This window comes from Haloarchaeobius pelagicus (assembly GCF_051207375.1).
GTDB lineage: Archaea > Halobacteriota > Halobacteria > Halobacteriales > Natrialbaceae > Haloarchaeobius.
The window spans coordinates 666,866-772,299 of record NZ_JBPJZD010000001.1 but is presented as its reverse complement, the minus strand read 5'-3'; the positions used below and the strand labels follow the sequence as shown (position 1 = coordinate 772,299).

Below are 105,434 nucleotides of genomic sequence, written 5' to 3'. Positions count from 1 at the left end.
CCGTCAATCCTTTCGCCACCGCCCGAATCACGAGGTCCCGCGTCTCGTCGTAGCGCGCCGGGTCGAGTTCCTCCTGGTGGAGCGACAGCAGCGTCACCGACCGGATGGCGTTGGCGACGATATCGGGGGCCGGCCCCTGCACTTTGCCCGCCTCGTACCACGCCTCCACGTAGGGCATGAGGTACGCGAGTTTCTCCTCCCGGCGCGCCGCGGCTTCCTTGTCGGAGAACTGCGCCCGGAGGCGCGCTGCCTCGTCGGGCTCGAAGATGACCTGTCGGATGAGGTCGTTCGTCTCGATGACGTCCATGATGCCCTCGAGGAACGCCACGATGGCCGCCTCCGGGTCGTCGTGTTCCTCCAGTGGTGCCATGACCTGCGGCATGAGGCGTTCGCCCTCGCGTTCCAGAATCTCCACGTACAGCGCCTCCTTCGAGTCGAAGAACTGGTAGAATGTGCTGGTGGCGATGCCGACGGGCTCGGTCAGGTCCGCGATGGTCGTCTTCTTCAGCCCGTAGTGGCTGAACAGGTCACGCCCCTCCTCGACCAGACGCTCGCGGATGCGCTCGCGTTCGACCTCGCTGAATCCCCCACTCATGCGATGTCCTTCCGGCGGAAGTACTCGCGGCTCGCCAGGACCAGCACCGCGCTGGCGGCGAGCAGGAGGACAGCGCCACCGAGGTCCCACTCGCTGTGGACGAGGACGGCACCCGGGTCGTAGTACCGCTGGGGCGCGATGGCCCCGAGCCACGAGAAGTCGGTCCCGGCGGTGACCGAGTCGATGAGGAACAGCCCGAACACGACACCCATGGCGGCTCGCTGGGCGATGCCGGCCCGGTCGAACACCACGGAGGTAACCAGCCCGATGGCGGCCGCCGTGAGCAGGTACGGAATCGACAGCAGGTGGACCATCACGAGGTCGGCGACCGAGATGGACTCGCCGATTGAGACGACGCCCGCGAAGACGATGACCGGCATCGCCGCGTTGATGACGAGCATCGGGACGAGCATCGATCCGAACTTCTCCAGCAGGACTCGCGAGCGCGAGACCGGCAGCGAGAGCGTCATGTCCATGCGCCCGTGCTCGATGTCGTCAGCGACGAGCGACGCCGCGGCGTAGGCCATGTACAGCCCGAGGAGGATGACCCAGCCGAAGGCGTACAGCTCTGCGGCGAGGAACCCCTCGATGGTGCCGAGCGCCTCGGTCCCGAACGCCTCTCTCAGGGCCGGCGGGAACGCCTGCATGTACTCGTCGAGGTCGACCGCGGCCGTGATGGTCGGGAACATGTAGATGTAGAGGGCAGTCATCAGCCCCAGCCCGAGCGTCATGAGCCCGGCTCCCTTCACCCGGCGCTTGCCGTGGTAGCGGACGAACTCGAACATCAGGCCACCACCTCGTCGTCGCCGTAGAAGCGCATGAACACCTGTTCGAGCGGGGCCTCCTCGACGTCGAGTTCGAGCACGTCGTAGCCGCCGACGAAGTCGACGAGCGAGTTGAAATCACCCGTGTAGGTGAACGTGAGCTCCGAGGCCGATTCGGGCGCGCTGCCGCCGTTGGCCATCGGGGCCTCGGTGACGAGGCCGTCGACTGCCCGGACCGACAGGTCGTGGACGCCGTCGAGGGTCACGTCCGCCGGCGCGAGGTCGCTCGCGACGCGGAGCCGGACGAACTTCCCGCTGCGGTCGAGCAGGTCGGAGACTCTCTCGACGGTGACGATGCGGCCTTCGCGGATGATGCCGATGCGGTCGCACACCCGGCGCACCTCGCTGAGGACGTGCGAGGAGAGGAAGATGGTCGTCCCCGCCTCTTTCTCCTGGCGGACGAACTCGTTGAAGCGCTGTTGCATCAGGGGGTCCAGCCCCGAGGTGGGTTCGTCCATGATGACGAGATCCGGGTCGTGCATGAACGCCTGCACGAGCCCGAGCTTCTGCTTGTTCCCGGTCGAGTACTCGCGGATTCTCTGGTCGAGCGGCGGGTCGAACAGCTCCAGCAGTTCCGCGCGACGGGTGTCGCCCTTGATGGACGCGTGGAGGTCGAGAACCTCGCGACCGGTCGCGTTCTCGTCGAAGCTCGGGTTCGCCGGCAGGTAGCCGATGCGCTGTTTCGCCTGGATGAGGGCCGACTCGTCGCGGATGTCGTGCCCGAGCAGGCTGGCGGTGCCCGCCGTCGGTTCGATGAACCCCATCAGGGTCCGGATGGTCGTCGTCTTCCCGGCCCCGTTCGGCCCGAGGTACCCGAAGACCTCGCCCTCCGCGACGCTGAACGACACGTCGTCGTTGGCGAGAACCTCGCCGTAATCCTTCGTCAGGCCGGACACCGTTATCGCGCTCATTACTCAGGACTACGATGAATGAACTCATAAATATATCGTTCATATATTTTTGAGCCGTCTGACGTGCGTTTTCGGGCATCTGTGGGCGATTACCGACAAACCGAATCAGTTCCACCAACAAACACTTACCACTGACAGGAGAACTCGCGTCCATGCCCCGTCCGCAGCAGTCCCCCACCTCCTCCCCGGCCGATTGCCCAGCCGACGACGACCGCGACCAGCCCGCCCCACAGGGCTGTCCGAAGTGTGACCGCGAATCGGTGACGACCGACCTGGTGTCGACGACCGGCTCCGGGCTCGCGCGCCTGTTCGACATCAAGACCAGACAGTTCCGCGTCGTCACCTGCGAGCACTGCGGCTACTCGGAGTTCTACGACGACAGCCAGACCGCCGAGGCCGACGTCGTCGACACCTTCCTCGCCTGAGGCGAGGCGGGAACCGGATAGCCGTCGGGACCCTCTCTCTAGCGTGTACTCCGGGCCAACCGCGGCCGGCTCCAGACGCGGCATCGCCAGCACGTCGAGCCGCCGCTTCGCCCTCTTCTTCGTCGGCGTCCTCCTGCTGACGCTCGCCGCCGTCCTCACCATCGGCGCGATTCGTGTCGCGCTGGTGTACGACGGCCCGGACGCGGCCCCCGACGCCCGCTGGAGCATCGACCGGAGCGACCTCACCGCGGCCGACCGGGCGGCCCTCGACCGCGCCATCGCGGGCGAGCGACTGGTCTACGAGAGTCCGGAGGCTGCGCCAGGCCCGGGCCGCGGGAAGCTGGCCGTCTACGACGACCGGGCCAACACCTGGCAGGTCTTCCGGCGGCGCGTCTACGTCGACTTCGGGACGACGTTCGGGATGGGTGCGGCGCTCTCGGGCGTGGCTGGCGTCGTGTGTCTGTTCGTCCCGGTCGTCAGGCAGCTGCGGGACTGACGCGTGCGACCGTCGAAGGAGCGACCTCGAAAACGACCCGCGAAAAACAGTTCTTCAGGCGGCAGGGTATCGTCAGGCAGCCGGGCGACCGGTCTCTGCAGTCTCGCCGTGTTTCACCAGGCCCCCGATGGCACCGCCGACGATGGCGGGTATCGAATTGAGGGCGATGAGAACGAAGGCTGCGGCCCCGAAACCGACGGTCGCCAGGATGCCACCGAGCGAGAGCGCTACGATGGAGACTACGAGTCCGAGCACCGCCAGCAGCACGAGCACGGCGATGGCCCCGATGGATCCCGCGAGGAGGCCGTTCCACGCCCCGTCTTTCATGCCGCTGTTGGCCAGGTAGCCCGTGACCAATCCGCCGAGTAACGCGCCGACGCCGGTTCCGAGGAACGCGAGTTGCTCGACGTACGCGCCGATCACCGCGAGGGCCCAGATGGTGACGATGCCGAGTATGACTGCACGCCAGTTCGTATCTACCATGGCAATCCTACGTTGCCGGGTGGTTTAGCGAGTGTAGCGGCTCCCCTGATGGCTCACCAGTAGATGATTCCGGTCAGACGAACGCGAGCGAGAGCCCACGACGGACTCAGGAAAGCAGGGTCGCGATGGCCTCGGTCACCGCCTCGGCCGCCTGTTCGACCTCCGCAATTCTGACGTACTCCTGTGGGGAGTGCGCGACCGCACCGTCTTCGTCAGCAAGCACGCCGGGCCCGAACACCACGGTCGGGGCCAGCTTGGCGAAGTAGGAGGCTTCGGTCGCGGCGGTGAAGTGCCGCGTCTCGGCGTCGGCCGCCGCGGTCAGCGCCTGCACTACCTCACTACCCTCGTCGGTGTCCCACGCTTCGAGGAAGGGTGTGTCGCGCTCCGTCAGCGCGAACTCGACGCCGACCTCGGACGGGACGTACTCGCGCAGGTGTTCCAGCAATGCGGCGTGGAACCCGTCTGCCGACTCCGGCGGGACGCTCCGGCGGTCCACGACGATGCTGGTCTCGGCCGGGACCTGGTTGGTCGCGGTGCCGCCGTCGACCATCGTCGGCGTGAGCGTCGCCCCACCGAGTTGCGGGTGGACCGGTGGCGCGTCGGGACGCTCGTCGAACGACTCGATGGCGTCGATGACCTCCCGGACTGCACTGATGGCGTTGATTCCGGAGTCGGGCTCGGCCGCGTGGGCGTTCTCCCCGGTGAGGGTGATGGTCCCCTGGAACCGGCCCTTCGCGGCGGTACACACGTCCAGATCGGTCGGTTCGCCGACGATGAAACAGTCGGGGTCGTCGAATTCCATCGCAGCTGCACCCGTCGAGAGGGTCTCCTCGTCGGGCGAGATGGCGAGCGTAACTCTCCCCGCACCATCGTCGGAGTCCACGTCAGCAGCCAGAAAACCAGCCAGCAGCGCCGCCAGTGGCCCCTTCGCGTCGCAGGAGCCCCGCCCGCGGATGACGCCCGCCTCGTCGTCCCGTTCGTAGGGAACGTGTGGCGGGACCGTGTCGATGTGTGTGTTCAGGACGATATGGGGGCTGCCACTGCCCCGTGTCGCGATCGTGTTGCCCGCGTCGTCGACGTGGGCCTCGACGCCGTGGTCGGCCAGTGTGTCCACGAGGAACGTGCGCATCTCGGACACGTCCTCGTGCGACTGTATCTGGACCGCTGCGTCGAGGAATTCGACCGGGTCGAACTCGCCGACCATCAGTCGGCTGACGGCGGCGTGATGGACGCTTCACCGTCGAACTCGTGTACTACCGGGCCGCGGAGTACCGCGGGCCCGTCGTCCGGCACCTCGACGGTGAGGTCGCCACCGGGCGGCGACACGACGAGCTCTTCGGCTTCGTGCTTACCGAGGTACTTCGCAACGGCCGCAATGGCGACCGCGCCAGTCCCACAGGACAGCGTCTCGCCCTCGACGCCGCGCTCGAAGGTGCGCTGGTCGTAGCCGCCGTCGGCGCGCTCGGAGGCGAACGTGACGTTCGCGCCCTCCGGGAACACGTCGTGGTGGCGGATGTCCGGGGCGTCTGCATCGAGGTCGATCGCGTCCACGTCCTCGACAAAGACGACGGCGTGGGGGACCCCCGTGTTGATGCCCGTGACCTCGTAGCCGGCGAGTTGCTCCTCGACGAGCGGCTCGTCCTGTGCGAGCGGGACGACCTCGGGCCGGAACGACGGCTCGCCCATCTCGATGGCGATGTCGTCGCCGACCTGTCGGGCGTGGCGGGTGCCCGCCTGGGTGTCGATCATGACCTCGGGAGCACCGGTCTGCTCCATCGCCCACTCGGCGGCGACGCGTGCACCGTTCCCGCACATCTCCGCGGTGGAGCCGTCGGGCTGGACGAGCGTCATGACGACACGTGGTGGGCGGTACTTGGCTTCCAGATGCAAGAAGAGGACGCCGTCCGCGCCGGTCGTTCCCATGTCGTTGCGCTGGACGCTGGTCTCGTCGGTTCCGGCGACGCCATCTTCGCGGTCGCAGTTCCGCGTTGCGAAGGCGAAGCGGTCGGGGACGTACTCGTCCGCGTCTACTACGATGAAGTCGTTGCCGGTGCCGTTGTACTTTCGATACTCGATGTTTCGCTGTGAGATGCTCATTCTGATACCTCCTGTCGCGTGATGTCCGCGATGGTTTCACGACGCCGCGCGAGCGACGCCGACCCGTCCGCGATCGTGATGGTGGCTGGTCGCGGGCGGGAATTGTAGTGGCTCGCCATCTCGTAGCCGTACGCGCCGGCGTTGCCGATGGCGAGGATGTCGTCTCGCTCCGGTGCAGGGAGCGGCCGATTCTGACAGAACGCGTCCGAACTCTCGCAGATGGGGCCGACGACCGTCTGGTCGACGAGGTCTCCATCGCGGTCGTCCGCGTTCAGGTTCCGCATGGCGTGGTAGGCGTCGTACATCGCCGGGCGAAGCAGCGTCGTCATGCCCGCGTCGAGGCCGACCACGGTGGTGTCGGGCGTCTCCTTGACCGTATTTATCGTCGTCAGCAGGACGCCCGCGTCGGCGACGAGGTAGCGCCCCGGTTCGACCTGGAGCGTCGCGTCGATGTCGCCGACGGCCTCACGGGTGGCCTCGGCCACCGCGTCGAGGTCGAGGGGCTCCTCGTCCTCTCGGTACGGGACGCCGAAGCCGCCGCCCACGTCCACGAACTCGAGGTCGACCGGCGCGTCACGCGCGAGGTCGCCCATCCGCGAGACGAGTTCGCGGTGACTCGCGAGGTCCTCCTCGCCCGAGATTCCGGACCCGGCGTGGGCGTGGATACCGACCACGTCGAAGCCGCGGTCGTCGGCCTCGGCGAGCAGGTCGGTCGCCTCCTCGTAGGGGACGCCGAACTTGGCGTCCGCGCCGGTCTGGACCTTCTCGTGGTGGCCCGCGCCGACACCCGGGTTCACCCGCAGGCAGAGCCGGCCGTCGTACCCTCGCGCTTCGAGGCGGTCGAGGGTATCCGCCGCACCGACCGTGACCGTCAGGTCGGGGTAGTCCTGCCAGAGCCCCACGACCGTCATCAGGTCCTCGGCAGGCGGGTTGACCGCGGTGTACTGGATGCGGTCACCCGGGACGCCCGCGTCGAGCGCCCGGGCGACCTCGCCTGCGCTGGCGCACTCGATGCCCGCACCCTCGTCGTGGAGGGTCGCGAGGCACCGACCCAGCGTGTTCGCCTTCGCGGCGTAGAACACGTCCGCGTCGGGGAACGCCGCGTCGAGCCGGCGGTAGTTCTCGCGCACCCGGTCGAGGTCGAGGACGTAGAGTGGGCTGCCGTACTCGGCGGCGAAGTCGCGCAGACCGGCGGCGTCCCAGTCCGCGAGCCTGCGGATACTGGCACCGCCATCCTGGGCCGCCACGTCGTCGGCCCGCGCGACCTCGCCGCTCATTCGCGCAGCACCTCCTCGCGCTGGGTCGCTTCGAGGGTCTCGGCCTCGAGGCCGGTCGCCACGACCGCGGGCTTGTACGCGCCGCCCGGGATGAGGTCGTGGTCGCCCAGCGAGGACTCGACGAAGCGCTGGAACGCCCGGCGCTCCGGCGGCAGCTCGCCGTAGTACACCTCCTCGTCCACGAGGTCGTAGACGGGGATGCGCGGCGTGAGCAGGGTGTTCTCGCCCACGACCGAGTTCTCGCCCACGACGAAGCCCGAGGTCACCCGGCAGCCCGCACCGAGCGAGACGCCGTCCTCGACGACCACGGGTGCGCCCTCGACCGGTTCGAGGACGCCGCCGATGAGCGTGTTCGCGCCGAGCTTGACGTTCGAGCCGATCTGGGCGCAGGAGCCGACCGTGTCACACGAGTCGACCAGCGTGCCGTCGCCGACGTACGCCCCGATGTTCACGAAGCTCGGGCTCATCATGATGCAGTCCGAGCCGATGTGGGCCCCGGCGCGGACGACGGTCCCGTCGGGCGTGTTGCGGCTCCCACGCTCGCCCAGGTCCGAGGTGTCCTGCAGGGGCAGGACGTCGTTGTAGACGACGCCGCCGTGTTCGTACTGCTGGATGTCGTTGAGCACGAAGCTGAGCAGGACGCCCTGCTTGACCCACGCGTTCGCCTCCCACTCGCCACCGCGCTTCTCTGCCGCACGGACCTCGCCGGCTTCGAGCGCGGCGAGCAGTTCGGCCAGCACGTCGTGTGCCTCGGGGTCGTCGGCGTCGAGTTCGTCTGTCTGATGTCGCTGCCACAGGTCGTCGATGTCGGATTGCAAGCTCATTCGTCGTCTCCCTCCAGAACGTCTGCAAAGTCGTACCAGCCGGCGTCGCGGCCGGCCAGCCACTGGGCCGCGTCGAGTGCCCCCTCGGCGAAGACGCCGCGGGACTCGGCGCGGTGACTGAGTCGCAGTTCCTCGTGACCGCCGGCGAGCCACACCTCGTGCAAGCCGGTGACGTTCCCGGCTCGCAGGGCGTGGACGCCGACTTCGCCCTCGGTCCGCGGGGCCTCACCCTCGCGGCCGTGGACGCGGTCTTCCTCGCCGCGGACGGACTCGACGTCGTCCAGCAGCGTGTTCGCGGTGCCCGATGGCGCGTCGCGCTTCCGGTTGTGATGCGCCTCGACGAGTTCGATGTCGTAGTCGTCGAGCGCCCCAGCAGCCTCGCGGACGAGGCTCCGGAGTACGGCGATGCCCTTCGAGAAGTTCGCGGCCTGCAGGACGGGGACGGACTCGCTCGCGTCGTCGAGTGCCGCCTCCTGCTCGGCCGAGAGGCCGGTCGTCCCGGTGACCAGTGCGGTGCCCGATTCGGCACACGCTGCGGCGTAGTCGACGGTTGCGTCGGGGACGGTGAAGTCCACGACCACGTCGATTTCGCGGTTCGCCAGCACGGCTTCGAGGTCGTCGTCCGAGAGCACCTCGACGCCGGCGACCGTGTCGTCCACGCCGGAGGCGGTGAAGCCGACGACGGTGGCGAACTCGGTTCGCTCCGCGACCGCTTCGAGTACCTCCTGTCCCATCGCGCCGGTCGCACCGGTGACACCGAGACGGACCATCAGCGCTCTACCTCCGCGAGCTGTTCCGCGTAGTCGCTGTCCTCTTCGAGTTCGGCGAGCACGTCCGCGAGCGGCTCGACGTACTCGTCCGAGAGCCGGGTCAGCGGCAGGCGCATGTGAGCCTCGCTGTAGCCCCGGATGCGCATCGCCTCCTTCACCGGAATCGGGTTCGTCTCCCAGAACAGGGCGCGGAACAGCGGACCGAGTTCGTGGTGGAGCGCCTGTGCGCGCTCGAAGTCGCCGGCGAGTGCCGCCCCGACCATCGCGCAGGTGCGCTCGGGTTCGATGTTCGCGGACACCGAGATGGTGCCGGTCGCCCCCACGGAGATCATCGGGAGCGTCAGTGCGTCGTCGCCCGAGAGGACCGAAAAGTCCTCGTCGCGGGTTCGCTCGACGATCTCGGTGATCTGGCCGAGGTCACCCGAGGCGGCCTTGAAGCCCGCGATGTTCTCGTGGCTGGCGAGTTCGGCCGCCGTCTCCGGCTCGATGTTCTGGCCGGTCCGGGACGGGACGTTGTAGACGATCTGTGGCGCGTCCACCGCGTCCGCGATGGCCTCGTAGTGCTCGACGAAGCCGCGCTGTTCGGGCTTGTTGTAGTACGGCGAGATGAGCAACAGGGCGTCCGCGCCCGCCTCGACCGACCGCTGCGAGAGCGACAGTGCCTCGGCGGTGTTGTTCGACCCCGAGCCGGCGATGACCGGAATCGCCTCTGCCTCGTCGACGACGGCCTCGACGACCTCGATGTGTTCGTCGTGGCTGAGCGTGGCCGATTCGCCGGTGGACCCGACCGGGACGATACCGTCGACGCCGGCCGTTTCGAGGCGAGAGACGTTCTCTTGGAGGGTCTCGAAGTCGATGCTGCCGTCCTCGTGGAACGGTGTGGTGATGGCGGGATAGACGCCGCTGAAATCGATGTCTGTCATGTGGTGTGTAGTGTGTATCGTGGGAAGTCGTCTGTCGCGCAGTTCAGGTCAGCCGAACGCACCCGGAACGGGGTCGCCACGCCCGCTTCGAGCACTCTACTGCGCGAATTTTTTCCCAAATGTAAAACGGAATGTGCCACTCTTCGTGGGACCTCGGGCCCGGACTGGAGTGGCGGCAGTCATCACTGCATACACTGTTCTTGCATACAATAACGTTTGTGCCGCTCGCAGATGTGTCCGCAAGGACGGGGCTGTGCCATGGGTGAGAGACACACGCTAGGGAAGACAGTGAGGTGAGGAGTTTACAAGGCCTGACGAGCAAGGGGCGCCCATGCGACACACAGGGCTCAAGCTCAGGATGCTGTTCGTCGGAACCATCCTGTTCGGATTCTACGCGGCCATCGCCGGGGTCGCGCTGACGATGTTCGGGACAGGTGTCTGGCCATTCGTGGCCGTCGGGACCCTCCTGTTCGTCGGCTTCCAGTACAAGTTCGGCAAGTGGGCGGCGCTCCGGAGCGTCGGCGCAGAGGACATGCCAGAGGCGGAGTACGCCGAGATTCACCGGATGGTCGAACGACTCTCGGACGACATGGGCATCGAGAAACCGAAGCTCAAGTACGCCCGCATGGGCGTACCGAACGCGTTCGCGACCGGCCGCCGCGGTGCCGGCGTCGTCGTCGTGAGCGTCGAACTCATGCAGATACTCTCCCGCGACGAGCTGGAGGGCGTCATCGCGCACGAGCTCGCACACATCCGCAACCGTGACGTGGTGACGATGGTGCTCGGCCAGTCCATCGCCGCCCTCGTCGGCATCGCCGTCCAGTGGGGAATCATGCTCGCGGGCGACAACGACATCGCCGACTTCATCCTCGGCTGGATCGCCGGCATGATCTCCCAGATGCTCGTGATGGTGTTCGTGCTCGCCATCTCCCGGTACCGGGAGTACGTCGCGGACGCCGACGCGCGCGAACACGTCGGTAGCGGCGAACCGCTCGCCCGTGCCCTCGAGAAGATCCAGGGTGCTAGCGAGCGCGTCGACGAGAGTCGTATCGACGACAGCACGGCCGCACTCTGTATCTTCGGCAGCGACAAGGGTCTCTTGCGAACCCTCTTTGCGACCCACCCGCCCGTCGAGAAGCGCATCGAGCGCCTCCGGAACTGACGGCGACGGCCCGGGTCGCGGCGACCGCCGGGCGCGGGCGGGCATAAAGGGCTTTCACCCCCCGTCTGCACGTTTCCACTATGACCGAGATACATCCGGGCCAGCGTGTCGCCATGCTCGTCGACGCGCAGAACCTCTACCACACGGCCCAGAGCATCTACACCCGCAACATCGATTACTCCTCGTTACTGGAGAAGGGCGTCCAGGACCGAACCCTGACCCGCGCCATCGCGTACGTCATCCGCGCCGATTCGCCCGACGAGGAGAGTTTCTTCGAGGCGCTGGCGGACATCGGTTTCGAGCCGAAGATAAAGGACATCAAGACGTTCGCGGACGGTTCGAAGAAGGCCGACTGGGACCTCGGAATGGCGCTCGACGCGGTGACGCTGGCGAGCCACAACGACACCATCGTCCTCTGTTCCGGTGACGGCGACTTCGCGCGACTCTGCTCGCACCTCCGGCACGAGGGCGTACGCGTCGAGGTGATGGGCTTCGAGTCCTCGACGGCGGACGAACTCGTCGAAGCATCGGACGCGTTCATCGACCTCTCCGAGCGCCCGGACACCTTCTTGCTGTAGCCGGGAAACCGGCGTTCGTCCCCGCGAGACACCCGATACAGCGGTCGCTACGGACTGTGAGAATCAGACCAAGAGAGAAAGAATCCGGCTTAGACCGGGCGGCCGCCTTCCGACGTGCCGACCAGCAGCGCACCGGCCGCCATCGCGAGCGACGCCGCACCGCCTGCCACGATCGGGATGTTCGCGCCGGGTGTCCCGAGGTAGAGCAGCAGGGCCGAGCTGATGAACAGCAGGACCGCGCCGAGGAGTATCTTTGTTGAATTCATCGTGTCAGTATTCTCGTGTTGCAGCAGAATATAACTTTCGCCACCGAACGGTGTGAGAATAATGATACCGAATACCAAGGTGCGTGGTGGCTTGTCTCATGCAAAACCGTGTTGGATTCACGGGCGCTCCGACACGCTTTCACCGACCGGTCTCGAATCCCGGGGCATGACTCACCCTGACGCCTTCGACGACGCACCCGAGTTACGGGTGCTCGCCGACTACCAGTTCGGTCGTGGCGCGGGCGCGGCACTGTTCCCCCCGACGGCAGACCTCGTCGTGAAACGAACCTCCTCGGGCCGGCCCGAACAGATACTGGCCGACGCCGGCAGACTGGTCAGTCACGGGACGGACGGTCGGTTCACGCTCGGTATCGAGGGCGGCCGCCAGCTGCACGAGGCACTCGACGAATCCACCGGTCGCGTCGTCGTCGGCGACGACAGCGAGCCGTTCGTCCGCGACGGCAAGAACGTGTTCGCGAAGTTCGTCCAGGACGCCGACCCGGACATCAGACCCGGTGACGAGGTGCTGGTCGTCCACTACGAGGGTCACCTCCTCGCCGTGGGACGGGCCGAACTCGCCGCCGACGCGATGCGAGACTTCGACTCCGGGATGGCCGTCAACGTCCGCGACGGCGCGGGCGACGCAGAAGCGCAGTAGAGACGCGATCCCGCCCTATTCTGCCGCCGGCGGCGGCTGGACGACGGCCTGCCGCCCGCCGTCGCGGTACCACTCGACCGTGCGCTCGATACCGTCCTCGAGCGGCGTCGCCACGTCACCGAACGTCGAGACGTACTTCCGGTCGTCGACGAGGTGGGGTTCGTCGTAGCAGTACCACAGTTCCCGGAGCCGCCGGTAGCGCTTCGAGAACGGTGCAGCGAGCAGTGCGAACCAGCCGGGAACCCGCCGGAGCGTGGGCTGGGCGTCGGCCGCGGCCGCGACCAGTTCGACGAACTCCCGCGGTGTCACGGCGGTCGGCGTCGGCGCGTGCCACACCTCTCCGTGGGTGACGGGTTGCTGGGCGAGTGTGACGAGCGCCCGTGCCGCATCCTCGACGTAGGTCACGGCGTGCGTCGCGTCCGGGTCGCCCAGGACGAGCGCGGCCTTGCCATCGAGCAGTCGGCCGAATATCGGCTGGCCGTAGGGTGAGTTGCGCACGCCCGGCCCGTACAGGTCGCTCGTCCGGAGGACCACCGCCCGAATCCGCCCGGCCGCGTGGGCAGCCAGCAGGGTCTCGCTCGCGTCGGCCCGGGCGCGCCCCCAGCGCCCGGGTGCGGTCGGTTGCATCTCCTCGTGGTAGGGTTCGTCCGCCGGGCCGTACGCCGCGACCGTGTCGCCGTACGCGACGGTCGCGCCAGCCGCCGCAGCGCCCTCGATGACGGCACTCGCGACGTCCATGACCCTGCGCGCGCCCCGACAGCGCTCCGGATTCGTACATAGAAAGACCGTGTCCGCGTCGGCGAGGACGCGTTTCGCCTCCTCGGGGTCGCAGATATCCGCCGCGGTGACCGCGACGCCCTCCGGTGTCTCCCCCTCCCCAGTGCTGTTCACCGCCCTGACCAGCCGTCCCTGCGCCGTGAGCTGGCGCACGACGGCCGACCCGAGCGAGCCGGTACCGATGACCACGTCCATACCACACGTACGCGCTCAACTGGGATGAACCACTCCGTGGGCCTTCCCAGCCCTCGTGTCGTCACCGGACAGGTACGACGTTCGTCATCGGGAAGTTCGTCATCCTTTTGCCGGTACACCGCGACGCTCCGGGTATGTTTGGAGGAGGTGGCGGGATGAACCCGCGCAAGATGAAACAGATGATGAAGCAGATGGGTATCGACGTCGAGGAGGTCGACGCCGAAGAGGTCATCATCCGGACCGAGGAGTTCGACCTCGTCTTCGAGGACGCCCAGGTGACCAAGATGGACGCTCGCGGCCAGGAGACCTACCAGGTCGTCGGGACACCCGAGGAGCGCGAGCGTGGCGCAGCAGGTGCCGTCGAAGCGGCCGACGACGACGACGACGCTGCCGACGCCGGCTCGGCCATCCCGGACTCCGACGTGGAGCTCGTGGTCACCCGGACCGGTGCCAGCGAGGAAGACGCACGTCAGGCGCTCGAAGACAACGACGGTGACCTCGCGGCCGCCGTCAGCCAGCTAGAGTGAGCGTCCTACTCGTCCACGACGACCGAGAGTACCTCGTTCCGCCCGGCGACGAACTCCAGACCGACCTCGGCGTCCTGCAGGTCCCCGACGACGTCGAGCCCGGTGCCGTCCTGGAGACCCATCTCGGCGAGGCGTTCCACGTCCGGCCGCTCCGTGGCCCCGACCTGTTCAACCACTTCGAGCGCACCGGCGCGCCGATGATGCCCCGCGACATCGGCATCATCATGGGCGAGACCGGCATTTCGGGCGGCGACCGCGTCCTCGACGCGGGGACCGGTACCGGCGTCCTGTCGGCGTACATGGCCCGCGCTGGCGCGGACGTGACGACGTTCGAGCAGAAAGCGGAGTTCGCCGACGTGGCTCGCGAGAACATGCGTCTGGCCGGTATCGACGACCGCGTCGACGTGCGCACCGGCGACGTGACCGAGCACCTCGACGAGCTCGGCGAGTTCGACGTGGTCACCCTCGACACCATCGATGCGGCCGAGGTCGTGAGCCAGGTCCCCCAGTTGCTCGTCCGCGGCGGGTTCGTCTCGGTGTACTCCCCGTTCGTCGAGCAGACGCGAGAAGCAGTCGAGGCCGCCCGCGAGGTCGGGCTCTCGAACGTGACGAGCTACGAGACCATCCAGCGCAAGATGGACTTCGACGACCGCGGCTCGCGCCCGAGCACCCGCGGCGTCGGCCACACCGGCTACCTGACGTTCGCCCGGAACGACTGAAACGTCGGTCGCCGGTGACGCTTCTACTGGTTTCTCCAGCAGCACGATACGAACTGTCGACACGCGCATATTTCTCGCTGGCCGCCCTATGGGGGGCATGGCTGAAGCACAGCAGAAACCCACGAAACAGGAGATCGAGGAGACGACCACCTGGCCCGAGCTGGCAATCGGTCTGTACGACCGGCTCACCGGTCGCGGTGCCGCCATCGTCTACGAGTTCGAGGACATGACGGTCCAGGTCCCGAGCAAGGCTGGCAAGGGCGCGAAGCACGCCGAGTGGCACCTCGACGGGAAGCTCACCATCACCACGATGGAGCAGTGAGCGACGCCGAAACGATGACCGACGTGGGGTCCCCGGGCAGGACGCCCCTGTCCGTCGACGCCGACCTGCGGCTGCGCCTCGGCGATACCGACGTGTTCGTCAAGGGGTACGGCAACACGGTCGTCGTCGAGGCACCGAGTCTCCGGGCGGTTCGGCAGCTCCGGCGAGCCGCCAGTCAGTGGCCGGTCCGACGGCTGCTGGACGCGCTCGCGTTCTCCGGCGTCGCACTCGACGTGCGCGTCGGCGACGTGAGCGTCGGTGGGTTCGACCGCGAGAAGCGGGGCGGCCTGCTCTCGCGGCTCGCCGGCACCAGCCCGGTGTCGGTGTATCCGGAGGGGCTGGTACTCGCCGCGTTGCGTCGTGGCAAAGAGGACCGGACCGCCCGGTAGAAACGAACCGGGCTCCCCGGGAGAACACGACTTTTTTCAGGAACACGGTTGCGGCTGCTCACCGGTCAGCGCGAACCGATCCATCCGCACCCCGTCAACCCTGTGCCCGTCGCTTACTCTCCGTCGTTCCGGTCGGCTATCTCGATGATCTGTACCTCCAGGTCCTGCTCGGTGTCATCTCGAAGCGTGTACCCGCCTTCGAGGTCGAGTCCTGTCTCTTCGAACTCGCGAATAAGGTCCTCGAGTTCGTCGACGAACGCTGACTTGGTGGCTGTAACAGAATCTGGCTTCATTGAACTCCCCGTGACGATGAACGTCGGTAAATGAAGGAATTATTTAGTTCTTCTTGTTTGGTTGAGGATATCACGGGGCAGGGTTGATATTTCAAAGTTTGGGACGGGACGCCGACCACGACCCCGCTCAACAGATGGGCTTCGGGTCCACGCCGAGCTCCGACAGTGAATCTGCATAATCGTCGTAGGCGACCTGAACGACGTACTCGGCGACCATCTGGGCGCGCTCCCAGTCCTCGTCGTCCTCGCAGCACTCGTCCAGCAGGTCCAGTCCCTTCTGCAGCGACGCTTCGGTCTCGCGTCGGAGGTCGCGGAACAGGTTCGCGCCGGCCTCGTCCGGCTCGTTGATGTAGAAGCCGATTATCTGCATGTGCGTCTTCAGACTGACCAGGCCACGGCCGACGAGCCCGGCCGCCGCACGCTCGACCGTGTCCTCGCGCTGGCGGAGGTAGCTGTGCATCGGGCCGACGCTGTCGGGTTCGACGGCCTCCCCGAGACGTTCGACGACGCGCTCGTAGTGCTCGTCCTCCTGGGAAGCGACCGACTCGAACACCTCGCGGGCGGCGTCGGTCTCCTCATCGTCGGCCCACGAACCGAACGTCTCGCGGGCGAGGTACTCGGAGAAGGCGGCGGCCCGGAGGATGGTCTCCTCCTCCAGGCTCGCGTCGGTGAGCGCGATGAGGAGTTTGTTGGAGCCGAGGCGGTCGAGCTCTGTCTGTTTCGACGATTCGACGGCCTCACGGAAGGCGGCTGCGTCCATGTCGGAAAGTCGACGGCAGCTGGCTTCAACCTTGGCCTGTCCGTCATCCGCCCGGTGTCGGTGTTTAAGGGCAAAACGCCCGTACCTTCGTGCATGAGCGTTCATCCCGAGTCCGACGAGTCGGTTCCGTCCGTCTCGCCGGCCGACCTCCACGAGCTGGTGGCGGCCGGGGAGCCACTCACCATCCTCGACGTGCGGAACCGCGACGAGTTCGAGGCGTGGCACGTCGACGGGCCGGCCGTCACCGCGCGGCAGGTTCCCCACGTGAAGTTCATCCAGGCGGAGGTCACCGGCACGGCGGCCGACCTCGTCGAGGACCTGCCCGAACCCATCGTCGTGGTCTGTGGCGAGGGGGAGGCCAGCGCCCACGCGGCCGGCTTGCTGACCGATCTGGGCATCGACGCACGCAACCTCGCCGGCGGCATGGACGCCTGGGCCGACCTCCTCGTCGCGCGCGAACTCGCCGACGTGCCGGGGACCGTCGTCCAGTACGACCGCCCCTCCAGCGGCTGTCTGAGCTATCTCGTCGTCTCGGGCGACGAGGCCGCGGTCATCGACCCGCTCCGGGCGTTCGCCGACCGCTACGTGGCAGACGCCTCCGAGTACGGCGCGGACATCAAGTACGCCATCGACACGCACGTCCACGCCGACCACGTCTCCGGGATTCGGGCTGTCGCCGAGTTGAGCGACGCCCAGCCGGTCATGCCCGAACTGGCGAGAGAGCGCGGCCTCTCGTTCGACGCCCGGCCGCTCGCCGACGGGGAGACCCTCGACCTCGGGAAGGAGAGGCTCACCGCGGTCGCGACGCCCGGCCACACGAGCGAGATGACCGCCATCGAGTACGACGGCCTGCTGTTCACCGGTGATGGGCTGTTCCTCGAAAGCGTCGCGCGCCCGGACCTCGAGGACGGCGACGAAGGCGCGCCCGAGGCGGCGCGCGAGCTGTACCACTCGTTGCAGGAGACGGTCCTGCCCTACCCCGACAGCGTCCGCATCGCCCCGGCCCACTACAGCGAGGCGGCCGAACAGGCCGACGACGGCACCTACACCGCCACCGTGGGCGACCTCGAACGCCGGCTCGACGCCCTGCGCATGCGCGAGGACGACTTCGTCGAGTACGTCCTCGCCGACATGCCGCCGCGCCCGAACAACTACGAGCGCATCATCGAGACGAACCTCGGCCGCGAGACCCTGGACGACGAGGAGGCGTTCGAGATAGAACTCGGGCCGAACAACTGCGCCGCGACGCGCTAGTGGGCCACTGACACGCCCGCAGAAGACTCATTATCCCACCGCCTGAGGCGTGACACAGCGATGACAGACACCCTCCCCGAAGACCGCTCCGACGAACCGATAACGGTCGACCGGATCGCGAGCGACCTGCGCGACCTCGGCCTCGCGGCCGGTGACACCGTTCTCGTCCACTCCTCGCTCTCGTCGCTCGGGTGGGTGTGTGGCGGTCCCGTCGCCGTCGTGGACGCGCTCCAGCAGGTCGTCACCGCGGACGGGACGCTGGTGATGCCCGCCCACACCGGCGACTACTCCGACCCCGGTTCCTGGCGGAACCCGCCGGTCCCCGACGAGTGGGAACAGGAGATACGCGACACGATGCCCGCCTATCGACCCGAGGTCACACCGTGTACCCGGCTCGGTGCCGTCCCCGACACCTTCCGGTCGTTCCCGGGTGTCGTCCGGAGCCGTCATCCGGTCGTCTCCTTCACGGCGTGGGGAGCCGACGCCGAGGCCATCACGGCGGAGCATAGCTACGACGAACCGCTCGGCGAGCAGTCGCCTCTCGCACGCCTGTACGAGCGCAACGCGACGGTCCTCATGCTCGGCACCGACCACGGCACCAACACCTCGCTGCACCTCGCGGAGTACCGCGACGGGCGCGACAAGCAGCTGGAACCGGACGGTGCACCCGTCATCCAGGACGGCGAGCGCGTCTGGCTGCGCTTCGTCGACATCGAACTCGACACCGGGGACTTCCCGCAGGCGGGGGAGGCGTTCGAGGCGGCCCGCCCGGACGCGGTCACCGTCGGACAGGTCGGCGAAGCCACGGCTCGACGCATCGACCAGCCCGAACTGGTCGATTTCGCGGGCGAGTGGTTCACGGAGAACAGGCCAGAGAGCCTGGAGTAGAGAGACCGGTCGTACTGTCTATTGTAGATCGTTACCGCTGGTTCGCCGGAACGTGGTGGCGAACATGCGGGAAACAGCGACAATACACAGTATCAGTCGTCGTCCGCCGCCGCCGTCTCCGAGAGCGCCTCCGCGTCGGCCTCGATGCTCGGCGGGTACTTCCCGCGGTCGAGTTTGAGGTCCGAGGCGGGGCGGGCCATGCAGGTCAGCGCGTAGTTCTCGCGCTCCTCGTCGGTGAGGCCGTGGGCCGCGGGCTGGGTCACCTCGCCCTCGACGATCTCGGCCGAGCACGCCAGGCACATCCCGACCCGGCAGGAGTACTCCTGGGCGATGCCCTCCTCGATGCATCGCCGCAGGATGGTCTGCTTGTCGGAGACGGTGATGGTCTCGCCCGTCCCGACGAATTCGACGGTGTAGTCGGTCATAATCCCGTCTTCAGCACTGCGCAACAAAACTCTTTATTCCCATTGTGACTTCGACATGCCGACAGAATCGGGGATAAAACGTTTTTTCCCTGCGGCGAAGACGGCAATTCATGACTACACACACGCCCGACGTCGCGGTCGTCGGTGCCGGGACCTCCGGCTGCTACGCCGCTGCGACCATCGCACGCGAGGGCTACGACGTCGTCGTCGTCGAGCGAAAGTCCGAGGAAGAAGCCGGACACATCGCCTGTGGCGACGCGCTGAAGGGTGCAGACGCCTTCCCGGAGGCGATTCCCAAGTCGAAGATCGAGTCCGCGTTCACCAACACGGGCGTGGACCACGGGCGGTTCGAGATCCCCCAGGAGGATACCGTCCTGGACATTCCGATCCCCGGCGAACTCGCCGTCATCGACCGCTGGGAGTACGGCCGCCTCATCATCAAGGGCGCGAAGGAGGCCGGCGCGGAGTTCCACTACGACACCGTCGTCCAGGACGTCGTGCAGGAGGCCGACGGGCGCGTGACGGGCGTCCGCGCGACGCGGAAGGGCCAGCCCGTCGAGTACGAGGCCGATATCGTCATCGACGGTGCGGGCGCGCTCTCGCTCCTCCAGGACAAGGTCGAGTTCGAGGACGCGACGTTCGACACCAACGTCAGCTACTCGCAGTTCTGTTCGGCCTACCGCGAGGTCGTCCACGTCCAGGAACCGGTCGAGTGGGACGACGCGCTCGTGTTCAAGCCGACCAAGCGCGCCGCGGGGTACCTCTGGTACTTCCCGCGCACCGAGACCGAGATCAACGCTGGCCTCGGCTTCCAGATGACCGAGCAGCCGATGAAGCTGGTCGAGGACCTGAAACAGGACCTGCGCGACCGCCCCGAGTTCAAGGGTGCCCGCGTCGAGGACAAACTCGGAGCCGCGCTCCCGACCCGCCGCCCCTACGACTCCGCGGTCGCCCCCGGCTTCATCGCGGTCGGTGACGCCGCTGGCCTCGTCAACCCGACCACCGGTGGCGGCATCGCGGGCGCGGCCTACTCCGGGAAGTACGCCGGCGAACAGGCCATCCAGGCCATCGAGCAGGGCGACGTGAGCGAGGCAGCGCTCTGGGAGTACAACCAGCAGGTGATGGACCACTTCGGTAGCCGGTACGCCGCACTCGACGTCTACAACATCCTCTCGACCGCCGTCGACGTGGACGACCTGATGGGCCTGCTCGCCGCACTCCCCGGCGAGAAGCTCGCGGAGGCGCTCTACGAGGGCAGCACCCAGATGAGCATGCTGCTCAAGGCCCAGCTCGCCATCAAGAGCTTCGGCTACTGGCGCAACATCCTGCAGTTCTACAAGACGAAACAGCGCGCCGACGAGCTCATGGCGCACTACGAGGACTACCCGAGCAATCCGAACGACTTCGGCATGTGGCGCTCGCGCCGTGACTCCATCATGGAGAAGGTGTACGAGACGACCGGTGCGGACCCGAAGTACTAGACCGCGCCACGCCCGCCTTCGGAACCGCCTTTTCCGCCGCCCTCGCCGTAGTCACCGCCGTACTTGAGGAACACGTACGCCAGTCCGAGCACCGACACCATCGCGGTCGTCAGGGCGATGCCGATGGTCTTCGCGCTGTCGGGGAGCACCGGCCCGGTGTCCTCGGGTTCGGGTGCGCCACCTTCCCGGACCTCGATGGCCCCGACCATCCCGACGCCCTCGTGCGGGATACAGAAGTACTCGTAGGTTCCGAGGGTGTCGAAGGTGTGCGAGTAGCGCCCGCCCCCGCCGATGTCACCGACCGGGTACCCCTGTCTCGCCGCCGACTCGGACTCGAAGCCACCGCTCGCGAAGTACTCGGCCTCGGACGGAATCCCGTCCTCGTAGGCCGTGACGCTGTGGCCGACGTTCCCGACGTTCACCCACTCGACGGTGTCGCCGGGTGCGACGATGAGTTCGTCCGGGTCGAACACGAGCGAGTCGGTCATGTCGACCGTGTGTGTCGTTCCCTCCTGGGCGCTCGCAGCGTCGACCGTCGCCAGTGCCGCGGTGCCCGCGACGCCGCGGAGGAACCCGCGACGTGTCACTCCCGGTGTGTAGCGTTCCCCCATACAAGAACTGCGCGACGAAGGCGGAAAGCGTTCGCGTTGATTCTACAGTCCGCTCCCGATGCGGGTCGCGTGTTCGTCCGCCAGGTCCGCGCGTTTCATGCTCGCGCCGAAGGCGTCGCCGTTGATGAACAGCAAGATGGCACTCGCGGCGTTCAGCCCGCACGCGAACATCGCTGTCGGGTCGTCAAGCACGAGGACGCCGTTGGCGAGAGCGGCCAGTGTGAACACGAGGATACCGACGAATCGCGCCCACGAGGACAGCTTGAACAGCGCCCCCGCGAGGAAGATCCTGAACAACCCGTACAGTATCATCAGGACTGCCAGTATCACGCCACCGACGGACTGGAACGACGCGCTGAACACGACGAAGATGCCGCTCACGAGGAGCGTCCAGAACCCGCCGCCGGCGGCGACGAGCGCCGCGAACGAGACCCCTGCCGGCCGCTGCATACTCCCAACCATCGACTGAACTATCCATTCACAGTACTGTATAATTTACTAATGTATTCGTAGAAACGGAAAAGCGAGTACTTCGTTGATTTAGTCGAGGGACAGCGGGGTCACGGACGCTCGGCCGCGACCGTCTCGATGGCACCGGCGAGCACGTCGACGCCGATGGGGAGGCTCGCCTCGTCCACGTCGAAGGTGCTCGTGTGGTGGCCGCCGGGGTGGTCGGTCCCGACGCAGACGTACGCCGCGAGGCCGCCGCGGCTCTGGACCTCGTTCATCAGGAACGTCGCGTCCTCGCTGCCGCCGAGGGCGTCGCGCTCGACCAGTCGCTCGACGTCGGGGTGGCCGCTCGCGATGGTCCCGACGAGGTCGACGAGGTCCTGGTCGCTCGTCGCGCTCGGGGCCTCGCCGCCGACCTCGGTACTCACCTCACAGCCGTGCATCTCGGCGGCGGATTCGAGGACCTGCATGGCGCGCTCGTCCATGTAATCCTTGAGATGGGTCGCCTCGCCCCGGACCTCACACTCCATGTGGGCGCGTTCCGGGATGATGTTCGCCGCGGTGCCGGCTTCGAGTTTGCCCGCGTTGACCCGCGTCGCGCCGTCGGAGTGCCGGGGGATTGCATAGAGGTTCTGGACCGCCGTCGCGAGCGCCTGGACCGCGTTCCGGCCCTCCTCGGGCTTCGCACCTGCGTGCGAGGGCGCACCCGTGAACTCCACGTCGAGGTGCTTCACGGCCAGAAAGTCGTCGATGCCGGCGACGATCTCCCCGGTGGGGTGGTCGAGGCCGACGTGGGTGGCGAAGAAGTAGTCCACGTCGTCGAGGTGGCCCGACTTCGCCATCGCCTTGCCGCCGCCGACGACCTCCTCGGCGGGCTGGAAGAACACCTTGAGTGTGCCCGAGAACTCGCTCTCCTTGATCGCTTCCAGTGTGCCGAGTCCGAGTGTGATATGGCCGTCGTGGCCGCAGGAGTGCATGTACCCCTCGTTCTCGGAGCGGAAGCCGGTTCCTGCAGGGTGGTGGCTCTCCTCGTCGGACTCCCAGATGGGCAAGGCGTCGATGTCGACGCGCAGGCCGACCGTCGGCCCCGGCCCCATCTCGACGACGGCGACCGCACCGGTGTGGCCGCCCGCGAGCTGTTCGAGGATGTCCTCGCGTGCGCCGCGCTCGCGCGCCGCCTCGTACCACTCCTGCAGTTCGTCCTCGTCGGGGACCGCCATGCGCTCTGTCGAATCGAGCGCTGCCGGGCCGACGTGGAGTTCGTCGACGCCGATGGCCTCCAGCTCCTCGACCAGCCGGCACGTCGTCCAGAACTCCCGCCAGGCGGGCTCTGGATACCGGTGGAACTCGCGTCGCAGCTCGACTAACCTGTCGCGGTCTACCATGGGAGAACCGACGGGCTGCGCCTACTTAACGGCGTGAGCTTTTCCCCGGGCGTGCCGAAGGAGTGGAATATGAATACGCCACGAGTCCTCACCGTCCTCCGCGCAGTCCATCGCGAGGTGAAGGCCGAGAACCTCACCTTCATGGCCGGGAGCATCGCCTACCACGCGTTCATCTCGCTCCTCCCGTTCTTGCTCGTCTTGCTCGCCGCGATAACCGCTATCGGGGGAGAGGGCATGGCGCTCGACGTGGTGTTCAGCGTCGGGAGCTACCTCTCGCCGAACGCGGGCCAGCTCCTGACGGATACGGTCCAGCGCGCCACCGCCAGCGCCAGTGTCTCCATCCTCGGCGTGGTCGCGCTCGTGTGGGGTACCCTGAAGATATTCCGGAGCCTCGACACCGCCTTCTCGGACATCTACGAGTCCGAGGCCGAGAACACGTTCGCGGACCAGCTCTCCGACGGTATCCTCGTGTTACTCTCCGTCGGGGTCGCGGCCGCGGTCGCAGCCGGCGTCGGGACGCTCGTGAATCTGGACGGCTCGGTCGCGGGTGAGGCGTTCGGCTTCTTGCTGCTCGTCGCGGGGCTCTCGCTGGTGTTCTTCCCGATGTACTACGTGTTCCCCGACGAGGACGTGACCGTCCGGGAGGTCATCCCCGGGACGGTCTTCGCCGCGGCCGGGTGGACGACGCTCGAGTCCCTGTTCCAGTACTACGTCGCCGTCGCAGGGAAAGCCGACGCCTACGGGGTCGTCGGTGCCATCCTGCTGCTCGTGACGTGGCTGTACTTCTCGGGCCTCATCATCCTCGTCGGGGCGGCGCTGAACGCGGTGCTGGCGGGTCGCTCCGATGACGTGCAGAACCTCGGCTGGCACGCCGAGTCCATCGACACGCCGGTGTTCGACGACCTGGACCGCGACCTCGTAGCGCTCCAGGAGGCGCTCGATGACGGCGGGGAGGTGACCATCACGGTCGGGGAGACCTCGGTGACGGTGCCCGAACCCGACATCGCCGAGGCCCGGAGCGAGCACATCAGCCGCCCGCAGCTGCTCGGTGGCTCGGAACGGACTGGGCGGGTCATCCTGCGCTGGCGACGGGAGGAGTAGCGCCACTGCTGGTGCTCTGTGACCGTTGCTGTCGGGGGAGGAGAGCGGCTTACGAACCCATCGAGCGGATCTGTTCGACCTCGACCTCGACGTGGACCGACTGGGGCAAGTCCTGCCCTGCGACCAGCCGCGCGACCTCGTCGTGGCCGACGATCTCTATCTCGCGACTGTACACCGTGTAGTTCCAGTGGTCGAACGGTGCCGTCTCGTCGTCGGAGAGGGTGCGATGCTGCGGAACGCGCAGGTGCTCCGGGGGCGCGGAGTGTGGCCCTTTCATCTCTGCGCCCTTGCGCGAGACTATCGCTCGGATGTCGTCGACGACGGAGTCGAGGACCGCGCGGTCCCCGCTCTGAAGTGTGAGGCGTGTGACGAAACTCATGGTCAGGTACTGATTTTGAGACGCGACACCACCAAAAAGCCATTGAGATTGTTCCGTGGGCGGGGACGAGGCGAATCCAGCCCCGATTTCTGGCGCGCTCTCCGATATTCTCTTAACTGGGGATGGTTTACCAATGGGTAATGGCAGTAGATGCTACGAGCGCAGGTGCCATCCTCTTTCGGGATACGCGGGGCCGGCGCGAGTACTTGCTGCTGAAGAGTCGCCCCGGGGACTGGGAATTCCCCAAGGGCGGCGTCGAAGGAGACGAAGAGCTCCAACAGACGGCAATACGAGAAGTAAAAGAGGAAGCAGGCATCAACGACTTCCGTCTCATCGACGGATTCCGCAAAGATTACGACTACGTCTTCGAGGCGAACGGGAAGACCATCCACAAGACGGTCCACCTGTTCATCGCGAAGTCCTACGAAGCGTCGGCAGAACTGTCCACAGAACATCGCGACCTGCAGTGGCGCGATTACGACCAGGCGTTCAACACCGTCACCCAGGACGGCCCACGAGAGATACTCGAGGACGCCCACGAGTTCCTGAACGAACTCGAGAAGAACGGCGGCATCTAGCCGCCACCGGCCCCGCGAGCCGATCCCGGCTTTTCAGACGACCTCTCTCCCAGACAGCGACTGTCCTCCCGACCGTCAGGACCGTCAGTTCCGGCACGAAAGTACCGAAACACCTTCCACTCGCGCACCCGGACCCCGCTGTATGCTCCCGGGCGAGGACACCGAGTTCGGCTTCGAGTTGCGGGTGTGTCGGTGGGCCGAGCGGTCGTGGCCGCCCGGAGAAGAACGGGAGAATCCCATCGTCGTCGCCCGCCAGCTCGGCACGAAACGCCGGCGCTGGGACACCATCGTCATCGAATGCGATTCTGAAGCCGTGCGCCAGCGGGCCAACTTCGGGCACGAGGCGCTCGACTCCGACCTCCTCCACGTCGTCCGGAACGCTCCTGAAACATGGACGTATTACCGCGACTGCCTGCCCGACCCCGGCTACCCGTGGCGCTACGTCCGCGAGGCCATCCACCGGGCGAGCACGCGGGGTATCCTGGAAGAGCGCAAGGACGGCAACCGCATCCAGATTCGCCGCAAGTGGGCGTATCCCGACTGGGTAACGCGAATAATCGCCATCGAGAACAAGCCAGACCTCGACGCCAAGGCCGCCGACGCGCTGGTCGAACAGGTCCAGTACGACGTGGCGCTGAAACTCGCCGACGAGGTGTGGGTCGCCTCCCGCGCGACGGGGGAGACGGTCGAACCAGTCCTGCTGGAGGGGATGCCGGTGCAGGCTGGGATTCTGACGGTCGACACCGACGCGAACGACGCGAGCGTGGCGTGGCACGCCCGCCGCCTCGCGGTCGACGACCCGGGGACGATGATACTCGACCGGCCCGACGGCGGCGACTTCGACGCCTCGGCCGCCGAGTTCCGGTACGCCGACCCCGAGTGGAAGGCCCGGAAGCGCCTCGAGATCGCCGAGCGCGCCTACGAGCGCGGCTGGCGGTCCTTCGCGGACACGATGCGTCCGGACTGCCGGTACTTCGAGTTGCGCGAAGACGGGCCGCTGCTCCCGTGGTGTGCGGCGAAGGGGCGGTGCCAGACCGCGGGCGAGTGCTCCGGGCGATGTGGCGACTTCGAACCCGAGCCACCGGCGTGGCGGACCAGGGGGTGGCCGATTGCGGGCGGGCCGGGCACCAGACTCAAGCGACTGCTGGCGGACCGCAGACGGCAGCAACGGCCGGGACTGGAGTAGTCAGGAAGAGTGCTGGTGCGAAGAGAGTCGGTCCCGGAACTCCCGTGCGGTCAGGTCACAGACGATAGCCGGCTTGCGGGTCACGCCCGCCTTGTCGGCGCGCAGACTGCTGTCGGGGTCGTGGTCGGGTTTGCTCACCTCGAAGTCGCGGACGAACTCGTCGTCGAGGAAGTACCCTCGGCGTTCGCCACCGAAAGCCGCGAAGGTGCTCATCTTCGGCCCGGCGCGGTCGAGAAGGCCGCCGCCGAGGGCCTCGGCTCCGGAATCGCCATCGAGCAGCACGACGCGCCGGTCGTTCCTGTAGGGAAGCCCGTCGACCGCCCGCTTGGTGTGGGCGTTGTCGGGGTGGCTGGCGAGTTTCTCCCGTTTCGTGTCGGGGTCGTCGTCGGCTTCGACGACGGTCTTTTTGGCCACTGGAAACCAGCCGACAAGGTAGCGATGCAGGCGGCCCTCGTCGTCTTCGAGCCCGGCGTAGAACGCGACCGCGTCGTCGCCGTTGCTCTCGAGCGCGGCCAGCCGGTTGACGTACCCCGGCCGATGCTCGCCGTAGGTCACCGCGTCGAAGTTCGGGTCGTGGTGCGGTGGGTACGCCGCGATAGCCGCGGGGTCGGTGATCGACTCCCCGGTCCCGTCCGGGTCAGGCGTGAGGCTGGCGAGCAGGTCGGCCATCGTCCCGTCACCGGTTCGTTGCGGTATGGTTCCAAAAGTCAGTTCCTCGCGGGTCTCGCGGGTCTTCTCCGGAATCGGGACGTACTCGAAGCGGCCCGCATCGTCGACGAGTGGAACACGAGAATCGCGCAAGGAGACGTTCGTGGTGTCGGCACCGATGCCACAGCAGACGACGGTCATCAGGACGCGACGGCGACGTCGATGTCCTCACGGGCGACCGCGAGGCGGAACGTCGGGACCGTCGTGTAGATGACCTCGACGACGCCCTTGCGCCGGAGTGCCTGGAGCGCCGAGCGAACGTCGTCCGCGCTCACGTCCTCGTCCACGTCGAAGGCGTCACGGACCGCGTGGAGGACGCTCACGACGCTCTGGCCGTCCTCCTCCGGACCGGCCAGCACCTCGAAGATGTGGGCCTGGAGTTCGGGGACGCGGACCGCGGTCGGGGTCCCGTCGCCGTCCTCGTCGGCCTGCACGCCCGGCTCGACGTCGACCAGCTCTGCGGCCTCGGCGGTCGCGCGGATGAGGCTGTTGTCGTCTCGATAGTAGTACTCCTTCAGTTCGTTCTCGAGGTACTGGTGGACCTCGCTCCCGCTCTCCATACCCCACCGCTTCTGTAGCTCGCCGTTCTTCGTCGGCTGGAGTTCGACGACGTCGGCCAGACGCTCGCGAGCCTCGTCCGAGAGGGTCATTGAGCGCGGATACGCACAGCCGCTATTTGGGAGTTCTGTCTGGCGACGACTGCCCGGTCCGCAACCACACCGGGGGGTTGGCAGCAGCATAAAGGGTGTGGCATACGTAGGCACGGGCATGCCGCAGACAGTGAAACTGAACCAGCTGGAACGGCTCCTCGCGGACGTGAGCTATCCGGCGATTCGTGACGACCTCGCCGTCGACCTCGCGGACGTGACCGTCCTCCTCGCCGACGGGGAAGCGAACCTGGGCGAGCTCGTCTCGGAGACCAACAGCGACTCCTTCGACTCCGCGGACGACCTCCTGCTCGAACTGAACAACGTCCTGCCGGTCGAGGCCGTCGGCGAGCCGGGACAGTCCGAAGGCGAAGGGTGAGACGCGTGCGAGGTGTGACCGCCGTTCCAGGGATGACAGGTCCGCGAGGGGTGAAGCGGGTACCTTAAGTTTCCGCCGCGGCGTAGGACAGTGTATCAATGGAGTTCTGTGACGACTGCGGTTCCATGATGAAGACCGAGGGCGACTACTGGGTCTGTGGGAACTGCGACTTCGAGAAAGCCCGCGATGCGGTCTCTGAAGCCTCGATGGTTACGACCGAAGCCCAGGAAGTGAGCGAGGTCGTCGACGTGAGCGACGCCGAGGACAAGGGGCTGGCCAAGACCAACGCCATCTGTCCGAAGTGTGAGAACGACCAGGCGTACTGGTACATGCAACAGATCCGGTCTGCGGACGAGTCCGAGACGCGATTCTTCATCTGCACCGAGTGCGAGCACAAGTGGCGCGAAGACGACCACTGAGCGCTCGCTTGCGAACTCAGCGCTCGGGGCGCGCCTTGTAGGCCGTCCAGATACCGGGAATCCCCGCGACGAACACCGACGCGAGCAACAGCCCCGCCCAGCTGAACACGCCGATGACGTACCCGAGCACCGGCCCGGTGAGTAGCAACACGACCGCGAGGAGCGCGGGCGCACCCGTCGCGAGGATGCTCCGCCCGTGTTTGCCAACCACGGAGATTGCGACGAGACACAGTCCGAAGACGACCGCGGTCCCCTGGATGATGAACGCCACCTGGGCGACCTCAGGGTCGGCGGCGACAGCCGTCAGGAGGAACAGCGGGCTGGCGAGGAAGACGAGCCCGAGCACGCCGGCGAGGGCAGCCCCGCCACGGCCGAGTAAGACCGGGTCGAGATTGCCGAGAATCGAGGAATCGGAGTTGCTCATGCGAGTGGGTCGTCGTGTCGCCAGAAAGGAGTTTTCGTCTGCGGTGGGGTCGGCGCAACGGGAGTAGCGTGTCGCGCCGCGCGAGACGGGGTCAGTGCGTCGCGCGCCACTCGCCGTGTTTCACGCCGATGACGAGGCAGATGAGCCCGAAGACGAGCATCGACGGGGTCACCATCATCAGGACGGTCTGCGTGGTCATCATCGGTGCGGCGACGAGCGCGAGGGTGCCCACCGCGATGAGCGCGAGGAACACCAGTGCGGTCTTCTGCAGGTCGAATTCCATGCGCGAGAGTCGGGGCTGGAGGGGGATAATCGCAGCGGAGGGCAGAAGGTCTCGCCGGAAGAACGCTCTCAGTTCGTTGGCCGCGCCAGCTCCGCCAGCGACACCAGCACGCCCAGAATCCATCCCAGGGGAATCGCCACCCCGAGCCACATCAGCACGTAGGCGATGCCCGTGAGGTCGTACTGGGTCCGGAGGTACTCGTTGATGTCCCCGACCGCGAGGACGGTGTCGAGGAACCAGATGGCGAGAGACTCGCTCTCGGAGAACACGAGTTGGCCCAGCGCGGGCGAGTAGAACGCGGCGACGACCGGCGGGAGGAACACCGCCGTCATCCCCAGCGGGTACGCCACGAGGATGGAACTCGCGCGCCCGCCGATTCGAGAGACGGCCACGGCGAGCCCGGCCGAGACGGTCGCGACGGCGGCCGCGACGACCACCGCGATGAAGCCCGCAAAGGAGAACTGGAACCGGGCGAGCGCCGAGAGCGCCCCCCAGAGCAGCGCCACGATGACGACCGTCCCGAGAACGCCGAGGTAGTCGGCGAGGTCGTCGAAGTTGTAGGCGGCCCAGCGGACGACGGTGCCGGCCAGTGCGAAGGGGTACAGCAGCGCGACGAACAACGCGCCGATGGCGCCCCAGAGCCGGTAGGCCAGCTTCCCGCTGGCCGTCTGTGGCTTCCACTTGCCGAGCACCGACCGGTCGGCGTTTCGCTGGCGTGGGAAGACGATCTCCATCCACGTCTCGTGAAGCCGTTTCAGGTCGATGCGGAGCCCGGCGACGACACCTGCCATTGCAAGAGAGGTGCGTGCGCCCGCTGTTTACGTTTTCGGCATCCCACGATTCTGGTTCGTGAGATAACTGGTCTGGGGTCCGACTGTTCTCGGTTCTGGCCGCTGGCCTGTACAGGGGTTTTCGGTCGCTAGTCTGTACAGAGATCTCCGGTGACGAAGAGAACGTGACTCGCGCTGGTGGCGATGACCGCTACCGCCCCGGAACCGCACCACACCCTCCCCAGCCGACTCCTTCCGTTTCACTCCAGTCGTCCCTCGCGCGACTCCGACTCGCGGCCTCGCTGGCTCACGGGTCGTTCCTCCCCGTTCGCTGTCGAGGCGACTGCGTCGCCTCGCTCGGCACGCTCGCCAGCGCGCGCCAGAACGGTTGGTCAGAAAAAGAGAACCGCCGAGGCAGCGGTTGGACGCCGGTTCTACCAGGGCGCGAAGTCGGGGTCGACCACGCGGTTCTCGGTGTCGATGCCGTCGATGGTCGCGATGTCGTCCTCGTCGAGGTCGAGCGCGACGGACTGGAGGTTGTCGCGCAGGTGGGCGTCGCCTGTCGCCTTCGGGATGGCGGTGACGCCCTTCTCGCGGAGCCACGCGAGGCTGACCTGGGCGGCCGAGGCGTCGTGCTTCTCGGCGACCTCCTGGATCTCGGGGACGTCGAACACCTCGCCGCGGGCCAGCGGCGAGTAGGCGACGAGGTTCACGTCGTTTGCTTCACCGTACTCGCGCAGTTCGTCCTGCGGGAGCAGCGGGTGGCACTCGACCTGGTTGGCGAAGACGGGCGCGTCGAGCAGCTCGCGGGCCTCGTCGAGGTGTTCGGGTTCGAAGTTCGAGACGCCGACGTGCCGGATGAGCCCCTCGTCGTACAGCTCGTCGAACGCCGAGAGGGTCTCCTCGGGAGCGTAGGTGTCGGACGGCCAGTGAACGTAGAGGAGGTCGACGTAGTCGACGCCGAGACGGTCGAGGCTCTCGCGCGCGGTCTCCAGCACGTCGTCGTGCGCGAGGTTGGTTATCCAGACCTTCGTCGCGAGGAACACGTCCTCGCGCGCCACGTCGGACTGGGCGATACCCGCGCCGACCGATTCCTCGTTCTCGTACGCCTGCGCGGTGTCGATGTGGCGATAGCCCATCTCCAGGGCGTCCGCGACGCTCTCGGCGCACTGGTCGGGGTCCGTGTTCTGCCAGGTGCCGAGACCGAGCATCGGCATGTCATCTGCGAGCGGCACACGCTCCGGTGTCACCTGCTGCTGGTCGGACATGCTTGTGGGCTATGCCGAGGACGGAAAAGTGGGTTGGGGATGCGGCGAGCTACCCCGCCCACTGCCGACGCACGCAAACGCTCGTGAGAAGGTTCAGCTGATGAACTTGTTGTCGCGCCAGTTCACGCCGTTGCTCGCTGCCTTGCTCTCGTTTCGACCTTCCACGACTTCGATGGTCGCGGGACGGTCCTCGCCGTCGACGATGCGCGTCGCTTCGAGCTCGTCGTCGAGGGCCGTGATGGCCGTCAAGGTGCCCTTCTCTGCTTCGCGTGCGATATCGCAGAGGACCTTGAACATCTCGTACTGGAGGAGCGAGTTCTGGAGTACCGTCTCGCGGTCGCCCTTGAACGCGGCGAACTCGACGAGTTCGGACGGTATCTCCTCTTCTTCTTCTTCCTCGCCCCAGCGCGGTCCGCGTCGCTCGTCGGGGTCCTCCTCGTACACCCGGTTCTCCGTGACGCTCGCTTTCAGCTGCGCCGTCGGGGTGTACTTGCTCAGGCTGTTGTCGGATGCAATAGCCTTGAGAATGAGGGTGTTGTTACGGCGGGTCAGGTCGACGGATTCGATGCCGTCGGGCATTTCTGGATCGCTGTTCAGGAAGTCCCGAACTGTCTCGAGCGGCAGTTCCAGTGTGGAATGCAACCGGAATACTTGGCCGGAGTTTTCTGCTGACATAGTGAAGGGGGGTATCACGGCGCGTCGAATAGCCAACCGCTTGCCCGTACGTAGGGGCGTAGAGTTTAAATGACCTGCTGTTTATTTCAATCAGGAATCGGGAAAACTCTGGGTTCGCTTCAGTTGGTCAGTGTTTCTTCGAGTTCCCCGCGCTCCTCGAGTTCTGCGAGCACGTCGCTCCCACCGACGAACTCGCCGTTCACGAACGTCTGCGGGATGGTCTCCCAGCCGGAGTACTCCGAGAGGGCGGCCCGGAACTCCTCGAGCGACTGGAGCACGTCGACGGTCTCGTAGTCGTCGCGGTACTGTCGGATGAGCCCGAGCGCGCGGTCGGAGTAGCCACACTGGGGCATGACCTCCGTGCCCTTCATGAACAGCACGACGTCGTTGTTCTCGATGGTCTCGCGCACGGTCTCGTCGACTTCCTCCTGGGGAAGACTCTGGTTGGGGTCGAACGTCATGTAGCGGGGTAGGGAACCGGCGCGGAAAGAAGTTGCGTCGGTCGCTTCGGAATCAGCTCAGTCGTCGCTGCCGACGGTGATGACCTGGAGGAGCGAGTAGATGGGGACGCCCTCGACCTCGTCGAGTCCCTGCTTGTCCACGAGGACGCAGGCCGCGACCGGGTTGCCACCCTGCTCGCGGATGGCTTCGATGGTCTCGGTCATGGTCGTGCCGCTCGTGATGGTGTCGTCGACCACGTAGCAGTCGCGCCCGCGAATCTGTGCGAAGTTCCGGGAGAACGACCCACCGAGGTCTTCGAGGTCGCCCTCGTCCCACTGGTGCTTGCGCGGCGCGTAGGACGCGAGGTCGGTGTCGAGTTCACGCGCGATGTGGGTGGCGATGGGCGCACCCGCCTTCTCGATGCCGATGGTGAGGTCGACCTCGTCGCCCTGCTTGGCGAGGAGGTCGGCCATCGCGGAGGTGACGGCTTCGAGGCGGAAGCTGTCGCGGCCGATGGCGGACCAGTCGACGTGGATGTCGTGGGTCCCGCCGCTCGTCTTTACCGTCTCGCTGTCGGCCTGGGAGGGGGCACTGCCCGAGCGCTCGACCAGCCAGGAGGCGGTCTCTCGGGAGACGTTCAGTTCGTCTGCGATCTCGCCCTTCGACAGGCCACGCTCTGCGAGCTCGGCGGCACTCTCGATGAGGTCGTCGACGTTCTTCATATACGGTCGAATTCGATGGCAGTTTTTATAGTGCTGTCGTCGTCCGCAAAGGCCGCGTCGAGGTCATCCAGACCGTACACACCGGTGACGAGTTCGTCGAAGAACCACTCGGGGAGGTCCTGGAGGCGGTCGACAGCGGCCTCGAAGTGGCCGACGTGGGAGTTGACGCTCCCGATGAGCGCCTTGTTGTGGAGGACGAACTCACGGTGGAGTCTGCCACCGTCGATCTCGAACTCCCAGTCGGTCGGCACGCCGAGCAGCGCGCCGACACCGTTGGGCGCGAGCGCCTCGATGGTATCGAACGCGTGGGGCGCGTACCCGGTCGCCTCGTAGACGAAGTCCATCGACTCGTGCGCGCCGGGGACCGCAGAGACCGGCGTCTCGCGCGAGTCGACGTAGGTGCCGCCCAGTTTCTCGATGATATCGATGGTCGGGTCCGGTCGGTCGCGGCGGCCGAGACAGTAGGTTCGCTCGAACCCGTCGCTGGCTTCGAGCATGGCGAGCGTGAGCAGGCCGAGGCTGCCGTTTCCGAGCACCATCGCGGACTCCGGGTTCCACTCGAAGGCGGAGCGAGACGCGAACGCGTGCTCGAACGCCTTCTCGGAGATGCTGACCGGCTCGACCAGGAAACCGAGGTCGGTCATCTCTCGCGGCAGGGACACGAGGTACTCCGCGGGACTGGTGAAGTACTCGCTCATGAACCCGTGCGCGCCGACGATACCGCGCTCGAAGTACTGGCCGTCGGGAGCCATGTCCGGCTCGCCGCGCTCGAAGTACTCGTTCGGGCCGTTGGGCGCGCGTCGGACCGTCGGAACGACCACATCACCGACCTCGAGGTCGGTGCCGTTCGGGTCCTCGACCACGCCGACGGCCTCGTGGCCGATGACGAGGTGGTCGTCGTCGGCCGGGAAGCCGCCGTGCCCGCCGCTGAGCACTTCGTGGTCCGTGCCGTCGATGCCGACCCTGAGCGTCCGGACGAGCGCTTCGCCTGGACCTGGCTCCGGCCGTGGTTTCTCGATGACGACGGGTTCGGTCTCGCCCCGTCGAACTGCGACTGCTTGCATACAGAGTACGAGAACCCCCACCGACAAAAGATTTATTCTCTTGCGAGTAAACATCTGAAGTGACGGTGGATGCCACCTGACTCGCAACTCGGCAGGTGCCCCCCAACACACCCCCAACCGCGCACAGCAGGTGTCTGCAGCCACATCCCGTGCCAGCATCCACCGTTTTATCCGTGCCCTTCGAAGCACCCTATACTCATGGAACAATACGACCTGCTCTACCAGCTGTACGACGATTTCGACACCGCGACCTTGCGCGATTACCAGGAGTTCGTCGACGTGTTTCCCCCGGTGGATTCCCGCGTCGCCCTCGAACACTGGCAGGACGCGAGCGACGAACTCGAGGACCGAAAGGCGGAGGTCCGTGAGGCGTTCGCCGCCGGCGAGACCTTCGCCGAGGTGGCCGCGCGCGCCACCCGCGACCAGGCGTTCACCGCGCTCGACCTCTACTCGAAGTACGGCCGCGCCGTGAACGTCCTCGTGCTCGACGTCGACGAGACGCTGCGTTCGGCCGGGAACACCGACAACGAGATTCCCCGCGAGACGCTCCACTTGCTGACCGAGTTCCACGAGGACGGCGTCCCCATCGTCATCTGCACGGGGCAAACCTTAGAGAACGTCAAGGGCTTCATGATACAGGGCCTCGGGAGCGAGGTCGTCCACTCGGGTGACCTGAGCATCGTCTACGAGGCCGGCAACGGCGTATTCACGCCCGGCCACGGCGCAGATACGAAACAACTCCTCTACGAGGACCTCGATGAATCGGTCAGGGACGTGTTCGACGACGTGCGCGCCCGCGTCCTCACCGACGCACCCGAGAGCATTCGCCACGGCTGTCACCTGCAGGGTAACGAGTTCAACGTCACCCTCAAGCCGAACTTCGAGACCGGGAGCAAGCGGTCGCGCGAGATAATCGACGAGGCGCTCGTCTACCAGCTCGACCTCGTCGGCGAGGCGGTGGCGCGCGCGACCGACACCGACCCCGAGGCGACCGCCAACTGGTCCCGCCGGTACTACGCGAAGGCCGACCCCGAGATTCGCGGCGTCCTCGAACGTGAGGGCGGCTTCCCCGACGTGGACCTCGACGCGATGCCCGACGCGGTGCGCGATACGTTCGAGCGCATCGACGTGGCCTACTACGAGGCCGACGCGGCCGAGGTCACCAGCCTCGAACTCGACAAGGTCGCCGGCGTCGAGGCCGCCCTCGACGTGCTCGGCGTCGAGGACCCCTTCGCGCTCGTGATGGGCGACTCGAAGTCCGACCTGCGGGTGATGCGCTGGGCCGCCGAGACGGATTCCGGCATCGGCGCGGCGCCCGAACACTCCTCCAGCGACGTGCTCGACTTCGTGCTCTCGACCGACGAACTCGTCTTCGACCGCGGGAAGTCGGCGGAGATGCTGCGGACCGTCTACGCGCTGAACCGGCTGGCTGGGCTGTCATAGGTTGGGTTCTCGGAGATCTCCTGCCCGCTCTGGGGCGCTCTTTTCGCGCGAGCAGAAGACTGATTTATCGTCCACCGGAACCGTCGATTCAACGTCACACAGACAATACAATGAGTGATACCAGTCCCTCCACCACGACGCGACTCGCAGGTGTTCGACCCATGCTCCTCGGCATCGCAGCCATCCTCACCGGCGGTATCCTCGCCATCCAGGCCCTCATCATCCAGCAGACCGGGCTCCCTCCCCAGTCCCCGCTCGCGGACAGCCTCGTCAAAGGCGGCTTCGTCGTGGTCGTCCTCGGGTTCCTCTACGGTGTCCTCACCGGGAACACCGCCGGCGATAGCGACAGCGAGTGACCCCGGCAGCTCGACGAACGGAGTGATGGAACAGTTCGTCTCTCCCCATCTCGCAACCGTCAAGTGATTCCTACCCTTGAATCAGGGTAGATGCGAGCTTCGCGCCGCTCGGTCCTCGTCGTCCTCGCGCTGGTGAGCGCCGCCATCGTCGGGCGAACCCTCCTCGAAGGCGACGTCTCCGGGCTGGTCGCGGCCGTCGAGAACGACTACGTCTTCCTCCTCGCGCTGGTCGTCGCCTACCTCGTCAGGCCGTTCCTCGCGCTCCCGGTGAGCCTGTTCTCGCTGATAATCCTGCTCCGCTTTGGCTGGCTCGGGTTCCCCATCGCCATCGTCGGGACCGTGTTCACCTCCATGCCACCGTACCTGCTCGCGAAGCGCTACGACGGCGACTCCGCACTCCTCGGGCGGTTCAGGCAGCTCGGGGCCGATGCGTTCGATGCGACCGGTGACCTCCGCGGGATGATCGCCATCCGGCTCACGCCCACCCCCGCGGACGTAGTCTCCTACGGAGCCGGCCTCTCGAACGTCCCCACGGGTTCCTTCGCGCTCGGGACGGCCATCGGTATCACCCCCTGGGTGCTCATGTATATGGTCATCGTCCAGTCCGCCCGCGCCGCAACCGGCACGGCACCCGTCGACCTGCGACTGCTGGCGGTGTTCGGCGTCCTCGCAGTCGTGCTGGTCGCCCGTCCGCTCGCCCGCACGGTCCGCGGTCGATGGAACGAGCACAGCAACAATTAACTCGATTCCGTGTAATTTGTTAGCCACATGGTCAGCCACGCACCCACATCCGGCAGCGACGACCCGCTCGACATCCACGGGGTCGTCCCGCCGACGATTACGGTATTCAACGAGGACGAATCGGTCGACTACGAGCAGACGGCGGCCCACGCGGAGTACGTCGTCGACGGCGGTGCCCACGGCGTGTTCCCGCTCGGGACCAACGGCGAGGGCCCGATGCTCGGCGGCGAGGAGAGCGACCGGGCCATCGAGGCCGTCGTCAACGCGGTCGGCGGCGAGGTCCCCGTCATCGCCGGCGTCGGCACGCCCAGCACCCACCAGACGATTCGACGCGCCGAGGCCGCCGAACAGGCCGGTGCCGACGGCCTCGTCGTCGTCACGCCGTACTACTTCCCGCTCGACCACGACGCCGCGCTCCGACACTACCGCCGCGTCTGTGCCGCCACCGACCTCCCGGTGTACGTCTACCACATCCCCTCGAAGACCGGCAACAGCCTCTCGCTGGACACCGTCGACGAACTCGCAACCATCGACAACCTCGTCGGCATCAAAGACTCCAGCAAGAACGTTCCGTGGCTCGGACAGGCCATCGACGCCCACCCCGAACTCACGTTCCTCTCCGGGTCGGACTCCCTGCTGTTCCCCGGCCTCGAGGTCGGCTGTAGCGGGATGGTCTCGGCCGTCGCGAACGTCTTCCCCGAGGTCGTCGTCGACCTGTTCGACGCCTACGACGAGGGCGACGAAGCCCGCGCCCGCGAACTCCAGAGCCAGGTGTACGACATCCGCGACGCCCTCAAGCGCGGCCCGTACATGGCCGGCGTCAAGACCGCGCTCTCGCTGCGCGGCTTCGATGCGGGCGACCTGCGCGACCCCCTCACCACGATGGACGCCGAGGACACCGCCGCGCTGGAGGCGGACCTCGAAGAACTGGGCCTGCTGTAAGGCGGTCGTCCAGCCAATTTCTCGATTCCCTTTCTTTCTCTCTGGCGCGCGCCGAGGAGCGTGCTGAGCACGAGGCGACTCTGTCGCCTCGCAATGCGAAGTCGCGAGTCGGAGCCGCGCGAGGGACGAAGCGCACAGTGGAGCGAACCGTAGTGAAGCGGAACGAGCACTGGAGTCGGCTGGGGAGGGTGTGGTGCGGTGTGGTCACGGTGCGGGTGCGGTCTCCATCGCCACCAGCGCGAGTCAGCTGCTCGTGGTCCCCAACATCGATAGTACGATTCCCGCCCTGCAATCCGGAGCGACTACCGATCCCCGTCTCGACAGCGCCAGCGAACGGCACCCAAAACAGTCAATTCCCCTCCCACAGACCCGTCTCACATGAGCGACCTCATCGACCACCTCCTCTCGTTCCGGAAGGCCATCGCGGTCATCGTCGGCCTCGGCTTGCTCCTGGTGCTCCTGCTCTCGACGCTCGCACTGAACGAGACCGGGACGCTCATCGTCTACCTGCTGGTCGGCGGCGTCGTCATCATGGGGAGCGTCCTCGCGATCTACCTGCGTATCGTCGCGAAAGAGAGCGAGACCGTCCGGGACCCGCCCCCGGACTGGGAGCGCGACCGCGGTGAGTAGTCGAGTAGAGAACCGAACCGACTCAGTTCCCGTTCGTGATGTGGGTGTGTGCGCCGATGAGCGCGCCGGCGAGGTCGAGGTTGTCGAGGTGCGTGTTCTCGTCGATGATGGAGTTGCGGATGTCCGAGTCCGCGATGGTCGCGTTCGGGAAGATGACCGACCCCTCGATGTGGCTGTCCGTGATCTCTGCACCCTCCATCACGTGGACGTTCTCGCCGAGGGTCGTGTTGGCGATTTCGGCCGACTCCGCGACGTAGTTCTCGCCGCCGAGGTACCACGCGACCGCGTCGAGGTAGGAGTCGGGGGTTCCGATGTCGAACCACGCGCCCTCGAAGGTGAAGGCGTACGTCGGCTCGCGGTTCTGGAGCCACTGGATGAACCAGCCGGGCTCGTCCGGGTTGTTGTCTCCCTCGAGGTACTCCTCCAGCAGGCCGACGGTGTCGCGGGTGAAGGCGTAGCAGGCGATGGAGACCAGCGTGCTCTTGGGGTCGTCGGGCTTCTCCTGGAAGTCGACGATTCGCTTCCCGTCGAGCTCGACGAGGCCGTAGGACTTCGCGAGTTCCTTCGAGCCCACGTCGTAGGCCGCGAGACACGGCGAATCCTGTGCCTCGAAGAAGTCGACGAACTCGGAGACGTCGAAGCTGATGAGGTTGTCACCGGCGATGACGACGAGGTCCTCGTCGACACCCTCGCGGTCGACGAGCTGGGCGAGCGCGCCGATGACGCCGAACTTCTCGTCCTCCTCCGAGGTGTCCTCGACGGAGAGGGTGGGCTTCTCGAAGTCGGTCTCGGCGAGGTGCTCCTCGAACTCGGGCGCGAACTTCTCGTTCGTGCTCACGAACACCTCGTCGATGCGGTCGTCGTTTTCCAGCTCCGCGAATATCTGGTCGATGACGGTCGAGTCACCGACGGGGAGGAACATCTTGGGGCGATGTTTCGTGATGGGCCACAGTCGAGTTGCATACCCGCCAGCGAGAACAACGGCTTTCATTACTCGCGCGTTCTGCAGCCTCCACTAAGGTCTTTGTCTTTCATGTCGGCCAGATACGGAGTACGCCGTCCGCCCGGCCCACAGCGAGTTCGAGCGTCCCGGCCGCTGGAGCTGCCAGATTCGTCGCTATCTCCCCGTCAACACGCCGACACCACGCGGCTGTGACGCCGGGTGTGTCATCGATGCGATGCAATCCACAGAGCCGACGTCGGTCCTGTGTCGGCACGACGAGTTCGAGCCGACCGTCGCCGTCGAAGTCGCCAGCCCGAGCCATATCGAGATTCCGGGAGCCGAGGGCGTGCGAGGAGTACGTCTCCCGCGTCGCGACGATGTCCAGTCGGTCGCCGCGTCGGCGATAGAACTCGACCGTGCCGCCGATGTGGGGTGTCTTCGTGACCGCGAGTTCCAGCTCGCCATCGGGCGCGAACGGGGCGACCGCGAGCTGGTGCCGCCAGCGAAAGCCCGACCCGATGGCGGGGCCACGGGCGACCAGCGAGCCAGCCATGTCGTAGGCGACCAGTCGGGCACCCGACTCGGCGTCCGTCTCGGTGACGACGATCGCACGCTCCCCGTCGCCGGTGAGGTCCGCGAGGATGGGTGCGAGACCCTCGACGACCGCCGGCGAGACGTCGATGGTCGTCTCGACCGTCGCACTCGCCACGTCGACGACCACGACCCGACTGGCCTCGATATCGTCGCCGAGTGCGCCGTGGGCGTATCGGTCGGTCGCGCCGGCGAGGACGACGGCCCGACCGGAATCCGGGTCGACGGTCACACGGCTGTCGGGAAGTGCCTCGATGTCGAGACGGCTGTCGCCGACGAGCAGGTCGCCGGACCCGCCGACCCGGACCAGTGTGCCATCGACCAAGACCGGGTGTGAGAGCGGTGATTCGGACCCAGTGGGTGCGAGCAATCGAGGCGTGTCACCGGTCGAGTCGCCAGTCTCACCGACGAGCGCGACCGGACTTGCCCGTGAGAGCGCACGGAACGAGGGCCCCGGTTCGACGTCACGGCCCACGGTTCGGACGCTCTCGACCGTCCCGTCGCCCAGGACCGCGACCCAGAGCGTGCCCGAGCCGTGCCACTTCGAGTCGGGGAGGGCAAGGAGCCACTGCGGGACGCCCCCCAGGTCGACGTCGACCGGGTCGACCGCGTGGACTGCGCCGGCACCCGCAGTGACGCGGTTGCTCGTCGGTCGACCATACGTGTACGCGACTGGTGTGTCCTCGTCGGCGGGGACGGTCGTTCGAGCCGGCGCGTCTGTCGGGGACGTGCTCGCCCGGGCCGCGGTCGGCGTCCCGTCCGCTGTCTCGCTTCCTCGCGCGCCCAGACACCCGGCCAGCCCGCTCGCGGTGCTCGCCGCGCTTCCGACGACCGCCAGGTAGGTCCGCCGTCGCATCCTCGACTCCTATCCGCGGTGGGAACAAGAGATTTACCTGTGTGGGTCCGACTCACGCCCATGCGCCAGGCCGACGAAACCACCCGCCAGCGCATCACCGACAGACTTCGCGAGGGTGCCTCGACCCCGAGTGCGCTCGCCACGGAGTTCGAGGTGACAGCCGGCACCGCCCTTCGACACGTCGAACACATCTCCCGGTCGCTCGACAACGCCGAGGAGGAACTGCTCGTGGCACCGCCGGAGTGTCGGGAATGCGGGTTCACGGACTTCGACGACCTCCTGAACCGTCCCTCACGCTGTCCGGAGTGCAAGAGCGAATCGCTGGAAGAACCGGCGTTCGTCGTACAGTAACAGCCGTCGCGAACGCCTTTTTCAGGGCCCGTCGAAGCCGATTCGCCCACCGGAGGACAGGTCGATATCGCTGGCCTGTCCGACGTGGTCGAACCGGTAGTCGTCGTCCGTCAGGTAGACCGCACCCTCCTCGACGGTCACGTCCACCGTCTCGAGTACCGCGCCCTCGCAGGGGCCGTGGGTACAGACCCCATCGTCCTTGCGGAAGGTCGCGGCGTGTCTCGTACACACCAGTTCGTCGTCCCTGACGGTGCCGCCCGAGCCCTTGTCGAGTCGCACGTCGGTCCAGTGCTGACAGTAGTTCAGGTAGGCCTCGACGGTGCCGTCGGTGAGTTTCGTGAGGACGACCTCGCGCTCGTCGAACCCCTCCATCACGGTGAACAGGAAGGTCCCGTCCTCGGGGACCTCCGAGACCGTCGTCACACGACTGTCCGCGTCCATGCAGTGGCGGTTACGCGCGGACCGATTTGAACGCCACGGTCGTGGCAGCGGGTTCACGCATGTTTTTGTCCCCCGCGTGAGGTGTGTCACCTATGTCCGACCTGCTCATCTACGGCTCTTACGGCTACACCGGGCGACTCATCGCCCAGCAGGCCACCGTCGACGGCCTCGACCCCATCCTCGCGGGCCGAACCGCCGAGAAGGTCCACGACCAGGCCGAATCTCTCGGCTGTCGCTCGCGCGTCTTCGAGGCGAAGAATCCCCGGACCGTCGCGGACTACCTCGAAGGCGTCGAGGTGGTGCTGAACTGTGCCGGCCCGTTCGCCCACACCGCCGACCCCATCGTCGAGGGCTGTATCGAAACTGGAACGCACTACCTCGACATCACCGGCGAGTGGCACGTGTTCCGCGATATCGCCGAACGGGGCGACGACGCGGAAGCAGCCGGCGTGATGCTCCTCCCCGGCGTCGGCTTCGACGTGGTTCCCTCGGACTGCCTCGCCGCGCACCTCCACGACCGCCTGCCCAGCGCGACCGACCTCTCGCTCGCCCTCGGCGGCCTCGGCGGCATGTCCCGTGGGACCGCGATGACGATGGTCGAGAACATCGCCGAGGGCGGCGTCGTCAGGGAAGACGGCGAAATCGTGAACGTCCCGCAGGCCTATCACGACCGCGAGATCGAGTTCAGCTACGGCGAGCGGAGCGCGATGACCATCCCCTGGGGCGACGTGTTCACCGCCTACCATTCGACGGGCATCCCGAACGTCCAGGTGTACTCCGAGACCCACCCGAAGACCATCAACCGGCTCCGGAAGTTCCGGAAACTCGCGCCCGTCCTCGGCACCGGTCCCGCCCAGAAGCTCCTGAAGTGGCTGGTGAACCGCCGGGTGAAGGGCCCCGACGACGAGCAGCTCCGGGAGGGCCGCGGCGAGATATGGGGCGAGGCGACCGACGGCGAGAAGACGGTCGTCTCCCGGCTGGAGACGCCGAACGGCTACGCGCTGACCCGCGACACGGCGCTACTCACCACGAAGCGCGCACTCGATGGCGACCTGAAAACCGGGTACCAGACCCCCTCGACCGCCTACGGGAAGGACCTCGTCCTCGAAGTCGACGGGGTCGAACGGGTCGACGTGGGCGGGACGTAGCGCGAGCATTCAAATAGGAAACCGCGGCCAGCGTCGGTGTGCACTGACCCGCCACGCGCCGGTCCGCGGTTGTGCGACGCCCCCGCGCGTGGTCTCGATTCGCGTCGCCTGTTCGCTAGTCCCTGTCCTCGACACCCTGGGACTCCGGGGGTTCCGAATCCAGTCGCTCACCGCCGTAGTGGCGACCCTCCACGAGCGCGGCGAACTTGCTCCGGAGCAGGTCGGTGACGGGGCCACCGCCCACGTCCAGCCCGTCGACCGTCGCCACCGGCCGAAGCTCCCACGTCGAGTTCGTCAGGAACGCCTCGTCGGCCGTCCGCACGTCCACCAGTGCGTAGCGGTCCTGCCACACCGGGATGCCTTCCTCCTCGGCGAGGTCGAGCACGACCTTGCGGGTGATGCCCGGCAGGAGCGGTAGCTCTGCACTGGGAGTGTGCAGGCCGTGCTCGTTCACGAAGAAGAGGTTGCTCGTCGCGCCCTCGCAGACGTTGCCCTCCTGGTCGCGGAGCAGGGCTTCGTCGGCACCTTCGATAAGCTCGTTCCGGGCAAGGATGCCGTTCAGGTAGTTGTGGGTCTTCGCCTGGGGCGGCAGCGCGTTCGCCGGCGGCTTGCGCGTCTTCGTCGTCTGGACGACGGCGGGACCGTCCCAGACTGGATCGGTTCCTTTGCCACCTCTGGAGAGGGGTTTGACGATGATGACGACTGTCGGGTCGACTTCGGGCTTCGGCGAGAGTGTCCCGGGCTGGATGCCACGAGTCACCGAGAGCTTGACGTAGGCGTCTTCGAGGTCGTTCGCGTCGAGCGTCTCGTCGATGCGAGCGCGAAGCTCGTCGTCCGAAAAGCCGTGGTCGAAGCCGAGCGCGTCGCACGAGCGGCGCAACCGGTTCGCGTGCGCTTCCCACTCGAACACGTCACCGCCGTAGGCCCGCATCGTCTCGAACGCTGCGTCACCGTACTGGAATCCCCGGTCGCGGACGCTGACGCTCGCGTCCTCGGCCGGAACCAGTTCGCCGTCTACGTGGTATCGCATTGGTCGATGAAGGTCGCAACGAGTCGCTTGCCGATGCGGAGCGACAGGTGCGCGCCGGCGGCCGGTTCGCTCACGTCGCCCGTGAGGATGCTCTCGGGGTGGAACTGCACGCCCACGTGCGGTTTCTCGCGGTGGCGAACCGCCATCAGCACGTCGCGTTCGTCGTCGGTCGCGGCCGTCTCGACGAGGGAGTCTGGAAGGTCCGCGCGCTCGACCGCCAGCGAGTGGTAGCGTCCGACGCGAATCCGGTCGGGCACGTCGGCGAAGATGCCCTGGCCGTCGTGGGTGATGACCGAGGGCTTACCGTGGACCACGTCGGGGGCGTGGACAACCGGCGCGCCGTTGGCCGCACAGAGCGCCTGGTGGCCCAGACACACCCCGAGCGTCGGGTACGCGAGGTCGCGGAACACTGGGATGGAGACGCCCGCGTCCGCAGGGGTTCCGGGCCCGGGTGAGACGACGATGCCGTCCGGGTCCAGTTCCTTGATTCCGGCCACGTCGATGGCGTCGTTCCGGCGGACGACGACGCTGTCGGCCAGCTCGCCGACGTACTGGACGAGGTTGTAGACGAACGAGTCGTAGTTGTCGACGACGAGTATCTCAGTCATCGTCTGCCCCCTCGACGGTCAGGCCCGCGCGGTCGCCCAGTGCCTCGTCGACCGCGGTGACGAGTGCGCGCGCCTTGTCCAGCGTCTCCTCGTATTCTCGTTCGGGTACCGAATCGTGGACGATACCCGCGCCGACGCGCAGGTGGTACTCGTCGCCCGAGCGGACGAGCGTCCGGATGACGATGTTGAGCGTGGCGCGGTCGTCGAACCCGAACAGACCCATGCTCCCCGTGTAGGGGCCCCGACGGGTCGATTCGAGTTCGTCGATGATCTCCATCGTCCGGGGCTTCGGCGCGCCGGTGATGGTACCCCCGGGGAACACCCCGGCGATAGCGTCCGCCAGCGTCGCGTCGTCCCGGAGGTCACCGGTCACGTTCGAGACGAGGTGCATCACCTCGGAGTAGCGGTCGACCCGACGGTACTCCGCGACCTCGACCGACCCGAACGCACAGACCTTCCCGAGGTCGTTGCGCTCGAGGTCGACCAGCATCGCGTGTTCCGCCCGCTCTTTCTCGTCGCTGGTCAGGTCGGCCGCGAGGTCGTCGTCCTCCTCTGGTGAGTGTCCTCGGGGGCGCGTACCGGCGATTGGTTCGGTCCGGACGGACTCACCGTCGCGGTCGAGCAGGAGCTCCGGGCTGGCGCTGACGAGGTCGATCTGGGGGAACTCGAACAGGCCGGAGTACGGCGCGGGGTTCACCGTCCGGAGCGCGTCGTAGGCCGCGACCGGGTGGACCGCGGCCGGGGCGACGAGCCGCTGTGAGACGTTCGCCTGGAAGGTGTCGCCGGCGTGGACGTACTCCTTCACCCGGCGGACCCGGTCGGCGTAGGCCTCGCGGCCGCAGTCGCTCTGGAACGTCGCGTCGGCCTGGTCGACCGGCGGGTCGCCGAAACTGGGGTCGCCGGTCGTCGCGCGGGTCGCGAGGTCGAGTGCATGCTCGCGACCGCGCTCGTAGACGTTGTCGAGGTCGTCGTCTGTGGCCACGCTCGGACAGGCGGTGATCCGGAGCGTCGTCTCCTCGCCATCGCGGGGTTCCTCCCAGGCGGCGATGCGGTCGTACACCCCGACTTGCAGGTGCGGGAGTTGTCGGTCGTCGACGGCTGATTCCGGGAGGGTTTCGAGTTCCCGGGCGACGTCGTACGAGAGCCACCCGATGGCACCGCACGGGTAGGGAACGTCACAGTCCCCGCGGACGAGCGTCTCGCCGTCGAGGAGTCCCTGTAACGCGGCGAGCGTCGGTGACTGGGCTGGTCGCGAGTCCGTCGAACGTACCGTCGCATCGGCCGAGACGGTCATCGCGTCGACGGGGTCGACCGCGAAGTAGCCCCAGCCGGGCTGGCCGCCGGTGGTCTCCACGTACGCGTTCCAGTCCTCGTCCTCGCGGGCCCGTCGATAGGCATCGAACGGGTCGGCGACGCGAACTTGAACCTCGACCGGAACGCGTGCCCCCGGCGGAGCGTCCGCCGCCGTCGAGGCGAACGCCTCGCGGCTGGTCACGACGTGGGGGTCGGTCATGTCCTGAGGAAAGAGAACGGAACGTAACCGTGTTGCGGTTTCGGTACTACCGTCGCGCCCTGGCCCGCTTTACCCATTCTCCGATGCGGGTCGCGGAGATGTCGGTCTCCTCGGCGACGGCCTCCGGATCCACGTCGGCGAGGTCGGCGACCGTCTCGATGCCGGCGTCTGAGAGTCGCTCGGCGTACGCCGGACCGATGCCCTTGATATCGTCGGTCGGCTCCGACGGTTCCTCGGGTTCCGGCTCGGGCTCCGGTTCGGCCTCCGGCGCGTCGGATTCAGCGTCCTCACTCTCCTCGGATTCGGGTTCTGCCTCTGCGTCGGGTGCCGTCTCCTCGGGTTCGGGTGCCGTCTCCTCGGGTTCGGGTGCCGTCTCTTCGGGCTCGGGTTCCGCCGTCTCGGGTTCTGCCTCTGCCTCGCCCGTCTCGGGTTCGGGCTCGGGCTCGGGTTCCGCCGTCTCGGCTTCCGCCGTCTCGGGTTCGGCTTCGTCGATCGACTCCGAGACGTCGGCTTCCGCCGCGGTCTCTGCCTCGGCCGTCTCGGGTTCTGCAGCTGCCGCCTCGGTACTCGTCGTCTCGGCCGCCGTCGAGGGCTCCCGCCGCTCTTTCTCCACGGTCACGCCTACGTCGCGTGAGGACCGCGGCTGCGAGTCGTCGTCCAACCCCAGCAGCGACTTCAACTTCTTGAGCAGTGCCATTACAGGGGAGTATCGGGTGACGGCACTTAAACCCGCTACCTGTCGCCTCGCAAGCGGGTTCGCAGCGCTTCGTTCATCTCGTCGATGGGTGCGTCGCGCCCGGTCCAGAGTTCGAACGCGATGGCTCCCTGGTAGAGGAGCATCCACGCCCCGTCGACTGTCGTCGCGCCGCACTCGGCGGCATCCCGGAGCAGCCGAGTCTCCAGCGGCTTGTACACCGCATCGAGGACCACGAGGTCCCCGTGGAGCGTCTCGGCCGGGACCGGTGAGACGTCCACCTCCATGCCGACACTGGTCGCGTTGACGAGGACGTCGGCGTCGGGGACGAGTTCGGGGAGGGCGTCGAGCCCGTCCCCACTTGCCTCCGGGACCTCCGCGGCGAGGCTCGTCGCCCGCTCGACCGTCCGGTTCACGATGTGGACCGTGCTGCCGGCGTCGGCGAGCGCGAAGGCGATGGCGCGTCCTGCGCCGCCCGCCCCGACCACGACAGCGGTCGCCCCGTCGAGCGTCGCGTCGCCCTGCTCTTCGAGGGCGCGGCGGGCACCGTCAGCGTCGGTGTTGTGCCCGGTCGGTTGTGTGCCCGAGAAATCGATGGTGTTCACCGCGCCGATTCGCGCGGCCATCTCGTCGGGGTCGACGAGCGAGAGCACGTCCTGCTTGAACGGAATCGTGACGTTCAGCCCGCTGATGCCGAGCGCCTCGGCCCCCTCGATGGCGGTCGCGAGCTGGTCGGGGGCGGGTTCGAACGTCACGTACCGCGCGTTCATGTCGTGGACCTCGTAGGCCGCCTCGTGCATCGGCGGCGACAGCGAGTGCCCGACGGGGTTCCCCACGAGTCCGAATACCTGCATACGCGGAGCCGATGCATCCGGGCGTGAAAAGTCGTCCGTCGCCTGCAACGTTCTCATACTGTCTATCGTCGGTCGTTCCCGCTGGTTCGCCGGAACGTGGTGGGGAACCAGCGGTAACCAGCGACAATACACAGTATCAGCGGTCGAGGTGGACGACCAGCACCGGCACGTCGACGAGTCTGAGAACGCGGTCGGTGGTGCTGCCGAGCAACTGGCCCGCGAGGCTCGACTCGCCTGTCGACGCCATCACGACCAGGTCGACCCCCTGTTCGTCGACGTACTCGGCGATACCCGTACTCGGGGTGCCCGAGCGCGTCGCCAGCTCGAAGCTGACGCCGTCGCCGGCGAAGGTGGCGTACTCGTCGGCCAGCGTTTCGAGGTCGGTCAGTTCGTCGGCGAGCAGGCTGTCGACGTACTCCTGGTCGACACCGCCGGCACTGAACGGGCCGGCCTCGCTGCGAACGTCGATCACCGTGAGGAGGTGCAGGGCCGCGTCGTACCGGTCGGCGAGGTCGGCAGCGGGAGCGACGGCCTCGCGTGCCGCCTTGCTCTTGTCGGTCGGCAGTAGCACCGTCTCGTAGTCCGCGATGGGCCCCTCGCCCGGGACCGTGAGTACGTGACGTTCGGCCGTCCTGAGGACGCGGTTGGTCACGCTCCCGAAGAGCCGGTCCCTGATGCCGCTGTTTCCGTGTCGCCCGATGACGATGAGCCCCGCGTCGACCCGATTCGCGAGGTCGACGATGGCCACCGATGGGCGGTCGGCGATGACGTGCGCCTCGACCGGTACACCGGCGTCTGCCCCCAGTTCCTCGACCTCACCGAGGATTTCCCGTGCGGTTCCCTCGTCGAGTTCCTCGTGCGCGGCGGCGACGGCCGTGACTCGACCGCTGTACGTCCCTGCAAGCGCGATTCCGGCCCTGGCGGCACGGGTCGCACACTCGCTTCCATCGACTGCGATGACGACTTGCTCGAACATGTTCCCTGGTAGATATTGGCGAACAGCGTACAAAAGCAATACGCAGACTCGGGTCGAATCACCGGAGAAGACCGTGGTGGGAGACGGTGGAACCGGCCGCGGACCGCCTGACAGGACCGGCCTCGCAAAACCACAAGCATTACCTGCGCCATTACGAACGGTTCCAGTATGCGTAGGCAACGACTCAAGCATCCCCTTTCCGCCCTCGTCTTCGCCGCCCTGCTCACAGCACCGTGGGTGGGTGTGGTGCTGTTGGGTGGTCCCGACGCGTTCGGGTTCTCCTCGCTCTTGACAGTCGCGGTAAGTGGTCTCTCGGTCCTCGGCGCGTCCTTCATGCTCGCGTGGGGTGCCGAGACGGCAGAGAAAGACGTGCCGCGGGCGTTCGCCATCGCCGTGCTCGCCGTGCTCGCGGTCGCCCCCGAGTACGCCGTCGACGCCCTCTACGCCTTCGGTGCTGGTGACGGCGGCGCGACCGCCGAAGCGTGTACCCAGTTCACGAAACAGCAGATAGAGAACGGCGTGACGCCAGTTGCCGCGGCCTGTCACGACGCGAACCTCGCGGTCGCGAACATGACGGGTGCGAACCGCATCCTCATCGGCCTCGGCTGGTCCGGCATCGCCCTGTTCACCGTCTACCGGGCCGCCTCGTACACGGACCCCGCCGTCAACAAGAAGGACGGCTTCCTCGCGAACACCGTCTCGCTGGACCGTGACCTCGGCCTCGAAATCGTCTTCCTGCTCGGCGCGACCCTCTTCGCGTTCCTCGTGCCGCTGAACGGCGGTATCGGCATCGCAGACACCATCATCCTCCTCGGCCTCTACATCGCCTACATCATCATCATCATCCGGGGCGACGTCGAGGAACACGAGGAACAGGTCGGTGTCCCGGCGTACCTCCAGGAACTGCCCTTCGCGTTCCGTTCGCTCTCGTCCATCTCGCTGTTCCTCTACTCCGGCCTCATCATCTACACCGCCGTCCACCCGTTCGCACACGGGCTGGAACTCATCGGGAAGGACCTCGGTGCCCCGCCGTTCTTCATGATCCAGTGGGTCGCACCGCTCGCCTCCGAGAGCCCGGAACTCATCGTCGTCGCCTATCTCGTGAACAAGGCGCGGTCGACCGCCGGGTTCAACGCCCTCATCTCCTCGAAGCTCAACCAGTGGACCCTCCTCATCGGGACCCTCGCTATCGTCTACAGCATCGCCCTCGGTGAGGTCGGGACGCTCCCCTTCGACGACAAGCAGGCAGCCGAGATCTGGATCACGGCCGCACAGAGCCTCTTCGCCATCGCCATCATCACGAACTTCGAGATCAGCGTCAGAGAGGCCGTGCTCTTGCTGGTCCTGTTCGTCTCGCAGGTCGCCGCCGAGTCCGCCATCATCCTGACGATGTCGGGGCCCGAGGCGGAGGCACTCAGCATGGACATCCTCTACGGCTACACCGCTCTCTACGTGGTCATCGCACTCGTCATGTTCTGGCGGCGTCGCGATGATCTCGCGCGGACCTTCCAGCAGACCGCGAACCGCGCCAGGGAGTCGATGGGTGGTGACGCCCCCGTCGCCGAGCACTCGGACTGACGACGCTCGACCGGACCCGATACCCACTTGTTTTTGCTTCGCTAACGCTCGTCCGTGATCGCGATAGTCGTGAGCCGTGCGGACTCCGCGTCGACACACATCGGGTCCCACCTGTTCGACCTCGCCGACTGGGAGTCGACCGACGACCCGAGCCGTCCCGACGGGGAGGGCGGTGGCACCGTCTACCGGACCGGCGGGTTCGAACTCCGCGAGTTCGACGACCTGCATCTCGACCTCGACGACGTGGCGGCCGCCTTCGACGACCCCGACATGCTCGTGTTCGCCTCGCGGCACTCGGGCGACACCGGAGCGCTCCTCACCGCCCACTTCACCGGGAACTTCGGCCCGGCAGAGTTCGGCGGGGAGGACGACAGCCTCGCCGAGGCGTGTCCGAACGCCCAGGCCGAACTCCTCGATGCCTTCACGGAGCACGCGCCCGAGGAGTACGAGGTCGGCATGGAGTGTACCCACCACGGCCCGAGCAGGGTCGGCGTCCCCTCGATGTTCGTCGAGCTGGGGAGCAACGAGGAACAGTGGGACGACCCCGAGGGCGCCCGAGCCGTCGCACAGGCCATCCTCGATATCGAAGACGCTGAGCCACACCGGGAGCGCACCGTCGTCGGGTTCGGCGGCGGCCACTACGTCCCCCGGTTCGAGCGGGTCGTCCGGGAGACCGCGTGGGCGGTGGGCCACATCGCGGCGGACTGGGGCCTCGACGCGATGGGCCACCCCGAGGAACATCGGACGGTCATCGACCAGGCGTTCGTCCAGAGCGGAGCCGAGTACGCGCTGGTCGAGGGCGACCGGCCGACCCTCGAAGCCGTCGTCGCGGACCTCGGGTACCGGGTCGTCAGCGAGACGTGGCTCCGCGCGGTCGACGAGCAGGACCTCGACACGGTCGCCGCACTCGAGGAGCGACTCTGTCCGGTTTCGGACGGGCTCCGGTTCGGGTCCGTCAGCGAGGACTGGGAGGTTCGCGAGCTGCCGGCGGCCCTGCTCGACGCGGCACAGGGAACCGACCGCGAGGCCGTCCTCGCCGCCGCGGCGGAATCCCTCGTCGCCTACGAGACGATACAGAGTGGGAGCCGCGTCGACGGCCGCGCGGCCGTCTCGCCAGGGGAGTACGACGCCTTCGTCGCAGCCCTGGTCGACGTCATCTCGGAGAAGTACGACGAAGTGCGGCGCGAGGACGCCGAGGTCGTCGCGCGCTCGCACAGCTTCGACCCCGAACTGGCGCACGAGGCCGGCGTGCCGGAGGGACCGAAGTTCGGCCAACTCGCCGGGGGACAGCCGGTCGAGGTCGACGGGCGTACTATCACGCCAGACGACGTGTCTTCGGAGCGAATCGAACGCTTCCCGGTCTGAGTTATAAAACACGCACCGCGTCGCAGGGATATGCCCGGAATCGCATCTATCACGACGTGAGCGCCGAAACGTCTGACGACCGTCGGACAGTGGGGGAAAGGTAATTAACCTCGATAAAATAATGGGTGCTAAGGATGGATTCGATCGTTGAAGACGCTATCGACGAGGCCGAAGGCGGGTCCCAGGAGCGAGACTCCGCCCAGCGCTCCGGTGGAGTTCCACAGGACTCCGAGCCGAAGCGCACCGGCAAGATGACCGACGACGAGCTCGAGGACGTACTACAGGAGCTCCAGACCAACATCACCGTGGTCGGGTGCGGTGGTGCGGGCGGGAACACGATCAACCGGATGCACGAGGAGGGCATCCACGGTGCGAAGCTCGTCGCCGCGAACACCGACGTGCAACACCTCGTCGAGATCGACGCGGACACGAAGATCCTCATGGGCGAGCAGAAGACCGGCGGGCGCGGTGCAGGGTCGCTCCCACAGGTCGGTGAGGAAGCCGCCCTCGAATCGCAAGGCGAGATCTACGAGTCCATCGAGGGCTCGGACATGGTGTTCGTCACCGCCGGCCTCGGCGGTGGCACGGGGACCGGCTCCGCGCCGGTCGTCGCCAAGGCCGCCCGCGAGGCGGGCGCGCTCACCATCGCCATCGTCACCACGCCGTTCACCGCCGAGGGCGAGGTCCGCCGGACCAACGCCGAAGCCGGCCTCGAACGCCTCCGTGACGTGAGCGACACGGTCATCGTCGTACCGAACGACCGCCTGCTCGACTCCGTCGGCAAACTGCCGGTCCGCCAGGCGTTCAAGGTCTCCGACGAGGTCCTCATGCGCTCGGTCAAGGGCATCACCGAACTCATCACGAAGCCCGGCCTCGTCAACCTGGACTTCGCCGACGTTCGCACCGTCATGGAGCGCGGCGGCGTCGCCATGATCGGCCTCGGCGAGTCCGACTCCGACGCGAAGTCGACGGACTCCGTGAAGGCTGCACTCCGCTCGCCGCTGCTCGACGTGGACATCTCCGGTGCCTCCTCGGCGCTGGTCAACGTCACCGGTGGCTCGGACATGAGCATCGAGGAGGCCGAGGGCGTCGTCGAGGAGATATACGACCGCATCGACCCCGACGCCCGCATCATCTGGGGGACCTCCATCGACGAGACCCTCGACGGCAGCATGCGCACCATGATCGTCGTCACCGGCGTCGACTCCCCGCAGATCTACGGCAACACCAACGAGGGCCAGGCCCAGCAGACCCAGCAGGCCCAGCAATCCCAGGACGTCCAGCAGGACATCGACTTCGTCGAATAGTCCGCGCCGGACCGACAGGCGGTCACGTCCATCGTCTTCTCTCTGGAATTCGGTCGCCACAGCGACGGCACCGCACTCGCCGGAAGTGTCCGACGTGTCACGGGTCCAGCACCCCCGGTTCCGGGGCGTAGGGCGGCATCGGCGGCGATAGCGCGCATCAATAGATAGAAAAGCACTGATGACAAAGCCCCGGGCATGGAAGTTCCCAAGGACCTCACCTCCTACGTTCGCGTGCTCAAGATGGCGAGCACACCCTCGTGGGATGAATTCTCGCAAATCGCCAAAATCGCCGGGGCCGGCATCCTCTTCGTCGGCCTGATGGGCTTTCTCATCGCCCTCGTGATGCAGTTCGTACCAGCCTAACAATGCCGATATACGCCGTCAAAACCACCGCGAGCCAGGAGCGAACGGTCGCGGACATGATCATGAACCGTGAAGAGTCCACCATCCACGCAGCGCTCGCCCCCGATTCGCTGACGAGTTACGTGATGGTCGAAGCAGACGACTACAACATCATCGAGCGCGTGCTTGAGGACATCCCGCACGCTCGCAGCGTCATCCCGGGGGAGTCCGACATCTCCGAAGTCGAGCACTTCCTCTCCCCGAAGCCGGACGTCGAGGGCATCGCGGAGGGCGACATCGTCGAACTCATCGCCGGCCCGTTCAAGGGCGAGAAGGCGCAGGTCCAGCGCATCGACGAGGGCAAAGACCAGGTCACCGTCGAGCTGTACGAGGCGACGGTCCCGATTCCGGTCACCGTGCGTGGTGACCAGATCCGGGTGCTGGACAGCGACGAGCGATAGCTCTTCGAACAGTCGAGCGGCATCGCCGCGAGACAGCGACGAGCGATAGTTCCTCGGACACCCGAACGGGGCGGAGCCCCGTGAGAGAAGAGCGATAGCGCCCCGAACGCGCGCTGACGCGTTTCAGAACGTCCGCACCGATTCCGAAGAAACCAGTCTACGCGGGTGAGCCGCCGAGCCGGTCGACCACCGCCTGCAGGTCGGCGCTCTCTTCGACGAGGTCTTTGATCTCTTCGCGCTCTCTGACCTCCTCCGAGCTCGCGCCGTAGGCCCGGACGTACTCGGCACGCGAGTGTTCGTTGAACGCGTGCCGGATGGCCAGGTAGCCGTCCGGGACGACGACGCCACAGACCTTGCACTCCTGCCGTTCGTGCTCGGTGCTCTGGTGAACGATGAGGTCCTCGACGGTCTGGTACGTCGTGTTGCACTCGTCGATTCGGCATTCCCACGGCATCAGTTGGCGAAACTACGGAGGTCGGCTATTTCATTGTTGTCCTGGCACTGTCGGCTGTCTGTTCGGACCGGTGTTCGCCATCCCGGTGTGGCGAACCCGTGCGAGATGAGACAGCCGACAGTGCGAACGCGAAACGGAACCACTAAACTCGTCCTGACGATAGCACTGAGTGTGAGCGATAGCGAGGGGTCGCGGGTGGACATGCACGTCAAGGTGCTCGACGACGGGGTCGTCGAGCGCGCGAAGTCGCGGGGGCTGGACGTGCTGGTGTACGCACCGCACTTCGTCCGCCTGCCGGAGATTCGCCGACGGGCAGAGGCGTACAGCGACGACGAGTTGCTCGTGGTCCCGGCCCGCGAGATATTCACCGGTGACTGGCGGGATCGCCGGCACGTCCTCGCAATCGGGCTGGACGAGCCCGTCCCCGACTTCATCACCATCGACGGGGCGATGGCCGAACTGACGCGCCAGGACGCCGCGGTACTCGCCCCCCATCCCGAGTTCCTGAACGTGAGCCTCGACGAGCACGAACTGCAGACGTGGGGTGACGAGATCGACGCTGTCGAGGCGTACAACCCGAAGCTCCTGCTGAAGTGGGCCGACCGTGCTCGTGGGATAGTCGAGCGTGACGGGTGGGCACCGTTCGGGTCGTCGTACGCCCACCTCAGCCAGTCCATCGGCGAGGTGTGGACCGAGTTCGACCAGGTACTCGACACGGAAGCGGCCCTGGTCTCCGCGCTCAAGGACGGGGTTGCTCGGCAGGTTCGCCGCGAGCGCGGGCTCCGCCATCAGCTCCGCTGTGTGGTCGAGTTCGCCCATCTCGGCTACGAGAACTCCTGGTCGAAGATGGACCGGCTGTTCCTGCAGGGGACCGAGCCGACCCACCCGCGTCACATCGCGTACGAGGGTCGATTCGACGACGTTGCAGTGTACTGATTCTCTCCGCCGGCCGGGTTAGAACCCGAGCGCGGCGAGACCGATACCCTGGATGCCCTGTCCGAACTCCAGCGTCGCCCACGGGACGTGGAAGACGATGACGTAGCAGACGACGAGTTCGAACCCGGTGATGACGACCGTCATCAGGTCGGCGTGGTCGCTCTTGACGGCGACGCCGATGGGCAGGCCGAACTCTTTCGACCACGGGTAGAACAGGGCGATTCCCCGTTTGCTCCCCATGATGTCGAGCACGTAGTGGGTGAGGACGCCGATCCAGACGTACTGGAGATTACCGTCGAATAGTATCGGGAAGGCGATGAACAGCGCGAGGATGCCGAGGTTGTGCAAGGTCTTTCGGTGCTTGCCGAACTCGGTGTCCACGTCGGGGAACAGCGCCCCGAGCGTGACGGGCAGGCCGACCTCGATTATCTTCACGAAGGTCGCTTCCGTCCCGGCGGGTTCGAGGATGTAGCCGAGGCCGATACTCAACAGCACCGCGTTCATCACGTGTCCTTTCTTGTTCATTCGAGAGACTCCACCTCGTCGAGCACGTCAGTGAGTGCCTGCTCCACCGTCTTCTCCCTGACGGTCGCCCGGTCGCCGTCGAACTGGTAGCGCTCGACCGTCGTGTAGGAGGACTCGCTCCCCCACGGGCCGGCGTAGGCGATGCCGATGAACACGGTCCCGACCGGTGTGTCAGGGGTGCCGCCGGACGGACCGGCGACCCCCGTCGTGGAGACGCCCCACGTCACGTCGGCGGTGTCGCGAACCCCCTGGGCCATCTGGCGGGCGACCGCCTCAGACACCGCGCCGTGGGCGTCGAGGTCCTCGCGGTTCACCCCGAGCAACTGCTCTTTCGCGCCGTAGGCGTAGGTGACGAGCGACCGGTCGAAGTAGTCCGACGAGCCGGGCACGTCGGTGATGCGGGCTCCGATGAGTCCCCCGGTGCAGGACTCCGCAGTCGCGAGCGTGTGGTCGCGTTCACGGAGCGCGTCCCCGAGGCGTTCTGCGATTTTCGTCATGTGGGGAGCAAGGAGTGGCAGTGATTTGAATGGCAGGACTCTCGGTGCCGAACCGGGCTCCGGTCGGCCCCGACGACGTGGCGAAAGAAACTCCACCCCGCGCACCGAGGCATGGCACATGAACTACGAGAAGCCGCTGTTCTTCGAGATCATGTCCTACGCGGTCCACGCCGACCGCGACGTGGTCGACATGGTCAGCGGGAACCCGGACTGGGAGCCGCCGGAATCGCTGCGGGAGGGTCTCCACGAGTACGCGGACCTCGAGTCGCTCCAGTTCCAGTACCCGCCTTCCGAGGGGCTGCGCGAGCTTCGCGAGGAGATCGCCGCCAGACGGAACGTCGACGGGTCCCAGGTCGTCATCACCAACGGCGGGTGCGAGGCGAACTACCTGGCGATGGCGCGTGCGCTCGAACGCGGGGCCGGTGACGAGATCATCCTGACGGACCCGGTGTACCCGTACTACCCCGGCAAGACCGACATGCTCGGCGGGAAACAGCGATTCGTCGACACGGCCCCCGACGGGACGCTCGACCCGGCCGACGTGCGGGCGGCTGCCAGCGAGGACACCGCCGCCATCGTCGTGAACTCGCCGAACAACCCGACCGGCGCGGTGTACGGGGAGGACGTGGTTCGGGAACTCGTGGCCATCGCGGAGGAGTACGACGCCATCCTCGTGAGCGACGAGGTGTACGACCACTACGACCTCTCCGGGCGGTTCACGAGCGCGCTCTCTTTCGATTCGTCCCACCGTATCGTCACGAACTCGTTCTCGAAGACGTTCGCGATCACCGGGTTCCGGGTCGGCTACGCCATCCTGCCGCCCGAGCACGTCGAGGCCGCGAAGTCCCGGCACATGCTGGTCACCATCTCGGCGTCCCGGCCGGCCCAGTACGCCGTCTTGCACGCGCTTCGCGAGACCGACCCGGCGTACTACGAGGCGAACCGGGAACTCCTGCGCGAGCGACGCGAGACGTTCACGGCCGCGCTGGACGCGGCCGGCGCGGAGTACTCCCAGCCAGACGGGGCGTTCTACGTCATGGCCCGGTTCGGCGATACGCCGGGGTCCATCGAGAACACCAAGCGCCTGATAGACGAGGCGGGCGTCGCGGGCATGCCGGGGGAAGCGTTCGGCGACTCGCGTTCTGACTGGTTCCGGTTCGCGCTGGTGACGCCCCGGGTCGAGGAGGCCGCAGACCGATTGGCGACGTACTTCTCCTGAGTTCGTCTGCCGGACCCCGACCCAGTCTCGGCCCCAACCGGGAAGTACACAAGTCGTGACCCGGTACCAGCGCCTATGACTGACATCAGCGTCGAGGCGGTCGACGACGTCGAAGAAAGCGACGACGAACAGCCGTCCGTCGACGCGACGGACGCTGATATCGACGTGGACGTGGTCGAGGCGGCAGCCGACGAGGTCGGCCTCGACGGTATCGACGCGCCGAAGTACGTCCTCTACGGCGGCAAGGGCGGCGTCGGCAAGACGACGATGGCGGCCTCGACGGCGCTCGCGAGCGCCAGCGACGGCTCGACCACGCTCGTGGTCTCGACCGATCCGGCGCACTCGCTCTCGGACACGTTCGAGACGGATATCCCCGCCGAGCCGACACGGATTCGCGACGACATCCCCCTCTATGCGGCCGAGATAGACCCCGAAGTGGCGATGGAGCAGGGCGCGGCCGTCTTCGGTGGGGGGCCGAAAGCCGGTTCTGAGGAAGATGCGGGCATGGGCGCAGGTGCCGGCCCCGGCGGCGCTGGCGGCCCGATGGGTGGCCTCGGCGACATGCTCGGCGGCGAGGGCGGCCCGATGGAACAGTTGATGGGCGGCGCGATGCCCGGCGCGGACGAGGCCGCCGCGATGCAGCTCTTCCTCCAGTACCTCGACGACCCGCGGTTCGACCGGGTCGTCGTCGACACCGCACCGACCGGCCACACGCTCCGATTGCTCGAACTCCCCGAGATAATGGACTCGATGGTCGGCCGGATGCTCAAGCTCCGCGAGCGTCTGGGCGGGATGATGGAGGGACTGAAGGGCATGTTCGGCGGTGGCCCGGCACAGGAGGGCGACGGGATGCCCGACGACCTCGAAGAACTGCAAAAGCAGATAGAGCGCCTGCGAGCCGTGCTCCGGGACCCCACGCAGACCGACTTCCGCGTCGTGATGAACCCCGAGGAGATGAGCGTCTTCGAGTCCAAGCGCCTGCTCGCCCAGTTAGAGGAGTACGGCATCCCCGTCGGGACCGTCGTCGTCAACAAGGTGATGGAGGACCTCGCGGACGTGACCGACAACGTGGACCCGGACGAGTTCGTCAAACCGAACCTGGACTCCTGTGAGTTCTGTCAGCGCCGCTGGGACGTCCAGCAGAAGGCCCTGGCGGAGGCCCAGGAGATATTCGTCGGCCACGACATCAAGCGCGTCCCGCTGTTCGCCGAAGAGGTGTGTGGCGAACGCATGCTGCGCATCGTCGCGGCCTGCCTGGACTGAGCTGGCCGGACCGTTCTCAGCTCGGCTCGGCGCTCAGGCCGGGTCGGGGTCGAATATCGTCGGGTCCTCGGGACCGTCAGCGTGGACGACCGCGAGGCAGCCCTTTCGAGCGACGCGGCTGAGCGCGTGGTCGACGAGTTTGAAGTCGCCCGGGACCGGGAACGACATCGTCGCGACGCAGGACGACCCCGGCAGGACCGGCGTCGTCTGGACGAAGCGGGCTGGCGGGCTCGCGAGCGCCCCCTGTTCCCACACCTCGTCCCAGACGCTCCCGATGGGGTGGAACGCCGACGTGAGGTTCGGGCCACCGACCGCGTAGAATATCCGAGCCGTCTCGCCCGTCTTCACGCGCATCTCGTCGTAGCCCTGCGGCCCGATGGCGTACTTCTCACCGTTCATCAGGACGTAGGTCGGGTCCTCGCCCGCCATGCCCGCGAAGTCGAACTCGTGGTGGCCCTGCTCGCCCGCCGTTCCAGCCGTGTACAGCTCGTGCTGGCCGAGGTAGAACTCGTGGTCGACCGGCGGGAGCCCTTCCTCGGGTTCGACGACGATGAGGCCGAACATCCCGCTGGAGATGTGGTAGTCGACGTTCGCGACCGCGCAGTGGTAGACGAACGCACCGGGGTACGTGACCTTGAAGCGCAGGCGCGTCTCCTCGCCGGGGGCGACGAGCGTCGCTTCGGCCCCGCCACCGGGACCGCGGCACGCGTGGAAATCGACGTTGTGGACCATCGAGTTGTCGGGGTGGTTGCGGATGGTCAGGTCAACCGTGTCACCGACGCGGGTCCGGACCATCGGCCCGGGAATCTGCCCGTCGAACGTCATGTAGGTGAACGTGACGCCGGGTTCGACCTCGGCGACGACTTCCAGCGTCTCCATCTCGACCTCAACGACGGCCGGTTCCGTCCGCGTGATGGGCGCAGGGATGTCTCTCGGATCAGCCGCGACCCGGTCGACGTCGACCGCCTTCGGCGGTGAGAGCTTGGCCTGGCCAGCAGCCATCCCGTGATCGAATATCGAGAGATCGTTTCGTTGGCTGCCGATCGTACAGCCAGCGAGCGCGGTCGCACTGCCAACTCCCATGGCCTGCAAGAAGCGTCGTCGGGTCGTGGTGGAACTCATGATCTACAGGCAGAGATTATTCATCAGAAGAGATATACCAGAAAGTCATTTCTCGGTAGTAGAGAATCTGAAGAGCCGATATATCCTCGATACACCTATGTTTCTCCATGGACAGGAGTCTCGTTCAACACGACGGTTCACGCCGAACGTTCCTCCGTGGGGTCGGCGCACTCGCCGCCGGTGCGGTCGTCGCCGGGAGCGCTTCGACCGCACGGGCACAGCCGGGGATTGCACTTGCCGAGTGGTTCGTCGGCGTCGAGAACTTCGACGGCCTCGTGGACGCTCGTGGCACGGCAGAAGTCTCCATCAGTGTCGGGGCACCCGGTAACGGCGGTGGCTTCGCGTTCGAGCCCGCGGCGGTCCGCGTCGACCCGGGGACCACCGTCGTCTGGGAGTGGACCGGCGAGGGTGGCATGCACAACGTCGCGGAGAAGGCAGGCGGGTACGAGAGCGACCTCCTCACCGAGGCTGGGGCGACCTTCCAGCACGACTTCGCCGAGGAGGGCGTGAGTACGTACGTCTGTTCCCCGCACGAAGCGATGGGGATGAAAGGAGCGGTCGTCGTCGGTGACGTCGCGGTCGACATCGCCACGGGCGGTCTCGTCGAGGTCGAACCGGACTACGGCGACTGGTTCGACGGTGTCGAGAACTACGAGGGAACCGTCGACATGCGCGGGGAGGACGAGGTCCGCATCTCCGTCGGAGCGCCCGGGAACGGTGGAAACTACGCCTTCGAACCGGCGGCGGTCCGCGTCGACTCCGGGACGACCGTCGTCTGGGAGTGGACCGGCGAAGGTGGTGTCCACGACGTGCGAGACGTCGATGACGCCTACGCAAGCGACCCGACCGACGAAGCCGGCGCTACCTACACGCTCACCTTCGACGGTGATGGCATCAGCAAGTACGCATGCCCCGATCACGGTTCCAGCTACATGCGGGGTGCCATCGTCGTCGGGAACCCGGAAGCAGGCATCGTCGAGATCGGTCAGCCAGCGCTCGTGACCGGTGGCCTGCTGGCCGGGGCCGCCCTCTCGCCACTCGCGCTCCTGGCGTTCCTCCATCTCCGGGGCGACAGGGAGCGACGCGGGAAGGTGTACGCGCCGGGTGGAATCGTCCCCGAGAACCGCCGGCGTCGCGGTCGATGACATGCGGCCCGACCGAGGATTGAAATAGGAGTCGGCGGCCAACCGGGTCGTGTTCTGACCGTCGCCACACGCCCGGTCCGCGGGTGCACGGTACACCGGCGTGTGTCATTCCCGTACCGTCTGTTCGCCCGTACGTCACGAGGAGGACCCGAAGGTCGGTGGGTCGTCCCGTTCGCGTCCGCTCGAACGATGCCCTCACACTCGGTCAGGTAGCCGAAGGCGTCGTTGGCTGCCAGTGCCTCGCGAGCCGATGCTTCGTCCGTTACCGTCTCGCCGTCGACCAGCGCCCCGGCCACCTCGGTCGCCCTCGCTACGACGCGAACTTCTGGACCAGCCGGAGGATGGTGTCCCGCCAGCGGTCGGGGACGAACCGGACGAGCATGAAGTACTTCGCTGCCGCCCCGACCGGATACCGCGGGTCCGGGTTGGTGCTGCTCGCCGCGTTCAGGATGGTCTCGGCGACCGCCCGTGGCTTGACCGACATCGGGCTGCCGCCACTGACGGTGTTGGCGTCGTCGTACATCTCGTAGAGGTCGCCGTAGGCGTCCGAGCGCGGGAGGTCGTCGAGTTCGCTGTCGGCGCGGTCGTAGAAATCCGTCTCGACCGGGCCGGGCTCGACGATGACCACGTCCACATCGTGCTGGTCGACCTCGCCGCGGAGCGCGTCGCTCATCGCTTCGAGCGCGAACTTCGAGGCGGAGTACACCCCCGAGCCCGGAAGCGTGATGCGCCCGAGCGCGCTGGAGACGTTCACGATGGTTCCGCGTTCTGACTCGCGCATGTGCGGGAGCGCGGCGCGGATGAGCCGGTGTGGCCCGTAGAGGTTCACGTCGAACTGCTCGTGGACCTTCTTCGTCGGGACGTCCTCGACCGGTCCCATCTGGGCGAACCCGGCGTTGTTGACCACACAGTCGATGCGCCCGTGCTCGTCGACGATCCGCTCGACGAGGCGTTCGACCTGTCCGCGGTCGGTTACGTCGAGTTCCGCCGTCTTGCAGCCAGCGGCTTCGAGGTCCGCGATGTCGTCGGTGTCGCGCGCGGTCGCGTACACCAGCCAGTCCTCGTCGAGGAACGCCTTCGCCGTCTCGCGGCCGATTCCGGAGGAACAGCCCGTGATAAGCACGGTTTCCAGCTTCGGTTCGGGGCTCCCCGACCCCGTGTCGGTCGCCGGTTCCCCGGCGTCCGTGTCCGAGTCGTCTGTCATGGACCGGCGTTCTCCCGCCGGGTACCTAAGTGTCGATGGTTCGTTTCGCCTCGTCGGCGTACGAATCGGCGAGCCGGGTGGGTTCGGGGAGTTTGTACCGGGTCGCCAGCCGGGCCACGAGCTCGGCCGCCGTCTCGGCACCGACACGGTGGCCGGGACTGACGTAGAGTGGGTTTATCGACCGGTTCGGCGACTCGTACTGCCGGGTCTGGACCGCATAGCCGATGGTCGTCCCGGCAGGCGCGTCGACCCGGTCGTCGGCTTCGATAGCGACCTGCTCACCCACCGGGAGGTTCTCGGTCTCGCCCTGGGGCGTGCCACAGAGCAGGCTCTTCGCGACGCCGATGCTCGGCACGTCGAGGATGACGCCCATGTGGGTCGCGAGCCCGGCCTGCCGGAAGTGGATGCGCCCGCTCCCGTCGAACATGACGAGGTCCGGGTCCGAGTCGAGGGTCTCGAACGCATCGAGGATGGGCCCGCCCTCGCGGAACGAGAGCAGCCCAGGGATGTACGGGATGTCGAGTGGCGACACTGCGTAGGTCTTCTCCACCACGGTGTCACCGCGAAGGACGACGATGGCGCTCACGGCGCGGTCGTCGAGGAACGCCTGGTCGACGCCCGCGACGAGCGGCCCGGTGGCAGAGCCGACGCTGTCGGGGTCGAAGTCGAAGTCGTCCTCGAACACCGCGGCCTCGGCGACACGGCGCTGCTGTGCCTCCATCTCCTCCCGGGGCGCGCCGGGGTCGGGGACGAACTCGTCTCGCATCCCTCAGAAGGGGCCGCGACCGCCACCGCGGCGACCGCCGCCACCGAGCTGGGTTTCGCGTGGGAGCCTGACCTCTCCCTTGACGCGCTGCCCGTACAGCAGACCGATGGCGAGCCCGAAGAGGTGGGCCCCGTGAGCGACGTTGGCCTGCCCCGGAAGCGGAACACCGCCACCGAGGATTCCGGTGACGCTCAACAGGGCGTACAGCCCGGTGATGACCCAGATGGGCGTCGGGATGAGGAAGTAGATGAGGACGGTGAGGTTCGGTCGGATGATGGTCAGCGCGCCGAGCATCGCCAGGGCCGCACCCGAGGCACCGTAGAGCGCGGTCGGGTTACCCTGGATGAGCGCGATGCCGATCTGTCCGAGTCCGGCGAGGACGCCGCTTCCGAGGAAGATGAGCGTGTAGTCGCGGCTGCCGACGTACTCCTCGACCAGACGGCCGAAGAAGAATATCACGATGCTGTTCCCGGCAATGTGGCCGAATCCGGGCGCGTGGGCGAAGATGGAGGTGAACCACGCCCAGATGTACTCGGGGTGTGCGCTCTGGAGGGTGAAGATGTCGTACCAGAGCTGGCTGGTCCGGGGGCCGATGTCGAGGGCGACGGGGAGGATGAAGTACTGCAGCCCCCACGTGAGCCACATCAGCGCGAGGAACACGAACGTCATGTTCCCGCGGAAGTAACTCAGTGCGCCACCGCGACCGAAGCCGAGACCAGAGAGCGCCTTCGCGATGCCACCGCTCTCCTGCTGGCCCTTCCCGGTGGATTGTTCCTCCTGCCAGACCCCCTGTGGGTCACCCCACTGCAACCCGGGGCAGTCGTGCTTCTCGGGCAACCGGTGTTTGCCACAGAACTTCTCACCACACCGGTTGCACGTGTACGGCATACTGGTGTGGTCGCCGCACTCGTCGCATTCAGCCATTGAACTGACGTAAGCAGAGGAGACGCAAAGGAGTTTGGGAACGGGCGTGTCGCTCCTAATATCGAGCGATATCCGGGAAGTAACTATCCGGGGGTCGCGCATCGAGCGTCTCGCATCGCTCGTGTGGGGGTAGTGTCTGCGTCAGCGAAGGGGGTGATTGGGGCGGGCGGCGCTGTGAACCGCCCGCCGATGAACGTGGAATCGTCCGGGATTGGAGTTATCCGTCACCTTCTGTCGAAGGTTCTGACCGACCGCCATGTCGTCGATCGTGTGAACGAACGCCTCCCGGTGACGACTGTGAAATCGTCGCGGCGGGACTCGTCCGGGGAAAGGTCGAGTCCGGTCGCGTATCGGGCGCGGATTCGTTGGGTCGACATGGCTGCCTGGGAACTTGTGTTCCCTATCGAGTACGTAGGCTGGTTCGATTGTAAAGGTATCAACGAGTTCAGGCGTCGTATCGAGTCTCGATACGCGGTGGGTCGGGGTGCCACCGGACTGCCAATCACGGGGCGAGACAGGGTTTTTGACCCGGCGGGACCGACGTACAGGTGTGAAAGAGTACGAGAAGAAGCAGCTCCTCGCGAGGGCCGACCGCGAAGGAGCCACCATCGGCGCGAACATCCCCGACCGCATCGAGGTCCAGGGGACCGAACTCGACCTCCGGGAGTTCGTGTTCGAGATCAAACGCCGGGACACCATCCCGCCAGGTGAGCGCGAGCGCGTCGACGAGGCGAAGAAGAACCTCCGACGCGAGCGCCTGCAGCGCCGCCAGCGCATCGAGGACGACTGGGCGGAGCTCTCGCGCGAGGAGGGCGAGGAACTGGTCAACGCCATCATCGGCATCGACCGGGCGCTGAACGCGCTGGAGAACCTCGGGCCGACGAACCTCGAACAGGAGGCGATGGCACAGGAGGCCGCCGACCAGAAGCGCTGGATGAGCTTCCTGAAGAAAGCACTCGACCGCTAACCCATGACACTCAAACAGGACGTGGCAGACCGACTCGAAGAGATGGCCAACCTGCTCGAAGCCGACGGCGTCGAGTACAAACCGAACGCGTACCGCCGGGCGGCCGAGAGCGTCCGCGAGTACCCCGGCTCGTTCGAGGCACTCGTCGAGGAGGGCGAGGACGCCGTGAACGAGCTCGACCACGTCGGCGACGCCATCAGCGCGAAGATCGTCGAGTACGCCGAGACGAGCGAAATCGCGGAGCTGACCGAGATGCGAGAGCGCTACCCCGTCGACATGGCCGCGCTCCTGCGGGTCGAGGGCGTCGGACCGAAGACCATTGGCACCCTCTACGACGAACTCGGCATCGAGACCCTGGAGGACCTCGAATCCGCAGCGCGTGCGGGCCAGATTCAGGAGATCAAGGGCTTCGGTGCGAAGACCGAGCAGAACATCCTCGACAACCTGGAGTTCGCGAAGTCCGCGGGCGAGCGCACCTTGCTCGGGGACGCTCGGCCGGTCGCCGACTCGGTGGTCGGCCACCTCGAATCGGCCGAGGCCACGGAGTCGGTCGAGGTCGCCGGGTCGCTCCGCCGGTGGCGCGCGACCATCGGCGACGTGGACGTGCTCGTCGGGACCGAGGATGGCGAGGCGGTCATCGACACCTTCACCGACTGGGACGAGGTCGGCAGCGTCATCGAGGCCGGGACCGAGAAGGCCGCGGTCCGCGCCGACGGGCTCCGGGTCGACCTCCGGGTGGTCGTCCCGGACGAGTTCGGGTCGGCCCTGCAGTACTTCACCGGGAGCAAGGACCACAACGTCACGCTGCGGAACTACGCCATCGAGCGCGGCATGAAGCTCAACGAGTACGGCGCGTTCGATATCTCGGGTATCGACGACCCCGACGCTGGCCAGCGCGTCGGCGACCGCGTCGGCGGCAGTACGGAGGAATCGATGTACGAGGCCCTCGATTTACCGTGGATTTCGCCGGAGATGCGCGAAGACAGAGGGGAGATACGGGCGGCCGCCGACGGCGACCTGCCCGACCTCCTCGAGGAGGACGACATCCGCGGCGACCTGCACAACCACACCGACTGGTCCGACGGGAACGAGACCATCGCGGAGATGCTACAGGGGGCGGTCGACTTCGGCCACGACTACCTCTGCATCTCCGACCACGCGACCGGTCCCGGCGTCGTCGGCGGCGTCGGTGTCGAGGACGAGGACCTGCTCGAACAGGCCGATGCGGTCCGAGAGGCGGCCGAGGACGTTGACATCGAGGTGTTCACCGGCGTCGAGGCGAACATCGCGGCCGACGGCAGCATCTCGGTCGCGGACGAGGTCCTCGACGAGCTGGACGTGGTCGTCGCGTCCCCGCACGCCGCGCTGGACGGCGATGGGACCGACCGGCTCATCGAGGCGATGCAACACCCCGCAGTCGACATCATCGGCCACCCGACCGGCCGCCTGCTCAACCAGCGCAAGGGCCTGGATATCGACCCCGAACGTCTCGCCGAGGCCGCGGTCGAGCACGGCGTCGCCCTCGAGATCAACAGCAACCCGCACCGTCTCGACCTCTCGGGGAGTGCCGTGAAGTACGCCATCGACGCGGGCGCGACCATCGCCATCAACACGGACTCCCACCGGACCGCGACGTTCGAGTACATCCGCTATGGTGTCCACACCGCCCGCCGCGGCTGGGCCGAGGCTGCAGACGTGCTCAACACCCGAGACGCCGATGGCGTCCGGGAGTTCCTGCACTGACGACTGCTGAAGACCACCAGATGACCCGCTTCCTCCTCGACGTGATGTGCGGCGGCCTCACCAGCTACCTCCGGCTCTGCGGCCACGATACCGTCTACGCCCTCGACCGCGACGGGGAGGACGACGACCGGCTCCTGGCCATCGCGGCCGACGAACGGCGCAAGCTCGTCACGCGGGACGTACACCTCTCGAACCGGGCCGACGATGCGGTTCTCCTTCGCCAGCGCGAAACCGAGGACCAGCTCGCGGAACTCGCGGCTGCGGGCGTTTCGCTCACCCCGACCGACGTGCCGACGCGCTGTGGCCGGTGCAATGGCCCGGTCGAACGCGTCGCCGAAGGATCGTCGACTCCCGAGTACGCCCCTGACGACGACACGCCGACGTGGCGGTGCCGGGACTGCGGGCAGTGCTTCTGGCGCGGGAGTCACTGGGACCGGATGTGTGCGACGTTAGAACGAGTTCGGGCTGGGCAAGGATAGCACGCGGGTCGCGGTCAGTTGTTCGGTTCCCACGACTGGCAGGCTTCCATGTCGTCCATCTCCTCGTCGTGGTGGGCGCAGTAGGGCTGGATACCCCGGTTCGTCCGGACGTAGTCGAAGTGCGCGCAGTTGCCGCAGTAGCGGTCGGCGAGGTTCTTCGCTTCGGGGGCGGGCTCCTCGGTCCGCATGACTTCGGTGTCCTCGTCCAGCGGCGACCGGATGTCGTCCGGAGTCGTGCCGCCGTCGCTGGTCGGGGAGTTCACGGCCGGGTGGGTCGGCGACGAGTTCGACCACGAGCCAGACCCGGACGAGGCGCTGGACTTGCGGCCCGGCCGGTTCGTCTGCGTCTCGACGTTCCCGTCGGGTTGCGTGCCGAACATCCCGACGCTGCCGTACTGGGCGGCGCTGGCTTTCTCGCCCTCGACCTCGTCGACCTTCTCCTCCGGGACCTCGACGTACTTCGTCTCGCCCTCCCGGGTCACCTGCATGGTGACGGTCCCGCCGGGGTCGTTACGGGTCTTGAACGTCACGACCGCGCTGAACAGGCACCCGATGGCGGTGAACACGCCGACGAAGTAGACGACTGCGACGAGCAGGGTCATCCCCTGGCTCGCGGTCGGCGAACCGATCCAGTCCCCCGGGTAGACACGGCTGAACAGCGCGACGCCGAGCACGCAGACGCTGGCACCGATGGCCGCCGCGGCCCGGATGCGCCGACTCGCCGGCAGGACCGTGAACACGCCCACGAGCACGGCGGGGATGCCCAGTCCACCCAACACACCGGCTATCTCTCTCGAGCCGTAGATGTCGACGCCGAGACCGGCGAGGACGTCGGTCGCACCGACTACGATACCGAGGACCGTCAACAGCGCACCGGCGAGGAACAGGCCCATCCCGAGGTAGAACCGACGGAGGTTCTCGACCTCCCCGACGTTGTCCTCGTACACGTCCGCGAGGCTAGTCATGTCCCTCACTTACGCCCCACGACACAAAACAGTACGTCAGACATCGGCCAGCGAAGCGAAAGGTTGAATCGACGGGATTGCAAACCCCCGCACATGGCTGACGACGAGGAAGAGGAGACAGAACCTGCCGTCGAACTCGGGTCCGGTGACGCCGTCGAGGGCGCACCGCTGGCCCGCGTCACGTCCCGACTGACCTGGCCCATCCAGAAGAGCCGTCTCGAAGCGCTCGAGGGCGAGTCCACCATCCGGACGCCCGAGGGTCCGAAGACCATCTCGGAAGTGCTCGAGGATATCGACATCACCTACTTCGAGAAGCGCCAGGAGTTCGAGAACGCCGTCCGCGACGTGGTCGGCCGCGGTGCCGTTCCCACCGCAGACGAGTAACCCACCGTGTTCTCGACGGTCGTACGGTCTTTCGACGACGCCCGGTCGTGGCTCTCCGAGCGACTGTCCTCCCTGCGCCCATCGAACCTGAGCTGGACACAGAAGTCACTTCTGCTGGGCTTCGTGCTCGCGTTGCTGTGGATGGAGTTCACGCGCTACCCGCTGAACGAGCGTGTGGTCACCGACACGCTCATCTTCTTCGTCGGGCCGATGGCGCTCGCGCTCACCCACGGGAAGAACATCGGCTACCGGGTCGACTGGCCCGCGATTCGCAACACGCTGTTGCTGGCGCTGTTCGTCCTCCCGTTCTACGTCATCGGGTCATCGCTCCCGGGTATCCGGGCGTACTACCCGATGTGGGGTGACTGGGGCGGCACCGTCGCACTGGACCAGTTCGCGGTCCACGCACTCAAGCAGTTCTGGCTGGTCGTCGCCGTCGAGACGTACTACCGTGGGCTCCTCTGTGTCGGCGTCGGTGAACGCTTCGGCATCAAGGCCGCGTTCATCAGCCCGTTCGTCTACATGGTCCACCACATCGGGAAGCCACCGCTCGAAGTCGTCCTCTCCGGGCCGACGGACGTGCTGTTCGGCGCAGTCGACTACAAGAGCGACTCGTTGCTCCCCTCCATCGTCGCCCACGGCGCGGGGCTCGTCCTCCTGGACTGGCTCGTGTTACACGACCCGCTCATCCCCCCCGACACGGTCATCGGCTGGCTCCGGTGGCTACCGATTCCGGTGTGACCGGGTGCGGGGAGACACGTTTTTTGTTCGGTACGTGCAATTCTCTAGTCGATGGCACTCAACATCGACCCCGACCAGCTCGGCGACGACGACATCGGCAAGAAACGCGCGACCCTGGAGATGGACCACGAGGAGGCTGTCGAACACGTCCGCAAGGCGTTCGCGGACGCCGGCTTCGGTACACTCGTCGAGTTCTCGCCCTCCGAGGTCATCAAGGAGAAGACCGGCTCCGAGCACAAGCCGTACTACGTCCTCGGCGCGTGCAACCCGGAGATGGCGGACCGCGCGATGGAGATAACGCCAGAGATCGGCGGCCTGATGCCCTGTAACGTGGTCATCTGGGAGGAGGAACCCGGCCACCAGCACGTGTACCACGTCTCCATCATGAAGATCGCGCGGCTGCTCGGGATGGCTCCCGACGACGAGGCATGGGACGAGCTCGTCGCCGACACCGGCGAACTCGTCGAGCAAGCGTTCGCCAACGTCAACGACGTCTGAACCGCTATCGAAGGCCGACGCGCTGGTAGTAGTAATCGAGGACGAGCGAGACGACGACGAGCGCGAGCAAGCTGGCGACGGCGGGCGTCTGCCCGCCGAAGTCGACCAGCAGAAGCGACCACACCATGATAACTTGTATCAAGGTGTGCGCGACGATAAATCCGACGGCTACGGAAACCGATGGTGTTAGAAATCAGACAGCGACGACTGGAGCCCCGCGACGAGTTCCGATTTCCTGCGGAGGCGACCCAGTGAAACCGGAAGCCGCTGGGCCACCGTCCGGACCGCCTCGTGGAACGTCTCCGCCTCACCGTGCTCGCCGTCGAAGGCGTTCCTGACGCTCTCCCTGACCTGCCAGACGCCGACCGGTGCCCAGTAGTCGTCGCTCACCTCACGCAAGACCAGACACTTCGCCTGGCGGCCGCGGTCGGCGAGGTGTTCGAGAACGCCCAGCCGACTGGCGTAGTACGCACCGGCCGTCTCGTCGACGTACCCCGTCCGGCCCTCGTAGCCCTCCGAGGCGCTTCCCATCCAGATGTCGCCGGACTCGGCCGGGTTCCAGACGCTCCCCGGGGCCTTCATCTCGACGAGTTCGTACTCCCACTGCCCCGGCGCGAGGACGACCCAGTAGCGGTTGCCCATGAACTCGTTCTCCCACACCTCGACCGAATCGATGCTCGGTGCGTGGCGAATCTGCCCGCGGAGGTACTGCCCGATGGTATCGTCGACGGCCGTGATGGACCAGCGTGTCGGGACGAGCCGCCGGTTCTCGCCCTGGCCGAGCGCACCCGCCGAGAGGATGCGGTTCACGTCGTACACGTCGAAGCCCCGGCGGTAGAGGTACGTCATCGCGCCCTGGGCCTGCCAGTCGTCGTCCTCCAGCGTCTTCTTCACCGGTTTCGGGACGTACGGGTTCTCGGTGAGGTCGACCGACGTGGCCTTGGCTCGCGGGCCGCGCGGCGTGGCGATGCCGTCGTCGACGTCGAGGTCGAGGTTCGGTTTCCCATCGAGGCCGATCTCCAGGTCGACCGGGTCGCCCGCGATGGCCACCTCGCGCTGGACGCCGACGAAGCCGTCCCACACGTCGTTCACGTCGACGTTCGCCCGCCGGGTCGAGTTCAACAGGCCGGTCCGACGCTCGACCACGTCGCCGACACCGAGGCCCTGCTGGTACCACGCGCCGTCGGTGACGAAGTCCGTCGGGTCCCCCTCGGCGACCGGCGAGAGCAGGCCGGTCGACACCCGCGGGTAGTTGGTCCGACCGACGAAGATGGAGGGTGCCGTCGCCCCGAACAGGGAATCGCCCTGCACGGTCTCCTCGAACCGCGACTGGAAGTCCTGCAGGTAGTCGGTGATGGCGTAGGACTTCTCCTTCGCCAGCTGCCGGCGTCTGGCGTCCTCGTCGGGTTCGAGGCTCTCGATGTAGTCGTCGAGCCGCATTCGGTCGTGGTACGTGCCTGACGCTGATTAATCTTCAGACGTGTCGACGGAACTCACGAATGGCGAACAGGCGACACGCTCGGCTCCCGGTCGCAGTGTGTCGCACGACCGCTGTGTGCGACCGGGCGAGTGGTCAGGACATACCGCGAGTGGCCGCTCGCTCCGATTTAAATCGTGGCGAGCGTCCGCGCGGCCGTGGGGACCTCCCCAACCTGGATCCAGCCGTGTTCCTCGCGTCGGAGGATACGGCCCGGGGCGCGTTGCTGGAACCCGTCGTCGATGCGCAGGGTACCCGCGTAGATATCGTCCTCGTCGGCCGCCCAGGAGACGACGAACGACTCCTTCTCGCCCGGATACGGAACGCGTGTCGCCTCCCGGCCCGTCTCGTCGACTGGGGTCTCGAATATCGCACCGCCGGGGGCCGACGGTCCCCAGCCGTTCGCGGCGGTGTAGAGGGTCCCGTCGTGGGCGATGGACTCGCGGAAGTAGTTGAACCAGAAGTCGCGAAAGTCGGTGTCCTGTCGGAGCCACGACCGGCCCGCATCGGTGGTGCGGTAGAGGCCGTTCCCGGTGGCTGCGAGGTACTCGTCTATCTCCAGCGCGAGGAGGTGGTGAACGTCGTCGTGGACTCCGGCAGTCCGGTCGTTCCAGGTCGAGCCGCCGTCGACGCTGACGAAGACCCCACCCGGTTCGACACCGACCGCGAGCCTGTCGGGGGCGCTGCTGTGGACTGCCATGGTCCGGACTGTGGCGTCGTCGCCGGGCGCGCGGTCGCGCCAGCGGTCGCGGGAAGGCAAGTTCTGGAAGCCATCGGACTCGGCCCACGTCGACCCACCGTCCTCGGAGACGTAGACGGCCGCGGGCCGGATGCCGACGTACCAGTACGCCTCGTCGGGGCTGACGGCCATCGAGTGGACCGGACCGGCGAACGATTCGAGTTTCGTCCACTCCCAGCCATCCTCGGAGTGATAGAGACCGGCCGGTGTCGCGGCGAAGGCACCGGCGTCGAACACGCGAAGTCGATTGACCCGCGCGTCGAGCGTCCGTTCGACGGTCTCGAAGCCGTCACTGGTGCGAAAGAGACCCCCCGGGGTACCGATGAGCAAACCCATCGCCAACACCTCGTCCCCTGCTGGGTTAATGGTTACGCCGCATCTCATATCAACCAGGCTAGTTGAATCGTGTCCTGTAAGCAGAGCAAGAAGAATGCAGTCGCTCTGCGCTCGAAAATAGGAGAGGATTGCCGACGGGTCCTAGCTGTGGATGCCCATCGCTTCGATTTGTTCCTGATAGCGGTTCCGGATAGTGACTTCCGTCACCTGTGCGACGTCGGCGACCTCACGCTGGGTCTTCTTCTCGTTGCACAGGAGCGACGCGGCGTAGATCGCGGCCGCGGCGTAGCCAGTGGGAGACTTGCCCGAGAGCAGTCCCTTCTCTGCGGTGGTTTCGATGATTTCGTTTGCTTTCGTCTGGACCTCCTCGGAGAGTTCGAGTTCAGAACAGAACCGCGGTACGTACTTTTTCGGGTCGACCGGCTTCATCTCCAGGCCGAGTTCCTGGGAGATGTACCGGTACGTCCGGCCGATCTCTTTTCGTTCCACACGGGACACCTCGGAGATCTCTTCGAGACTTCGCGGAATGCCTTCCTTCCGGCAGGCCGCGTAGAGTGCACTCGTGGCAACGCCCTCGATGGAGCGACCCCGGATGAGGTCCTCCTTGAGCGCGCGCCGGTAGATCACCGACGCGACCTCCCGGACCGAGCGCGGCACACCGAGTGCGGACGCCATCCGGTCGATCTCGCTGAGCGCGAACTGCAGGTTGCGCTCGCCGGCGTCCTTGGTCCGGATACGCTCTTGCCACTTGCGCAGCCGATGCATCTGACTGCGTTTCTTCGAAGAGATAGAGCGCCCGTATGCGTCTTTGTCTTTCCAGTCAATAGTCGTCGTGAGCCCTTTGTCGTGCATCGTCTGTGTCGTCGGGGCTCCGACGCGCGACTTCTCCTGTCGTTCCTGATGGTTGAAGGCGCGCCACTCTGGACCGGGGTCGATTTTCTCTTCTTCGACGACCAGCCCGCAGTCGTCGCAGACGAGTTCGCCCCTGTCGGAACTCTTGACCAGATTGTCGGATTCGCACTCGGGGCACTCCCTGACCCCTTCTTGCTCGTCCGAGGATTCGGTCTCGAGTTCTCGCTCCCGCTGGCGGGTAGACCGTGTCATCGCACTTTTATAGTAGTAGTTCGGAGAGTCATAAACCCTTGGTATGATTCTGGCCTCTCTGGCCGCGACAGAAAGTCCCCCTCAGAACGAATCAGCAGACTGCGGCAATTCTGTCCAACTGACACTGAAATCGAATCAGAACGGTTTTACACCAGGTTCGGTGACGTTCGGTCAATGCCGGTCATCGAGTGTGACGTCGACGAGGCCCGTGAACGACTGGAAACCGCGGGTGCGACCGTCACCGACGGGAACACCGAACACGAACGCTGGCGCGCGGAGTACGGCGACGCGTCCGCGGTTGCCTACGACGAGAAGGTCGTGATCCAGGGCGCACAGCCGTCCGACATCGAGGCCGTCCTCCGCGACGGCGGCGGGCGCGCTCACTGCTACTTCGACGGTGCATCCCGCGGAAACCCCGGTCCCGCGGCCATCGGCTGGGTCATCGTGACGAGCGACGGGATCGTCGGTGAGGGCTCCGAGCGCATCGGGAACGCGACGAACAACCAGGCCGAGTACGACGCGCTCATCCGGGTACTCGAAGCCGCGCGCGACTTCGGCTACGACGAACTGAAGATTCGCGGCGACTCCGAGCTCATCGTCAAGCAGGTCCGTGGCGAGTACGACACGAACAACCCGACGCTGCGCGAGAAACGCGTCACCGTCCGGGAGCTACTCTCGAACTTCGACTCCTGGACGCTCTCGCACGTTCCGCGAGAGATAAACGAACGCGCCGACAACCTTGCGAACGAAGCGCTTGACGATGCCTGAGGACGCACATCCGGACGAGAACGAGACGGAATCGGCCGGCGAGACCGAAGACCAGGAACTCCCCGAGGACGTGGTCGAGGAGGCAGAACGCCTCACGCGCCTCGCGAGGGAAGCAGTCGACGAGGGGGCGGTCGAGTCCTACGAGACGCGACGGACCGGCCTGCTGGAGGACCACGAGTTCACGGCCCGCGTCCGCGACGACGACGAGGGCGAGACACTCGTCCTGCACCCGGACGAGTGGGTCGAAGACGACGTCATCCGGACCGACCGCATCGAGGACACCGACCGGGCGGTCGAGGTGTCGCTCTCGGGCCCGGGCGAACCCGAGGAGTGGGACGAAGTCGCCGAACAGAACGACGAACTGGTCGACGCCGTGGCAGAGGCACACGGCGAGGTCCACGCGAACAACGCCAGGAAGCTGGCCGACTTCATGGGCAATCACTACGCCCGCCCCGCCGACACCGCGACGAGCGCGGAGCTACAGGAGTTCCTGGAGTGGTACTATCCGCGCAACGCGTGGCCGACCGAGGAGGAGAAAGCAATGGTCGAGTCGTCGCTACGGCTCGTGTTCGAAACCGCGGAAAAACGGGTGCCCGATCTGTCGTCCTAGTCGAGGAGTGCGCGGACTTCGTTCGCGCGCTCTTCGTCCTCACCGATCTTCGACAGCGTCCACTGGAGCTGGTCCATGACGGCGTCGTAGCCGTCGTCGGTCAGCTCGTACTGGTTGGTCCGCTTGTCGAGTTCGCTCTTGTCGATGAGTCCGAGCCCGACGAGTTCGTCGAGGTTCGGGTACAGGCGGCCGTGGTTGACCTCCGTCCCATAGTAATCCTCTAGCTCGCGTTTAATTGCGAGACCGTACATCGGCTCCTTTGCCAGAATGACCAGAATGTTGTGCTGGAACGCGGTGAGCTCACGCGCGATGCCCTGTTGCCCGGTGACTGCTTGTGCCTCTGACATACCTTACTAAATGTCACCAGGCTATTTAACACTTCTCAACTATTAGTGCATTTACTTGCAGTTCCGCCGACCCGTCACTCCCTAGACTGCCTGAGGTGTTGCGATTTCCGGTTCCTGTTACTTTTTTCCAGTTACCGTGCCGTGATATCGTGGCACACAGCCGTTCGCCCGAGGATAAACTGTGACGAATGGGTAAATACGAAAGGACTTTCCGCCCCGTACTCCCACGCCAGAACGTATGGCGAATCTCTGGGAAGACCTGGAAACTGGCCCGAACGCGCCGGAGACCATCTACGCAGTCGTCGAGTGCCTGAAAGGCGAGCGCAACAAGTACGAGTACGACAAGGACATCCCCGGGGTCGTCCTCGACCGCGTACTCCACAGCAACGTCCACTACCCCTCCGACTACGGGTTCATCCCGCAGTCGTACTACGACGACGAGGACCCCTTCGACGTGCTCGTCCTCGTCGAGGACCAGACGTTCCCGGGCTGTGTCATCGAAGCCCGTCCCGTCGCGCTGATGAAGATGGACGACGACGGCGAGCAGGACGACAAGGTCATCGCGGTCCCGACCGAGGACCCGCGCTTCGACCACATCGAGGACCTCGAAGACATCCCGCAGCAGCAACTCGACGAGATCGACGAGTTCTTCAAGACCTACAAGAACCTCGAGGCCGGCAAGGAAGTCGAGACGCAGGGCTGGGAGGACAAGCAGGCGGCGAAGGACGCCATCGAGCACGCGATGGACCTCTACGAAGAGAACTTCCAGTAACGACCGTCTCCGAGTCCGATTCTTTTCAGTCGAGCACTGCTCCGAGCGGGCAGACGCGCAACGCACCGGTCAGCAACAGCGTCGCACCGAGGACGCCGAGAAGGACTCCGAGTGACGTGCGCTGGAAACCCGCACCGGCGACCATCCCTGCAAACACCGCGACCGACCCCAGCCCGACGCGGAGCATCTGGCCGGTGTCGTCTACGTTTCGTTCCATGGCCCCACGTTCGGGTACCCCCCTCAAAAACGTGTCTCGTCCGCCCGGCTCGGACTGCCCGACACGCCAGCGATACGAGAAGATACGCTCTGGTAATGTCGGGCCGACCCCCGATAATTTATGAGCATGAGTAATTTTATCCGGTGGTGCCCCGTACATCAGGATAGAGATGGCCACCAACAGCGTACACCCGACGACGAAGGTCGAGCCCCGCGAGACGACGGAATCACGCGAATCAACGGGTGGCGTCGGGATGCACCACGTTACCGTCGTCCCCACGAACTTCGAGCGGTCGTCGCGTCGCGACGAGTAACGAATTTTTGCCGGGAGTCGTGACCTGCGGCCTGATTGAGTAGTGAAAAGAAGCTTCTTGTAGTCGACTGCAGTACGGGCCGATATGGGTCTCTTCGACCGTCTTCGTGGCGACGACACGCCCCGCGTCGCGTTCTTCGGCATCGACGGGGTACCGTACAGCCTCATCTCCGACAACGAGGAGCGGTTTCCGAACCTGACCGCGCTCGCTCGCGAGGGGAGTGCCGCCCCGATCGACAGCATCGTTCCTCCCGAGTCCAGCGCCTGCTGGCCGTCGCTGACGACCGGTGTGAACCCCGGCGAGACCGGGGTTTACGGCTTCCAGGACCGTGAGATCGGCACCTACGACACCTACGTCCCCATGGGCGACGACGTCCAGGCCAAGCGCCTCTGGGACCGCGTGGAGGAGGACGGTCGCGATTCGACCGTGATGAACGTCCCCGTGACGTTCCCGCCCCAGCGCAACGTCCAGCGCATGGTCAGCGGCTTCCTCTCCGTCAACGACATGAGCAAGGCCGCCTACCCCGACGAGTTCGGCGAGCACCTCGATGCCGCCGACTACAAGCTCGACGTCAACGCCAAGCTCGGGCACAAGGACGACAAAGCGGAGTTCATCGAAGACGCCCACCTCACGCTGGACAAGCGCTACGAAGCGTTCTCGCACTACATCGATCAGGACGACTGGGACCTGTTCTTCGGCGTCTTCATGACGACCGACCGTGTCAACCACTTCCTGTTCGAGGACTACGAGCGCGACGGCGACTACAAACAGGAGTTCCTCGACTTCTACGAGAAGGTCGACGACTACCTCGGCAAGCTCCGCGAGCAGCTCCCCGATGACGTGACGATGGTCGTCGCGAGCGACCACGGCTTCACCACCCTCGACAACGAGGTCCACCTCAACGAGTGGCTCCGCCGCGAGGGCTGGCTGGAGTTCGAGACCGACGAGCCGGAGGAACTCGGCGACATCTCCTCGGACGCCCGCGCCTACTCGTTCATCCCGGGACGCATCTACCTCAACCTCGAAGGCCGTGAGCCGCGTGGCTCGGTCCCGCAGGACGAATACGAGGCGGTCCGCGACGAACTCAAGGCCGACCTCGAAGCCCTCGAAGGCCCGAACGGCGAGAAGGTCGCCGAGCGCGTCGTCGAGAAGGAGGAGGCGTTCCGCGGCGACCACGACGACATCGCGCCGGACCTCGTCATCATCCCGAACCACGGCTTCGACCTCAAGGCCGGCTTCAAGGGCCACGACGAGGTGTTCACGAAGGGTGCCCGCAACGGGATGCACAGCTTCGACAACGCCTCGCTGTTCATCGACGACCCCGAGGCGAACATCTCCGACGCCGACCTCTTCGACATCGCGCCGACCATCCTCGACCTGCTGGAGATCGACTTCCAGCGCACCGAGTTCGACGGCGCGAGCCTGGTCTGAACGAGCGAGAGAACTTTTTTCACCCGAGTCGCGGTACGAATCATCATGAGTGACACGCCCGCGACGAGCGTCGTCTCCTTGCTCGTCCTCGGTGCTGGTCTAACGGCCCTGTTCCTCGACGTGAACAACTGGTGGGTGATCTTCGTCATCGGGTACGCATTCCTCCTTCCCATCGTCAGCATCCTCTCCGGCGAGGACGACGATGACGACCTCCTGAACGAGACCGACCGCCGGATGGACGAGGCACTCGACGGCGCCTTCGACGGCAGGTCGGGCGACGACCTCTCGCCTTCGAAGCGCGACGCCCTCGACACGCTCCGCGAGCGCTACGCACAGGGCGAACTCTCAGAGGAACAGTTCGAACGGAAACTGGAGACGCTGCTGGACACGGAGACGCTGGAGGACGCACGGGCGCGGGTGGAGCGAAACAGGGAACCGGAGACCGAGTTGAACTGAGTTCGGCTCAGAACAGGTCTTCGAGGTCTTCGTTGCGGAAGTTCGCGGCGTGGTCCTCGGGTGCTTTCTGTTGGTGCTGCTGGGCCTCGCGAGCGCGCTCCATGAACTCCTCGATGCGGGGCGAGCGCTCGACGCCACCGAGGAGGACGAGCGCGGCGATGCGGTCCGAATCCAGCGGGAAGTCGCCGCCACGGACCTGCATCGAGCCGGTCTGGTCCTCGACCCAGCGCCGGGCGCGTTCGACGCCCTTGCGCGGAATCGCCTCGGGGCGACCCGCGATGACCAGCAGTGCAGAGTCCGCCGTGACGGCATCGGGAAGGCTCGTCCCGGTGAACAGTGCGGACCGGGTGACGCTGGTGACGGCGTTGATGTTGTCCTCGGCAGTCTCGCCCGAGATGGCGCTGGCGTAGCCCATGCAGGCGATGCCACCCTCGCGGAGCGTGTTGATGACCTCGGAGGTGTCGACGACGCTCTCGCCGACGCCCTCGACCGCCTCGCCCGAGGCGAACAGCAGCCCGATACGCTGGGCGATGTTCTGGTTGATGCTGTCGAAGGCCCCCTCGATGGATTCGCCGGCGTCGTGCCAGGCGTCGTTGTCCACGAGGATGGTCGAATCGGCCTCGCGCACGACGGTCTTGAGTGACCGCCCGGCGTTGGCCTGGTACATCGACCCCTCGCCACGGCCGGGGAGGACGCCCAGCGCGTAGATGGGAAGGTCGTAGACGCGCTGGAGTTCGCGGACGAGGACCGGGGCACCGCCGGAGCCGGTTCCGCCGCCGAGGCCGGCGATGACGAAGATGGCCTCCGCCTGCGCCGTGATCTTCCCGTCGAGGCTGTCCATGACCTCGATGGCGTCGTCTTGCATCACCTGTGCCCCGAGTTCGTTGTCACCGCCGACGCCGTGCCCTTTCACCGTATCCTGGCCGACGAGTTGCGTCTCGATGTCCAGATTCTGGAGGTCTGCGTGCGCGGAGTTGACCGCGAGCGCACCCTGCACCGCGTCGAAGTCCATGTTGTAGTCGAACTCGGCCAGTGACTGGGCGATCTTCCCACCAGCCTGTCCGACACCGATCAGGACGACTTTCATACTATCGGCTTCCGCAGAGCGGGGGGTAAAACGTTCCGACTGAGGCTTTAAATACCAGGCCGCGGCCAGTGGCGACATGTCCGACCAACTGAACGACCGACTGCGGGCGGTCGAGCGCGCCATCACCGACGACGATGCGGTCTCGGGAACGATGGGTGTCGACTCCCTCGGGACGGCCCCGGAGGCGGGACCGACCAGCGAGACCACGCCGGGCGAGCGCGGGGCAGCCAGGCTCACCGACCGGCTCGACGAACTCGAGGCAACCGTCGCCGAGCTCGACGCCGCGGTCCAGGCGCTCCGCGGGTACGCCGGGAACGTCCGGAGCGTGAACGAGCGGGTGGAGAAACGCGCGGATGGAGCGCTCGCCGCGGTCGAGTCGCTGGAGGCCCGGGTCGAGGAACTCGAAGCCAGTGCCCGGAAGCAGGCCGAGCGAACGCCCGACCGCGCCGAACCACCCGACAGTGCGCTGGCCGCCGAATGGGCCACAAGCACGAGCCGTCGCAGCGGCGGGTCAGCCCGCCAGTACTCGGAGGGTCCGACCGACGAGCCCGACCCGTACACGATACCAACTCCCAAGGAGGACAGCGAGCAAGGGGGACTCCTCACCCGTATCCGAGAGGTCCTGTGAGCGTCCGTCCCGTCCTCTCGGTCGTTCTCGCGCTGGCGCTACTGGCCGTGACTGCGCCGGCACTGGACGACGCTCGCGAGCACAGGAGCGACCAGCAGGTCTCGACCGACCTCGCCCGGCTGGAACGCGCAGCCGACGGCCTCGCCGCCAGTGAGGACCGAACCGTCGGGGCGGGAGCGCGTCGAGTGGTGACGGTTCGGCTCCCCGGTGATGCCTGGACGACCCGCGAGGTGGAGTGGGTCGCAGTCGGTGGGGTGCCCGGCGACCCGGACTCGCGTCTCCTGTCGTATCGACTGGCTGGCGGAGCAGTGCAGCAGGTCCGGACCGGCGTCGCCCTGCACACGGCTGACGGCACACCGCTGGTCCTGGACGGGAGCGGGAGCCATCGTCTCGTCCTCACCCTGGCGGCGGATGGGGTCCACGTTGCCCGGTCGTGACCGGTGTCGGTCCGGTCGCTCACCGACCGTCCCCGACCCGTCTCGTCCCCGAGTTTAAATCCGAGACCGGGGCCACCGCCGGTATGTCACTGCACTCGCTGCTCGGCACCGACACCGACGACCCCTGCGGCTGCACCGCCTCCTTCGAGGGTGACCGGCTACTGCTCGACGCGACAGACTGCCCCGGCGGGGACCTCGCGACCGACCCGGACTGCCGGGCGACCGCCATCGTGGCCCTGGAATCACGGGACGCCGAGAGCGTGGTCGTCAGGGCCGCCGGGCTGGAACGGGCCTACGAGGACGACGCGGCCGCGTTGCTGGTCGCTGCCGGCCGGTTCGCCGACGCGGCCGCCTTCCACGACCCGGTGCTGGCGGGTCGTGCCCGGACCGACCCGCTGCGTGCCGCGGCCGACGCGACGGCTCGGGCAGGCCCAGTCGCCGACCTCGTCGCCGAGACCGGCCTCGCGCTCCTCGCAGACCGGGCCGCTGGCTACGACGACGCATTGCGGCCGTTCTCGGGGCCACCCGTCAGCAAGGCACGGGTCGCGGCGTCACTCCCACCCGGTGCGACGCTCGTCGCCACGCGCGAGACGAGAACCGATGCGACCGTCCGGGAGTACGAGGACGCCACGGGCCGGCGGTGCTACCACCTCGAACCCATCGAGTCACGACTCGACGAACCGGCCCTCGAGACACTCGCGGCCGCCTACGCTCACCTCGCCGATGGCCGAATCGACGGGGCGGCGCGGGCACCAGGCCGGGCGGTCCGGGCGGTCGCCGACGACGCTGCCCCGGTCGAGACCCTCACTCGCATCCTCCGCAAGCACACCCGCGAGTACGGCGTCCTCAGCGACCTGTTCGCCGACCCGGCCGTCTCGGACGTGTTCGCCTCCGCGCCGGTCACGGAGACCCCGCTCCGTGTCACCGCCGGGGGACACACCATGCCGACGAACGTCCGGCTCACCGGGGCGGCCGCAGGCGCGCTGGCCTCCCGGTTCCGCCAGGAGAGCGGGCGCGCCTTCTCCCGGGCCAGTCCGACGCTCGATGCCACGGCCGAGATGGCGGGCGACCCGGTTCGCGTCGCGGGCGTCACCCGCCCCGTCAGCGAGGGGTACGGGTTCGCCTTCCGGCGGAACGGGCGCGACGCCTGGACCCTCCCGCGACTCGTCGCCGCCGGGAGCCTCACCGCCGAGGCGGCCGGCTTCCTCTCGCTGGCGGTCGCACGTGCCGCCGCGATTCTCGTCGCCGGGACCCGCGGCGCAGGCAAGACGACGACGCTCGGGGCGCTGCTGTGGGAGCTTCCGCGACAGACCCGAACCGTCGTCATCGAGGATACCCCGGAGCTACCCGTCTCGGCGCTCCAGGCTGGCGGGCGCGACGTACAGGCCCTCCATACCACCACCGGCGACGGGCCGAGCATCGCTCCCGACGAGGCGCTCCGGACCGCCCTGCGACTCGGTGAGGGCGCACTGGTCGTGGGTGAGGTTCGGGGCGCGGAAGCGCGCGTGCTCTACGAAGCGATGCGGGTCGGCGCGAGCGGGAGCGCGGTCCTCGGAACCATCCACGGCGACGGCGGGACAGACGTGCGCGAGCGCGTCGTCGCCGATCTCGAGGTCCCCGAGTCCTCCTTCGGCGTCACCGACCTGGTCGTCACCTGCCGACCCGTCGAGACCGACACCGGAACCCAGCGTCGGGTCGCCAGCATCGAGGAGGTCCGGACCGGTGCCGACGGCGTGCACTTCGAGTCCCTGTTCGACCTCGACGGGACGACGCTCACCTCGACCGGCCGCATCGACCGCGGCGAGAGCGCCCTCGTGGCATCGCTCGCCGGACCGACAGAGACCTACGCGGACGTGCGAGCGGACCTCGCCGACCGGACGGACCAGCTGGCCGCACTGGTCGCTGACGGGCGAACCGAGCCCGCAGACCTGCCGGGGGCACCGTGTTGAGCGGTCTCGGGACGTGGTCCTGTCGGCACCTCGCCCGTGGCTACCCCTGGCCCGTCGACCCCAGCGACGACCTCGGGCAGGCACTCGCGTTCCTCGAGAGCGACCTCACCCCGGAGACGGTGACCCGGGCGGGCTACGTGACAGCCGCCCTCGGCGCGGTCCTCGTCGCGGTCGCCGGTGCGGCCCCCGGCCTCGACCCTGCCTCGGTCCCGGTGGTCGCACTCGCGGTGGGCCTCGCCGTCGCGCACGCGGTCCACTCGATTCCCGTCTGGCTCGCGAGCGTCCGGCAGACCGCCGCGCTCGGCGATGCCCCTGACCTCGTCGGTCGCGCCGTCCTCCGGATGCACATCGAGCCGACAGCCGAGGGTGCAGCAGCCTTCGCGGCCGAGACCGACGACGGCCCGCTGGCCGCCAGTCTCAGCCGCCACGTCCGACGGGCATCGGGGACCCCGGAAACCGGGTTCGGGTCGTTCGTCGCGGCGTGGCATGACGCCTTCCCGGCCCTCCGGCGCGCACTCCACCTCGTCGAGGCGGCGGCCGACGCGCCAGCCGGTGAGCGCGTCCGGACCCTCGACCGGGCGATGACGGCGGTCCTCCGGGGCACCCGTGACCGCCTCGCCACCTTCGCCGCGACCGTGCAGGGACCGGTCACCGCCATCTACGCCTTCGGCGTCCTGCTCCCGCTCGCGCTCGTCGCGGTCCTGCCCGCGGCCCGGGTCGCCGGTATCCCGGTGACGCTCGGCGCACTCGTCGTGGTCTACGATGGGCTGCTCCCTGTCGGACTCGTCGTCGTCAGCGCCTGGCTGTTCACCCGACGGCCCGTCGCGTTCCCGCCACCGGCGGTCACGCGAGAGCATCCGGACGTGCCGGACCGCCCCTGGCGGGCGCTGGCTGCCGGCGGGGTCACACTGACAGTGGCGGTCGTTGCCGTCCCCCTGCTCGCACCGGACTGGCTGGTTCCACTCGTCGCCCCCGCACTCGCCGCGGGCGTCGCGCTCTCGGTCTGGTACCGCCCCGTCTCGACCGTCCGGGACCACGCGAAGGCCGTCGAGGCGAACCTCGTCGACGCGCTCTACCTGGTCGGCCGTCGGGTCGCCGAGGGCGAGGCCGTCGAGGCCGCGCTCGACCACGCAGCGAGCGAGGTCGCCGGGGAAACAGGGGCCGTACTGACCGACGCGTGTCGCCGCCAGCGACAGCTCCGGGTCGGCGTGCGCGAGGCCTTCCTGGGCGAACACGGCGCGCTCGCAACCGTTCCGAGCCCCCGCGCCCGAAGCACGGCCGCGTTGCTCGGGCTGGCTGCCGACGAGGGCGCACCAGCCGGCCGTGCCCTCGTCTCGATGGCCGACCACCTGGAGGACCTCCAGGCCCTCGAACGCGAGTGCCAGCACGACCTCGCCCGGGTGACGGGGACCCTGCGGAGCACCGCGACGACGTTCGGGCCGCTGGTCGCCGGTGCGACGGTCGCGCTCGCAGACGGGATGCAACTCGACGGTGGGACAGGGTCCCTGACGGGCAGCGACCCGGCCGCAGCCACCGCCCCACCCCTCGCCACGGCCGACCTCGGTCTCGCCGTGGGTGCCTACGTCCTCGTACTCGCGGTCGTCCTCACCGTACTCGCGACCGGACTCCAGCACGGGCTGGACCGGAGTCTTCTGGGTGTGCGCGTTGGCCGGGCTCTCCCGACCGCGGCGCTGGTGTACCTCGGGGCGTTCCTGGCCGCCGGGGCGGTGGTTTGAGCGACGGAAACCGAATTGCCACTGTGGCGTGCGCTGGCGAGCGTGTCGGGCGAGGCACGGAGTGCCTCGAAGCGAACGGCGATAGCGCGGAACGAAGTTCCGCGAACCATTCGAGCGGGCCGAGAGCCCGCGAGAAGAAGCCGTGAGCAGGCCGCGAGCCAGAGGTGCGCGAGGGACGACCGGAGCGAAGCATCGCGGAGCGGAGGGAGTCGGCTGGGGAGGGTGTGGTGCGGTCTCCATCTCCGCCAGCGCGAGCACGACACTCGTCGTCACCGCCTACCAACGCCACCACGTCCACACAGGCCCCATCGACAGCGACGAGACCATCCCTTGCTTCCAGCCGCAGCCAAGCCTTCAAGTACGAACCCGCGGCCAGACGCGCCATGCCAGACCTCCCGATAGACGCGTGGTACTGCTGGGTCGGCCTCGCGGCGGCGAGCCTCGCCGTCGCAGGCGTGGCAGTCGAACTGCCGACCAGACCCGCTCCCGACGCGGCGGCCGCCGCCGACACCGTCGACGCGGTCGCCGCCGCCTCGTACCCGACCACGGCAGAGCACCCGATAGACGCGAGTGCGGTTCGCCTCGACACCCACCGTCTCTCGCTCCGGAATGCCGGCGGGGCCGCCCACGCGAGCTTCGCGTTCGGCCCGGTCGTCCCCGTCACGACCGGCACCAGACTCCACCGGGTCGCGACCGGAACACCGCCCGAGAGCGTGTTCGACTCGCCAGCAGCCTTCGCCGAGGCCGTCGCCGAAGCCCGGGCGCACGCCAGCGCCGGCGAGCCACGGTGGCGACCCGCCGGGAGCCGACTCCTGATCACCCGCGTCCACTGGGAGGGAACGAATGTCACGCTGGTCCATGCGTAGCGGGCAAGCCGCGACCGCCGACTGCCGGGCCCAGCTGGAGCCATCGGCCGCGCTCGTTGCCGTCTTCGCCGTCTGTGTCGGCCTCGCGCTGTTCGCCGGGACCCTCGATTCCACGCTGGCGCGGGTCGACGGCGACGACGAGGTTCGTCGCGACCTCGCGACACCCACGCTCGGGCAAGCCCACGCCGCAGTCGCGCCCGATGGCATCGCGAATCCGGAGCGCCTCGCTGCCGCCGCGGCAACGGCCGGTCCCGACGGCTACCACGTCGCCGTCACGCTCACCGCCGAGGGCGAGCGCTGGCGCGCCGGTCCCGCCGCCCCACCGGACGTTTCGACCGCGGTCCGGCCGGTCAGCGTCCGACTCGACCCGGGCGTCGTGGTCAGCGGGACCCTGCGCGTGGAGGTGTGGCCGTGAGAGCTGGCGAGCAGTCACGCGGGGTCAGTACGGTCCTCGACGTGACGCTCTGCCTGCTGCTCGTCTCGGCGAGCGTCCTCGTGGTCGTGACCGCCGAGCGTCCCGACCGCTCCGACGCGACCGGAGCCGACCATGCCGTCGAACTCCTCGGGGCCACGACCGCGACGGTCGAGTACTCCCTCGCGCCGGGAGCGCGGCAGGCTGACCGGTCTCTCGTGGCGTTTCCGACGACCGAGGGCGACGCCTTCGACCGAGAAACACACGGGTCACTGGCCGACCTGCTCGCCCGGGCCGCCATCGCGAACGCGACCATCGACGGACAGCCCATCTCGCACGCTGGCGACGACTACGAGCGCGCCGTCGCGAACGCGACTCGGCGGCGGCTCGGTGGGCTGGACCAGGAGTGGCAGGTCGTCGCGGCCTGGGAACCGACCGGCGAAGGCCCGGTTCGCGGGCAGGTCACCGTGGGAGACACACCGCCAGCGTCCACCGACGTGCACGCCGCGAGCATCCGGGTCGCGGTGGGGCCAGTGGTCGACACCGCCGCACCTGACGACTGGAAGGACCTCGCCTACCGGACTGCCTCGCGCACGATTGGAACCCTGTTCCCGCCGGACCGGGGCCGGCTCGCACTACTCGGGGACTACCCGGGTGACCGCCTGACTGCGTACCGGTACCGTCGCGCGGCCGGGGTCCTGGCGACGGGCCTCGACGGCACACTCGACGAGGCGGCGACTCGTCGCGCCAACCAGCGACTGACCGCGGCCCTCGCGGGGCGGGTCGAGCCAGCGCTCCAGCGTCGGTACGATTCGCCGGATGCGGCAGCCGACGCGACTGCACCAGGGACCGTCGTCGTCACCGTCAGGACGTGGTCGGCATGAGACTGGCAGACGACGAGCGGGCGCGGGTCCCCTTCGCCCTCGTCGGCGTCCTCCTGCTGGTCAGTAGCGCGACGCTGGTCGGCACGCTCGCGACGCGGGCACCCGGCGGGACGACACCCGACGCAGCCCTCGCCGCGGAACGGGCCGACACCGCGGTGAGCACCGCGCTCCGGGGCGCAGTCCGGCGGGCGAGCGCCAACGCCGGCGCGAACCCGGTTCTGTCGACCGCGGACACCCCCTACGGCCGGATTCTGAACGACTCGGCACCGTTCCGTGACGTGCTTCGCCTGCGGATCTACCGGCAGGCACAGACCGCGCTCTCGCAGGTCGACGTTCGTGTCGGGGACGCGCGGGCGACGGCGAGTCTACCCCTGCTCTCCGACCCGACCACGGCACGCCTGGCGAAACACCGGGTCCACCTCGAACGGACCGGCAACGGGAGCATGCGAGTCCGCATCGAGAACGTCACCGTCAGGGTTCGCGTCGGCGGTCGGGTGGTCGCCACCGAGGAGCGGCCGGTCCGGTTCACCGTCGCGACCCCCGTCCTGCTCGTCCACGAGCGCGTGGCCGACTTCGAGGCCCGCCTGAACCGCGGCCCGACCGAGGGCCCCGGTTTCGGCCGCCAGTTCGCCGCCCGCCTCTACGCCTGGGCCTGGGCGCGAGGCTACGTCCAGTACGGCACCAGCACGGCTGGCAAGACGGGCCAGGACGGCGGGGTCGTCTCGAACGTCCTCTCCACCCAGTACGTCTCGCTCTCGGCGAACGAGGCTGCCCTCGCGACACAGAAGGGAAGCTTCGGCCGCCCGGACGACGCCGGAAAGCGCGCACTCGGGAGAGCCCGTGCCCGCATCCTCGCGAGCGAGGTCATCGGGCAGGCCCAGTCCGTCGAGACCGGGATGTCCCCGGAGCAGTGGCTGGACCTCGTCCTCGGTGACCCGGGCGGGACGCTCGCCAACGCCGGGCCGGACATCCCGGAACCAACTGCACCCGAGACGACCGCCAGCGACCCGGTCAGCGTCGGTGTCAACGAGAGCGCGGACGACGCCTTCAGGGACCTGGTGGCCGAGAGTGGTGACGGCTCCGAATCGGCCTCGCTCCCCGACATCGTCCGCGAAACCTACAGCGCGGACGTGTTCATCCGGAGTTCGGTGACCCGCGTCGCCCACGACCCGGAGCCGGACCCCGAATCGCCAGGCCCGGGGTGGGAGCTGGTCCGGACCGAGGAATCCCAGTCGACGACTGTCCGCCATGGCGACGCTGCCATCCCGGACCCCCGGTACGGACTGTCCCGCCTCCAGACCGACGAGCGCGTCGTGACCGTCACCCGGACGACGCGGTGGCGCTGGCAGCACGCGAACCGCTCCACCGACCGGCCATGGAACGCGAGTTCGCCCGAGACCCGGGTGACGAACGCGACCCACAGCAGCCGGTACCAGGTGGGTCTGGCAGTCGTCGCGACTCCCTCGCCCGGCACAGACGGTCCTGACGCCCCTATCCAGGGCGTGTTCGAGCAGCCCGGGCCGCTCGGTGACGGGAACCTGGTCGACGTGCGCGCTGCGGCGGGCGACCTCGTGGATTCGCGCGGCGGGCCAGACGCCCTGGCGCGCCGGGCCGTCACCGCAGACCTCGACGAGAGCGGGACCCGACTGTCCGGCGACCCCCCAGCAGGAATCGAGTCGTTCGTGTACGCCGGGCTCCCCGAACTCCGCGAGACCGTCCGGAACCTCTCGGTCGAACGCGCCCGCGGCGACCTCGCCACGACGGCGACGCCTGCGGCCGACCTCGCCGAGCGGATACGGGACAGACAAGCCGAACTCGTGGACGCACCGGCCCAGTACGACAGCGTCGCCGAGCGCGCCCGAATCGCGGTTCGCGTCGCCTATCTCGACCACGTTCGCGCGGAACTGCGCGAGCGCGCCAGCAAGACGACCCACGCCCGGAAGGGCCTCGGGTCGGTCCTCGGGGACTACGGTCTCTCCCTCGACAGTCTGGCGGCGACGATGGACGCCCAGGAGCGGGCGGCGGTCCCCGAGGGCCGGTCCTTCGGCCACGGCGGCCCGACCGGACCGGTCCAGCTGGCGGTCGACGGCGTCCCCTCCTATCTGGTGGTGAACGAGGTCGAAAGCCATCGCGCTCCGGCCATCCGCTCCTCGGGCTTTCACCCCCTGGCGGCGCGGAACATCAACCTGTTCACCGTCCCCTACGGCGACGCGGGCGACACCGTGGTCGACGCATCGACCGAGGACGCCGACGCCTCGACCGTCGACCTGCGGGTCGCGACGCGAGCGCTGGTCGCGATGGAGTACGCGAGCAGTCTCGTCGAGACGGAAGCGGCCAATCGGAAGCGGGCCGCACTGGAAACATCGGTCTCAGACTCGCTCTCGGGCGTCCAGGACCGCATCGCGGCCGACCTCGCAGCCGAAACCGACCTGAACCGACCGGCCGCCGAGACGGCGGTCGCGGCGGCCCTGGACCGCTGGCCGACGACCGGCACGCGAGCACAGGCCGCGGTGAACGGCTCGCTTGCGCCCGCAGTCGCCGAGACCGTGCTTGCCCACTCGGACCGCCAGCGGACCACCCGCTGGCGAGACGAACTGACGGTCCTCGCGCGAGTATCGATACGAGACGCCGTCCGGGCAGAGACCGCCAGAACGGACGAGGCGGCCGTCGCGGACGCCGTGGGTTTCCTCCGGTCGAAACAGGACACGCTGGCCAAGGCGGCCAACACGGCGGGGGCGGCCCAGTTCGACCGCGCGGCACGCGCGTCGCGGTACGGGAACGAATCGCGGCTGTCGGTGTTCGCCGGGGTCCCGCTCGTCCCGTTCTACTCGTGGGTCGCCACGGTGAACGTCTGGGTCGTCGACGTCCGCGGGACCTACGCCCGGTTCACCGTCCGGGCGCGCCAGGGCGGCCCCGACGACCCCGGCGGGTCGTTCGTCTACAGTCGAGACGGCGGCCCCGTCGCGGTCGACCTCGACGGCGACGGCGTCCGGGAACGACTCGGCCGAGCCGACCGCGTCACCTTCGAGAACCAGGTCGGCGTGCTCGTGGTCGTCCCGCCCGGCAAGAACGGTGTCGGCGACTTCGACGGGAACATGGACGAACGCTCACCGGGCTGGCCCTGTCCCGGACCGACGGTGTGGCCGCCGCGCGAGTCCACGAACTCGACCGCGTCGACCGGATGCAGCAAGCCCTTGTACCGGCCCACCGAAGCGTCCGCTCATGTTCCACGAACAGCGGATGGACGTGTCGGGCCTGTCGCCGGCCGACCTCGAAGCCGAGTACGCTGAGGACCTCGCCGCGGTCGTCGACAGCGTCGGCATCGACACGGTCGTCGGGTCGACGGGCCTCGACAAGTCGAGCGTGAAGGCACTCGCCGAGGGTGACCTCCCTGAAGACTTCAGTCTCGAAGAGGCCGCGGAAGTGCAGTCGCTGGCCGACGGCGTCGCCGACCCCGAGACCGTGGTCACCATGGCCTGCGAGCACCTCCTGCTCGGCATGACGACCGGCGTGATGGACATCGAGACCGTGGCAGCCGACCTCGACGGCTCGCTCGACCTCGACCCGACCGAGGTCCAGCAGAAGATCGAACGGCGCGCCCCGATGTCGTTCCACGAGTTCGTCCACATCCAGCACGTCATCGCGAGCAAACAGCCCTGAACTGGCGGCTTATGTCACACAACGGTAGCGGTATCAGTGGGGACTCCCAACGTCCGTGCAAATGCGTGTCGCGATTCTCGGCTGTGGGTACGTCGGGCTCGAACTGGGACGACAGCTGACCGAAGCTGGCCACGAAGCCATCGGGGTCAGACGCTCCGACGACGGAATCACCGCCATCGAGGAGTCGGGATTCACCGCGGTCCAGGCGGACCTGCTCGACGGGGACTCGCTCGCGTCGATACCGGACGTCGACACACTCGTCTACGCCGCCAGCACCGGTGGCCGCGGGGCCGACGCCGCCCGCCGAATCTACGTCGAGGGGATGCGGACTGTGCTCTCACACTTCGCCGAGCGCGAGGACCCGCCGGAACGGCTGGTCTACACCTCCAGTACGGGCGTCCACGGCGACCACAACGGCGACTGGGTGGACGAGGAGACACCGCTCTCGCCGACCACGCCGAAGACCGAGGTGCTGGCCGAGGCGGAGGAACTCGCGCTCTCGGCGGGTGACTCGTTCGGCATCGATGGGACCGTCGCCCGGTTCTCGGGGCTGTACGGCCCCGACCGCTACCGGCTGGAACGCTATCTGGAGGGTCCGGTCACCGAGGGCTACCTGAACATGGTCCACGGCGAGGACGCCGCCGGTGCAGTGGCGTATCTCCTCACCGAGGACCTCGCCCGCGGCGAGGTCGTGCAGGTCACCGACGACGAACCCGTCTCGAAGTGGGAGTTCGCCGACTGGCTGGCCGAACAGGCCGCGGTCGACGAGCCGCCGAAGCAGACCATCGAGGAGCGCCTCGCACAGGGCGACCTCTCCGACGCAGGTGAACGTCGACTCAGGACCTCGAAGCGGTGTTCGAACGAGAAACTCCGGGCTCTCGGCTACGAGTTCAGGTACCCGACGTTCCGCGAAGGATACCGTCACGCGGTCGATTTGTACCGTCAGAGACACGCTTGACGGTCTTGGGGAACCTTCTTACCGGTCGCCCGTGAGAACTGGAATATGTGGTTCGCTGCCACCCCGGCGGTGTTGGTCTCCCGTGCCGCCGGCGTCGTCGACTCCGCCACGAACGACCCCGTAGTACTCGGTGGGCTCGTGGCGGCCGTGCTGGTCCTCGGGCTCGCCGGCTGGGTCGGCCTGAAGCGACTCCGCCGGACGGAGGGCGAGAAGTTCCTCCGGGCGATTCGCAAGAACGACGCGGTCAGCATCCTCCTTCATCCGAACCCGGACCCGGACGCGATGGCGAGCGGGATGGCCGTCGCCCAGCTCTGTCGACACGCCGGGGTGGACGCAACGTTGCAGTTCCCCGGCGAGATACGCCACCAGGAGAACCGGGCCTTCAGAACGGTCCTCGACCTCGACGCCGAGCACATCGAGACGGCCGCCGACCTCGCCGGTGACGCGGTCGTCCTCGTCGACCACAACACGCCCCGCGGCTTCCAGGGCTCGCAGGGCGTCGAACCGTACGCGGTCGTCGACCACCACCCCGGGAACGGCACCGGCACCGCGTTCACCGACATCCGGACCGACTACGGCGCGTGTGCGACCATCTTGGCGGAGTACTTCGACGACCTCGATGCGTCGGTCGGGAACGGGAACGGCGACGGCGTGAGCCTGCCGCCCCGCACCGCGACCGGCATGGTGTACGGCATCCAGTCCGACACCAACCACCTCACGAAGGGCTGTTCCTCTGCGGAGTTCTCCGCCAGCAGCTACCTCTACCCGGGCGTGAACGAGGACCTGCTCGACCGCATCGCCAACCCGCAGGTCCCCCGGGAGGTCCTGAAGACGAAGGCGAAGGCCATCCACGAGGTCGACGTCGACGGCCCGTTCGGCGTCTGTGACCTCGGCGCGATACCGAACGTCGACGCGATTCCGCAGGCAGCGGACGAACTGATGCACTTAGAGGGCGTGTCCGCGGTCGTCGTCTACGGCGAGAAAGACGGCACCATCCACATGTCGGGCCGGTCGCGCGACGACCGCCTCCACATGGGTGAGGCGCTCAGGACCGTCGTCGCGGACATCCCGATGGCCGAGGCCGGTGGCCACGCCCGCATGGGCGGCGGCCAGATCTCCAAGGACCACATGGAGGGCCTCGGCCCCTCGAAGGGCGTCTCGCGCGACCAGTTCAAGCAGCGACTGTTCGAGGCGCTCGCCGGCGAGCGCCAGTGACCACCGAACGGACGCCTTTTCTTCCCGACTCCCGAACCGACGTGCATGGTTACGAGCACGGCGACGTGGGCCTACCGCGACGCGTTCCACGAGTCGTTCGGCCGGACGTACTTCCGGCGCTTCGGCGACAGCCTCGTGTCGAGTATCGGCGTCGGGACGTACCTCGGTGACCCGACGGACGCGGTCGACGAGCGCTACCACGAGTCCATCGTGAAAGCGCTGGAGTCGGGCATCAACGTCGTCGACACCGCCATCAACTACCGCTGTCAGCGCTCCGAGCGTGTCGTCGGCGAGGCAGTGAAAGCGGCCGACGTCGAGCGCGACGCCGTCCTCGTCTCGACGAAGGGCGGGTTCGTCCCGTTCGACGGCGAGCGCCCCGCGGACCCGGGCCAGTACGTGCAGTCGGAGTACGTCGATTCGGGCATCGTCGACCCCGACGACCTCGTGAGCGGGTGTCACTGCATCGCGCCGGGCTACATCGCCGACCAGCTGGACCGCTCGCTCGACAACCTCGGGCTGGACCACATCGACCTCTACTACGTCCACAACCCCGAGACGCAACTGGTCCAGAAATCACACGAGGAGGTGTACGACCAGCTCGAGGCGACGTTCGAACTGCTTGAACGGCGGGCCGACGAGGGCGACATCCAGCACTACGGCGTTGCGAGCTGGGAGTGCTTCCGGGTCGGTCCCGGACACGACTCCTACCTCTCGCTGTCGGAGGTCGTCGGGCGTGCCCGGTCGGCCGCCAAGACCGTCGGGAACGCGGCGACGCACTTCCGGGCCATCCAGCTTCCTTTCAACGTCCACATGGCCGACGCGTTCACCGTCGAAAGCCAGTCCTCCGCCGACGGAACGGTGAGTACCCTCGCGCTTGCCCACCAGGCCGACCTCGACGTGTTCACCAGCGCCTCCATCCTGCAGGGCGACCTGACGAGCGAGTTGCCCGACGAGGTGGCCGCGAAGCTTTCGGGTGACTCAGTAGTTCAAAAGGCCATCAACTTCGCGCGGTCCGCGCCCGGCGTGACGAGTTCGCTGGTCGGCATGAGCCGCCCGGAACACGTCGAAGAGAACGTCGCCGCGGGGACGTTCGACCCGATGGGCGCGGACGCGTTCGACTCGACGTTCGAGTAAGTCGCTGGATTGGGGGAGACCAGTCGCTACCGGTTCGAAGAAAGGAGAATCGCCCCCGCGACCCCGCGTTTACCTGATCTCCTTCCACTCGCCACCGCAGTCCGGACAGGTTCGTACCGTTCCGATGGCGTCCGGGTCGTTCTTCGTCTTCAGCGTCTTCCCGCACTCTGCGCAATTGAGACGTTCGTACGTGTCCTTCTCGAGCGTGCCGTCGCGTAGGGCTTTCCTGACCGACTTCATAAGCGGCGCTACGATGGGGGAGGCCAAAAGTACCGTGGTGTCTCGGCTTTCGATTCGTAAAGTTTGAACCGACCCGGTCGATAGGTCCGAACGTGACTGCACAGACCGACACACGTGGCCGCGGCGGGGTTCGTCGCTGGCGTGTGTTCGGGTCGCTCTGTGCGATGGTGTTCCTCGTCAACTTCGCCCGCGTCGTCTTCGCACCCCTGCTCGACCCCTTCCGGGCGGCCTTCGGTATCACCTCGGAGGGGGCCGTGGGCCTCATCGCGACGCTGGCGTGGGTCGGCAGCGCCCTCCCGCGCATCCCGACCGGGTACCTGCTGACCCGGGTCCCCCGGCATCGGGTGGTCCTCGGGACCGGCGTCGTCCTCACGGTCGCGACGACGTTCACTGCCTTCGCCGGGTCGCTCACGCTGGTCTACCTCGGCGCGTTCCTCATGGGCCTGGCCAGCGGCGCGTACTTCATCGCCGCGAACCCGCTCGTGAGCGAACTGTTCCCCGAGCGCGTCGGCCGCGCCATCGGCATCCACGGGATGTCGAGCCAGCTCGCGGCCGTGGGCGCACCGCTGTTCGTCGGCCTCGTGTTGCTCCGGGAGTCCTGGCAGGTTCCGGGGCTGGGCGAACTGGCGGCCTGGCGCGTCGTGATGCTCACCCTCGCGGTCGTGGCCGCGGTGACGACCGTCGCGTTCTACCGGGTCGCCAGCCGCTCCGCGATGCCGACTGCCGGGGCCGACGACCGGAACCTGCTGGTCGCGCTGAAGCGCCAGTGGCGCATCATCCTGACCGGCGTCGTCGTCCTCGGCGGGACCGGGTTCGTCTGGAACGGGCTGTTCAACCTCTATGTCCGATACCTCTCGGTCGCGAAGGGCCTCGCCCCTGCCCAGGGCCGGACCCTGCTCACGCTCGTCTTCCTCGCAGGTGTCCCCGCGTTCTTCCTCACCGGCGACCTCGCGGACCGCATCCCGCACGTCCCCCTGTTACTCGGCGTGCTCGGGGCGTTCGCGGGCTGCCTGCTGGTGCTGACGTACGTCTCGGGCTTCCTCCCCATCGTGGTCGTCACCCTGGTCCTCGGCTACGTCGTCCACAGCGCGTTCCCCGCGATGGACACGTTCCTGCTCGACTCACTCCCCGACGAGAACCGGGCGTCGGCGTACGCGCTCTACTCGGGCGTGGTGATGCTCGTCGGGGCCACGGGGAGCGTCACCGTCGGCGCGCTCGTCGACCTCGGACTCCAGTACGACGAGGTGTACCGCGGCTTCGCGGTGATACTCGTCGCCATCCTCGGCATCCTCGTCGCCCTCTACCAGCTGGACCGGCTCCCGTCCGGCGCGGACTGATCGCCGGCGACCGCCACCCCGGGCAGAGTCGGCAACCCGCGCCCCAAGTCGGGGCCGTTTTTTAACTCCGGTCCTGAATGGCGGGTGATGGAGTACGTCCAGGAGCGGGTCGCGACGCTCCACGACCTGACGAACCCCTGCCCGGACGCCCCCACCGACCGGACCGCCGTCGTGGTTCCCATGACCGAACGGGAGTACGCGGGGCTCGCCGCCGAGCAGGTGCTCTCGACGCTCGCCGAGGTGGACCCCGCCTCGGTCATCGTCCCCCTGCGCGCCCCGGCCGAGCGCGTCCCCGACTTCCACGAGTGGCTCGGCTCGTTCGACCTCGACATCGAGTTGCTGTGGTGCTCGGCCGACTCGGTCTCCGACCTCCTGCACGAACACGGGCTGGAGAACGGGTTCGGGAAGGGCCGGGACGTGTGGCTGGCGCTCGGCCTCGCCGCCGAGCGCGCCGACTTCGTCGTCGTCCACGACGCCGACACGAAGAGCTACAGCGAGGCCCACGTCCCGCGCCTGCTCTCCCCGCTCGACCAGGGGTTCGACTTCTCGAAGGGCTACTACGCCCGCGTCGAGAACAATCAGCTCTACGGCCGGCTGTTCCGGCTGTTCTACACGCCGCTGGTCCGTGCGCTCGACGACGCCCATGACCACCCGTTCCTCGACTACCTCGACGCCTTCCGGTACGCGCTCGCCGGTGAGTTCGCCATGACGGCCGACCTCGCCCGGCAGGTGCGTGCCCAGCGCGCCTTCGGCCTCGAAGTCGGCGTGCTGGCAGACACCTACGAGCACGCCGGGTTCGAGGGGACCGCACAGGTCGACCTCGGCCGCCACGAGCACGACCATCGGTCCGTCTCGGGGCCGACCGGTCTCTCGGACATGTCGACGCAGGTCGGCCGGGCACTGTTCAACGCGCTCGCCGACCACGGCATCGAGCCCGACTTCGACACCCTCCCGGAGCGGTTCGAGGACGCGGCGGGGACGCTGGTCCGGCAGTACGCCGCCGACGCGAAGTTCAACGGCCTCGAGTTCGACGCAGCCGGCGAGCGCGACCAGGTCGCGACCTACGCCGACGCGGTCGTCGAACCCACGGTCGACACCCGGCTGCCCGCGTGGGACGACGCGCCCCTCGTCCCCGAGGACGTGGCCGCCGCCGCGACCGACGCGATGGCCCGCGTAGTCGAATGAATCTTTGCGCTTGGTGTCATCTGCACTACCATGCGCGTCAGCGCGGACGAACTCGCCGGTGTCGTTGAGTTGTTCGGGGGACTCACCCGTGACGAACTGTACGAGGCGCTCTCGGAACTCGCCTACCGCGAGGGCGAGGAGCTAGACGGGGCGGACGCCGGGGAGACCCTCGACGCGGCCATCAAGAGCTACCATCTGGTCGAGTACGAGCGCGACGACGGCGAGCCACTGTTGGTCGCCGGGCCACGGGCGTTCCCCGAGCAACCGCCACACAGCGAGGACCTCCCGCACATCATGGACGTGGCCGAGCGCGACGTCGACCGGGAGGAACTGGGTGCGGGCGTTCGGGCGACCCTGGAGGACGAAGCGACGGCGGCCCTCGCCGGGGGCGACACCGACCGCATGCGGGAGCTGGTCGACGTGAGCTACGACCTCGAGGCCTGGGCACCGGTGGACTGCACCGCCATCCGGACCCGGCTCGACGCGCGCCTCGACGACTGAGCCAGACAGGACACCGCCCGTTGCGCAGAGAGTGAACGCTTTACATTTCTGGTGCATACGTACTCTCGATGGACCTGCGTCGCGTCGCCGAGTTCACCCCGCGTCCCATCGAGGACCAGAAACACGATGCCGGGGTGCTCATCCCCGTCATCGAACGGGACGGCGAGTACCACCTGCTGTTCACGAAACGCGCCGACCACCTCGGCAAACACCCCGGGCAGATGAGCTTCCCCGGCGGTGGCAATGAACCCGGGGACGTCGATATCCAGGAGACCGCACTCCGCGAAGCCTACGAGGAGATCGGCCTGCACCCCGACGAGGTCGACCTCGTCGGCCGCCTGGACGACATCCGCACGATCACCGAATATGCGGTGACGCCGTTCGTCGGGATGGCCCCCGACCGGGCCTACGACCCGAACGAGCGCGAGGTCGCGGAGGTGGCGCTCCTGCCGGTGTCGGCCCTGCTCGACGACGAGAACTACGAGTACGAGCATCGCGACCACCCCTACTACGGCGAGATAGTCATCCACTACTTCCACGTCAACGGCTACACCGTCTGGGGCGCGACGGGGCGAATCCTCGTGCAGTTGCTCGAACTGACGACGGACTGGCGCGCCCCGATGCGGCTCGACCGGCGCATCTGACCACGCCGGCACAAACGCTTTCTCTCGCCCACCAGAATCCGCACTCGTGAACCGCAGAGCCGTGTTGACCGAACTCGGGTCGGCCGCCCTCCTCGCGAGTCCCCTGGTCGCCTACGGCGTGGGACAGCCCGACCCCGAGCCGGAGCACTGCCCGTCCTTCCAGACCGATGCCAGCGCCACGGTCTGCCGGGGTGACGATGCCCCGGTGACGATTCGGGTCGAGAAGTCGGTCGGTCCCGAGACCCGGGTGGATTCGGTCCGGTTCGTCGTGAGGAACGGGACCTCGGAACCGTGGCTTGTCGGCCCCAACTCGTGGGACCTCCACAAGTGGACTGCGGCAGGCTGGCGACACGTCGCTCCTGAAAACGTCTGGCCGACAGCGGTCAGGCTCCAGCCGTCGGCCCGGTACAGCTGGGTCATCGGGCCGAACGGAACTGGAACCGAGGGGGAGACGGTCATCGACGAGGTCGCACTCGAACGCGGACAGTGGGCGTTCTCGACCGTGGCCCGACCCGAGGCAGCGGACGCCGAACGGGGGTTCGAACTGGTCGCGACGTATCGCGTGCCCTGAGATAATCGGGAAACAGGTTCTTGCCGGTGGCGACCATCAGTTGCGACCAGTATGTCCACACCCTGTCTCTACTGTGAGAGCGACGTCGAGCGCCACGACCCGGTGTACGTCCGCGAGGGAAGCGAAACCGACGAGAAACCGTTCTGCAACTACGCCTGTCTCGCGGCCTACATCGACGACGAGGAACTCACCTTCGGGACCTCGTGTGAGTGGTCGCCGGAGTAGCTGCGGTACCTCGAACTCGTCAGCTTCCCCCGGCGATACTTCGTGTGCTCCGACACGCTTATCCCAGAAGCTGGCCTGTCTATCAGTACATGGTCGCCCAGACGATGGATCGAGTTCCACTCGACCGATAGCCTATCATTCTGTTTCACTAGCGGAGGTATTGTACGATGTTGACCAGAGGCCTCACCCTGCCCAGGACCGGCCTCGACGGCGTCGCGCTCAAGCCCAAGGAGGTCGATATCTCCCAGGCGGTCGGCCTCGACGTCGATATGCTGGCGGTTGACTACGAGGGCCGCGAGCACCTCCCCGACGCGTCGGTCCTGCGTGACCTCGCGGAGACCTCGACGGTCATGGTCACGACGCCGGTCCGCGCCGACGGGTTCGACCCCCTCGGCGACGACTCGCTGGCACAGACGCTACCCGAGGAAATCCGGCGCATCCTGGTCGCCGGCCACCCCGCCTACCTCACCGACGACGAGAAGGGCCGGGCGATTGCACCGCGACTCGGCGCGGCCCGGAAGGTCGATGCCGAGGCGTGGGTCGGCACGGAGGGCATCGAGCGCATCGCGATGGCCGCCGGTGGCACGCAGTTCGAACTGCTCTCGCGCTCGACCGCGCGGGACCTGCGCGCCCTCAGGGCTGCGGGCTTCGACGGCGAAGTCGCCATCTACGCACCCACCGTCCTCACCGACGACGAGGACGCGGTGCTGGACGCCGTGGGCGGGTACATCTCGCGGCGCGGTGCGGTGGCGCGGGCGCTGCCCGACGGCTGCGCGACGGATTCGACTGCGACCGGCCGGGCGCGGGAAGTGCTCCTCAAGGCGAGCACCGACTTCGCGCTGGTCGGCGATACTGACACTGTCAGGGAGCGCGTTTCGGAGCTGAAAGAACTGGGAGCCGACTACGTGGTCGGCTATCCTGCTCGTGGGCTGGACGAGTTCCTGAACTGAGTCCTGAACTGCGGTTTTCGAAGCTACTGGTCAGAGCGGATACCGTAGCCGCGTCGACCAGTCAACCCGTTCCTCCCTCGCGTCCCCACGGAAGAACAGCCCGGAGAGTGTGTACTCGCCGGTCGGAACGCAGCTCCGGTCGTTCGTGTACGACAGCACGAAGTAGGGCCGCGCTATGACGCCGCCTGACTCGATGTTGTAGCGTTCGAGGCTGTCAGGGACGTGGGCTGCATTGAGCGCGTTCCAGCATGCTCCCTCCCGGTCAGTCGGCACGACGGCGAATTCAGGTTCTTCGGGAGCTTCTGGGGCTGTTCCGTACACCGAGTAGACGGAATCATCGACGGGAACGAGTTGAATCCTGTGGGCATCCGAACCGGTCCCTTCACCGGACTCGTACGCGATGAAGGAGGAGAACGGGAACGTAGGAGCGGCCCAGACCGTCTGGTCGTCCGAACTGGTGTTCTCGATTGCGATTCGGAGAACGCCGGGCGACGATTCGTCGGCTACGGATTCCACGCTGACGAGGAGCGAGAAAGCCTCGTCTATCCGCGACCGTTCGGCCGTCGAGGACTGCGGTGTTTCCTGTCTAGTCGCGCCCAGGCAACCAGAGATTCCGAGCGACCCGCAGGTGGAGAGCTGGAGGAAGGTGCGGCGCTTCACAGGTGATGTTCGTTTTGGCGTGGTAAGAATCCCGACGATTACCTGACAGCAACCGGGTCTACAGTGGTTGCTGGTTGCATTGACAGTCACCCACGACAGAAGGTTTACCTCACCCCCACTGGCACGTCCGGTATGCACCTCGCGCGACACACGACGACGACCCTCGGCGAGTCCCTCGATTCCGCCGAGGTCGCGCTGCTGCCGACAGGCAGCGTCGAACAGCACGGCCCCGCCCTCCCCCTCGGAACCGACTTCATGGCGGCCGAGGCGGTCGCCGACGCGGTGGCCGACCGCGACGACGTGGTCTGCCTCCCGACGCTCCCGGTCGGCGTCAGTGAGCACCACCGGCAGTTCGACGGGACGCTGTGGACCGACCCCGAAACCTTCGAGAACTACGTCTCCGACGTGCTTTCGAGCATGGCCAGCCACGGCGTCCGCAAGGCCGTCATCGTGAACGGTCACGGCGGAAACACCGACGCCATCACCCGGGCCGCCCGGCGACTGCGCCGGAACGAGACCGCCTTCGCCGCACCCTGGAACTGGTGGTCGAACCTCGAAGGACTGGACGCCGAACTGTTCGGCCAGGCCGGCATCGGCCACGCCGACGAGGTCGAGACGAGCATGGTCATGCACATCCAGGGAGACCTCGTCCGCGAGGAGAACCTCGAAGACGCAGAGGACGGCGCGGCCGACTCGTGGGGCAAATCGGTCCACGGCGCGAACGTCGGCTTCGACACCGCCGACTTCTCGGAGTCGGGCGCGGTCGGGCACCCGACCAGCGGCTCGCCCGGCGCGGGCAAGCAACTGTTCGCGAAGGCGACCGACGAACTCGACGCGCTGGTTGACTGGCTGGCCGCCCGTGAATTCGCTGCGTTGCTCCCGGAGGACCACCGATGACGGGGGGCGACTCCGACATCCCCGAAACCGTCGCCGTCGTCGGCGGCGGTGCGGTCGGGACTACCGCGGCCTACGACCTCGCCCGCGACGGTGCCGACGTGACGTTGTTCGAGGCCGGCGACATCGCCAGCGGGAGCACCGGGCGGGCCTCGGGCATCTGCTACGACGCCTTCGCCGAGGACGTCGACGCCGCGGTCGCCCAGCGCGCCCTGGAACGCTTCCGGGCGTTCGACGGCCAGGGCGACTTCGAACTGTCGCCGTGGCCCTACGTCTGGTTGGCGCGCGAGGGGGACGAGAAGCGTGCTGACGCAATCCGCGAGCAGGTACCGCGGATGCAGAAACACGGCCGGAACGTCGAGTTGGCCGACCTCGAAACCCTCGAATCAGAGTTTTCTGACCTGAACCTCGACGACGTGGCGGTCGCCGCGGTCGCCCACGACGCGGCCCACGTCATCCCGCCGACCTACCCGCCGCTGCTGGCCGAGAAAGCAGCCGAGGCGGGCGCGACGGTCCGGACCAACACGCCCGTGGCACTCAGCACCGACCCGACCGGTGTCGTGGTCGACGGCGAGGACGAAGTTGCGGAGTTCGACGCGGTGCTCGTCGCGGCCGGCGCGCACTCGAAGCAGTTGCTCGCCGCCGTGGACGTCCCCATCGCGATGAAACCCTACCGCGTGCAGGCGCTCACGGCCAGTGACGAGCTCGATATCCCCATCTGCTACGACGCGACCGGTGGGTTCTACCTGCGGCCCCATCCCGATGGGCTGCTGGCGGGCGATGGCACCGAGGAGGTCGAATCGGACCCTGACGACTGGAACCGCGACGCCGACGACTGGTTCGTCTCGGACGTGTCGGCGGGCGTGGAGCACCGCGCTGGCTGCTCGCCCGACGTCGAGCGCACCTGGGCCGGACTGTGTACGGCGACCCCGGACCACGACCCGCTGCTCGGTGAATTACGAGACGGGCTCTACGTCGCGACCGGCTTCCAGGGCCACGGGTTCATGCGGTCGCCGGCGCTGGGCGAGGCTATCGCTGCGCAGATTCGCGGCGGAGAGGGTATCGAGCCGTTCGACCCGACCCGGTTCGACGGGGACGAGGAGTTCGAGATTGTCGAAGGGATGGATGTGGAGTAGCGAGGTTCCGACCGCAGGGAGGAACCTCGAAAGCGAGCGGCGGAGCCGCGAGCCATGGCGTGAACGCGACCGCAGGGAGGAACCTCGAAAGCGAGCGGCGGAGCCGCGAGCCATGGCGTGAACGCGGCCGCAGGGAGGAACCTCGGGAGCGAGGTTCGGAACGAGCGAAGCGAGTGAGAACTTCGAACGCGAGTTATTCTTCCGTCTCCTCGTCGTCGTCGGGTTCGGCGATGGTGACGGTGTCGACGGGTTCGTCGTCCGTCTCGGCCTCTTCTTTCGGAATCTCGATCTCCAGCGTGCCGTTCTTGCGGAGCGTCGCCTTCGCGTCCTCGGCGTTGACGAGTGCGTCGTCGGGCAGTTGCGCGTGGCCGTCGAGGGACATGCCGCGGCCGGGGACGCGCATCTCGTAGTCCTCGTAGAACTGGCGGAAGCGGTCGATTCGGACCTCGACCGCACCGTCGATGTACCGGACCTGCACGTCGGACTGCGTGGTCCCGGGGGCGTCGAACACGACGAGGTAGGCGTCGTCGGATTCGAGTACGTCGACCGGAATCGGGCGGTTCTCCTGCATCTGGCTGGCCGCGCGGCCGACCTGCTTCAGGACCGAGTTGCTCACCGACTTGCCGATGTCTCGGAGCGTCATAGTTCGATTTCCTCGAGGCAGCCGTCGCCCTGACAGTACGGACAGACGAAGTCCGCGACCGTCACGTCGTCGGGCATGTCGTACGTGTAGTGCAGTTCGAACATGTCCAGCTCACAGTCACCGTCAGTACACTTGACTTCCATCGTCGCGGGCATACCCGATGGTTCGGTCGACAGGGGAAAACAGTTTTCGGAGGGCGGAACGCTTTTCTCCGACTTGCCGAACATGTTGTTGATGGGTACCAATTGGTCTGCCACCGTCGTCGCGGTGGCGCTCCTCCTCGCAGCGGTCGCCGGCCCGACGACCGTGCCGGCGGCAGCCGACACCTCGCCAGCGCTGACCGAAAGCACCGCCGGAAACGACGCGGTCGAGCGAACCCTCGTGGTTCACCTGACACCGGACGACCCCGGACACGTCGAGTTGGTCGCCGACTTCGACGTCGCCGAGAACGTCACCGGGCTCGACGTCGCGCTCCCGCAGGGGGCGACCGTGATCGAGCGCACCGGGTTCGAGACCCGCGGGGGGCAGTGGACGTACACCTGGGACGGCGAGACGCAGACCCCGAGCATCCGCATCAGACTCGAGGCCAACCAGCAGCTGTTCGGGAGCTACAACTTCTACGACGCGGGCGACTGGGCACTGGTGCCGACCCGGTTCCCCGCCCGCTTCTTCACCGACGGTGCGGAAACGTACCACTCCTGGGAGGACGACACCCTCCCGACGACCTACGAGGCGGCAGGTGAGGGCGTCGTCGGCGACCGCATGGCGTTCCTCGGTGACCACGATGCGCTTGAATACGAGTCACAGGGCCGGAAGATGACGCTCGTCGTCCCCGACACGACCCAGGTCGACACCTCGGCCGTGTTCGGCACCCTGACGTACGCGATGGACAACCTCGACGTCCACTACGGGAACGACGACATCCGCGTGTTCGTCGCCCCGGACCCGATCCGCCGAGGCGGCCTCCAGGCCGGGAACACCGACATGTGGGTGCATCACTCCGGCGACGTGAACGACCCCGACAACGTCTGGGTCCACGAGTACATCCACACGCGTCAGCGCTTCACCACGACCCACAAGATGGACTGGTTCTTCGAGGGGAGCGCGGACTACATGACCGCGCTGCTGACCTACCAGGAGAACCGGATCACGTTCGACGAGTTCTACCAGCACGTCTCGACCGACCGCGACGCCGCGTCGCAGTTGAGTTCGGAGGACCGGTGGACCTCGGAGTTCGCCGAGTACACCAAGGGCCGGCGCGTCCTCGCGGCACTCGACGCCGAGATTCGCCAGGCAACCGGGGGGACGAACACGGTCGAGGACGTGTTCTACCTGCTGAACGTCCGCGGCGAGGAGGTCACCGTCGCGAACTTCCAGGAAGCGGTGGTCGACGTGAGCGGTGACGAGTCCCTTCGCGACTGGGTCGAGCGATACGTGACGACCGACGCCGTCCCGGAGGTCCCGGAGAACGAGTCGCTGTTCGCCGAGCCCGAGGGCCCGCTGGATTCGGACGACGACGGTCTCACCGACGCGGAGGAGAACCGTCTCGGGCTGAACCGGCTGAATCCGGACACCGACGGCGACGGCATCGACGACCAGACCGAGCGCGAGCTCGGAACCGACCCGACGAAGAAGGACACCGACGGCGACGGTCTCGACGACGGTACCGAACGGGAGTTCGCCGGCACGGACCCGACCGTCGCCGACACCGACGGTGACGGCCTCGACGACGGCACCGAGCGCTACGATACGAACACCGACCCGACCAAAGCGGACACCGACGGCGACGGGGTCCCGGACGGCGAGGACGCCGCACCGACCGACGCGTCGATCCAGACCGCGACGGCGACGAGCACGCCCGAACCGACCGAGTCTGCGACGGAAGCCCCGACCACGACGCCGGTGGCGACCGAGACGACGACCCCGACAGCGGATGGCTCCGAGAGCGCGATTCCGGGCTTCGGTGTCGGTACAGCCCTGGCCGCGCTGGCCGTGGTTGGCGCGACGACGATACTGGGGCGGCGCGACTGAGGAGCCTCGCTTCGGTGCTGGCCGGGCGCGACTGGACCGCCCCGCAGAATAACAACGTTCTGTTGCTTCTCGACGTTACCGCGGGGTGACCTGATGACAGGGGTGACAACGACCTGAATACGGCATGGCCCCACTAGTGAACTGCCCACGGAGGGAGTACAATGGCAACAAACACACAGGTACGTATCGGGCACTGCTCGCCGGACGCCCCTGCAGTCGACGTATTCGTCGACGGCGAGAAGGTCGCATCCGACATCTCGTTCACGGACGTCAGCGACTACATGGAGGTCCCAGCGGGGAGCCACGACGTGAAGATCTGTCCCGCCGGGAAGCCGGACCAGCCGGTCATCGAGAAGTCGTTCGAACTGGAAGCAGACCACGAGTTCACCGTGCTGGCGATCGGTGAGCTCGCGGACATCGATACCCTCGTCCTGAACGACAAGAACGAGGAGAAAGAGAACGCGGGCCGGGTCCGCTTCGTCCACGCTGCCCCGGACGCCGGCACCGTCGACGTCGCGTTCGACGGGGCGAGGCTGTTCGCCGATATGCCGTTCGGGAAGGCCGGTGCGTACGCGAGCGTCGACGCTGGGAGCTACGAGCTGCAGGTCATGCCCGCGGGTGAAGACGAGTCCGTCCTCAAGGTGCCAAACGTCACCGTCGAGGCCGGCAAGACCTACACCGCGTTCGCGGTCGGGAAACTGAGCGACGATTCGCTCGACGCCATCATCACGCTGGACCACCAGCCGATGGTCGCGCCCTGACCGGCGACACGCAGCGACTCGATTTTTTCGAACCAGCCACGACGGTTCCGCACTCGTTTTACCGCTTCGGCGTCCACCATGGCATATGACCGACCCCGCGACTCTCGACGTCACCATCGTCGACGGCTACGTCGACGAGCCGGCGCACTTCGGGGTGCCGCCGTACATCTCGACCTACCCCCGGTACACGGCCGGGGCGCTGGTCGACGCGGGGGTGCCGGCCGAGAACATCACGTACCTCACCATCGACGAACTGCGCGACGACCGCATGCTGTGGGCCGAGGTCGAACGGGCCGACCTCATGTGCTACCTCGGCGGGATGACCGTCCCTGGAAAATACGTCGGCGGCACGCCCGCGGAACCGGACGAGGTGAAAGAACTCGCGTGGACCGCCCAGGGGACGACCCTGATGGGTGGTCCCGTCAAGTTCGGCGTCGGCGACGAGAACGCCGGCGCGACCGAGACCGAGCGCGACGACCTCGACTACGACTTCGTGGCGAAAGGCGACGTGGAGGCCGCCGCCTACGACCTCGTGGAGTCCGGACTGGAGGGCTTCAACAATCGGATGCGGGATAACCAGGAGATCGACCGCTGGGCGTCTGCGGGTGCCTTCGTCATCGAACAGCACCCCAACCATCCCGAGTACCTCATCTGTGAGATGGAGACGTCCCGAGGGTGCCCGTACCGGTGCTCGTTCTGTACCGAACCGCTGTACGGGAATCCCTCGTTCCGCCAGCCCGAGTCCGTCGTCGGCGAGGTCGAGGAACTGTACGACCGTGGTGCCCGGCACTTCCGCCTCGGCAGGCAGGCCGACATCCTCGCCTACGGCGGGGACGGCGAGAAGCCGAACCCGGACGCCCTGCGCGACCTCTACGGCGGCATCCGGGAGGTCGCGCCCGACCTCGGCACGCTCCACCTCGACAACATGAACCCCATCACGGTCGTCGAGTGGCCCGAGCTGTCGAGAGAGGGTATCCGCATCATCGCGAAGCACAACACGCCCGGCGACACCGCCGCCTTCGGCCTCGAATCCGCCGACCCGCAGGTGCAGGAGGCGAACAACCTGAACGTCACCGCCGAGGAGGCGTTCCAGGCCGTCAAGATAGTCAACGAGGAGGGTGGCTGGCGACCGGGTGACGAGCCCGGTTCTGGCCCGTCGACCGGCCCCGACGCCCCGCGCCGCCTGCCCAAACTCCTGCCCGGCATCAACCTGCTCCACGGGCTCAAGGAAGAACGCGAGGAGACGTTCCAGCACAACCTCGACTTCCTCCACCGGGTGTACGACGAGGGGCTGATGCTCCGGCGGGTG

Annotated in this window: 126 protein-coding genes (2 of these 126 running past the window's edge); 69 read left to right on the top strand and 57 right to left on the bottom strand. The window is 67.2% G+C overall.

Annotated features, from left to right (window positions below; translation table 11 throughout):
• The 3 genes in view from ACSC1S_RS04055 to ACSC1S_RS04045 are tightly spaced (each overlapping or abutting the next) and all read right to left on the bottom strand, a layout consistent with a single transcriptional unit that may run on beyond the window.
• A protein-coding gene (locus ACSC1S_RS04055; protein WP_435363256.1) for a TetR/AcrR family transcriptional regulator crosses the window boundary here: on the bottom strand, positions 1–595 show its 5' portion. It extends 5 nt beyond the left edge of the window; 595 of the gene's 600 nt are visible here — the first part of the coding sequence; the start codon lies at positions 593–595; the stop codon falls past the left edge of the window.
• Positions 592–1,380, bottom strand: coding sequence for an ABC transporter permease (locus tag ACSC1S_RS04050; protein ID WP_435363255.1), 789 nt, complete (start codon positions 1,378–1,380; stop codon positions 592–594). Before ACSC1S_RS04050 ends, ACSC1S_RS04055 begins: the two co-directional genes overlap by 4 nt.
• Positions 1,380–2,330, bottom strand: a complete 951-nt coding sequence (locus ACSC1S_RS04045; RefSeq protein ID WP_435363254.1) for an ABC transporter ATP-binding protein — start codon at positions 2,328–2,330, stop codon at positions 1,380–1,382. The genes ACSC1S_RS04050 and ACSC1S_RS04045 overlap by 1 nt, the downstream gene beginning before the upstream one ends.
• A 152-nt stretch (positions 2,331–2,482) precedes the next feature.
• Between ACSC1S_RS04045 and ACSC1S_RS04040 the strand changes: the two genes are divergently transcribed.
• Entirely contained in the window at positions 2,483–2,755 is a 273-nt protein-coding gene (locus ACSC1S_RS04040; protein WP_435363253.1) for a zinc ribbon domain-containing protein, read from the top strand.
• 43 nt (positions 2,756–2,798) lie between these two features.
• Entirely contained in the window at positions 2,799–3,251 is a 453-nt protein-coding gene (locus ACSC1S_RS04035; RefSeq protein ID WP_435317589.1) for a hypothetical protein, read from the top strand.
• Positions 3,252–3,323: 72 nt separating this feature from the next.
• On the opposite strand, the gene ACSC1S_RS04030 is transcribed toward ACSC1S_RS04035, so the two are convergent.
• The 7 genes from ACSC1S_RS04030 to dapA all read right to left on the bottom strand — a co-directional run bounded on the left by ACSC1S_RS04030 (position 3,324) and on the right by dapA (position 9,625).
• Positions 3,324–3,734: a DUF5518 domain-containing protein gene (locus tag ACSC1S_RS04030; protein WP_435317588.1), complete on the bottom strand. Its 411-nt coding sequence runs from the start codon at positions 3,732–3,734 to the stop codon at positions 3,324–3,326.
• 106 nt (positions 3,735–3,840) lie between these two features.
• Positions 3,841–4,938 carry a M20 family metallopeptidase gene (locus ACSC1S_RS04025; RefSeq protein WP_435363252.1) on the bottom strand — a complete coding sequence of 366 codons (1,098 nt, stop codon included), beginning with the start codon at positions 4,936–4,938 and terminating at the stop codon, positions 3,841–3,843.
• Positions 4,938–5,831, bottom strand: a complete 894-nt coding sequence (gene dapF, locus ACSC1S_RS04020) for a diaminopimelate epimerase (RefSeq protein ID WP_435363251.1) — start codon at positions 5,829–5,831, stop codon at positions 4,938–4,940. Before dapF ends, ACSC1S_RS04025 begins: the two co-directional genes overlap by 1 nt.
• Positions 5,828–7,108, bottom strand: coding sequence for a diaminopimelate decarboxylase (gene lysA / locus ACSC1S_RS04015; protein ID WP_435363250.1), 1,281 nt, complete (start codon positions 7,106–7,108; stop codon positions 5,828–5,830). The genes dapF and lysA overlap by 4 nt, the downstream gene beginning before the upstream one ends.
• Complete coding sequence (locus tag ACSC1S_RS04010) at positions 7,105–7,932, bottom strand: 2,3,4,5-tetrahydropyridine-2,6-dicarboxylate N-succinyltransferase (RefSeq protein WP_435363249.1); 828 nt, start codon at positions 7,930–7,932, stop codon at positions 7,105–7,107. Before ACSC1S_RS04010 ends, lysA begins: the two co-directional genes overlap by 4 nt.
• The gene (gene dapB / locus ACSC1S_RS04005) at positions 7,929–8,705 is read right to left on the bottom strand and encodes a 4-hydroxy-tetrahydrodipicolinate reductase (protein WP_435364584.1); all 777 of its coding nucleotides are present in this window, start codon (positions 8,703–8,705) and stop codon (positions 7,929–7,931) included. Before dapB ends, ACSC1S_RS04010 begins: the two co-directional genes overlap by 4 nt.
• Positions 8,702–9,625 carry a 4-hydroxy-tetrahydrodipicolinate synthase gene (dapA, locus tag ACSC1S_RS04000; RefSeq protein WP_435363248.1) on the bottom strand — a complete coding sequence of 308 codons (924 nt, stop codon included), beginning with the start codon at positions 9,623–9,625 and terminating at the stop codon, positions 8,702–8,704. Before dapA ends, dapB begins: the two co-directional genes overlap by 4 nt.
• A 331-nt stretch (positions 9,626–9,956) precedes the next feature.
• Here dapA and ACSC1S_RS03995 point away from each other — a divergent pair, with 331 nt between their 5' ends.
• Entirely contained in the window at positions 9,957–10,787 is an 831-nt protein-coding gene (locus ACSC1S_RS03995) for a M48 family metallopeptidase (protein WP_435363247.1), read from the top strand.
• An 80-nt stretch (positions 10,788–10,867) separates the two neighbouring features.
• The gene (locus ACSC1S_RS03990) at positions 10,868–11,365 is read left to right on the top strand and encodes a LabA-like NYN domain-containing protein (RefSeq protein WP_435317578.1); all 498 of its coding nucleotides are present in this window, start codon (positions 10,868–10,870) and stop codon (positions 11,363–11,365) included.
• A gap of 89 nt (positions 11,366–11,454) precedes the next feature.
• Here the strand turns inward: ACSC1S_RS03990 and ACSC1S_RS03985 are convergent, their stop codons facing one another.
• Positions 11,455–11,631 (bottom strand): hypothetical protein, encoded by a 177-nt coding sequence (locus tag ACSC1S_RS03985; RefSeq protein ID WP_261650528.1) that lies wholly within the window; start codon positions 11,629–11,631, stop codon positions 11,455–11,457.
• Positions 11,632–11,797: 166 nt separating this feature from the next.
• On the opposite strand from ACSC1S_RS03985, the gene ACSC1S_RS03980 reads away from it, so the two are divergent.
• Positions 11,798–12,289 carry a PUA domain-containing protein gene (locus ACSC1S_RS03980; RefSeq protein WP_435363246.1) on the top strand — a complete coding sequence of 164 codons (492 nt, stop codon included), beginning with the start codon at positions 11,798–11,800 and terminating at the stop codon, positions 12,287–12,289.
• A 15-nt stretch (positions 12,290–12,304) separates the two neighbouring features.
• Here ACSC1S_RS03980 and ACSC1S_RS03975 read toward each other — a convergent pair whose 3' ends face one another.
• Positions 12,305–13,261 (bottom strand): NAD-dependent epimerase/dehydratase family protein, encoded by a 957-nt coding sequence (locus ACSC1S_RS03975; protein ID WP_435363245.1) that lies wholly within the window; start codon positions 13,259–13,261, stop codon positions 12,305–12,307.
• A gap of 134 nt (positions 13,262–13,395) precedes the next feature.
• On the opposite strand from ACSC1S_RS03975, the gene ACSC1S_RS03970 reads away from it, so the two are divergent.
• The 4 genes from ACSC1S_RS03970 to ACSC1S_RS03955 all read left to right on the top strand — a co-directional run bounded on the left by ACSC1S_RS03970 (position 13,396) and on the right by ACSC1S_RS03955 (position 15,218).
• The gene (locus ACSC1S_RS03970) at positions 13,396–13,788 is read left to right on the top strand and encodes a nascent polypeptide-associated complex protein (protein ID WP_435363244.1); all 393 of its coding nucleotides are present in this window, start codon (positions 13,396–13,398) and stop codon (positions 13,786–13,788) included.
• Positions 13,785–14,507 carry a tRNA (adenine-N1)-methyltransferase gene (locus tag ACSC1S_RS03965; protein WP_435317574.1) on the top strand — a complete coding sequence of 241 codons (723 nt, stop codon included), beginning with the start codon at positions 13,785–13,787 and terminating at the stop codon, positions 14,505–14,507. Before ACSC1S_RS03970 ends, ACSC1S_RS03965 begins: the two co-directional genes overlap by 4 nt.
• A 97-nt stretch (positions 14,508–14,604) precedes the next feature.
• Positions 14,605–14,829 (top strand): hypothetical protein, encoded by a 225-nt coding sequence (locus tag ACSC1S_RS03960; protein WP_435317572.1) that lies wholly within the window; start codon positions 14,605–14,607, stop codon positions 14,827–14,829.
• Positions 14,826–15,218 (top strand): hypothetical protein, encoded by a 393-nt coding sequence (locus ACSC1S_RS03955; RefSeq protein ID WP_435363243.1) that lies wholly within the window; start codon positions 14,826–14,828, stop codon positions 15,216–15,218. The genes ACSC1S_RS03960 and ACSC1S_RS03955 overlap by 4 nt, the downstream gene beginning before the upstream one ends.
• A 113-nt stretch (positions 15,219–15,331) precedes the next feature.
• Here the strand turns inward: ACSC1S_RS03955 and ACSC1S_RS03950 are convergent, their stop codons facing one another.
• Both ACSC1S_RS03950 and ACSC1S_RS03945 read right to left on the bottom strand, forming a co-directional pair.
• Complete coding sequence (locus ACSC1S_RS03950; protein ID WP_435317570.1) at positions 15,332–15,511, bottom strand: hypothetical protein; 180 nt, start codon at positions 15,509–15,511, stop codon at positions 15,332–15,334.
• Between the two features lie 127 nt (positions 15,512–15,638).
• Positions 15,639–16,271, bottom strand: coding sequence for a rubrerythrin family protein (locus ACSC1S_RS03945; RefSeq protein ID WP_435363242.1), 633 nt, complete (start codon positions 16,269–16,271; stop codon positions 15,639–15,641).
• Between the two features lie 93 nt (positions 16,272–16,364).
• Between ACSC1S_RS03945 and ACSC1S_RS03940 the strand changes: the two genes are divergently transcribed.
• Complete coding sequence (locus ACSC1S_RS03940) at positions 16,365–17,525, top strand: MBL fold metallo-hydrolase (RefSeq protein WP_435363241.1); 1,161 nt, start codon at positions 16,365–16,367, stop codon at positions 17,523–17,525.
• Between the two features lie 60 nt (positions 17,526–17,585).
• Positions 17,586–18,413, top strand: a complete 828-nt coding sequence (locus ACSC1S_RS03935) for an AAC(3) family N-acetyltransferase (RefSeq protein ID WP_435363240.1) — start codon at positions 17,586–17,588, stop codon at positions 18,411–18,413.
• A 92-nt stretch (positions 18,414–18,505) separates the two neighbouring features.
• Here ACSC1S_RS03935 and ACSC1S_RS03930 read toward each other — a convergent pair whose 3' ends face one another.
• Positions 18,506–18,838, bottom strand: a complete 333-nt coding sequence (locus ACSC1S_RS03930) for a 2Fe-2S iron-sulfur cluster-binding protein (protein ID WP_435317564.1) — start codon at positions 18,836–18,838, stop codon at positions 18,506–18,508.
• A gap of 110 nt (positions 18,839–18,948) precedes the next feature.
• On the opposite strand from ACSC1S_RS03930, the gene ACSC1S_RS03925 reads away from it, so the two are divergent.
• Positions 18,949–20,319 carry a geranylgeranyl reductase family protein gene (locus tag ACSC1S_RS03925; protein ID WP_435317563.1) on the top strand — a complete coding sequence of 457 codons (1,371 nt, stop codon included), beginning with the start codon at positions 18,949–18,951 and terminating at the stop codon, positions 20,317–20,319.
• On the opposite strand, the gene ACSC1S_RS03920 is transcribed toward ACSC1S_RS03925, so the two are convergent.
• The 3 genes from ACSC1S_RS03920 to ACSC1S_RS03910 all read right to left on the bottom strand — a co-directional run bounded on the left by ACSC1S_RS03920 (position 20,316) and on the right by ACSC1S_RS03910 (position 22,765).
• Positions 20,316–20,930 (bottom strand): plastocyanin/azurin family copper-binding protein, encoded by a 615-nt coding sequence (locus tag ACSC1S_RS03920; protein WP_435363239.1) that lies wholly within the window; start codon positions 20,928–20,930, stop codon positions 20,316–20,318. The two genes, ACSC1S_RS03925 and ACSC1S_RS03920, sit on opposite strands and share 4 nt — an antisense overlap.
• 42 nt (positions 20,931–20,972) lie before the next feature.
• Positions 20,973–21,380, bottom strand: a complete 408-nt coding sequence (locus ACSC1S_RS03915) for a hypothetical protein (RefSeq protein WP_435363238.1) — start codon at positions 21,378–21,380, stop codon at positions 20,973–20,975.
• A gap of 110 nt (positions 21,381–21,490) precedes the next feature.
• Positions 21,491–22,765 (bottom strand): amidohydrolase, encoded by a 1,275-nt coding sequence (locus tag ACSC1S_RS03910; RefSeq protein ID WP_435363237.1) that lies wholly within the window; start codon positions 22,763–22,765, stop codon positions 21,491–21,493.
• A gap of 69 nt (positions 22,766–22,834) precedes the next feature.
• On the opposite strand from ACSC1S_RS03910, the gene ACSC1S_RS03905 reads away from it, so the two are divergent.
• Positions 22,835–23,866, top strand: a complete 1,032-nt coding sequence (locus ACSC1S_RS03905; protein WP_435363236.1) for a YihY/virulence factor BrkB family protein — start codon at positions 22,835–22,837, stop codon at positions 23,864–23,866.
• A gap of 49 nt (positions 23,867–23,915) precedes the next feature.
• On the opposite strand, the gene ACSC1S_RS03900 is transcribed toward ACSC1S_RS03905, so the two are convergent.
• Positions 23,916–24,245, bottom strand: a complete 330-nt coding sequence (locus ACSC1S_RS03900) for a 30S ribosomal protein S10 (protein WP_435317555.1) — start codon at positions 24,243–24,245, stop codon at positions 23,916–23,918.
• A 140-nt stretch (positions 24,246–24,385) separates the two neighbouring features.
• Here ACSC1S_RS03900 and ACSC1S_RS03895 point away from each other — a divergent pair, with 140 nt between their 5' ends.
• Together ACSC1S_RS03895 and ACSC1S_RS03890 are read left to right on the top strand one after the other, a co-directional pair.
• Positions 24,386–24,823, top strand: coding sequence for a bis(5'-nucleosyl)-tetraphosphatase (locus ACSC1S_RS03895; RefSeq protein ID WP_261650510.1), 438 nt, complete (start codon positions 24,386–24,388; stop codon positions 24,821–24,823).
• 142 nt (positions 24,824–24,965) lie between these two features.
• Positions 24,966–26,009 (top strand): DUF5787 family protein, encoded by a 1,044-nt coding sequence (locus tag ACSC1S_RS03890; RefSeq protein ID WP_435363235.1) that lies wholly within the window; start codon positions 24,966–24,968, stop codon positions 26,007–26,009.
• On the opposite strand, the gene ACSC1S_RS03885 is transcribed toward ACSC1S_RS03890, so the two are convergent.
• Together ACSC1S_RS03885 and ACSC1S_RS03880 are read right to left on the bottom strand one after the other, a co-directional pair.
• A complete protein-coding gene (locus ACSC1S_RS03885; RefSeq protein WP_435363234.1) occupies positions 26,010–26,858 on the bottom strand; it encodes an Nmad3 family putative nucleotide modification protein in 849 nt (282 codons plus the stop codon).
• Positions 26,858–27,367, bottom strand: a complete 510-nt coding sequence (locus tag ACSC1S_RS03880; RefSeq protein WP_435317549.1) for a DUF5797 family protein — start codon at positions 27,365–27,367, stop codon at positions 26,858–26,860. Before ACSC1S_RS03880 ends, ACSC1S_RS03885 begins: the two co-directional genes overlap by 1 nt.
• A 118-nt stretch (positions 27,368–27,485) precedes the next feature.
• On the opposite strand from ACSC1S_RS03880, the gene ACSC1S_RS03875 reads away from it, so the two are divergent.
• Positions 27,486–27,743 (top strand): DUF5789 family protein, encoded by a 258-nt coding sequence (locus ACSC1S_RS03875; RefSeq protein WP_435363233.1) that lies wholly within the window; start codon positions 27,486–27,488, stop codon positions 27,741–27,743.
• A 98-nt stretch (positions 27,744–27,841) separates the two neighbouring features.
• Entirely contained in the window at positions 27,842–28,162 is a 321-nt protein-coding gene (locus ACSC1S_RS03870) for a transcription factor S (RefSeq protein ID WP_435317546.1), read from the top strand.
• A 16-nt stretch (positions 28,163–28,178) separates the two neighbouring features.
• Here the strand turns inward: ACSC1S_RS03870 and ACSC1S_RS03865 are convergent, their stop codons facing one another.
• The 8 genes from ACSC1S_RS03865 to ACSC1S_RS03830 all read right to left on the bottom strand — a co-directional run bounded on the left by ACSC1S_RS03865 (position 28,179) and on the right by ACSC1S_RS03830 (position 33,809).
• On the bottom strand, positions 28,179–28,586 hold the full coding sequence (locus ACSC1S_RS03865) for a hypothetical protein (RefSeq protein ID WP_435363232.1): 408 nt from the start codon (positions 28,584–28,586) through the stop codon (positions 28,179–28,181).
• 91 nt (positions 28,587–28,677) lie between these two features.
• On the bottom strand, positions 28,678–28,869 hold the full coding sequence (locus tag ACSC1S_RS03860; protein WP_261650502.1) for a DUF7333 family protein: 192 nt from the start codon (positions 28,867–28,869) through the stop codon (positions 28,678–28,680).
• A 68-nt stretch (positions 28,870–28,937) separates the two neighbouring features.
• Positions 28,938–29,660, bottom strand: coding sequence for a hypothetical protein (locus ACSC1S_RS03855; RefSeq protein WP_435317544.1), 723 nt, complete (start codon positions 29,658–29,660; stop codon positions 28,938–28,940).
• A gap of 413 nt (positions 29,661–30,073) precedes the next feature.
• Positions 30,074–30,907, bottom strand: coding sequence for an aldo/keto reductase (locus ACSC1S_RS03850; protein ID WP_435363231.1), 834 nt, complete (start codon positions 30,905–30,907; stop codon positions 30,074–30,076).
• Between the two features lie 93 nt (positions 30,908–31,000).
• Positions 31,001–31,582, bottom strand: a complete 582-nt coding sequence (locus ACSC1S_RS03845) for a DUF7110 family protein (protein ID WP_435363230.1) — start codon at positions 31,580–31,582, stop codon at positions 31,001–31,003.
• A 119-nt stretch (positions 31,583–31,701) separates the two neighbouring features.
• Complete coding sequence (locus ACSC1S_RS03840) at positions 31,702–32,043, bottom strand: glutaredoxin family protein (protein WP_435363229.1); 342 nt, start codon at positions 32,041–32,043, stop codon at positions 31,702–31,704.
• A 57-nt stretch (positions 32,044–32,100) separates the two neighbouring features.
• On the bottom strand, positions 32,101–32,745 hold the full coding sequence (gene gfcR, locus ACSC1S_RS03835) for a transcriptional regulator GfcR (protein WP_435363228.1): 645 nt from the start codon (positions 32,743–32,745) through the stop codon (positions 32,101–32,103).
• Positions 32,742–33,809: a glucose 1-dehydrogenase gene (locus tag ACSC1S_RS03830; RefSeq protein ID WP_435363227.1), complete on the bottom strand. Its 1,068-nt coding sequence runs from the start codon at positions 33,807–33,809 to the stop codon at positions 32,742–32,744. Before ACSC1S_RS03830 ends, gfcR begins: the two co-directional genes overlap by 4 nt.
• 198 nt (positions 33,810–34,007) lie before the next feature.
• On the opposite strand from ACSC1S_RS03830, the gene ACSC1S_RS03825 reads away from it, so the two are divergent.
• The 5 genes from ACSC1S_RS03825 to ACSC1S_RS03805 all read left to right on the top strand — a co-directional run bounded on the left by ACSC1S_RS03825 (position 34,008) and on the right by ACSC1S_RS03805 (position 37,921).
• Positions 34,008–35,252 carry an HAD family hydrolase gene (locus tag ACSC1S_RS03825; protein ID WP_435363226.1) on the top strand — a complete coding sequence of 415 codons (1,245 nt, stop codon included), beginning with the start codon at positions 34,008–34,010 and terminating at the stop codon, positions 35,250–35,252.
• A 161-nt stretch (positions 35,253–35,413) separates the two neighbouring features.
• Complete coding sequence (locus ACSC1S_RS03820; protein ID WP_435317538.1) at positions 35,414–35,608, top strand: hypothetical protein; 195 nt, start codon at positions 35,414–35,416, stop codon at positions 35,606–35,608.
• A 90-nt stretch (positions 35,609–35,698) separates the two neighbouring features.
• Complete coding sequence (locus ACSC1S_RS03815) at positions 35,699–36,349, top strand: TVP38/TMEM64 family protein (protein ID WP_435363225.1); 651 nt, start codon at positions 35,699–35,701, stop codon at positions 36,347–36,349.
• A 27-nt stretch (positions 36,350–36,376) separates the two neighbouring features.
• The gene (locus ACSC1S_RS03810) at positions 36,377–37,291 is read left to right on the top strand and encodes a dihydrodipicolinate synthase family protein (protein ID WP_435363224.1); all 915 of its coding nucleotides are present in this window, start codon (positions 36,377–36,379) and stop codon (positions 37,289–37,291) included.
• A gap of 378 nt (positions 37,292–37,669) precedes the next feature.
• Positions 37,670–37,921 (top strand): hypothetical protein, encoded by a 252-nt coding sequence (locus ACSC1S_RS03805; RefSeq protein ID WP_435363223.1) that lies wholly within the window; start codon positions 37,670–37,672, stop codon positions 37,919–37,921.
• 22 nt (positions 37,922–37,943) lie between these two features.
• On the opposite strand, the gene ACSC1S_RS03800 is transcribed toward ACSC1S_RS03805, so the two are convergent.
• Both ACSC1S_RS03800 and ACSC1S_RS03795 read right to left on the bottom strand, forming a co-directional pair.
• Positions 37,944–38,912 (bottom strand): nucleotidyltransferase family protein, encoded by a 969-nt coding sequence (locus ACSC1S_RS03800; protein WP_435363222.1) that lies wholly within the window; start codon positions 38,910–38,912, stop codon positions 37,944–37,946.
• Between the two features lie 40 nt (positions 38,913–38,952).
• Positions 38,953–40,311, bottom strand: coding sequence for a hypothetical protein (locus ACSC1S_RS03795; RefSeq protein ID WP_435363221.1), 1,359 nt, complete (start codon positions 40,309–40,311; stop codon positions 38,953–38,955).
• Positions 40,312–40,371: 60 nt separating this feature from the next.
• Between ACSC1S_RS03795 and ACSC1S_RS03790 the strand changes: the two genes are divergently transcribed.
• Positions 40,372–40,662, top strand: a complete 291-nt coding sequence (locus ACSC1S_RS03790) for a transcriptional regulator (protein WP_435317532.1) — start codon at positions 40,372–40,374, stop codon at positions 40,660–40,662.
• A gap of 21 nt (positions 40,663–40,683) precedes the next feature.
• Here the strand turns inward: ACSC1S_RS03790 and ACSC1S_RS03785 are convergent, their stop codons facing one another.
• Positions 40,684–41,103, bottom strand: a complete 420-nt coding sequence (locus ACSC1S_RS03785) for a Rieske (2Fe-2S) protein (RefSeq protein ID WP_435363220.1) — start codon at positions 41,101–41,103, stop codon at positions 40,684–40,686.
• A gap of 92 nt (positions 41,104–41,195) precedes the next feature.
• Here ACSC1S_RS03785 and ACSC1S_RS03780 point away from each other — a divergent pair, with 92 nt between their 5' ends.
• Positions 41,196–42,251 (top strand): saccharopine dehydrogenase family protein, encoded by a 1,056-nt coding sequence (locus tag ACSC1S_RS03780; protein WP_435363219.1) that lies wholly within the window; start codon positions 41,196–41,198, stop codon positions 42,249–42,251.
• A gap of 115 nt (positions 42,252–42,366) precedes the next feature.
• Here the strand turns inward: ACSC1S_RS03780 and ACSC1S_RS03775 are convergent, their stop codons facing one another.
• The 6 genes from ACSC1S_RS03775 to ACSC1S_RS03750 all read right to left on the bottom strand — a co-directional run bounded on the left by ACSC1S_RS03775 (position 42,367) and on the right by ACSC1S_RS03750 (position 47,926).
• Positions 42,367–43,281, bottom strand: a complete 915-nt coding sequence (locus ACSC1S_RS03775; protein WP_435363218.1) for an aminotransferase class IV — start codon at positions 43,279–43,281, stop codon at positions 42,367–42,369.
• Positions 43,266–43,889: an anthranilate synthase component II gene (locus ACSC1S_RS03770; protein ID WP_435363217.1), complete on the bottom strand. Its 624-nt coding sequence runs from the start codon at positions 43,887–43,889 to the stop codon at positions 43,266–43,268. Before ACSC1S_RS03770 ends, ACSC1S_RS03775 begins: the two co-directional genes overlap by 16 nt.
• Positions 43,882–45,402: an aminodeoxychorismate synthase, component I gene (gene pabB / locus ACSC1S_RS03765; RefSeq protein WP_435363216.1), complete on the bottom strand. Its 1,521-nt coding sequence runs from the start codon at positions 45,400–45,402 to the stop codon at positions 43,882–43,884. The genes ACSC1S_RS03770 and pabB overlap by 8 nt, the downstream gene beginning before the upstream one ends.
• A 46-nt stretch (positions 45,403–45,448) precedes the next feature.
• A complete protein-coding gene (locus ACSC1S_RS03760; protein ID WP_435363215.1) occupies positions 45,449–46,099 on the bottom strand; it encodes a helix-hairpin-helix domain-containing protein in 651 nt (216 codons plus the stop codon).
• A 35-nt stretch (positions 46,100–46,134) separates the two neighbouring features.
• Positions 46,135–46,950, bottom strand: a complete 816-nt coding sequence (locus ACSC1S_RS03755; RefSeq protein ID WP_435363214.1) for a shikimate dehydrogenase — start codon at positions 46,948–46,950, stop codon at positions 46,135–46,137.
• A gap of 136 nt (positions 46,951–47,086) precedes the next feature.
• Positions 47,087–47,926, bottom strand: coding sequence for a universal stress protein (locus ACSC1S_RS03750; protein ID WP_435363213.1), 840 nt, complete (start codon positions 47,924–47,926; stop codon positions 47,087–47,089).
• 168 nt (positions 47,927–48,094) lie between these two features.
• Between ACSC1S_RS03750 and ACSC1S_RS03745 the strand changes: the two genes are divergently transcribed.
• The 5 genes from ACSC1S_RS03745 to ACSC1S_RS03725 all read left to right on the top strand — a co-directional run bounded on the left by ACSC1S_RS03745 (position 48,095) and on the right by ACSC1S_RS03725 (position 52,979).
• Positions 48,095–49,504 carry a sodium/calcium exchanger protein gene (locus ACSC1S_RS03745; RefSeq protein ID WP_435363212.1) on the top strand — a complete coding sequence of 470 codons (1,410 nt, stop codon included), beginning with the start codon at positions 48,095–48,097 and terminating at the stop codon, positions 49,502–49,504.
• A gap of 54 nt (positions 49,505–49,558) precedes the next feature.
• Positions 49,559–50,869, top strand: a complete 1,311-nt coding sequence (locus ACSC1S_RS03740) for a D-aminoacyl-tRNA deacylase (protein ID WP_435363211.1) — start codon at positions 49,559–49,561, stop codon at positions 50,867–50,869.
• Between the two features lie 134 nt (positions 50,870–51,003).
• Positions 51,004–52,176 carry a cell division protein FtsZ gene (gene ftsZ, locus ACSC1S_RS03735; protein ID WP_435317519.1) on the top strand — a complete coding sequence of 391 codons (1,173 nt, stop codon included), beginning with the start codon at positions 51,004–51,006 and terminating at the stop codon, positions 52,174–52,176.
• A 195-nt stretch (positions 52,177–52,371) separates the two neighbouring features.
• Positions 52,372–52,539, top strand: coding sequence for a protein translocase SEC61 complex subunit gamma (locus ACSC1S_RS03730; protein WP_261650476.1), 168 nt, complete (start codon positions 52,372–52,374; stop codon positions 52,537–52,539).
• A 2-nt stretch (positions 52,540–52,541) separates the two neighbouring features.
• Entirely contained in the window at positions 52,542–52,979 is a 438-nt protein-coding gene (locus ACSC1S_RS03725) for a transcription elongation factor Spt5 (RefSeq protein ID WP_435363210.1), read from the top strand.
• Between the two features lie 157 nt (positions 52,980–53,136).
• Here ACSC1S_RS03725 and ACSC1S_RS03720 read toward each other — a convergent pair whose 3' ends face one another.
• Positions 53,137–53,433, bottom strand: a complete 297-nt coding sequence (locus tag ACSC1S_RS03720; RefSeq protein WP_435317516.1) for a DUF7565 family protein — start codon at positions 53,431–53,433, stop codon at positions 53,137–53,139.
• Positions 53,434–53,604: 171 nt separating this feature from the next.
• On the opposite strand from ACSC1S_RS03720, the gene ACSC1S_RS03715 reads away from it, so the two are divergent.
• Entirely contained in the window at positions 53,605–54,369 is a 765-nt protein-coding gene (locus ACSC1S_RS03715; RefSeq protein WP_435363209.1) for a PHP-associated domain-containing protein, read from the top strand.
• An 18-nt stretch (positions 54,370–54,387) separates the two neighbouring features.
• Here the strand turns inward: ACSC1S_RS03715 and ACSC1S_RS03710 are convergent, their stop codons facing one another.
• Both ACSC1S_RS03710 and ACSC1S_RS03705 read right to left on the bottom strand, forming a co-directional pair.
• Positions 54,388–54,894 (bottom strand): metal-dependent hydrolase, encoded by a 507-nt coding sequence (locus ACSC1S_RS03710; RefSeq protein ID WP_435363208.1) that lies wholly within the window; start codon positions 54,892–54,894, stop codon positions 54,388–54,390.
• A complete protein-coding gene (locus ACSC1S_RS03705) occupies positions 54,891–55,391 on the bottom strand; it encodes a CinA family protein (protein ID WP_435363207.1) in 501 nt (166 codons plus the stop codon). Before ACSC1S_RS03705 ends, ACSC1S_RS03710 begins: the two co-directional genes overlap by 4 nt.
• Before the next feature lie 118 nt (positions 55,392–55,509).
• On the opposite strand from ACSC1S_RS03705, the gene ACSC1S_RS03700 reads away from it, so the two are divergent.
• On the top strand, positions 55,510–56,610 hold the full coding sequence (locus ACSC1S_RS03700; protein WP_435363206.1) for a pyridoxal phosphate-dependent aminotransferase: 1,101 nt from the start codon (positions 55,510–55,512) through the stop codon (positions 56,608–56,610).
• Positions 56,611–56,685: 75 nt separating this feature from the next.
• Positions 56,686–57,873 carry an ArsA family ATPase gene (locus ACSC1S_RS03695; RefSeq protein WP_435363205.1) on the top strand — a complete coding sequence of 396 codons (1,188 nt, stop codon included), beginning with the start codon at positions 56,686–56,688 and terminating at the stop codon, positions 57,871–57,873.
• A 33-nt stretch (positions 57,874–57,906) separates the two neighbouring features.
• On the opposite strand, the gene nirK is transcribed toward ACSC1S_RS03695, so the two are convergent.
• Entirely contained in the window at positions 57,907–58,995 is a 1,089-nt protein-coding gene (gene nirK / locus ACSC1S_RS03690) for a copper-containing nitrite reductase (protein WP_435363204.1), read from the bottom strand.
• Positions 58,996–59,102: 107 nt separating this feature from the next.
• On the opposite strand from nirK, the gene ACSC1S_RS03685 reads away from it, so the two are divergent.
• Complete coding sequence (locus ACSC1S_RS03685; protein WP_435363203.1) at positions 59,103–60,140, top strand: halocyanin domain-containing protein; 1,038 nt, start codon at positions 59,103–59,105, stop codon at positions 60,138–60,140.
• Between the two features lie 310 nt (positions 60,141–60,450).
• On the opposite strand, the gene ACSC1S_RS03680 is transcribed toward ACSC1S_RS03685, so the two are convergent.
• Genes ACSC1S_RS03680 through ACSC1S_RS03670 form a run of 3 tightly spaced genes read right to left on the bottom strand, consistent with a single transcriptional unit; the run spans position 60,451 to position 63,034 of the window.
• Positions 60,451–61,344 (bottom strand): SDR family oxidoreductase, encoded by an 894-nt coding sequence (locus ACSC1S_RS03680; protein WP_435363202.1) that lies wholly within the window; start codon positions 61,342–61,344, stop codon positions 60,451–60,453.
• Between the two features lie 25 nt (positions 61,345–61,369).
• Positions 61,370–62,110, bottom strand: coding sequence for an endonuclease V (locus ACSC1S_RS03675; protein ID WP_435363201.1), 741 nt, complete (start codon positions 62,108–62,110; stop codon positions 61,370–61,372).
• A gap of 3 nt (positions 62,111–62,113) precedes the next feature.
• Positions 62,114–63,034 (bottom strand): rhomboid family intramembrane serine protease, encoded by a 921-nt coding sequence (locus tag ACSC1S_RS03670; protein ID WP_435363200.1) that lies wholly within the window; start codon positions 63,032–63,034, stop codon positions 62,114–62,116.
• Between the two features lie 550 nt (positions 63,035–63,584).
• Between ACSC1S_RS03670 and ACSC1S_RS03665 the strand changes: the two genes are divergently transcribed.
• Genes ACSC1S_RS03665 through ACSC1S_RS03655 form a run of 3 tightly spaced genes read left to right on the top strand, consistent with a single transcriptional unit; the run spans position 63,585 to position 66,223 of the window.
• Positions 63,585–64,001: a DUF5788 family protein gene (locus tag ACSC1S_RS03665; protein ID WP_435317505.1), complete on the top strand. Its 417-nt coding sequence runs from the start codon at positions 63,585–63,587 to the stop codon at positions 63,999–64,001.
• Positions 64,002–64,004: 3 nt separating this feature from the next.
• Entirely contained in the window at positions 64,005–65,744 is a 1,740-nt protein-coding gene (gene polX / locus ACSC1S_RS03660) for a DNA polymerase/3'-5' exonuclease PolX (protein ID WP_435363199.1), read from the top strand.
• 20 nt (positions 65,745–65,764) lie between these two features.
• Positions 65,765–66,223, top strand: coding sequence for a Mut7-C RNAse domain-containing protein (locus tag ACSC1S_RS03655; RefSeq protein ID WP_435363198.1), 459 nt, complete (start codon positions 65,765–65,767; stop codon positions 66,221–66,223).
• Between the two features lie 14 nt (positions 66,224–66,237).
• On the opposite strand, the gene ACSC1S_RS03650 is transcribed toward ACSC1S_RS03655, so the two are convergent.
• Positions 66,238–67,188: a cell division protein CdpA domain-containing protein gene (locus ACSC1S_RS03650; protein WP_435363197.1), complete on the bottom strand. Its 951-nt coding sequence runs from the start codon at positions 67,186–67,188 to the stop codon at positions 66,238–66,240.
• Between the two features lie 93 nt (positions 67,189–67,281).
• Between ACSC1S_RS03650 and ACSC1S_RS03645 the strand changes: the two genes are divergently transcribed.
• The 3 genes from ACSC1S_RS03645 to ACSC1S_RS03635 are packed head-to-tail and all read left to right on the top strand — an operon-like array spanning position 67,282 to position 68,811.
• Positions 67,282–67,572 carry a DUF5789 family protein gene (locus tag ACSC1S_RS03645; protein ID WP_435317500.1) on the top strand — a complete coding sequence of 97 codons (291 nt, stop codon included), beginning with the start codon at positions 67,282–67,284 and terminating at the stop codon, positions 67,570–67,572.
• A gap of 6 nt (positions 67,573–67,578) precedes the next feature.
• On the top strand, positions 67,579–68,313 hold the full coding sequence (locus ACSC1S_RS03640) for a CPBP family glutamic-type intramembrane protease (RefSeq protein ID WP_435363196.1): 735 nt from the start codon (positions 67,579–67,581) through the stop codon (positions 68,311–68,313).
• 51 nt (positions 68,314–68,364) lie between these two features.
• On the top strand, positions 68,365–68,811 hold the full coding sequence (locus ACSC1S_RS03635; RefSeq protein ID WP_435317498.1) for a DUF302 domain-containing protein: 447 nt from the start codon (positions 68,365–68,367) through the stop codon (positions 68,809–68,811).
• A 4-nt stretch (positions 68,812–68,815) separates the two neighbouring features.
• Here the strand turns inward: ACSC1S_RS03635 and ACSC1S_RS03630 are convergent, their stop codons facing one another.
• The 4 genes from ACSC1S_RS03630 to ACSC1S_RS03615 form a co-directional block, all read right to left on the bottom strand.
• On the bottom strand, positions 68,816–68,938 hold the full coding sequence (locus ACSC1S_RS03630; RefSeq protein WP_435317497.1) for a hypothetical protein: 123 nt from the start codon (positions 68,936–68,938) through the stop codon (positions 68,816–68,818).
• A gap of 59 nt (positions 68,939–68,997) precedes the next feature.
• Positions 68,998–70,251, bottom strand: coding sequence for a DNA repair protein NreA (nreA, locus tag ACSC1S_RS03625; RefSeq protein WP_261650456.1), 1,254 nt, complete (start codon positions 70,249–70,251; stop codon positions 68,998–69,000).
• Between the two features lie 167 nt (positions 70,252–70,418).
• Positions 70,419–71,363 (bottom strand): WD40/YVTN/BNR-like repeat-containing protein, encoded by a 945-nt coding sequence (locus tag ACSC1S_RS03620; protein WP_435363195.1) that lies wholly within the window; start codon positions 71,361–71,363, stop codon positions 70,419–70,421.
• A gap of 141 nt (positions 71,364–71,504) precedes the next feature.
• Positions 71,505–72,467, bottom strand: coding sequence for a transcription initiation factor IIB (locus tag ACSC1S_RS03615; RefSeq protein WP_261650453.1), 963 nt, complete (start codon positions 72,465–72,467; stop codon positions 71,505–71,507).
• A gap of 174 nt (positions 72,468–72,641) precedes the next feature.
• On the opposite strand from ACSC1S_RS03615, the gene rnhA reads away from it, so the two are divergent.
• Together rnhA and ACSC1S_RS03605 are read left to right on the top strand one after the other, a co-directional pair.
• Complete coding sequence (gene rnhA / locus ACSC1S_RS03610) at positions 72,642–73,235, top strand: ribonuclease HI (protein ID WP_435363194.1); 594 nt, start codon at positions 72,642–72,644, stop codon at positions 73,233–73,235.
• Positions 73,228–73,845, top strand: coding sequence for a DUF7108 family protein (locus ACSC1S_RS03605; RefSeq protein WP_435363193.1), 618 nt, complete (start codon positions 73,228–73,230; stop codon positions 73,843–73,845). The genes rnhA and ACSC1S_RS03605 overlap by 8 nt, the downstream gene beginning before the upstream one ends.
• On the opposite strand, the gene ACSC1S_RS03600 is transcribed toward ACSC1S_RS03605, so the two are convergent.
• On the bottom strand, positions 73,842–74,192 hold the full coding sequence (locus tag ACSC1S_RS03600) for a PadR family transcriptional regulator (protein ID WP_261650450.1): 351 nt from the start codon (positions 74,190–74,192) through the stop codon (positions 73,842–73,844). The genes ACSC1S_RS03605 and ACSC1S_RS03600 overlap by 4 nt on opposite strands.
• Before the next feature lie 238 nt (positions 74,193–74,430).
• On the opposite strand from ACSC1S_RS03600, the gene ACSC1S_RS03595 reads away from it, so the two are divergent.
• A complete protein-coding gene (locus ACSC1S_RS03595; protein WP_435317492.1) occupies positions 74,431–74,964 on the top strand; it encodes an inorganic diphosphatase in 534 nt (177 codons plus the stop codon).
• 25 nt (positions 74,965–74,989) lie between these two features.
• On the opposite strand, the gene ACSC1S_RS03590 is transcribed toward ACSC1S_RS03595, so the two are convergent.
• Positions 74,990–75,181, bottom strand: a complete 192-nt coding sequence (locus tag ACSC1S_RS03590) for a YgaP family membrane protein (protein ID WP_435317491.1) — start codon at positions 75,179–75,181, stop codon at positions 74,990–74,992.
• A gap of 169 nt (positions 75,182–75,350) precedes the next feature.
• Between ACSC1S_RS03590 and ACSC1S_RS03585 the strand changes: the two genes are divergently transcribed.
• The 3 genes from ACSC1S_RS03585 to ACSC1S_RS03575 all read left to right on the top strand — a co-directional run bounded on the left by ACSC1S_RS03585 (position 75,351) and on the right by ACSC1S_RS03575 (position 77,381).
• A complete protein-coding gene (locus ACSC1S_RS03585) occupies positions 75,351–75,494 on the top strand; it encodes a hypothetical protein (RefSeq protein ID WP_435317490.1) in 144 nt (47 codons plus the stop codon).
• 84 nt (positions 75,495–75,578) lie between these two features.
• On the top strand, positions 75,579–76,925 hold the full coding sequence (locus ACSC1S_RS03580) for an alkaline phosphatase family protein (protein ID WP_435363192.1): 1,347 nt from the start codon (positions 75,579–75,581) through the stop codon (positions 76,923–76,925).
• Positions 76,926–76,970: 45 nt separating this feature from the next.
• A complete protein-coding gene (locus tag ACSC1S_RS03575; protein ID WP_435363191.1) occupies positions 76,971–77,381 on the top strand; it encodes an SHOCT domain-containing protein in 411 nt (136 codons plus the stop codon).
• Positions 77,382–77,388: 7 nt separating this feature from the next.
• Here the strand turns inward: ACSC1S_RS03575 and ACSC1S_RS03570 are convergent, their stop codons facing one another.
• Positions 77,389–78,468 (bottom strand): tubulin/FtsZ family protein, encoded by a 1,080-nt coding sequence (locus ACSC1S_RS03570; protein ID WP_435363190.1) that lies wholly within the window; start codon positions 78,466–78,468, stop codon positions 77,389–77,391.
• A 76-nt stretch (positions 78,469–78,544) separates the two neighbouring features.
• Between ACSC1S_RS03570 and ACSC1S_RS03565 the strand changes: the two genes are divergently transcribed.
• The 12 genes from ACSC1S_RS03565 (at position 78,545) to ACSC1S_RS03510 (ending at position 92,347) form a co-directional block, all read left to right on the top strand.
• Positions 78,545–79,096 (top strand): DUF7310 family coiled-coil domain-containing protein, encoded by a 552-nt coding sequence (locus ACSC1S_RS03565; protein WP_435363189.1) that lies wholly within the window; start codon positions 78,545–78,547, stop codon positions 79,094–79,096.
• On the top strand, positions 79,093–79,533 hold the full coding sequence (locus ACSC1S_RS03560) for a DUF7311 family protein (RefSeq protein ID WP_435363188.1): 441 nt from the start codon (positions 79,093–79,095) through the stop codon (positions 79,531–79,533). The genes ACSC1S_RS03565 and ACSC1S_RS03560 overlap by 4 nt, the downstream gene beginning before the upstream one ends.
• 83 nt (positions 79,534–79,616) lie before the next feature.
• Entirely contained in the window at positions 79,617–81,482 is a 1,866-nt protein-coding gene (locus ACSC1S_RS03555) for an ATPase, T2SS/T4P/T4SS family (RefSeq protein WP_435363187.1), read from the top strand.
• On the top strand, positions 81,476–83,218 hold the full coding sequence (locus ACSC1S_RS03550) for a hypothetical protein (RefSeq protein WP_435363186.1): 1,743 nt from the start codon (positions 81,476–81,478) through the stop codon (positions 83,216–83,218). The genes ACSC1S_RS03555 and ACSC1S_RS03550 overlap by 7 nt, the downstream gene beginning before the upstream one ends.
• Before the next feature lie 383 nt (positions 83,219–83,601).
• Positions 83,602–84,084: a DUF7283 family protein gene (locus ACSC1S_RS03545; RefSeq protein ID WP_435363185.1), complete on the top strand. Its 483-nt coding sequence runs from the start codon at positions 83,602–83,604 to the stop codon at positions 84,082–84,084.
• Complete coding sequence (locus ACSC1S_RS03540) at positions 84,062–84,499, top strand: DUF7285 family protein (protein WP_435363184.1); 438 nt, start codon at positions 84,062–84,064, stop codon at positions 84,497–84,499. Before ACSC1S_RS03545 ends, ACSC1S_RS03540 begins: the two co-directional genes overlap by 23 nt.
• Positions 84,496–85,380, top strand: a complete 885-nt coding sequence (locus tag ACSC1S_RS03535) for a DUF7284 family protein (RefSeq protein WP_435363183.1) — start codon at positions 84,496–84,498, stop codon at positions 85,378–85,380. Before ACSC1S_RS03540 ends, ACSC1S_RS03535 begins: the two co-directional genes overlap by 4 nt.
• Positions 85,377–88,670, top strand: coding sequence for a DUF7286 family protein (locus ACSC1S_RS03530; RefSeq protein WP_435363182.1), 3,294 nt, complete (start codon positions 85,377–85,379; stop codon positions 88,668–88,670). The genes ACSC1S_RS03535 and ACSC1S_RS03530 overlap by 4 nt, the downstream gene beginning before the upstream one ends.
• Positions 88,603–89,040 (top strand): DUF5791 family protein, encoded by a 438-nt coding sequence (locus tag ACSC1S_RS03525; protein WP_261650435.1) that lies wholly within the window; start codon positions 88,603–88,605, stop codon positions 89,038–89,040. The genes ACSC1S_RS03530 and ACSC1S_RS03525 overlap by 68 nt, the downstream gene beginning before the upstream one ends.
• Positions 89,041–89,101: 61 nt before the next feature.
• Positions 89,102–89,998, top strand: a complete 897-nt coding sequence (locus tag ACSC1S_RS03520; protein WP_435364583.1) for an SDR family oxidoreductase — start codon at positions 89,102–89,104, stop codon at positions 89,996–89,998.
• A gap of 45 nt (positions 89,999–90,043) precedes the next feature.
• Positions 90,044–91,213 (top strand): DHH family phosphoesterase, encoded by a 1,170-nt coding sequence (locus ACSC1S_RS03515; protein ID WP_435363181.1) that lies wholly within the window; start codon positions 90,044–90,046, stop codon positions 91,211–91,213.
• Positions 91,214–91,258: 45 nt separating this feature from the next.
• Complete coding sequence (locus ACSC1S_RS03510; protein WP_435363180.1) at positions 91,259–92,347, top strand: aldo/keto reductase; 1,089 nt, start codon at positions 91,259–91,261, stop codon at positions 92,345–92,347.
• 69 nt (positions 92,348–92,416) lie between these two features.
• Here the strand turns inward: ACSC1S_RS03510 and ACSC1S_RS03505 are convergent, their stop codons facing one another.
• Positions 92,417–92,587, bottom strand: a complete 171-nt coding sequence (locus ACSC1S_RS03505) for an HVO_0758 family zinc finger protein (protein ID WP_261650432.1) — start codon at positions 92,585–92,587, stop codon at positions 92,417–92,419.
• A gap of 164 nt (positions 92,588–92,751) precedes the next feature.
• Between ACSC1S_RS03505 and ACSC1S_RS03500 the strand changes: the two genes are divergently transcribed.
• The 7 genes from ACSC1S_RS03500 (at position 92,752) to ACSC1S_RS03470 (ending at position 98,000) form a co-directional block, all read left to right on the top strand.
• Positions 92,752–93,924 carry an MFS transporter gene (locus ACSC1S_RS03500; protein ID WP_435364582.1) on the top strand — a complete coding sequence of 391 codons (1,173 nt, stop codon included), beginning with the start codon at positions 92,752–92,754 and terminating at the stop codon, positions 93,922–93,924.
• Positions 93,925–94,011: 87 nt separating this feature from the next.
• Entirely contained in the window at positions 94,012–95,109 is a 1,098-nt protein-coding gene (locus tag ACSC1S_RS03495) for a glycosyltransferase family protein (protein WP_435363179.1), read from the top strand.
• A gap of 30 nt (positions 95,110–95,139) precedes the next feature.
• The gene (locus ACSC1S_RS03490) at positions 95,140–95,610 is read left to right on the top strand and encodes a DUF7109 family protein (protein ID WP_435363178.1); all 471 of its coding nucleotides are present in this window, start codon (positions 95,140–95,142) and stop codon (positions 95,608–95,610) included.
• A gap of 68 nt (positions 95,611–95,678) precedes the next feature.
• Positions 95,679–96,254, top strand: a complete 576-nt coding sequence (locus ACSC1S_RS03485) for an NUDIX hydrolase (RefSeq protein ID WP_435317472.1) — start codon at positions 95,679–95,681, stop codon at positions 96,252–96,254.
• A gap of 46 nt (positions 96,255–96,300) precedes the next feature.
• Entirely contained in the window at positions 96,301–96,825 is a 525-nt protein-coding gene (locus ACSC1S_RS03480; RefSeq protein ID WP_435363177.1) for a hypothetical protein, read from the top strand.
• 51 nt (positions 96,826–96,876) lie between these two features.
• A complete protein-coding gene (locus ACSC1S_RS03475) occupies positions 96,877–97,050 on the top strand; it encodes a hypothetical protein (protein WP_435363176.1) in 174 nt (57 codons plus the stop codon).
• A 167-nt stretch (positions 97,051–97,217) separates the two neighbouring features.
• On the top strand, positions 97,218–98,000 hold the full coding sequence (locus ACSC1S_RS03470; protein WP_435363175.1) for a DUF7388 family protein: 783 nt from the start codon (positions 97,218–97,220) through the stop codon (positions 97,998–98,000).
• Positions 98,001–98,030: 30 nt separating this feature from the next.
• On the opposite strand, the gene ACSC1S_RS03465 is transcribed toward ACSC1S_RS03470, so the two are convergent.
• Positions 98,031–98,660 carry a DUF8130 domain-containing protein gene (locus tag ACSC1S_RS03465; protein WP_435363174.1) on the bottom strand — a complete coding sequence of 210 codons (630 nt, stop codon included), beginning with the start codon at positions 98,658–98,660 and terminating at the stop codon, positions 98,031–98,033.
• A 132-nt stretch (positions 98,661–98,792) separates the two neighbouring features.
• Here ACSC1S_RS03465 and ACSC1S_RS03460 point away from each other — a divergent pair, with 132 nt between their 5' ends.
• On the top strand, positions 98,793–99,557 hold the full coding sequence (locus tag ACSC1S_RS03460) for a creatininase family protein (RefSeq protein WP_435363173.1): 765 nt from the start codon (positions 98,793–98,795) through the stop codon (positions 99,555–99,557).
• Positions 99,554–100,690 carry an NAD(P)/FAD-dependent oxidoreductase gene (locus ACSC1S_RS03455; protein ID WP_435363172.1) on the top strand — a complete coding sequence of 379 codons (1,137 nt, stop codon included), beginning with the start codon at positions 99,554–99,556 and terminating at the stop codon, positions 100,688–100,690. The genes ACSC1S_RS03460 and ACSC1S_RS03455 overlap by 4 nt, the downstream gene beginning before the upstream one ends.
• Before the next feature lie 193 nt (positions 100,691–100,883).
• Here the strand turns inward: ACSC1S_RS03455 and ACSC1S_RS03450 are convergent, their stop codons facing one another.
• On the bottom strand, positions 100,884–101,333 hold the full coding sequence (locus ACSC1S_RS03450; RefSeq protein ID WP_435363171.1) for an Hsp20/alpha crystallin family protein: 450 nt from the start codon (positions 101,331–101,333) through the stop codon (positions 100,884–100,886).
• The gene (locus tag ACSC1S_RS03445; protein WP_435317465.1) at positions 101,330–101,488 is read right to left on the bottom strand and encodes a DUF7559 family protein; all 159 of its coding nucleotides are present in this window, start codon (positions 101,486–101,488) and stop codon (positions 101,330–101,332) included. The genes ACSC1S_RS03450 and ACSC1S_RS03445 overlap by 4 nt, the downstream gene beginning before the upstream one ends.
• A gap of 79 nt (positions 101,489–101,567) precedes the next feature.
• On the opposite strand from ACSC1S_RS03445, the gene ACSC1S_RS03440 reads away from it, so the two are divergent.
• From ACSC1S_RS03440 to ACSC1S_RS03430, 3 genes are all read left to right on the top strand, one after another.
• Entirely contained in the window at positions 101,568–103,364 is a 1,797-nt protein-coding gene (locus ACSC1S_RS03440) for a M61 metallopeptidase family protein (RefSeq protein WP_435363170.1), read from the top strand.
• A gap of 161 nt (positions 103,365–103,525) precedes the next feature.
• On the top strand, positions 103,526–104,125 hold the full coding sequence (locus ACSC1S_RS03435) for a DUF4397 domain-containing protein (RefSeq protein WP_435363169.1): 600 nt from the start codon (positions 103,526–103,528) through the stop codon (positions 104,123–104,125).
• A gap of 85 nt (positions 104,126–104,210) precedes the next feature.
• A protein-coding gene (locus ACSC1S_RS03430; protein WP_435363168.1) for a radical SAM protein crosses the window boundary here: on the top strand, positions 104,211–105,434 show its 5' portion. The gene runs 498 nt beyond the window's last position; only the first 1,224 of its 1,722 coding nucleotides appear in the window; it begins with the start codon at positions 104,211–104,213; its stop codon lies off the right edge, out of view.

What these genes read in the sequence shown, in the direction of transcription:
- ACSC1S_RS03595 (WP_435317492.1), top strand. Translation starts at nt 74,431, where the DNA reads ATGGCGAATCTCTGGGAAGACCTGGAAACTGGCCCGAACGCGCCGGAG.
- ACSC1S_RS03995 (WP_435363247.1), top strand. Translation starts at nt 9,957, where the DNA reads ATGCGACACACAGGGCTCAAGCTCAGGATGCTGTTCGTCGGAACCATC.
- ACSC1S_RS03750 (WP_435363213.1), bottom strand. Translation starts at nt 47,926, where the DNA reads ATGTTCGAGCAAGTCGTCATCGCAGTCGATGGAAGCGAGTGTGCGACC.
- ACSC1S_RS03860 (WP_261650502.1), bottom strand. Translation starts at nt 28,869, where the DNA reads ATGGAATTCGACCTGCAGAAGACCGCACTGGTGTTCCTCGCGCTCATC.
- ACSC1S_RS03445 (WP_435317465.1), bottom strand. Translation starts at nt 101,488, where the DNA reads ATGCCCGCGACGATGGAAGTCAAGTGTACTGACGGTGACTGTGAGCTG.
- ACSC1S_RS03930 (WP_435317564.1), bottom strand. Translation starts at nt 18,838, where the DNA reads ATGACCGACTACACCGTCGAATTCGTCGGGACGGGCGAGACCATCACC.
- ACSC1S_RS03805 (WP_435363223.1), top strand. Translation starts at nt 37,670, where the DNA reads ATGAGCGACCTCATCGACCACCTCCTCTCGTTCCGGAAGGCCATCGCG.
- pabB (WP_435363216.1), bottom strand. Translation starts at nt 45,402, where the DNA reads ATGACCGACCCCCACGTCGTGACCAGCCGCGAGGCGTTCGCCTCGACG.
- ACSC1S_RS03460 (WP_435363173.1), top strand. Translation starts at nt 98,793, where the DNA reads ATGCACCTCGCGCGACACACGACGACGACCCTCGGCGAGTCCCTCGAT.
- ACSC1S_RS03725 (WP_435363210.1), top strand. Translation starts at nt 52,542, where the DNA reads ATGCCGATATACGCCGTCAAAACCACCGCGAGCCAGGAGCGAACGGTC.
- ACSC1S_RS03895 (WP_261650510.1), top strand. Translation starts at nt 24,386, where the DNA reads ATGGCAGTAGATGCTACGAGCGCAGGTGCCATCCTCTTTCGGGATACG.
- ftsZ (WP_435317519.1), top strand. Translation starts at nt 51,004, where the DNA reads ATGGATTCGATCGTTGAAGACGCTATCGACGAGGCCGAAGGCGGGTCC.
- nreA (WP_261650456.1), bottom strand. Translation starts at nt 70,251, where the DNA reads ATGCGGCTCGACGACTACATCGAGAGCCTCGAACCCGACGAGGACGCC.
- ACSC1S_RS03585 (WP_435317490.1), top strand. Translation starts at nt 75,351, where the DNA reads ATGGCCACCAACAGCGTACACCCGACGACGAAGGTCGAGCCCCGCGAG.
- ACSC1S_RS03545 (WP_435363185.1), top strand. Translation starts at nt 83,602, where the DNA reads ATGCCAGACCTCCCGATAGACGCGTGGTACTGCTGGGTCGGCCTCGCG.
- ACSC1S_RS03675 (WP_435363201.1), bottom strand. Translation starts at nt 62,110, where the DNA reads ATGCGAGACGAGTTCGTCCCCGACCCCGGCGCGCCCCGGGAGGAGATG.
- ACSC1S_RS03630 (WP_435317497.1), bottom strand. Translation starts at nt 68,938, where the DNA reads ATGGTGTGGTCGCTTCTGCTGGTCGACTTCGGCGGGCAGACGCCCGCC.
- ACSC1S_RS03500 (WP_435364582.1), top strand. Translation starts at nt 92,752, where the DNA reads ATGGTGTTCCTCGTCAACTTCGCCCGCGTCGTCTTCGCACCCCTGCTC.
- ACSC1S_RS03865 (WP_435363232.1), bottom strand. Translation starts at nt 28,586, where the DNA reads ATGAGCAACTCCGATTCCTCGATTCTCGGCAATCTCGACCCGGTCTTA.
- ACSC1S_RS03570 (WP_435363190.1), bottom strand. Translation starts at nt 78,468, where the DNA reads ATGAAAGTCGTCCTGATCGGTGTCGGACAGGCTGGTGGGAAGATCGCC.
- dapA (WP_435363248.1), bottom strand. Translation starts at nt 9,625, where the DNA reads ATGACAGACATCGATTTCAGCGGCGTCTATCCCGCCATCACCACACCG.
- ACSC1S_RS03440 (WP_435363170.1), top strand. Translation starts at nt 101,568, where the DNA reads ATGGGTACCAATTGGTCTGCCACCGTCGTCGCGGTGGCGCTCCTCCTC.
- ACSC1S_RS03785 (WP_435363220.1), bottom strand. Translation starts at nt 41,103, where the DNA reads ATGGACGCGGACAGTCGTGTGACGACGGTCTCGGAGGTCCCCGAGGAC.
- ACSC1S_RS03855 (WP_435317544.1), bottom strand. Translation starts at nt 29,660, where the DNA reads ATGGCAGGTGTCGTCGCCGGGCTCCGCATCGACCTGAAACGGCTTCAC.
- ACSC1S_RS03485 (WP_435317472.1), top strand. Translation starts at nt 95,679, where the DNA reads ATGGACCTGCGTCGCGTCGCCGAGTTCACCCCGCGTCCCATCGAGGAC.
- ACSC1S_RS03600 (WP_261650450.1), bottom strand. Translation starts at nt 74,192, where the DNA reads ATGTCAGAGGCACAAGCAGTCACCGGGCAACAGGGCATCGCGCGTGAG.
- ACSC1S_RS03975 (WP_435363245.1), bottom strand. Translation starts at nt 13,261, where the DNA reads ATGGACGTGGTCATCGGTACCGGCTCGCTCGGGTCGGCCGTCGTGCGC.
- ACSC1S_RS03920 (WP_435363239.1), bottom strand. Translation starts at nt 20,930, where the DNA reads ATGGGGGAACGCTACACACCGGGAGTGACACGTCGCGGGTTCCTCCGC.
- ACSC1S_RS03650 (WP_435363197.1), bottom strand. Translation starts at nt 67,188, where the DNA reads ATGACTAGCCTCGCGGACGTGTACGAGGACAACGTCGGGGAGGTCGAG.
- ACSC1S_RS04050 (WP_435363255.1), bottom strand. Translation starts at nt 1,380, where the DNA reads ATGTTCGAGTTCGTCCGCTACCACGGCAAGCGCCGGGTGAAGGGAGCC.
- dapF (WP_435363251.1), bottom strand. Translation starts at nt 5,831, where the DNA reads ATGAGCATCTCACAGCGAAACATCGAGTATCGAAAGTACAACGGCACC.
- ACSC1S_RS03655 (WP_435363198.1), top strand. Translation starts at nt 65,765, where the DNA reads ATGACCCGCTTCCTCCTCGACGTGATGTGCGGCGGCCTCACCAGCTAC.
- ACSC1S_RS03620 (WP_435363195.1), bottom strand. Translation starts at nt 71,363, where the DNA reads ATGGGTTTGCTCATCGGTACCCCGGGGGGTCTCTTTCGCACCAGTGAC.
- ACSC1S_RS03670 (WP_435363200.1), bottom strand. Translation starts at nt 63,034, where the DNA reads ATGGCTGAATGCGACGAGTGCGGCGACCACACCAGTATGCCGTACACG.
- ACSC1S_RS03470 (WP_435363175.1), top strand. Translation starts at nt 97,218, where the DNA reads ATGTTGACCAGAGGCCTCACCCTGCCCAGGACCGGCCTCGACGGCGTC.
- ACSC1S_RS04040 (WP_435363253.1), top strand. Translation starts at nt 2,483, where the DNA reads ATGCCCCGTCCGCAGCAGTCCCCCACCTCCTCCCCGGCCGATTGCCCA.
- ACSC1S_RS03780 (WP_435363219.1), top strand. Translation starts at nt 41,196, where the DNA reads ATGTCCGACCTGCTCATCTACGGCTCTTACGGCTACACCGGGCGACTC.
- ACSC1S_RS03645 (WP_435317500.1), top strand. Translation starts at nt 67,282, where the DNA reads ATGGCTGACGACGAGGAAGAGGAGACAGAACCTGCCGTCGAACTCGGG.
- ACSC1S_RS04045 (WP_435363254.1), bottom strand. Translation starts at nt 2,330, where the DNA reads ATGAGCGCGATAACGGTGTCCGGCCTGACGAAGGATTACGGCGAGGTT.
- ACSC1S_RS03870 (WP_435317546.1), top strand. Translation starts at nt 27,842, where the DNA reads ATGGAGTTCTGTGACGACTGCGGTTCCATGATGAAGACCGAGGGCGAC.
- ACSC1S_RS03905 (WP_435363236.1), top strand. Translation starts at nt 22,835, where the DNA reads ATGAATACGCCACGAGTCCTCACCGTCCTCCGCGCAGTCCATCGCGAG.
- ACSC1S_RS03910 (WP_435363237.1), bottom strand. Translation starts at nt 22,765, where the DNA reads ATGGTAGACCGCGACAGGTTAGTCGAGCTGCGACGCGAGTTCCACCGG.
- ACSC1S_RS03685 (WP_435363203.1), top strand. Translation starts at nt 59,103, where the DNA reads ATGGACAGGAGTCTCGTTCAACACGACGGTTCACGCCGAACGTTCCTC.
- ACSC1S_RS03455 (WP_435363172.1), top strand. Translation starts at nt 99,554, where the DNA reads ATGACGGGGGGCGACTCCGACATCCCCGAAACCGTCGCCGTCGTCGGC.
- ACSC1S_RS03880 (WP_435317549.1), bottom strand. Translation starts at nt 27,367, where the DNA reads ATGACCCTCTCGGACGAGGCTCGCGAGCGTCTGGCCGACGTCGTCGAA.
- ACSC1S_RS03475 (WP_435363176.1), top strand. Translation starts at nt 96,877, where the DNA reads ATGTCCACACCCTGTCTCTACTGTGAGAGCGACGTCGAGCGCCACGAC.
- ACSC1S_RS03730 (WP_261650476.1), top strand. Translation starts at nt 52,372, where the DNA reads ATGGAAGTTCCCAAGGACCTCACCTCCTACGTTCGCGTGCTCAAGATG.
- ACSC1S_RS03720 (WP_435317516.1), bottom strand. Translation starts at nt 53,433, where the DNA reads ATGCCGTGGGAATGCCGAATCGACGAGTGCAACACGACGTACCAGACC.
- ACSC1S_RS03940 (WP_435363241.1), top strand. Translation starts at nt 16,365, where the DNA reads ATGAGCGTTCATCCCGAGTCCGACGAGTCGGTTCCGTCCGTCTCGCCG.
- ACSC1S_RS03515 (WP_435363181.1), top strand. Translation starts at nt 90,044, where the DNA reads ATGTGGTTCGCTGCCACCCCGGCGGTGTTGGTCTCCCGTGCCGCCGGC.
- ACSC1S_RS03530 (WP_435363182.1), top strand. Translation starts at nt 85,377, where the DNA reads ATGAGACTGGCAGACGACGAGCGGGCGCGGGTCCCCTTCGCCCTCGTC.
- ACSC1S_RS03495 (WP_435363179.1), top strand. Translation starts at nt 94,012, where the DNA reads ATGGAGTACGTCCAGGAGCGGGTCGCGACGCTCCACGACCTGACGAAC.
- ACSC1S_RS03770 (WP_435363217.1), bottom strand. Translation starts at nt 43,889, where the DNA reads ATGACTGAGATACTCGTCGTCGACAACTACGACTCGTTCGTCTACAAC.
- ACSC1S_RS03775 (WP_435363218.1), bottom strand. Translation starts at nt 43,281, where the DNA reads ATGCGATACCACGTAGACGGCGAACTGGTTCCGGCCGAGGACGCGAGC.
- ACSC1S_RS03985 (WP_261650528.1), bottom strand. Translation starts at nt 11,631, where the DNA reads ATGAATTCAACAAAGATACTCCTCGGCGCGGTCCTGCTGTTCATCAGC.
- lysA (WP_435363250.1), bottom strand. Translation starts at nt 7,108, where the DNA reads ATGAGCGGCGAGGTCGCGCGGGCCGACGACGTGGCGGCCCAGGATGGC.
- rnhA (WP_435363194.1), top strand. Translation starts at nt 72,642, where the DNA reads ATGCCGGTCATCGAGTGTGACGTCGACGAGGCCCGTGAACGACTGGAA.
- ACSC1S_RS03820 (WP_435317538.1), top strand. Translation starts at nt 35,414, where the DNA reads ATGCTCCTCGGCATCGCAGCCATCCTCACCGGCGGTATCCTCGCCATC.
- ACSC1S_RS03745 (WP_435363212.1), top strand. Translation starts at nt 48,095, where the DNA reads ATGCGTAGGCAACGACTCAAGCATCCCCTTTCCGCCCTCGTCTTCGCC.
- ACSC1S_RS03795 (WP_435363221.1), bottom strand. Translation starts at nt 40,311, where the DNA reads ATGCGACGGCGGACCTACCTGGCGGTCGTCGGAAGCGCGGCGAGCACC.
- ACSC1S_RS03830 (WP_435363227.1), bottom strand. Translation starts at nt 33,809, where the DNA reads ATGCAAGCAGTCGCAGTTCGACGGGGCGAGACCGAACCCGTCGTCATC.
- ACSC1S_RS03980 (WP_435363246.1), top strand. Translation starts at nt 11,798, where the DNA reads ATGACTCACCCTGACGCCTTCGACGACGCACCCGAGTTACGGGTGCTC.
- ACSC1S_RS03435 (WP_435363169.1), top strand. Translation starts at nt 103,526, where the DNA reads ATGGCAACAAACACACAGGTACGTATCGGGCACTGCTCGCCGGACGCC.
- ACSC1S_RS03840 (WP_435363229.1), bottom strand. Translation starts at nt 32,043, where the DNA reads ATGACGTTCGACCCCAACCAGAGTCTTCCCCAGGAGGAAGTCGACGAG.
- ACSC1S_RS03705 (WP_435363207.1), bottom strand. Translation starts at nt 55,391, where the DNA reads ATGACGAAAATCGCAGAACGCCTCGGGGACGCGCTCCGTGAACGCGAC.
- ACSC1S_RS03950 (WP_435317570.1), bottom strand. Translation starts at nt 15,511, where the DNA reads ATGAAGCCAGATTCTGTTACAGCCACCAAGTCAGCGTTCGTCGACGAA.
- ACSC1S_RS03615 (WP_261650453.1), bottom strand. Translation starts at nt 72,467, where the DNA reads ATGACACGGTCTACCCGCCAGCGGGAGCGAGAACTCGAGACCGAATCC.
- polX (WP_435363199.1), top strand. Translation starts at nt 64,005, where the DNA reads ATGACACTCAAACAGGACGTGGCAGACCGACTCGAAGAGATGGCCAAC.
- ACSC1S_RS03605 (WP_435363193.1), top strand. Translation starts at nt 73,228, where the DNA reads ATGCCTGAGGACGCACATCCGGACGAGAACGAGACGGAATCGGCCGGC.
- ACSC1S_RS03635 (WP_435317498.1), top strand. Translation starts at nt 68,365, where the DNA reads ATGGCACTCAACATCGACCCCGACCAGCTCGGCGACGACGACATCGGC.
- ACSC1S_RS03555 (WP_435363187.1), top strand. Translation starts at nt 79,617, where the DNA reads ATGTCACTGCACTCGCTGCTCGGCACCGACACCGACGACCCCTGCGGC.
- nirK (WP_435363204.1), bottom strand. Translation starts at nt 58,995, where the DNA reads ATGAGTTCCACCACGACCCGACGACGCTTCTTGCAGGCCATGGGAGTT.
- ACSC1S_RS03825 (WP_435363226.1), top strand. Translation starts at nt 34,008, where the DNA reads ATGGAACAATACGACCTGCTCTACCAGCTGTACGACGATTTCGACACC.
- ACSC1S_RS03710 (WP_435363208.1), bottom strand. Translation starts at nt 54,894, where the DNA reads ATGAACAAGAAAGGACACGTGATGAACGCGGTGCTGTTGAGTATCGGC.
- ACSC1S_RS03800 (WP_435363222.1), bottom strand. Translation starts at nt 38,912, where the DNA reads ATGAAAGCCGTTGTTCTCGCTGGCGGGTATGCAACTCGACTGTGGCCC.
- ACSC1S_RS03505 (WP_261650432.1), bottom strand. Translation starts at nt 92,587, where the DNA reads ATGAAGTCGGTCAGGAAAGCCCTACGCGACGGCACGCTCGAGAAGGAC.
- ACSC1S_RS03850 (WP_435363231.1), bottom strand. Translation starts at nt 30,907, where the DNA reads ATGTCCGACCAGCAGCAGGTGACACCGGAGCGTGTGCCGCTCGCAGAT.
- gfcR (WP_435363228.1), bottom strand. Translation starts at nt 32,745, where the DNA reads ATGAAGAACGTCGACGACCTCATCGAGAGTGCCGCCGAGCTCGCAGAG.
- ACSC1S_RS03700 (WP_435363206.1), top strand. Translation starts at nt 55,510, where the DNA reads ATGAACTACGAGAAGCCGCTGTTCTTCGAGATCATGTCCTACGCGGTC.
- ACSC1S_RS03810 (WP_435363224.1), top strand. Translation starts at nt 36,377, where the DNA reads ATGGTCAGCCACGCACCCACATCCGGCAGCGACGACCCGCTCGACATC.
- ACSC1S_RS03890 (WP_435363235.1), top strand. Translation starts at nt 24,966, where the DNA reads ATGCTCCCGGGCGAGGACACCGAGTTCGGCTTCGAGTTGCGGGTGTGT.
- ACSC1S_RS03915 (WP_435363238.1), bottom strand. Translation starts at nt 21,380, where the DNA reads ATGCAGCGGCCGGCAGGGGTCTCGTTCGCGGCGCTCGTCGCCGCCGGC.
- ACSC1S_RS03490 (WP_435363178.1), top strand. Translation starts at nt 95,140, where the DNA reads ATGCGCGTCAGCGCGGACGAACTCGCCGGTGTCGTTGAGTTGTTCGGG.
- ACSC1S_RS03960 (WP_435317572.1), top strand. Translation starts at nt 14,605, where the DNA reads ATGGCTGAAGCACAGCAGAAACCCACGAAACAGGAGATCGAGGAGACG.
- ACSC1S_RS03695 (WP_435363205.1), top strand. Translation starts at nt 56,686, where the DNA reads ATGACTGACATCAGCGTCGAGGCGGTCGACGACGTCGAAGAAAGCGAC.
- ACSC1S_RS03525 (WP_261650435.1), top strand. Translation starts at nt 88,603, where the DNA reads ATGTTCCACGAACAGCGGATGGACGTGTCGGGCCTGTCGCCGGCCGAC.
- ACSC1S_RS03815 (WP_435363225.1), top strand. Translation starts at nt 35,699, where the DNA reads ATGCGAGCTTCGCGCCGCTCGGTCCTCGTCGTCCTCGCGCTGGTGAGC.
- ACSC1S_RS03925 (WP_435317563.1), top strand. Translation starts at nt 18,949, where the DNA reads ATGACTACACACACGCCCGACGTCGCGGTCGTCGGTGCCGGGACCTCC.
- ACSC1S_RS03575 (WP_435363191.1), top strand. Translation starts at nt 76,971, where the DNA reads ATGAGTGACACGCCCGCGACGAGCGTCGTCTCCTTGCTCGTCCTCGGT.
- ACSC1S_RS03990 (WP_435317578.1), top strand. Translation starts at nt 10,868, where the DNA reads ATGACCGAGATACATCCGGGCCAGCGTGTCGCCATGCTCGTCGACGCG.
- ACSC1S_RS03885 (WP_435363234.1), bottom strand. Translation starts at nt 26,858, where the DNA reads ATGACCGTCGTCTGCTGTGGCATCGGTGCCGACACCACGAACGTCTCC.
- ACSC1S_RS03755 (WP_435363214.1), bottom strand. Translation starts at nt 46,950, where the DNA reads ATGCAGGTATTCGGACTCGTGGGGAACCCCGTCGGGCACTCGCTGTCG.
- ACSC1S_RS03590 (WP_435317491.1), bottom strand. Translation starts at nt 75,181, where the DNA reads ATGGAACGAAACGTAGACGACACCGGCCAGATGCTCCGCGTCGGGCTG.
- ACSC1S_RS03565 (WP_435363189.1), top strand. Translation starts at nt 78,545, where the DNA reads ATGTCCGACCAACTGAACGACCGACTGCGGGCGGTCGAGCGCGCCATC.
- ACSC1S_RS04025 (WP_435363252.1), bottom strand. Translation starts at nt 4,938, where the DNA reads ATGGTCGGCGAGTTCGACCCGGTCGAATTCCTCGACGCAGCGGTCCAG.
- ACSC1S_RS03945 (WP_435363242.1), bottom strand. Translation starts at nt 16,271, where the DNA reads ATGGACGCAGCCGCCTTCCGTGAGGCCGTCGAATCGTCGAAACAGACA.
- ACSC1S_RS03790 (WP_435317532.1), top strand. Translation starts at nt 40,372, where the DNA reads ATGCGCCAGGCCGACGAAACCACCCGCCAGCGCATCACCGACAGACTT.
- ACSC1S_RS03845 (WP_435363230.1), bottom strand. Translation starts at nt 31,582, where the DNA reads ATGTCAGCAGAAAACTCCGGCCAAGTATTCCGGTTGCATTCCACACTG.
- ACSC1S_RS03680 (WP_435363202.1), bottom strand. Translation starts at nt 61,344, where the DNA reads ATGACAGACGACTCGGACACGGACGCCGGGGAACCGGCGACCGACACG.
- ACSC1S_RS03540 (WP_435363184.1), top strand. Translation starts at nt 84,062, where the DNA reads ATGTCACGCTGGTCCATGCGTAGCGGGCAAGCCGCGACCGCCGACTGC.
- ACSC1S_RS04030 (WP_435317588.1), bottom strand. Translation starts at nt 3,734, where the DNA reads ATGGTAGATACGAACTGGCGTGCAGTCATACTCGGCATCGTCACCATC.
- ACSC1S_RS03970 (WP_435363244.1), top strand. Translation starts at nt 13,396, where the DNA reads ATGTTTGGAGGAGGTGGCGGGATGAACCCGCGCAAGATGAAACAGATG.
- ACSC1S_RS03450 (WP_435363171.1), bottom strand. Translation starts at nt 101,333, where the DNA reads ATGACGCTCCGAGACATCGGCAAGTCGGTGAGCAACTCGGTCCTGAAG.
- ACSC1S_RS03510 (WP_435363180.1), top strand. Translation starts at nt 91,259, where the DNA reads ATGGTTACGAGCACGGCGACGTGGGCCTACCGCGACGCGTTCCACGAG.
- ACSC1S_RS03900 (WP_435317555.1), bottom strand. Translation starts at nt 24,245, where the DNA reads ATGAGTTTCGTCACACGCCTCACACTTCAGAGCGGGGACCGCGCGGTC.
- ACSC1S_RS03935 (WP_435363240.1), top strand. Translation starts at nt 17,586, where the DNA reads ATGACAGACACCCTCCCCGAAGACCGCTCCGACGAACCGATAACGGTC.
- ACSC1S_RS03520 (WP_435364583.1), top strand. Translation starts at nt 89,102, where the DNA reads ATGCGTGTCGCGATTCTCGGCTGTGGGTACGTCGGGCTCGAACTGGGA.
- ACSC1S_RS03580 (WP_435363192.1), top strand. Translation starts at nt 75,579, where the DNA reads ATGGGTCTCTTCGACCGTCTTCGTGGCGACGACACGCCCCGCGTCGCG.
- ACSC1S_RS03875 (WP_435363233.1), top strand. Translation starts at nt 27,486, where the DNA reads ATGCCGCAGACAGTGAAACTGAACCAGCTGGAACGGCTCCTCGCGGAC.
- ACSC1S_RS04010 (WP_435363249.1), bottom strand. Translation starts at nt 7,932, where the DNA reads ATGAGCTTGCAATCCGACATCGACGACCTGTGGCAGCGACATCAGACA.
- ACSC1S_RS03760 (WP_435363215.1), bottom strand. Translation starts at nt 46,099, where the DNA reads ATGGCACTGCTCAAGAAGTTGAAGTCGCTGCTGGGGTTGGACGACGAC.